Below are 81478 nucleotides of genomic sequence, written 5' to 3' on the forward strand. Positions count from 1 at the left end.
GCAGGGTAGCTAAGTGTGGAATAGATAACCGCTGAAAGCATCTAAGCGGGAAACTAACCTCAAAACAAGGCTTCGCCGAGAGCCGTGGTAGACCACCACGTTGATAGGCCAGGTGTGGAAGCGCGGTGACGCGTGCAGCTTACTGGTACTAATCGCTCGATCGGCTTGATCGTTCTTAGTTGAACTCATGGGCGCTCGGATTTGAGCTTCCCAGACAATGATGTCTTCTGCATCCGTTTCGTTGACCTGGTGGCTATGCCGAGGAGTCCCCACCCGATCCCATTCCGAACTCGGTCGTTAAGCTCCTCTGGGCCGATGGTACTTCGTCTTAAGGCGCGGGAGAGTAGGTCGCTGCCAGGTCTACCAAACGGATGCACGTCCAGACCCTTCAATCACGATCTCAGACACCGGCTTCGCCGCGGGGTGGAGCAGCCCGGTAGCTCGTCAGGCTCATAACCTGAAGGTCACAGGTTCAAATCCTGTCCCCGCACCCAACTTCCTCCGGGAAACCAGACGTGGCGGCCTCCTTCGGGAGGCCGCTGGCGTTTGGGGCGTGGGCGCTGCGGCGAGGCGGACCGGCTTCGGCGCGGCGCCGACTTGCGCCGCCGTTCCCCGCTCCATGAAAAAGGGGCCGGCGTCGCCGCCGGCCCCTCTCCATACCCGAAAGGCGCGCTGGATCTCAGCGCTGGGCCAGGGCGCTGGCCGCGGCCGGCGCATCGCCGTACACCTTGGCCAGGGTCACTTCCTTGGTGTCCTTCACGCAGCGGCCATAGGCCTGGATGCGGAAGCTCTCGGTGGCGGTCGCCCGCAGGCAGACGGCGCGGGCCGCGGCGGCGACATCGGCTTCGATCTGCTCGGGGGTCTTGGAGGCCAGCGAGACGCGGACTTCCTGAGCGCTGGCGGGAGCGGCGACAGCAGCGGCGGCCAGGGCCGCCAGGGCAACGAAACGAACCATTTTTTCATTCCCGGAAAGGGGGTTGGGGTCAACCACCTCCCGGCGCGTTCCTCCGGCCGTGATCCAAACTGAATCATGATCACTTAGCCTGGGATCAGAAATGCCGCCGATCGCGCGGGCCATCAAGCGAAGATTTTGCAACGCAGCATTCTGGCGCCGCAGTGCGATGAAGCTGGGCGCCGGCTGGTCGCGGCCTAGGCGCCGAAGATCCAGTCGCCCGTCAGGCTGGAGAGCGAGACCCCCACCAGCACCATCTGCGCCCCGCCGGTCATGGCGATCACCACGTCCGCGCCCGACTGGCTGACGGTGTAGGCCGTACCGGGGTCGAGCTGCACCCGGTCGCCCTGGGCGCGGGAGAAGTCGATCACCCGGTCGATGGCCGCCTCGCCGAAGCCATGGAACACGTCCGCTCCCGCGCCGCCGGAAATGACGTCGTCGCCCAGGTCGCCGGACAGCCAGTCGTCCCCGTCGCCGCCATAGAGGACGTCGTTGTCCTTGCCGCCCCGCACCGTGTCGTCGCCCACGCCGCCGTCGGTCGTGTCGGCGCCGAGGTTGCCGTACACCACGTCGTTGTCGAGTTCGCCGTAGAGCAGGTCGTTGTCCTTGCCGCCGACCACCCAGTCGCCGCCCTTGCCGCCGTAGGCGGTGTCGTTGCCGGCGTTGCCGTTGATGTCGTCGAACTCCGAGCCCCCGGTCAGCACGTCGTTGCCGTTGTCGCCGCGCAGATAGTCCGCGCCGGCCCAGCCGGCGATGCTGTCGTCGCCCGCCCCGCCATAGACCGCGTTGGCTGCGTCGTTGCCGGTGATGGTGTCCGAGCCCGAGCCGGCCAGCACGTTCTCGATCGTCGTGGAATAGGCGATCCCGACGTTGTTCGACCAGGTGTAGGCGTTCTGGGTGAAGGTGTTGGAGATGAAGCTGGAGGCCCAGGCGTACTGGCTCGTCCACCAGGCGGCCTGATCGGCGGCCGACCAGTAGGCGATGCTGGAATAGCCACCGGGGGTCAGGTCCACGATCGAGGCGCGGGTGTGGGCCGACAGGTCGAAGGTGTCCACGCCGCCGGCGTCGTAGATGCTCTCGAACCAGGCGCTGGATTCGGACCAGCTGTAGGTGGTGTCCCCCGCCGCGGTCGTCGGATCGGCCCCGTAGCGCGACTGCAGGGCGGCGATGTCGAACACCATGGGCGTCGACGGGAACACCTCGGTCGGCACGGACTGCACCCCCGAGCCGGTCGGGGCGATGGTCCAGCGCACGTACTGATCGCCGTTCTCGTACGACATGATCGTATAGATGATGCTGTCGTAGTCCGCGGGCAGGGTGGCGCCGTCCTCGAACGAGTGCTTCAGCCCCAGGGCGTGGCCGAGCTCATGGATCAGCACCATGAAGTCGTAGCTGCCGCTGGCGAAGGCCGAGTTGGTGCGCGCGTAGTCGATCCACACGTCGCCCTGGTAGCCGAGCCCGCTGGACAGGCCCTGATAGGGCGGGGAATAGGCGTAGCCCCAGACGTTCTCGCCGGCCTGGGTGTCGGTGTCGGTCATCGCCACCCGGATCTGGCCGGGGGCGGAATCGGCCACCTGCACGAGGTCGGTGGCGATGATCCGGTCCCAGGTCTCCACCGCCGCGGCCAGGCGCAGCACCTGCGCCGCGCTCAGGCCGGCGTATTCCGCCTCGGACGGCTCCTCGCCGGCGCCGTAGTCGGGCCAGGTGCTGGAGGCCGTCGCCGCGCTCCAGGTGATGGTCGCGCCGCTCCAGTACTGGTTGGAATAGAGCAGCGACGCGGTGATCGTGCTCATCGCCGGGGCGGCCATATCTCAGAAACCTCGTACGGGGCCGGCTCCAGGGCCGACAAGGGCGTGTCGCGACCAGTTTGCCAGGAGGCGACTCGCCGGGCTAGTCGCCGCGCGCCTCATGCGGCCAAATGGCCGTTCGCGTCCAGATTGTCCCGAAATTCGTGAACGGGGGTTGAAGGTTCTCGGCGCCCCGACCTGACGCGCCTGGAAAATCGGCCTACTGAACGCCCTATGCCGTTCCCGCCGCCCCCGCCGCCCGCCGAAGTCGAAGCCGTCATAGTCCATCCGCCCCGCCTGCCGCCGGCCCCAGGCGAGGCGGCGTTCGCCGTCCAGCGCCTGCAGGTCGAGGACCTCTCGGCCTCGCCTCGCCTGGACGAGGCGTTGAAGCGCTCGCCGGGCGTTTCGCTGTTCCGCCGCACGGGCAGCGATGCGGCCAACCCCACCATCCAGGGGCTGTCGCTGCGCGACATCGCCCCCTCTGGCGCCGGGCGGGCCCTGGTCACGCTGGACGGCGCCCCGCAGAACGACCCCTTCGGCGGCTGGGTCATCTGGTCGTCCCTCCCGCCCGAGGGGCTGGCCGGGGCCAGCATCGTGCGCGGCGCCGGCGCGGGCCCCTTCGGCGCCGGGGCGCTGACCGGCGTCGTGGCGCTCGAGGAGCGGGACGCCCGGTCAGGCCTCGCTGCGCTGGAGGTTTCGGCCGGCTCGCGCGACAGCTATCGCGCGGCCGTCGCCGGCGGCGGTCCCGGCCTGCTGCTCACGGCGGCGGGCTCGACGACCGACGGCTACGTCCCGGTTCGCGGCGCGGCGCAGGGCGCGGCCGACGTCCCCACCACCTTGAGCGACTACGCCGCCTCGGCCCGGCTGCAGCGGATGATCGGCGGGGCCTCCGCCGCCCTGCGGCTTGGCGTCTACGAGGAGCGCCGCGGCGCCGGCCTGGTCGGCGCCGGCTCCGTCGCCAGCGGCGGCTCGGCGGCGCTGACGATGGCGCGCGCCCCAGGGGCGCAGGCCGGCGGCTGGCGGCTCCAGGCCTGGGTCCGCTCCTCCGACCTGGAGAACCGCTCGGCCGCCGTCGCCGGCGACCGTTCGGGAACGACCCCGGCGAACGACCAGTATTCGACCCCTGCGCTGGGATGGGGGCTGAACGCGGCGTGGCGTTCCAAGACGGCGGGCCTGACCTGGGAGCTCGGGGCCGACGCAAGGTTCGCCGAGGGCCGCACCAACGAGCGCTACCGCAACCTCGGCGCCGGCTTCACCCGCGGGCGGGAGGCGGGCGGCCGAACCGCGGTGGGCGGTCTCTACGGCGAAGCATCGCTCGTGCGCGAACGCGTCATCCTCACCGGCGGGGCGCGGGTCGACGCCTGGTCCAACAGCGAGGCGGTCCGCCGCGAGCGCGATCTCGGCGCCGGGGCGCTGCTGCTCGACCAGAGCGCGCCGGACAACTCCGGAACGACGCCGACCGCGCGGATCGGCCTGCGCTACGCGCTGGGGCGGGCGACCTGGCTGCGGGCGGCGGCCTATTCGGGCTTTCGGCCGCCGACCCTGAACGAGCTGCACCGGCCCTTCCGCGTCGGCAACGACGTGACCGAGGCCAACGCCGACCTCAAGCCGGAAACCCTCTACGGGATCGAGGCGGGACTGCAGCGCGAGGGCGCCGCCGACTGGAGCCTCACCGTCTTCTACAACGAGCTCCAGGACCCCATCACCAATGTGACGGTCGGCGCGGGGCCGGCGACCTTCCCGACCGCGGGCTTCATCCCCGCCGGCGGCGTCCTGCGCCAGCGGCGCAACGCCGGCGCCATCGAAGCCTGGGGCGTGGAGGCCAACCTGGCTTGGACCGCGTCGCCGACCCTCGGCCTGCGGGCGGCGGCTTCGGCGACCCGTGCGGAGGTGGACGGCGGCGAGGCCGCGCCCCAGCTCACCGGCAAGCGGCCGGCGCAGACCCCTGAGCTGACCGTCACCGCCGGGCTCGACTGGACGCCGGCCCCGCGTCTGCGTCTGTCCGCCGACGCCCGCTATGAAAGCGCCCGGTTCGAGGACGACCTGAACAGCCGCAAGCTCTCGCCGGCCGTGACGCTCGACGCCCGCGCCGCCTGGCGGCTGCGCCCCGACGCCGAGGTCTACCTGGCCGTGGAGAACCTCGGCGACGCCGAGGTCGAGATCGGGGAGACCGCCGGCGGGGTGGAGAGCTACGCCGCGCCGCGGACGGTGCGGGTCGGCGTCTCCATCCGCCGCTGAGGCGCCGTCCGGGGACCTATTCGGCGGGGGTCTTGTCGCCGGGAGGCGAATCCGCCGGGGCCTGGCCCTGGGCGGCCGCCTGGATCATAGCCGCCAGTTCGGGCCGGATGTTCTGGCTGCCCTTCTCCATCATGTGCTGGGCGATCCGCGCGCCGACCGCCGCCTGCATGGCGGAGGTGAAGGCGTTCTTGTTCTGCCCGACCCAGGCCATGGAGGCCTCGCGGTTGACGTTCAGCTCCTGGAAGCGCGGGGCGACATAGCGTGCGATCAGCTCGTAGGAGCGCTTGGTCTGCTCCCAAGGCGCCCAGTTGTGCGCCATCAGCAGGAAGCAGCCGAAGCCGCCTGACTGGTCGACCAACTGCTGGATGCGCGCGGCCGCGTCGTCCGGCGTGCCGATGATCGCCATTCCCGAATCCACCATGGCCGCGACCGGGTCGGCCACGCCCTCGGGCACCAGCGGCAGGTTGGCGATTTCGCGGAAGTAGTAGATCCACTTCTCCAGGCCGAACCGGACGTCGGCCATGGCCTGCTCGCGGGTCTCGGCGATGTGCATGGGGCCGACGAGCCGCCAGGCCGAGCGGTCCATGGTCTGGCCGAACTCGGCGGCCCGCTCCTCGGCGATCGCCCAGTTCGAGGCCAGGGCGTTGAACGCCGCCGTCGAGGTCGCGCCGATCGACAGCAGCCCGGCGCCGTGCTTGCCCGCGGCCCGCGCCCCCGTGGGCGACACCTGGCTCGCGACGGCGATCTCCACGCTCGGCCGCGAATAGGGCGTCATCTGCAGGCGCGCGTTCACCAGGTCGAACCACTCGCCCGAATAGGTCACCTCCTCGCCGCGGAGCAGGGGAACCAGCACGTCCAGCGCCTCGTCCATGCGGTCGCGCTGCTTGGCCACCGGAATGCCCATCAGGAACGCGTCGGAAACCAGCGAGCCCGGCCCGACGCCGAACATCACCCGTCCGCGGGTCATGTGGTCGAGCTGGTTGATGCGGTCGGCCAGCATCAGGGGATGATGATAGGGCAGGGACGACACGCCTGTGCCCAGGCGGATGTGCTTGGTGCGCTCGGCGGCGGCGGCGATGAACACCTCGGGCGAGGCGATCAACTCATAGCCGGCCGAGTGGTGCTCGCCGATCCAGGCCTCCTCGTACCCGAGCTTGTCCATCCATTCGACGAGCTCCATGTCCCGATGAAGGGCCAGCGTCGGATTCTCGTCGATCGGATGGAAGGGCGCGATGAAGGCGCCGAAGCGCAGCTTTTGTCCGGCCATTCTCAAGTCCTCCCCGGCCCGGTGCGGGCCCCGTTCATGGCGGCGCGCGGGCCGCGCCTTGTCGCCGGCACCATAGCGTCGCAGCTCCCGCCCGCGCCAGTGGCCGCGCGCGTCGGGCGCACGCGGAATGTGCTAGGGGACGCCGGGATCGGCCCCACGGAGCTTTGTCTTGAACTATCGCCACGCCTTCCACGCCGGCAACTTCGCCGACCTCGTCAAGCACGCGGCGGTGCTGCTGACCCTGGAGCGGCTGACGGCTCGGGCGCGGCCCCTCACCGTGATCGACACCCACGCCGGGCGCGGACTCTATGACTTGGCGGGACCCGAGGCGCGCCGGTCCGGGGAGGCCGACGCCGGGATTCTCCGCCTGATGTCGGCGCAGGACGCCCCGGCCGCCTTCGAGCCCCTGCGCGCTGCGGTGCGGAAGCTGAACGGGCCGGGGGCGGTGAAGTCCTATCCGGGGTCGCCGTGGCTGATCGTCCAGGCGCTGCGGCCGCGCGACCGCTATGTCGGTTGCGAGCTCAATCCCGGCGAACACGCGGCCCTGGCCCGCGCGCTCAAGGGGCGGGACGGCGTGGAGACCCGCTGCGCGGACGGCTTCGCCGAGGCGCCGGGCCTGACGCCCCGGGACGGCGAGGTCCTGGTGCTGATCGATCCGCCGTTCGAGAAGCCGGACGACTATGCGCGCATCGTCGAGGCGGCCGCCGGGGTTAGCGCCCGCAACCGGCGCGCCGTCCAGGCGGTGTGGCTGCCGCTGAAGGACCTGGAGACCTTTGACGCCTTCCTGCGCGATCTGGAGGACGCCGAGCCCGGCCCGCTGCTGGTCGCCGAGGTCCGCATGCGGCCTCTGAGCGATCCGATGACGATGAACGGCTGCGCCATGGTGTTCGTGAACGCCCCGCCCGAGCTCGCCGAGCCGCTGGGCGCCGCCTGCCGATGGCTGGCCCAGGTCCAGGGCGAGGGCGGCGAGGGGCGCGTCTGGCGCCCCTGAACGCAAGGGATCGCGCGTCTGGCGAACTTCCGCTTTCGCAGTGCAAAATCCTCGGCTATACTTTGCTGCGTTGCACAAAATTAGCGCTGATCCAGGAGCCTCCGATGTTCGAGTGGTCTGGTAAGTCGGTCGAGCGCGAAGCTGCGCTCGCCAGGATGGAAACCGCGATGCGGGTTCCTGTCGGCAGCGTCTCTCCGCTCTGGGCCATGTTCGCCGGCGCCGCGTCGGTCGGCGTTGCCTATTGGTGGATGGCGCGGTGGACCCGCCCCGTGAACGTGGAGGCCGTCCTCGCCGAGCCTGCGCTGCTCCCGGCCGCGGACACGGCCTTGGAAGCGCCGGTCGAGCCGGTCGCAGAGGCGGCCGAGATCGCGGAAGCCGAGATCGCCGAAGCCCGCGTCGTCGAAACCGCGGTTCCGGAGCCCGCGGCCCTGGAAGCCGTCGCGGCTCCCGCCGCCGAGGCGCCGGAGGCGGTTGTCGAAGCGGCCCTGGACCCTGTCCCCCAACCTGCGCCCGAGTTCACGCCGGAGCCCCCCGAGGCGCCGGTCATGGACGCCGCCGCCGAACCGCCGCCGGTCGCCGAGGCCGAGGCCGCCCCTACGCCGCGCAAGCGCGCGCCGGCCAAACCCAAGGCCGCGGCGCCGAAGTCCGACGCCGCCGGCGAGTAGCCGCGCGGCCCGCCAGGGCGTAAGCATCTGGCCTCCAGGTGGAAGAACCCATTCGGGGCCGGGGCGTGAAGCGGGCGTTCGACATCCTGATCGCGATCGCGGGGCTGATGGCCCTGTGGCCGGTGCTGCTGGCGATCGGCCTGGCCGTGCGCCTGGACTCCCCCGGGCCGGCCCTGCACTGGTCGCGGCGGGTGGGACGCGACAACGCCATCTTCCTGATGCCCAAGTACCGCACCATGCGGACCGACACGCCGGACGTCGCCACGCACCTGCTGGAGGATCCCGGCCGCTGGATTACGCCTTTGGGCCGCTTCCTGCGCCGCACCAGCCTGGACGAGCTGCCCCAGCTCTGGAGCGTGCTGGTGGGGGACATGAGCCTGGTGGGGCCGCGGCCGGCCCTGCACAACCAGGACGACCTGGTCGCCCTGCGCACCGCGGCCGGCGTCCACCGCCTGCGCCCGGGGGTGACCGGCTGGGCCCAGATCAACGGCCGCGACGACCTGCCGATCCCGGACAAGGTCAAGCTCGACGCCGAGTACATGCAGCGCCGGTCCGCCAGCTTCGACCTGATGATCATCCTGCGCACCGTGCTGTCCGCGGCCCGCGGGACCGGGGTAAGCCACTAGCCGCGGCCGTGGGCGATCACGCACCTGTTGGCCGTGAGCTCGGCCGTTAAGATTGACGCTCCGTCGGCGGGGCGGGCAATCTCCGGGCCGTTGGATTTGGCCGCCGAAAGGGCATGCGGATGATTGGACGTAGGGGCGCTCGGGCGCTGGGGATGGCGGCGGCCGGCCTGTTGGTCGCCGCGACGGCGGGCGCGGCCTTCGCCCAGTCGGCCGCCCAGAAAGCGGTGGCGGCGCGCCAGGAGCAGTACAAGCAGCTCGGCGCGGCCTTCAAGACCATCAACGACGAGCTCAAGGCCGGCTCGCCGGACATGGCCGCCATCGGCGCGGCCGCGGGCAAGATGAACACCCTGGCCGGCAAGATCCCCGGCTGGTTCCCCAAGGGCAGCGGCGTGGAATCCGGCGCCAAGACCCGCGCCCTGCCGGCGATCTGGTCGGATGCGGCCGGCTTCGCCGCGGCCCAGCGCGGCTTCCAGGCCGAAACCGCAAAGCTGCAGAAGGTCGCGGCGGCCGGCGATCTGGCCGGCGTGCGCGCCCAGGCCAGGGCGGTCGGCGGCGGCTGCAAGAGCTGCCACGACAAGTACCGCGCGCCGGAAAAATGAGCGAGCCGCCTGCGCCGGGCGTGCGGGTGCGCCTGTGGGACCTGCCGACCCGGCTGATCCACTGGTCGCTGGTCGCGCTCGTCGCCTTTTCCTGGTGGTCCGCCGAAGAAGGCGAGATGGAGCTGCACCGCTACTCCGGCTATGCGGTGCTGGCGCTGCTGGTGTTCCGCCTCTACTGGGGCTTCGCCGGCTCGTCGACGGCGCGCTTCGCCGGCTTCGTGAAGGGGCCGGCGGCGGTGGCGGCGCACCTGCGCAGCTTCGCGCAGCGCGGGCCCTCGGACATCGCCGGCCACAATCCCCTGGGCGCGCTCAGCGTCCTGGCGCTGCTGGCCGCCCTGATCGCCCAGGTCGGGTTCGGCCTCTTCGCCGTGGATGTCGACGGGCTGGAATCCGGGCCCCTGTCGCATCTGGTGGATTTCGACACCGGGCGGGTCTTCGCCGAGCTGCACGAGACGAGCTTCAACGTCCTGCTCGTCCTGATCGGCCTGCACCTGGCGGCGATCGCCTTCTACCTGGTCTACAAGCGCGACAACCTGGTGCGGCCCATGGTGACCGGCTGGCGGACGTTCAGCGGGCCCGCCCCGGCGGTGCGGTTCGCCCCCGCCTGGCGGATCCTGGTCGGCGTGGTGCTGGCGGCCGCGGCGGCCTGGGCGGTGGCCCGGGGCTTCAGGTTCTGAGGCCCCGGCCGCGCCTTTCGCCGGTCAGCCGGCGGCGTCCTTCAGGCACTTGAGCCAGGCGTCCTCGCGGGCCTTCTCGGCGTCGCGCAGGGCGGCTTCGGCGTCGCGCACGGCGGCGTCGTGCTTGCGCCACTCCAGCACCGCGCCCTCGCGGGCGGCGCGGGCGGCCTCCATCGTGGGGAAGCGCGCCAGCACGGCGCGGTTGCTGTAGGTCACGGGCGGACCCACGGTCTCGCGGTCGGGATAGAAGCCCGTCACCGAGTCGGCCGTCTCCGTCTCCACGTGGAACACGTCAGCCCATCCGGCATGATGGCGCATCAGCGCCCAAGGCCGTTCGATCCCTTCGCTCACCGTCATCTCCTTGCAGGCTCGTCGACTCCGACGCGGGCCGGTTAAGCCAAACTAGCGCGCCCTCCACAAGGCTCCAACGCCGTCTGGACGAAATCGCGTCGCCGGTCAGCCTCTCGCCCGCCGTCGCCGCCAGATCACCAGGCCCGCGACGCCGAGCAGCAGCGCCAGGACCAGGGCCGCCAGCCGCAGGATCGCCGGACCCTGCTTGGCCAGGGCGTTGCCGGCGAGCTGCCGGTCGGTGGTGTAGCCCTCGGGCAGGGGGGCGACGCCGACCCGCGCCTCATAGGCCGCATAGGCCTTCTGCATCGCCGCGAACCGGTCGGGCTCGGCCTTGGACAGGTCCGCCGTCTCGCCCGGGTCCCGCGCCAGGTGGAACAACCGCCAGCGCCCGTCGCCCACCGGCGGCATGTCCCGGGTGAGCTTGTAGTCGCCCATGTAGAGTGCGGCGTTGCCCGAGACCTCCATCCCCACGGGCTCGTCCGGGCCGTGGGTGCGGTCCGCCGAGCCGGTCAGCACCGGGCGCAGGCTGCGTCCGTCCATCGCCGCGGCGGCCGGCTGCGGGGCGGCCCCGGCGAGCTCCAGGAGCGTGGGGGTGACGTCGGTCACGAACGCCGGCGAGGCGACCTTCAGGCCCGCCTTCACGCCCGGCCCGGACATGATCAGCGGCACGCGCACCCCGCCTTCCGAGGCGTAGAACTTGTAGAGCCGGCCCGGTGCGGAGATCGCCGACGCCCAGTCGCGGCCGATGAAGTTCAGGCTGCCCGCCTCGCCGAGGTTCGCCAGACGCCAGGTGTAGCCGTGCAGCGCCATCCAGATGTTCATGCCCTTGGCGTGAACCGGATCGCTCGGCTCGGGGCCGTTGTCCGAGGTGACCACGAAGACGGTGTTCGCGAGTTCGCCGCGGGCTCTCAGGTGCTCGACGAGGCGACCGACGTTGGCGTCCATCGCCTCCAGCATGCCGGAATAGACCTCCATGCTGCGGGCGTAGATGGCCTTTTCCTTGGGCGTCAGGGCGTCCCACTCGCGGGCGAAATCGGGCATGCCCTCGGCGCCGGCCTCGGGCGGCAACAGGCCGATCCGCCGCGCCCGCTCGATCCGCCGGGCCCGCACCTGCGCCCAGCCCGCGTCGAACTGGCCCTTGTAGCGGTCGGAGTATTCCTTCGGCGCCTGCACCGGGATGTGGACGGCCTGGAACGCCAGATAGGCGAAGAACGGCTGCGAGCCCGGGGGCCGCTCGTCGATGTAGGCCTGCAGCCGATCGACCAGCAGGTCGGACGAATAGTAGGCCTTGGGCATGGCCGCCGGCTTGCCGTCCTCGAACCAGGGCGCCTCCTCGTAGTAGGGCATGTAGGGCTTGGCGGCCCAGTTGTCGGCGCCGGAGGCGTCCAGCGCCAGGGAGCGGTCGAAGCCATGGGAGTCGGGCAGTTGGCCAGGACCATGCCCCAGGTGCCACTTGCCCGACATCAGGGTGCGGTAGCCCTCGGCCTTCAGGCGCCGGGCGATGGTCCAGACCCCCGGCTCAATGTGCAGGCCGTAGCCGGGCTTGCCCCGCTGGGACGGGGGCAGGATCTCCTCGATGGTCGCCACGCCGGCGCGGTGGTTGTCCACGCCGGTCAGCAGCATGGCCCGCGACGGCGAGCACAAGGGCGAGGTGTGGTAGGCGGTGAACATCGCCCCCTCGCGCGCCAGCCGGTCGATGTTGGGGGTGCGAGCCTCGCCGCCGAAGGCGCCGAAATCCATCAGGGCCGCGTCATCCACCAGGATGATCACGATGTTGGGGCGCGCCGCGGACGCCGGCGCCTGCGCCTGGGCGGCGGGGGCCAGGCCCAGGAGGGCGGCGAGGGTGAAGCCGGCGAGACGCCGCCAGAGCGGTGTGGACATGGCGCGGTCCTTTCCTCCCAGGCGCCTGCGTCGGCGCGCCAAGCGTTCCTTCTCGATTATGGCGTTGTAAGTGTCAATAGTTTGCGGCGGACCGGCGCGGCCCCCCGCGGTTGCCAAGACCGGCCGCCGGCGCATAAAGCTCGACCATTATCTTGAACGGTGATTTTCAGGTTTGGAGCTTTCATGGCGGATATCGTCATCGGCCAGCGCTTCTGCGGCCCCCCGAATTCCGGCAACGGCGGCTATGTGGCGGGGATCCTCGCCCGCGATCTCGAAGGCCCGGTCACGTCGGTCATCCGCGCCCGCGTGCCGCTCGATGCGCCCCTGCGGCTGGAGACCCGGGACGGCGAGACCGTCATGCTCGACGGGGACGGCGCGCTGATCGGCAAGGGGTCGGCCGCGGACGCAGCGCTGTTGCCCGAGGTTCCGCCCGCGCCGAGCTTCGAGGCCGCCCGCGCCGCCGGCGGGCGCCATCCTGGCCACACCGAGCGCTTCCATCCGATCTGCTTCTCCTGCGGGCCTCAGCGCGAGGACGGCGACGGGCTGCGCGTGTTCGTCGGCCGGCTCGAGGGCGCCGCGCCGGGGGTTTCGGCCTGCGCCTGGACCCCGCACGAGGCGTTCGCCGACGCCGGCGGGCTGACGCCGGTGGAAGTGGTCTGGGCCGCCCTGGACTGCCCCGGCTACTTCGCCTGGGTGATCAAGGAGGGCCGCCACGGCGCGCTCCTCGGCACCATGACGGGCGAGATCCTGCGCCGCCCGGCGGCGGGCGAGCCCTGCATCGTCATGGCCTGGCCCCTGGCCCGCGACGGACGCAAGGAGTTCGCGGGCGTGGCCCTGTTCTCCGCGGCGGGAGAACTGCTGGCGCGGGCGCATCAGGTATGGATCATCATGGGACCGCCGCCTCAGGCGGCGGCGCAAGCGGCGGCCAAGGCGGACGCCTGAGCCGAGGGACCAGGAAAGGGCAGGGCGGATGACCCCAGCGTCGGTTTCGGACTATCGGGAACTGGCGCGCCGTCGCCTGCCCCGCATGTTCTTCGAGTACATCGACGGGGGCGCCTACGCCGAGGTGACCCTGGCCCGCAACATCGCCGACATGGAAGCCCTGGCCCTGCGCCAGCGGGTCATGCGCGACATGAGCCGGCTCGACATGAGCGTCGAGGTGGCGGGGCAGAAGCTCGCCATGCCGGTGGGGCTCGCGCCCGTGGGCATGGCCGGCATGTACGCCCGCCGCGGAGAGGTCCAGGCCGCCGCCGCCGCCGCCGCCGCCGGCGTTCCCTTCTGCCTGTCCACCGTCGGGGTCTGCACCGCCGAGGAGGTGGCCGCCGGCGCCGGCGCGCCGCCCTGGTTCCAGCTCTACATGCTCAAGGACCGCGGCTACATGCGCGAGCTGCTGGCGCGGGCGCGCGCGGCGGGCTGCCCGGTGCTGGTCTTCACCGTCGACCTGCCGACGCCCGGCGCGCGCTACCGCGACGCCCGCTCCGGCTTCGCCGGCCGCGGCCTCGCCGGTGCGGTCAACACCGCCTGGCAGGGGATCACCCATCCGGCCTGGACCTGGGACGTCTTCCTGAACGGGCGGCCGCACACCCTGGGCTCGGTGGCCGGAGCGGTGGAGCAGGGGCGCAACGTCACCGCCTTCCTCGGCTGGATCGCGCGCAACTTCGACCGCTCCGTCACCTGGGCGGACATCGACTGGGTGCGCCAGACCTGGGACGGGCCGATCATCATCAAGGGCGTGCTCGACGCCGAGGACGCTCGCGCCGCGGTCAAGGCCGGCGCCCAGGGGATCGTCGTCTCCAACCACGGCGGCCGGCAGCTCGACGGCGTGCGGTCCAGCGTCGCAGCCCTGCCGCGGATCGTCGACGCCGTGGGCGCGGACCTCGACGTGCTGATGGACGGCGGCGTGCGTTCTGGCCTCGACGTGCTCAAGGCCCTGGCCCTCGGCGCCAAGGCCTGTCTTCTGGGCCGGGCCTGGGCTTTCGCCTTGGGCGCGGGGGGGCGGCCGATGGTCTCCAGGATGCTGGGCGCCATCCAGAGCGAACTCGCCACGGCGATGATCCTGACCGGCTGCAACAACGCCCGTGACGCGAACAGCACGCTCCTGGACGCCGCGGATTAGAAGATCATTTCAATGTGATGGGCGCCTACCCATCGACAAGGGATGATCTTGCCGGGTAAATGCGCCTTCCTGAAGCGCAGAGGACGGTCGGCTCCGCCGGCCGTCTAAACGCGCGCCTGTAACAGTGGGAAGGTCCGAATGGGGGCGCCTGAACGGCAAGGTCTGTACGACCCGCGCAATGAACACGACGCATGCGGCGTTGGCTTCGTGGCCAATATCAAAGGCCGCAAATCGCATGACGTGGTCACCGCCGGCCTGCAGATTCTGCTGAACATCGACCACCGCGGCGCCGTCGGCGCCGATCCGCTGGTGGGCGACGGCGCCGGGATTCTGATTCAGATTCCGGACGAGCTGCTGCGCGACTGGGCCAAGGGCGAGGGCAAGGTGCTGCCGCCGGCCGGCGAGTACGCCGTGGCCATGTGCTTCCTGCCGCGCGACGAGGAAGCCCGCAATCTGGCCGTCGAGAAGTTCGAGCACTTCCTGAAGGTCGAGAAGCAGCCGCTGATCGGCTGGCGCGACGTGCCCGTGAACACCCAGGGCCTGGGCGCTGCGGTGCTGGCCGAGATGCCGGTGATCCGCCAGGCGATCGTCGGCCGCGGCCCGAACGTGAAGAACCAGGACGCCCACGAGCGCAAGCTGCTGGCCGTCCGCAAGCAGACGCAGAACCCGCTCAAGCAGCTCGCCGAGAAGCGCGGCATGCCGGCGCTGACCGAGTTCTACATGCCCTCGTTCTCCACCCGCACGGTGGTCTACAAGGGCCTGCTGCTGGCTGGCCAGGTGGGGACCTTCTACGAGGACCTGGCGAACCCGCTGACGGTCTCGGCCCTGGCGCTGGTGCACCAGCGCTTCTCCACCAACACCTTCCCGTCCTGGAAGCTGGCGCACCCCTACCGGTTCATCGCCCACAACGGCGAGATCAACACGGTCCGCGGCAACGTGAACTGGATGAACGCGCGCCGCCGCACCCTGGAGTCCGAGCTCCTGGGGCCGGACCTCGACAAGATGTGGCCGCTGATCCCGCACGGCCAGTCCGACACCGCCTGCCTGGACAACGCCCTGGAGCTGCTGGTGGCCGGCGGCTACCCCCTGGCCCATGCGGTGATGATGCTGATCCCCGAGGCCTGGGCCGGCAATCCGCAGATGGATCCCAAGCGCAAGGCCTTCTACGAGTACCACGCCGCCCTGATGGAGCCGTGGGACGGCCCCGCCGCCGTGGCCTTCACCGACGGTCGCCAGATCGGCGCGACCCTGGACCGCAACGGCCTGCGGCCGGCGCGCTTCGTCATCACCGACGACGACACGGTGATCATGGCCTCGGAAGTCGGGGTCCTGCCGGTGCCGGACGAGCGCATCGTGCGCAAGTGGCGCCTGCAGCCCGGCAAGATGCTGCTCATCGACATGGAAGAGGGCCGCATCATCGAGGACGAGGAGATCAAGGCCCGCCTCGCCGAGGAAGAGCCCTACGAGGAATGGCTGGCCGAGACCCAGTTCAAGCTGGAGGAGCTCGCCGACGCCGAGGAGCTCGAGGCCGATCTCGCCAATGACGCCGTGACCCTGCTCGATCGCCAGCAGGCCTTCGGCTACACCCAGGAGGACATCCAGTTCTTCCTGGAGCCCATGGCCCAGACCGGCGAGGACCCGGTCGGCTCGATGGGCGCGGACACGCCGATCGCCGTCCTCTCGCGGCGCGCCAAGCTGCTCTACGAGTACTTCAAGCAGAACTTCGCCCAGGTCACCAACCCGCCGATCGACCCGATCCGCGAAGAGCTGGTGATGAGCCTGGTGTCCATGATCGGGCCGCGGCCGAACCTGCTTGGCCGCCAGGCCGGCACGCACAAGCGGCTCGAGGTCTCCCAGCCGATCCTCACCAACGAGGACCTGGCCAAGATCCGGTCCATCAGCGAACTGCTGGACGGATCGTTCCGCACCGAGACGCTGGACGCCACCTGGCCGGCCGACGAGGGCGCGGCGGGGCTCGAGCGGGCGCTCGAGCGCCTGTGCCGCGAGGCCACCGACAACGTGCTGGCCGACAAGAACATCCTGATCCTGTCGGACCGCGCGGTCAGCGCCGACCGCATCCCGATCCCGGCGGCCCTGGCCACCGCGGCCGTGCACCACCACCTGATCCGCCAGGGCCTGCGCATGCAGACCGGCCTCGTCATCGAGACGGGCGAGGCGCGCGAGGTGCACCACTTCTGCGTTCTGGCCGGCTACGGCGCCGAGGCGGTCAACCCGTACCTGGCGTTCGAGACGCTGGAGCAGATCCGCAGCCGCAGCGGCATCGCGCTGTCGGCCTACGAGGTCCGCAAGAACTACATCAAGGCCGTCGGCAAGGGCATGCTGAAGGTGATGTCCAAGATGGGCATCTCCACCTACCAGTCCTACTGCGGCGCGCAGATCTTCGACGCCGTCGGCCTCTCGTCGGACCTGGTGGAGCGCTACTTCACCGGGACGGCCACCACCATCGAGGGCGTCGGCCTCTACGAGATCGCCGAGGAGGCGGTGCGCCGCCACCGCGACGCGTTCGGCGACAACCCGATCTACAAGACCATGCTGGACGTGGGCGGGACCTACGCCTTCCGCCTGCGTGGCGAAGCCCACGCCTGGACGCCGGAATCGGTCTCGCGGCTGCAGCACGCCGTGCGCGGCAACCTCCCGGACGAGTACCGCCAGTTCGCCGCCAGCATCAATGAGCAGTCCGAGCGCCTGCTGACGATCCGCGGGCTGATGAAGTTCAAGCCCGGCCAGTCGATCCCGATCGAGGAGGTCGAGCCGGCCGCCGAGATCGTCAAGCGCTTCTCCACCGGCGCCATGAGCTTCGGCTCCATCAGCCGCGAGGCGCACACCACTCTGGCGCTGGCCATGAACCGCATCGGCGGCCGCTCGAACACCGGGGAGGGCGGCGAGGAGCCGGACCGCTTCAAGCCGCTGCCGAACGGCGATTCCATGCGCTCGCGCATCAAGCAGGTCGCCTCCGGCCGCTTCGGGGTGACCGCCGAGTATCTGGTCAACGCCGACGACATCCAGATCAAGATGGCCCAGGGCGCCAAGCCCGGCGAGGGCGGCCAGCTCCCCGGCCACAAGGTCGACAAGAACATCGCCCGGGTGCGCCACTCCACGCCGGGTGTGGGTCTGATCAGCCCGCCGCCGCACCACGACATCTATTCGATCGAGGATCTGGCCCAGCTGATCCACGACCTGAAGAACGTCAATCCGGGCGCGCGGATCTCGGTCAAGCTGGTCTCCGAGGTGGGCGTGGGCACCGTGGCCGCGGGCGTGGCCAAGGCCCGCGCGGACCACGTGACCATCTCCGGCTTCGAGGGCGGCACCGGCGCCTCGCCGCTGACGTCCCTGACCCACGCCGGCTCGCCCTGGGAGATCGGCCTGGCCGAAACCCAGCAGACCCTGCTGCTCAACGGCCTTCGCACCCGCATCGCCGTGCAGGTCGACGGCGGCCTGCGCACGGGCCGCGACGTGGCAATCGGCGCGCTCCTGGGCGCGGACGAGTTCGGCTTCGCCACGGCGCCGCTGATCGCGGCCGGCTGCATCATGATGCGCAAGTGCCACCTGAACACCTGTCCGGTGGGGGTGGCCACCCAGGACCCCGTGCTGCGCGCGCGCTTCACCGGCCAGCCCGAGCACGTGATCAACTACTTCTTCTTCGTGGCCGAGGAGCTGCGCCAGATCATGGCCGAGCTCGGCTTCCGGACGGTCAACGAGATGATTGGCCGGGTCGACCGCCTCGACATGCGCGAGGCCCTGGACCACTGGAAGGCCTGCGGCGTCGACCTGTCGCGCATCCTCTATGCGGCCCCGATGGAGGGCAAGAAGGGCCTCTGGAACATGGAGACCCAGGACCACGGCCTGGACAAGGCCCTGGACCACCAGCTCATCGCCCAGGCCGCCCCGGCCCTGGAGCGCCGCGAGCCGGTTCGCATCGAGGCCCAGATCCGCAACATCAACCGCACCGCCGGCGCCATGCTGTCGGGCGAGGTGGCGCGGCGCTACGGCCATGCGGGCCTGCCGGAGGACACCATCTCCATCCGCTTCACCGGCACGGCGGGCCAGAGCTTCGGCGCCTTCGCCGCCCGCGGGGTGTCGCTGGAGCTGACCGGCGACGCCAACGACTACGTCGGCAAGGGCCTGTCGGGCGGCCGCGTGGTGGTGCGCCAGCCGCAGGGCTCCCGCCGCAAGCCGACCGAGAACATCATCGTCGGCAACACGGTGCTCTACGGCGCCATCGCGGGCGAGGCCTATTTCGAGGGCGTCGCCGGCGAGCGCTTCGCCGTGCGCAACTCCGGCGCGGTGGCGGTGGTCGAGGGCGTGGGCGACCACGGCTGCGAATACATGACCGGCGGCGTGGTGGTGGTGCTGGGCGAGACCGGCCGCAACTTCGCCGCGGGCATGAGCGGCGGGGTGGCCTACGTCTACGACCCGGCCGGCCGCTTCAAGGACCTGGTGAACCCGGCGATGGTCGACCTGGAGCCGATCGCCCCGCCGTCCTCTAATGATGGCGACGAGGGCCGGCCCAGCCAGCGCTCGATCTCGGCCGACAACAGCGGCATGGGCGACATGCTGGCCTTCGACGCCGAGCGGCTGAAGATCCTGGTCGAGCGCCACCTGCTCTACACCGGCAGCGCGCGGGCGCGGGAGATCCTGGACAACTGGGGCGAGGCGCTCGGCCGCTTCGTCAAGGTGATGCCCCGGGACTACCGCCGCGCGCTGAAGGACCTGGCGGCCGAGCGGGCCGCCGCGTCCGCCGTCGCCGCCGAATAAGTACCCTCAAGCTTAGGAGAAACCGAGATGGGCAAGCCCACCGGCTTCCTCGAGGTCGAGCGCCGTGACCGCGGATACGAGCCGCCGAAGGAACGTCTGAAGACCTGGAACGAGTTCGTCCTGCCGCTGCCGGGCGACGTCCTGAACCAGCAGGCCTCGCGCTGCATGAACTGCGGCATCCCGTACTGCCACCAGGGCTGTCCGGTGAACAACCAGATCCCGGACTTCAACGACCTGGTCTATCGCGACCAGTGGCGCGAGGCCCTGGACAACCTGCAGTCCACCAACAACTTCCCGGAGTTCACCGGCCGCGTCTGCCCCGCCCCGTGCGAGGCCTCGTGCACCCTGAACATCCAGGACACCCCGGTGACCATCAAGACGATCGAGTGCGCGATCGTCGACAAGGGCTGGGACGAGGGCTGGATCGCCCCGCAGATGTCGCCCCGCGGCACCGGCAAGCGGGTGGCGGTGGTGGGCTCCGGGCCCGCGGGCCTGGCCTGCGCCCAGCAGTTCGCCCGCGCCGGCCACGCCCCCACGGTGTTCGAGAAGTCCGACCGGATCGGCGGCCTGCTGCGCTACGGCATCCCCGACTTCAAGATGGAGAAGCACCTCATCGACCGGCGTATCCGCCAGATGGAGGCCGAGGGGGTGATCTTCCGCACCGGCTTCGAGGTGGGCGTCACCGTCTCGGTCGAGCGCCTGCTCGACGACTACGACGTGCTGGTGATGGCCGGCGGCGCCGAAGCCCCGCGCGACCTGCCGGTCCCCGGCCGCGAGCTCGACGGCGTGCACTTCGCCATGGACTTCCTGCGCCAGCAGAACAAGCGCGTTGCGGGCGACCCCGAGGCGATCGCCGCCCCGGACGGCACGATCTCGGCCGCGGGCAAGCACGTCGTGGTCATCGGCGGCGGCGACACGGGCTCGGACTGCATCGGCACCTCCAACCGCCAGGGCGCCCTGTCGGTCACCCAGCTGGAGATCATGCCCCAGCCCCCGGCCCGGGAGAACAAGCCGCTGGTGTGGCCCGACTGGCCGCTGAAGCTGCGCACCTCCTCCAGCCACGAGGAGGGCTGCGAGCGCGACTTCGCCGTGGCCACCAAGCGTTTCATCGGCGAGAACGGCAAGCTCCAGGCGCTGGAGTGCGTGCGCCTGGAATGGGAGGGCGGCCAGATGTGCGAGGTCGCCGGCAGCGAGTTCCAGATCAGGGCCGACCTCGTGTTCCTGGCCATGGGCTTTGTCGGCCCGGTGAAGGCGGGTCTGGTCGACCAGGCCTCCTGCGAGCTCGACCCGCGCGGAAACGTCAAGGCCGACACCAACGACTACCGCACCACTACGCCCAAGGTGTTCGCCTGCGGCGACATGCGCCGGGGCCAGTCGCTGGTGGTCTGGGCGATCCGCGAGGGCCGCCAGTGCGCCCAGGCGGTGGACGCCTACCTGATGGGCGCGAGCAAGCTGCCGCGCTAGGCGGGGGCGGGGGGCTCAAGAGAGTCCGCCTCCCCGGACCGGCGGCGTCGGCGCTCCCACGCAGCCGGGATCGGCGATCACCGCGACCGGCGCGAACCCGCCACCGGGCGTGCGGAAGTTGGTGGTCTGGCCGCTGTAGAGCCGGGCGGCGGCCAGCAGCGTCTTTCCGGCGTAGGTATAGAGGCGGACATCCATCTTGCGCGCCTGCGGCGCGCCTTCGACCCGGACGCGCCGCTCGCTGGGTTCGGCGAGGGCCTGCGCCACATAGCCGCCTTGGGCGAGCATGGCGTCCCAGGCGCCCCGGGTGAGCTTGTCGCCGCGATAGACCGCCTTGCCGGCATGGCCCGCGGCCGGCTTGAAGAACAACCTCTTGCGCTCCGCCCAGATCCTGTCGGCCGCCTCCGGGGTCAGCGCCCGGGTCTGCAGCAGGGAGGCGGCCAGGACGTCGCGAGTCTCGGCGGGAACGCCGAGCCGCGCGAGCCGATCGGTATCGGAAAGGAGAACGAGATTGCGTTTGTCGGCCAGCAGGGCGTGGTTGCGCGGGTTGGGGGTCACCACCACGAGGCCGCGCTCATAGGCCGATTTCAGCGCCGCAGCCGGCGCGGTCGCCAGGGCGAAGTCGACAAGGCGGTTGTAGACCATGTCGACGCCGACCCCGCCCGCGACGAGGCGGCCATCCGCGATCGCCAGGGCGCCGGGATCCACGATGATCGTCTCGACGCCGCGGCGCTCGAAGAAGGCCTGGGCCAGCAGGAACTCCGGATACAGGTACTGGGCCTCGGGCGCCTCGTCGACGATGGCGATCACCGAGGGCTTGCCGCTCCGCCCCGCCAGCCGCCATTCGGAGTCGAACATCGCCCACGCCGCATCCTCGAAGGCCGCCAGCGGATCCGGCGGAGCGACCGCCGCCACCTGCGGGCAGCAGGCCACCTGGGCCTGGGCCAGCAGGGCGTTCAGGAAGGCGCCGCCGGCGTTCGTATTGACCTCGATCAGCTTCGGCCCGTCGGGCGTCAGATGGAAGTCGTAGCCCATGAAGGCGCCGCGCGGTCCGTGGTCCACGCGGGCGACCTCCGGGGCGCCGGCGAGGACCTCGGCCTGAAAGGCGGCCGACGCGGCCACGGTCTCGACGGCCATGGCGACGGCCTCCATGGCCGCGACGTCGGCCCGGGCGATGAAGGCCGGGGCGGTCGAGAAGAGATGCGGGCGCTTTTCGGCGAGCTCGCGGCAGGACACCACGCCGCCGGACACGGCTTCGACCGCGCGCCAAACCTTCGCCGGATCGACGTCGATGCAGAAGCAGTCGCGATTGAGCCGGGCCGCCAGGCTGACGGGGGCGTCGGGCTCAGTCATGGGAGGCGCCGGGGTTGGACCGCGGCCAGGGGAACTCGGACATCTGGGCCTCGATACGCCGGCGGGTGGACGGCTTCAAATCGTCGGATAATTCCTATATTGATGAAATATGGAAACCAAGGCCGCCGTCGCAAGCCTCTCCGCCCTCGCCCATGAGGGCCGGCTGTCCGCCTTCCGCCTGCTGGTGCAGGCCGGGGAGCAGGGGCTGCCGGCCGGAGAGATCGCGCGCCGGCTCGACATCCTGCCCAATACGCTCTCGGCGAGCCTAAACCTTCTCAGTCACGCCGACCTCGTCACGGCGCGCCGGGAAGGGCGGTCGATCATCTACACCGCGAACTACGCGGCCATGCGGGCGCTGCTGACCTTCCTGATGGAGGACTGCTGCGCCGGCGCGCCGGAAATCTGCGCGCCGCTCGCCGCCATCGCCGGCCAGGGCTGCCCGGCGCAGAGCCCGACGGCCTGAGGCGCCCTGCGTGACCGGCTTCGCCTTCTTCGATCTCCACTCCAATCGCGACGAGTTCGCCAGGCCGCGGCCGCGGTCCGGGACTCCGCCGAAACCATGAGCAGGACATGAGCACCGAACCTCCCGCGCCGGCCGAAGGCCCCAAGGCCATGTCGCGCTTCGAGCGCTTCCTCACCGTCTGGGTGCTGCTCTGCATCGTCGCGGGGATCGGACTGGGCCACCTCTTCCCGAAGGTCTTCCAGGCGATCGGCTCGGCCGAGATCGCCAAGGTGAACCTGCCCGTGGCGGTGCTCATCTGGCTGATGATCATCCCCATGCTCATGAAGGTCGACTTCGGCGCGATGCGCCAGGTCGGCCGGCACTGGCGGGGCATCGGCGCGACCCTGTTCGTCAACTGGGCGGTGAAGCCGTTCTCGATGGCCGCCCTCGGCGCCTTCTTCATCGGCTATGTCTTCCGGCCCTACCTGCCGGCCGGGGAGATCAACAGCTACATCGCCGGCCTGATCCTGCTCGCCGCCGCGCCCTGCACGGCCATGGTGTTCGTCTGGAGCAACCTGACCCGGGGCGAGCCGAACTTCACGCTCAGCCAGGTGGCGGTGAACGACGCGATCATGGTCGTGGCCTTCGCCCCGATCGTGGGCCTGCTCCTCGGCCTCTCCGCCATAACCGTGCCGTGGGAGACGCTGCTGCTCTCCGTCGGCCTCTATATCATCGTGCCGGTGGCCCTGGCCCAGATCGTCCGCTCGGCGCTCATCAAGCGCGGCGGCGAGGCGGCGCTGCAGCGGGTGCTCGCCCGCATCGGCCCCGTTTCGCTTACCGCGCTGCTGGCCACCCTGGTCCTCCTCTTCGGCTTCCAGGGCGAGCAGATCCTTTCGCAGCCGGCGATCATCGCCATGCTGGCGGTCCCGATCCTGATCCAGGTCTACTTCAACTCCGGCCTCGCCTACCTGCTGAACCGCGCGAGCGGGGAGGCGCACTGCGTCGCCGGGCCGTCGGCCCTGATCGGCGCCAGCAACTTCTTCGAACTGGCGGTGGCTGCGGCGATCAGCCTCTTCGGCTTCGCCTCCGGAGCCGCGCTGGCCACCGTGGTCGGCGTCCTTATCGAGGTGCCGGTGATGCTCTCGGTGGTGGCCATCGTGAACCGGTCCAAGGGCTGGTACGAGCGCGGGCGCGCGGTCCAGCGCGTGGCCGCGCGGTGCGCAGACCCCGTCACGCGGTGAAGGTCGTCTCCGGTCTCCGGTCCCCCGCCGCCGCGCGCGCCGCGTCCGGGGGCGAGTACGGCGCCGGGGAAGATCGGGGCGGGCGCCGCGGCGTCAGCCGGAGCCGTGAACGTCGGGACAGCCGGGCTCGGCCTCTGCGCCGTCGTTGGCGGCCAGGCCGAGATCGGCCCGCAGCCGGGCGATGGCGGCCTCGATCGGGCCCTCGGCCAGGCGCTCGGAGCGCTCGTCCTCGGCGATCAGCTCGTCCAGCGTGTTCAGGAGGGCCTGGGCCTCGTCCTCGTTCCCGTCTGTCTCGGCCCAGATCTCTGGCCAGAGCGCATCGCGCACCTGGGGCCCGCGTCGCTCGCAGCGGCGGCGCACCTCGTTGCGGCGCACCCGGGCGACCTCGCCCTGCTCGCGGGCCAGCCGCGATTCCAGCGCCAGCGTCAGGCGCACGGTGCGCGCGATGCGGTGGAAGGCGAGGCTCAGGCCCTCGGTGTGAGGGGACAGATGGTCTTGGAGGGCCGGGATATGGCGGGACCGGGCGGGACAAGGTGGGATGAAACCCAAGGCGCACAAGGGTTTGCAGCGGCGGGGCGGCCTGTAGGAGGCTGGCCGGCGTTGTCCCACGGAAATCGCCCGCGACAGCGATTTCGGCGCGATTAGACAGTAGAACCTGGAGGCGCGGGTAGACCTCACATTCGCGTTCGAAGGGCGTTTGAAGGGCGGCCGCTCAGCGTTCGAGCGAAGCCTTGCGCCGCAAGGGTCTCCGCGAACCGTAAAGTCGGCTTTACAGTTACGGTCGGACTTTACGGTTCGCGGAGACCCTTGCGGCGCAAGGCGTCGCGCACGCCATGGCCGCTCGACGCGGCAATTCTAAACCGCAAAGTGATCGGGGCGCGCGGGAGGCGTCTCAGCGGCCGGTTGTTAAGCCTACTGGGCGGCGAGACGCACTGCTTTGGTCGGTCTCAATGGTCGCTCCCTCATCGGGGCGACCCGGCACGACAGATGCGAGCTAGGGCTGCATTCCCGAGACGGCCATCGCCGCCTCCAGCTCAGGGGCGGAAAAAGCGATTACGAACTCACCGGCGCCGCGGCCTCTCACCTGGACCCGTATCCCTTCCCTGAGCCCCGCCTTCACCTGCTCCGGTGTGAAGGTGAGCTGGTAGCTTTCCGAGTAGCGACATCCCGAGTATCGGCTACAACCTAGCACCTTGCGTTCGGACGACGCGAAATCCACCGAGTTTCCACCGGGTAAGTAGGCGCGATCATAGAATCGCCAATCGCCGCTATAGTAAATGAACCCTTGCGCGAGAAAGACTGCATCTCCGGAGCCGCGCTTTCGAACGGCGAATACATACCCGCCATCTTCCTGCTGATGAAACGGGGCCGTGTAGTCCACAAAGGGACTAAATTCATCGCCGTCGATCTGAATTACGACGCCATTTGGAGCGGTGGCCTCCTCGGCTCTTGCAGAGAGCGCCGCAGCCGCGACGCTAAGGGCGATAAGGACGCCACCAATCTTTCTCTTGTTCATTTCGCGCCTCGGCTCAATCCAACGTCAGACGCGCTGGACCACAGACAGAACGCGACCAATTACCTGAAGTTTAGCGAGCTCATCACCCTTCACAACCTCCGGGGGGTATGCGTCGTTGTCGGAGATCAGCATCAAACCATCGGTCAGCCGGCGGAACCGCTTCACTCGCGCCTCTCCGGCGAGCACGAACGCAAAAACGGCGTCGAAGGGTTCCTGCTCCGCCTCGTCGATGATCACCCAGGCGCGGTCGGCAATGGTCGGCTCCATGGAATCGCCGCGCGCCGTCAGCACTGAGAGGCTCGCTGCCGTCAGTCTGCCGAGTTGCTCGCGAAGAAAGGCCTGGGTGAAGGGCACGTCCTCCACCTTAAGGCGCCCGTCGTTCCAGGCCCCGGCCCCTGCGGCCAGCTGCGCGTCGAACCGAGGAATCCTAACCAGATCTTGGCCCTCGCCCCCGTCGCCTCGGCCGTAAACTAACCAGTCCAGGGTCACGCCGAGGCCGTCGGCCATGCGCGCGACAATGTCGAGGCGCGGGCCGGCGGTCCCGCCCGCGCCGAGATACTTCGAGATCGTCGCCTGAGGCAGGCCGATCCGCTGCGAAAAAGCCGTGAGCTTCTCAGGAAACATCGCCTCGCGCGCACGCTTTGCGAAGCCTTCGTAATCAAATTCGGCGGCGACTGTGTCCATGCGTTCACGTTCAGCGGAACTCGCCTTGATCGACCCGCACGTTCGTGTATGAGTTGTTCACGAACGTGATCAACGCAAAGCGATCGTGATGACCAGCGCTAGGAAGCGAGCCCGGGGCAGAAACTGGCACCCCGAGCAGATCAAGGCCGAGGTGCGCATGCGCGGCACTACCTTGAGCAAACTGGCGACGGACAACGGCCAGCATGACAGCGTGTGTCGCGCGGCGCTGATCCGCCCCTGCCTGGTCGGCGAGAGGATCATTTCCGACTTTCTGAACGTCTCCCTTCATGAGCTTTGGCCAGAGCGGTATGCGCCGACCGGTCAGCGCCTCTCGATCCGTCACGTTCGTGATGAGAATACGTCCGAACGTGCTGTGCCCCAACGTCAATTCGCAGGGGCTCGTTAGACATGGGCGCCCAGGGTAACAACGGAGCCGGCAGCTCGCCCGCAGGTGGCGACGGCGACGCGATGATGCGTCGTCTGCGGGAAATGGTCGCGGTCTACGAAGCCGATCTGTCCCGCGCTCTGCGAATCGATCTCGACGAGCTTCCCCCCGACGCCTGTCCCGAAATGGAGGTTTTGGCGTGGGGCGCGGCGGCCGTGCGGACGGTCGTGAAGGCGCTCAGCCACATCTCAGAAGACACCATCGAGCTGCGGCTGCGCTCGCGCAGTTTTCGGGACCTGCTCGCCCAAGAATTCGAGGCCTTCAGGCATACCGTGATCGCCGAGCGGGAGGCGCGCGAGCAATGAGCGCGACCACCTTCGATCTTTCCGTGCAGCAGATCGTCGTGCGCGACCGCCTGCGCAAACTGGACCAAGCCACGGTCGACGGTCTCGCCGTCGCTATCGAGGAAAGCGGCTTCTTCGGATCGATCACGGTCCGGCCGCTGCGGGGCAATCCCCGCGAGCCCCGCTACCAACTCGTCGCCGGCCTTCACCGCCTGGAGGCCGTCAAGAAGCTCGGCTGGAGCACCATCCCGGCGACGGTGAAGCCGATGAGCGACCCCGAGGCGCTCAAGGTCGAGATCGACGAGAACCTGGTCCGGCGCGGCCTGACGCCACTCGAGCGCGCGGAGTTCTATCTCGCCCGGGCGGAGGTCTACGGGCAGCTCTACCCCGAGCGGATCGAGGCGAAGTCCGAGGCGATCGCTCCCAAGCGTGGCCGCCCGAAGAATTCGGACAAGATGTCCGAATTGTTGAAGGGCGTGCCAATCACGATGGGCTTCGCCGCCGACACGGCCGCGGAGCTGGACGTGACCGAGCGCACGGTTCGGCGTCACATGGAGATCGCCAAGGGCGTTCCAGTGGCGCTCCGCGAACGCCTTCACGGGTCCTGGATCGCCAAGAACGCCAACGCCCTGCGCCAGCTCGCCGGCGTCGAGGACGCCGCCCTGCAGGCCAAAGCCGCGGAGATCCTTCTCGAGGGCCGCACGAAGTCGGTGGCAGACGCCCTGGCCTATGCCGGCGGCAATACGCCCATCAAGGCCGAGCCGGCCTCAGTGAGCGCGCTTCAAGCGGCGTTCGACAAACTCTGGAAGGCCGCCTCGGCGACCGAGCGCGCCGACCTGATCGCCGGCCTGGCGGCCCGCAAGCTGCCCGGCGACTGGGCGCTCATCCCCTCCGACGCGCCGGAATTCGCCGCCTACCAGGCGCGCGTGAACCCCGCCGCCATCGACGCCGACGATCTCCTGCAGGGGTTCGACGATGAGTGAGGTGAACCTCAACTTTGTTCACCCTCGAATTCTTCAGAGAATTCTGGAAAGGGAGCTGGTCGAGGCAAGGGCCAGAACGTCCGCTCGTCTTCGTAGGCTTCGGCGAGCGCTTCGGCGGCCGATTGCGTGGTTGATCGGTACGACCCGCCCGGCGTCAGCTCGTCCGCGCGCTCTAATAGAATTGCAGCACGCGCGCCCCACACAGCTGCGCAGTAGCAGAGAAGATCTTGCTGTCGTTGCTCTGGATATTTCGCCAGGAGCTTTCGACGCCGCGCAGGCTGAGCTGACAGAAATTCAATCGCTATTGGCCGATAGCGGGCTGCAAAGCTTACAGCTGCGCGCTTCGCAACGTTCGGATCGGCCTCGCCGAACCACTTTCGAAGCCTCGCGGTCCCTTCTTCGCCGAGCATTTCAGCGATTTCTGCGACGTGGCCCCAAGCCTCAGTCGCATAGCGGTGCATTGACATCTGCGTCTCCCGCGAACCCCGCGCGCTCCTCTACCTGGAGTCGCCGCGATGGCTAAGGCCAGGGGCGACCAACAGACCGGCGACCTCTTCGACGTCGCCCACATGTTCCCGGTGGAGGCGCCGCGCGACATGCCGCGTGCGCTGGACATGAAGCGCCAGATCGCGCGCGACATGGGTCGGGCTCTGCGCGAGTGCGGCAAGACGGCCGAGGTCGTCGCCGCCGAGATGACCGAGCTGCTGGGCGGCGAGGACGAGGACCTGGTCACCCGGGCTCAGCTCTACGCCTACACGGCCGAGAGCCGCACCAGCCACACGATCAGCATCGTCCGCTGGGTCGCCTTTGTGCGGGCCACCGGCTGCACCTGGCTGTGGGGCAGCCTGCTTCGCGACGAGGGCATGATCGTGCTCGAGGGCGAGGAGGCGCTGCTCGCCCAGGCCGCCCAGGCCGACAAGATGGCGCAGCACTACGCCGAGCAGGCCAAGGTCCTGCGCAAGCGCGCGCCCCTCCAGGTCAAGGTTCCAAGGACGCGCCGATGACGTCAGCGGGGGGGAGCCTCATTACGAAGGAGTGGTGGTCGGCCCAGGAGCTGGCTGACCAGCGCCTGCCCGGCCTGCCGACGTCCAAGATGGGCGTCCTGAACCGCGCCAAGGCCGAAGGCTGGGACGCCGCCCACTGTGACACCCGCGGCCCGCTCTGCCGCCGGCGTCAGGGGCGCGGTGCGGGCGTCGAGTATCACTTCGCCGTTCTGCCGGAGAAGGCGCGCACGGCGCTGCTGCTACGCCAACCCAAGCCGGCCGCGCCTAAGCCTGCGGCCGAGACGCCGCGCGATCGCGAGAGCGCCTGGGCGCGTTGGGACCGCCTGCCAGCCAGCCTGAAGGACGTCGGCAAGCGCCGGATGGCCGTGATCGGCCAAGTCGAGACCCTGATCCGGACCGGCATGGCCTCCTCCAAGGCCGTCGAGATGGTGGTCGAGCGGGCCGCGGTCGAGGCCCGCCTGCAGGGCCGCGAGCCGCCGTTCGGCGTCAGCACCCTCTACGGCTGGATCGGCCGCGTCCGCGGCGTCCGCCGCGACGACTGGGTCGTTCACCTGACGCCCGACTATGTCGGCCGCACGGCCACCGCCGAGGTCGATCCCGAGGTCTATCGCGTCTTCAAGAACGACTACCTGCGTCCCCGTCGATCGTTCGCGGCGGCATACCGCGTGGCTCAGGATGTCGCCGAGGCGCGCGGCGTCACGCTCCCGGCCTGCAAGACCCTGCAGCGTCGACTCGAGCGCGAGGTGAGCCGGGCGGCCATCCTTCTCCACAAGGAAGGCACGGAGGCCTTCGCCCGCGTCTATCCCTGGATCGAGCGCGACGAGACCGCCTTCCACGCCATGGAGGCGGTCAACGTCGACGGCCACAAGTGGGACGTCATGGTCGACTTCGGGGACGGGGCGAAGCCCGAGCGTCCGATGATGATCATGATCCAGGACGTCTACTCCCGCCGCGTCCTGGGCTGGCGGATCGCTCGGTCGGAGAACGCCGACGCGGTGCGCATGTGCTTCGCGGACGTGTTCCGCAACCACGGCATCCCGCGTCACTGCTTCTTCGACAACGGCAAGGCCTTCGCCTCGAAGTGGCTGACCGGCCAGACCCGCCACCGTTTCCGCTTCGCCGTCCGCGAAGAGGACCAGGTGGGCCTGCTGGTGCAGTTCGGCGTCGAGGTGCACTTCACCACGCCCTACTCGGGCCAGTCCAAGCCGATCGAGCGCGCCTTCGGCGACCTGGAGGGTGAGATCGGCACGTCGGCCGCCTTCGAGGGCGCCTACGTCGGCAACGACCCGCTGAACAAGCCTGCCTCCTATCGCGAGGGCTACGGCATCCCGCTGGCGGAGTTCGAGGCGGTCGTCGCCAATGGCATCCGCCGGCACAACGCCCGCCCCGGGCGGCGCACGAAGACGGCCGGCGGCAAGCTCTCCTTCGACCAGGTGTTCGCCGAGAGCCTGAAGACGGCCCTGGTGCCGCGGCCGACCGCCGAGCAGCTGCGCCAGGCGCTGCTCTGCGTCGAGGGCGTGACGGTCCGCCGGAACGGCCACGGCCTCCAGCTGGCCGGCAACCGCTACTGGTCCGAGTTCCTGATCCAGCACGAAGGCCAGAAGGTCGCCGCGCGGTTCGACGCCGATGACCTGCACGCCGGGCTCCACGTCTACGACCTGCAGACCGGCGCCTATCTCGGCCATGCCGAGTGCCTGGAGCCGATCGGCTTCGCCAACGCCGAGGAAGGGCGCGAGTTCAAGCGTCTCTACAAGCGCCAGCAGAAGGCCGCCAAGGAGCTGGCCCGCGCCGAGCGCGACATGTCCGCCGCCCAGCTCGCGCGCATCACGCCACAGCTGGCCGACCCCGATTTCGAAGACGGCTCCAACGTCGTTTCGCCGGTCTTCGGAAACCTCGCCCTGCGTCCGCAACCCCAGCCCGAGGGCATGACCGAGGCCGAAGTCATCGACCTCCACGCCCGCGCGCTCCGGGGGATCACGGCCGCGGAGTGACCAAGGAAAAGGCCCGCCGGCGGCAACCGGCGAGCCCTGGAAGTGCAGTTAGACAAGGAGTTTTATAGATGAACATCGACCACGGGAAAAGAACCTGGTCCGAAGCCGAGCTGGACGAACTGCGCACCTTCGTGCGCGAACAGATGTCCGCGGCGTCGATCAGCCAGGCCCAGGTCTCCCGCGCCAGCGGCGTGGCGGCCGCGACCCTCAGCCAGTTCCTTTCGGGCAACTACGCCGGCGACAACATGAAGATCGCTGGCCAGCTCTCCCGCTGGCTGGACGCCCGGCACCGCGAGACTGAGGTTCTGGAAGCCGCGCCGCCGGAACCGACCTTCGTCATGACGCCGACGGCGACCAAGGTCATCAACGCGCTGCAGCACGCCCAGGTGCTGGGCGACATGGCCCTGATCGTGGGCCAGCCCGGCGTCGGCAAGAGCGCCGCCGCCAGGCAGTACGTCGCCAAGACGCCCCGCGTCGTGACCGCCACCGCCTCGCCCGCCGTGCGCACGGTGAGCGCGATCCTGGCGACCCTGATCACCAACATCTCGGGGCGGGCGCCGACTTACCGGGTGCGGGTGGAGTGCACGAACTTCATCCGCAGCCAGCTGGGCGACGGCTGGCTGCTGGTCATCGACGAAGCCCAGTGGTGCGACTTCGAGGCCTTGGAGGAAATCCGCGCCATCCACGACGCGACCCGCTGCGGCCTCGCCCTCATGGGCAACGCTCAAGTGCTGTCCCGCATCGAGGGCGCCGCCCGCGACCCCGCCTACGCCCAGCTGTTCGGTCGCGCCGGCTGGCGGGTGAGGCTGAACAAATCCGACGCCAACGACGTGCCGCCGGTGCTGGAGACCATGGGCGTCACAGCCCCGGAGGTGGTCGCCTACTGCCAGCATATTGCCGATCGCGACAGCCTTCGCGTCGTCATCAAGGTCGTCCGGAGCGCGCTGATGCTCAGCCGCGCCGCCCGGCAGGATCTCAACCCCAACCATCTCGCCGCCGCCTACCGCCAGCTCGGCGACACGGCCCGCGCCTGAGGAGGACCCGCATGTCCGCCTATCTCGACCCCACCCGCAACGCTCGCTCCTGCGCCCGGCAGATCCGCTCGAAGGCCAGAGCCGGCGTCCTGACCCCGCGCGAACTCGATCGCCTGCTCTCCAAGATCGAAGACGACCTCGAGACGATCGAGGCGGTGCTCACGCCCACGCCGCCGCCGATCCTGGAGGGCCGCTTCGAAGTCCTGGACGGGGGGCGGTCATGAGCGACGCGAAGCACAGCCCTGCGCCCTTCCGGCTGGATACGACGGTTTGCGGCCACGTGATCGTCGACGCCCTGGGCGACAGCATCGCCGGCCTCGCGCTGCGGACCGGAGACCATCCGGCCGAGGAGCAGCTGGCGAACGCCCTGCTGTTCGCCGCCGCCCCGGCGCTGCTGGCCGCCGCCAGGCTCGGCCGCGCGGCCATCGCCCAGGACCGCTTGTTGACCATCGAGTCCGCGACCGTGCCGCGGCCGGGCACGCTGGAGCCCGACCTCTCCACCCTGGACGAGGACGCCGCCGCGATCGTCGCCGAGCTGGACCTGCAGCTCGCCCAGATCGACGCGGCGATCGCCGCCGCGGGGGCTCTGTCGTGATCGCCGGCCTGCGCCGCTGGGCCGCCTTCCTGCGCCTCGTCCACGGACGAGGCCCCCTCATCGTCACCCGCATTCGCTCGGCCGACGCCGGGCTGTTCCCTGGAGAAGACCTGTGACCCACGAGACCGAAAGCACCGAACCCAAGGCCCTGCCAGCGGGCTGCCAGAGCATCAATGGCAAGCCCTACATGGCCAACGCGAAGGGCGCGCTCGTGCCCCTGGAGAGCGTGAACCCGCGCGACCTGCTGATGGACGAGACCGTCCGCAAGATCCTGGGCTACGCCTCGCCTCTGGCCGACCAGATCGCCCGCTTCAAGAAGCACACGCTGGAAGACGTCGCCGGCTTCCTCGACATCCTCGCGCAGGAGTACGGCCTCACGCGCGGCGGGCCGAAGGGCAACATCACGCTGATCACCTTCGACGGTCTGCAGAAGGTCCAGGTGCAGGTCGCTGACCGCGTCACCTTTGGCCCCGAGCTGCAGCAGGCGAAGGCGCTGGTGGACGAGTGCCTGAACGACTGGTCCGCCGACAGCAATGCGGCGCTGCGGACCATCGTGCAGAGCGCGTTCAGCGTGGACAAGGAGGGCAAGGTCAGCCCGACCGAACTCTTCAGCCTGCTGCGCCACGACATCGAGGACGAGCGCTGGCAGCGGGCCATGAGGGCGATCCGCGACAGCGTCCGCGTCGAGGGCTCCAAGGAGTACGTCCGCTTCTACCGCCGGGCGAAGCCCACGGACCGCTGGGAGCCGGTCTCCATTGACGTGGCGGCCGCGTGATGCCGGCCGCCGCCAAGCCCCTGCGCGTGGCGTTCAAGCGGGCCGCGCGCCGGCCCGTCGTCCTCGCGCCCTTCAACTGGCGGCTCTGCCTAGCGGTCGGCGTCAACGCCGGCCTCTGGGCCTTCATCGTCGCCGTCGTCATCCCGCTGCTGGCCGGAGGTCCGGACTGATGCCGCTCACCAAGGAACAGGCGCTCGACCTCATCAGCGCCACGGCGCTCTTCGCCCGCTTCACGTCGATCCTCTCGGACTTCGAGGTCGAGACGATCGCCGAGGTCGGCGAGCGCTACCGTCTCTACGGCCGCCAGGCCGTGCTCACCGACGCCGAGCACCAGGTTGTCCGCGACGCCCTCGAGGCGATGCGCAAGGCCTCGCCGTGGCGGCCGACCATCGTGAGGACCGCGGCATGAGCGGTGACAGTCAGTACCGCTGGCCGGCCGACGAAGAGGCGGCCGCGCGCCAGCTCTACGTCGAACAGGGGCTCGGTCCTGCGGAGGTGGCGGCCGCCCTGGGCGGCAAGCACAGCCGCCGCCAGGTCGCCCGCCTGGCGCACCTTCGCGGCTGGGCGCAGGCCCGCGACCCGGCGGTCACCAAGGCCGCGCGCTCGCGCGGCCTGACGCGCACCTTCCTGGAAGGCTCCCGCAGGAGCAGCGGCTTCCAGTGGACGGCGGCCAGGATCGCCCTGCTCGAGCAGCGCTACGTCGTCGAGGACAAGCCCGTGGGTGAAATCGCCCAGGAGCTGGGCGGGGCCTGCACGCCGCGCTCGGTCACCCGGAAGGTGGTCGCCCTGGGCCTTGCTGCAAAGCGGCCGACGATCCGCCGTTCGACGTCGTCCACGGCCATGGCAGTCGAAGCGAAGGCCGTCGCGCACCCTGTGCCGGCGCGGCCGTTCCTCGGCGAGGGTCGCGCGCTGCCCGACGACGTTCGCGCCCTGATCGATCAGGCTATCGCCGCCGGCAAGGTGGCGCGCCTTCAGCCCGGGCTCGCCGCCGGCCTCTCGCCCCTGGAAGCGACGTTCGGAGCGGTCTCGCCCCAGCAGGGCCGGTCATGGCGCGAACAGGCCACGACCGCGCACCAGATCGCCCGGGCGCGGGCCAAAGCCCAGGGCGCGCGCCGGTGACCGCCGCCTGGATCTCCGACGTCGGCGTCACGGACCACGCGCTGGTCCGTTGGCTCGAGCGCGTCCACGGCGTGGACCTGGAGCGCTACCGCGAGGAGATCCGGGCGGCCCTCGTCGCCGGCGGCTTCGACCTGCCGCAGCCGGCTGGCGACGCCGGCCTCTACATCGACGCGCCCGGCGTCGGCGTCTTCCTGGTGGTCCGCGCCGGCGTGGTGGCCACCGTCCTGCACCCCAGCACTGGAGAGACGGAATGACCGGCGTCGCCGCGATCGTCCGCCACCGCTTCGACCCGCGGAGCCCCACGGTGACGCTCCGGGTCCAGCCGGAAGGCGCGAGCATCTATGAGGATTATCGGCTGACCCATGCAGAGGCCCGACGCCTCGCCTGGGCGCTGCTGGCCGACCTCTGCCCCGACGACTTGGACGACGACCTGGAGCGCGCAGCCGAGCTGCTCGCCGCGACCGGCTCGCCTTCGGCCGCCGGCCTCGTCTGCAGCTGCGCCAAGGCGCCCCGGGCGCCGACCGGCTTCGCCGCGACGATCCTGCGAGCGCTGGGCACGCGGAACATCACCGCGCGCGAGGCCGGCGAGCTGATCGACCGCTCCACCTCGATCGCCTCGAACTTCATCCTGACCCTGGTGAACCGCGGCCTGGCCGTGAAGGTCTCCGGCGGTCTGTTCGGCGAGCCAAGCGTCTACGCCATCACGCCGGCCGGCCGGTCGGCCCTCGATCGGGGAACAATATGAGCCGCAAACCCGCGAAGCGCGCCGTGCGCCGCAAATCCGACAAGGGGACCGTCGCCTGGGCGCCGGAGCACGAGAAGGTCTTCGCCCTCGCTGGTGATGACTGGACCCGCCCGGCGACAATCGCGGTCACGCGGTCGCAAGACGGGACGCGCTGGACGCTCGACGGGGTGTTCAAGATGGCGAACGGCCACCCGGTCAGGCTCCGCTCGCGCCTGCGCCGGTTGAAGGACGGCTCGCTGCGCATCACGGAAGAGACCATGTCGCTGCGCTTCTTCGCGAGGAGCGAGGCGCCCACCCAAGGTGGTGGCCCAGAGGCGTTGCAGACATGCGGGGAACCTCCAGCGAACGGAGTCGGAACGTGACCGCCTGGTCCGATGTCGCCCGCGCCACAATCGAGCGTGTCGCCGCGACGCTGCCCGACAAGATGACCCTCAAGGCGCGGAAGGCGGCGATCGACGCCGCCTATCCGTTCGGGCCGCGGTCGCACTGGCCGTATCGCGCCTGGTGCAAGGCTCGTCGGGCGTACCTCGCCAACTTCGACCGCAACGGCGTCAAGCTGGCCCACGCTCGGCCGAGTGTCCGGCTTGGCGCCCGCGCCCTTGCCCGAGCCGCAGCGGCCCTATGTCGTCGGCGATCGAAACCCTCGCGCGCTCCCCCCTTCGTCGCGGCGTTCGACGCCATGGCCGATGTCGGCCGCCAGCTGTTCGTCGTCTCATTCCATGAGGGCGCAGCCCGGGGCGTCTGGATGGGCGCGACCGCCTTCGGGCCGGGCAAGCGCGACAAGCCGGCCACCCAGGCCAGCATGACGAGCGCGGGGTTTCGGGTCGGCGCCCTGGTCTATCGTCGGAAATGAGAAAGGCCCGCGCGGGGCGACCGCCGGGCCTCGATGGCGTTGCTCTGGATCCCGTCGCCGAGCGCGACAACGCCCCTCACATATACGCTCCTGGAGGCTGAAGTTCAATGTGGACGAGAAGGGCCTCAGGAGCCTCAGGAGCCGCCGGGGCGCTCCGATGGTCGCCGGAAGGGCCTCTCGGCCGTCCTGCCCCCTTTGAAGGCGTTCGAAGCGCGTTCGAAAGTGCGCTGGTCAGTCCGTCATCAGGAGTTCGGCGATCACGCTCGGAATGCCGTGCACGATGATCGATCCGCTCCATCCCGAGATCGGCAGCATGAAGATGCAGGTGCTCGTATCGTCGTAACGCGAGACCAAGGCGACGTGGTCGGCGTTCAACCACACGACCTCGTCGTCGATCCTGGTCAGCTTCACCATCTTCGGCATCCCGAAGTCCCCCTTGCCTGACAACTGTCAGGGGCTACGGCCCCGGCAGCTCAATCCACAGTGACGCCTCAACACGCGGTCGTCCAGGGGCGGCCGCAGCGCTGTCTCAAGAGTCGTCACCACCATGCTGGAAAGCGTCCAGGCCTTCAAAGCGGGCAAGCACCGCGCCATCGACGGCCGCGTCTATGAGTTCTCGGAAGCCGACGTCGCGGCGATCGCGGCGAGCTACGACCCCGCCCTGCAGGCGGCCCCGGTCGTGCTCGGCCATCCGAAGACCAACGACCCCGCCTGGGCCTGGGTGAAGGGCCTGAAGGTCGAAGGCGGCGTCCTCGTCGCCGACCTCGAGCGCGTCGCCCCGGCCTTCGCCGAAGCGGTCGACGACGGCCGCTACCGCTATCGGTCGGCCGCCTTCTATGCGCCGGGCGATCCGAGCAACCCCAAGCCCGGGGCGTGGTACCTGCGCCACGTCGGCTATCTCGGCGCAACGCCGCCGGCGGTGAAGGGGCTGGAGACGGCCTTCTCCGGCGAGGCCGAGTCCTTTGTCGCGTTCGGCGTGGCCGACGGCTTCTGGGTGAAGGACCTCCTTCGGGGCGTCCGCGACTTCTTCATCGAGAAGTTCAGCCTGGAAGACGCCGACCGCGTGCTGCCCTCCTGGGCGATCGACAACATCGAGCGCGAGCAGTCCGAACCGGCGGCCGCGTTCGCCGAGGGTGACGCCGACCCGGCGCCCGCCGGCGCGGACACCGACGCCGCCGACGTCGGCGCGGACACCACGCCCGCCGCCGCTGCGGCCGATGCCGTCTCCGGCGGCGCCGCCGACGACCAGCTGGCCGAGCGCGAGGCGGCTCTGCAGGCGCGGGAGGCGAGCGTCGCCCAGCGCGAGGCCGCCTTCGCCGAGAGCGCCCGCCAGGACGCGCGAACCGAGGATGCGGCCTACCTCGACGGCCTCGTCGCGGCCGGCCGCCTGCCGCCCGTCCATCGCGACCGCGTGGCCGCCATCTTCGCCCGCCTGGGTGGCGACCAGACTGTCGCTTTCTCAGAGCCGGACGCCGATCCGCGCGCCGAGCTGCGCGAGCTGCTGGACGGCCTGGGCGTGTCGATTGCCTTCGCCGAGGTCTCGGGCTCCGACGGCTTCGACGCCACCAGCGCCGCCGCCGCGCCCCAGATCGCCGAACAGATCCAGGCGATCCGCTCCGAGGCCGCCGGCCGCGGCGAGACCCTTTCCTACTCCCAAGCCGCCGCCCGCATCGGCCGCTGACCTACGCTTCCTGAAGGACCCCAACCGCTCATGCGCACCTATCCCGCTCTCCCGCTCACCGCTGGCGCCCCGATCGCGCCCCGCCGGTTCGTGAAGTTCAGCGGCGACCGCACGGTCGTCCAGGCCACGGCCGCTACCGACGCGATCATCGGCGTCTCCGACAGCCTGGGCGCAGCCGCCACCGGCGATCGCGTCGAGATCTACGTGATGGGGCCGGGCCTTGAGGTCGAGGCCGGCGGCAACATCACGCGCGGTGCCGAGATCACCTCCGACGCCAACGGCAAGGCGGTGGCCGCCGCGCCGGCCGCGGGCGCGAGCTGCCGCACGGCGGGCGTCGCCATGGCCTCCTACGTCGCCGGCGATGTGGCCGAGTACCTGGCCGCGCCGGGGTCGAAGACCACGCCCGCGTAACCCTGACCCGACAACCACACTAGGACCCTGACGCCCATGGCCGACGCGCCTTTCCCGATCCACCCGACCTACACGGGGATCGCCCTCGCTTACAAAAACGAGGACATGATCGCCGACCAGGTGCTCCCCCTCGCCACGCCCGTGGCGAAGAAGGAGTTCACCTACTACGAGTACCCGGTCGAAGAGGCGCTCACCGTGCCCGACACGGCGATCGGCCGCCGCTCGGAAGCCAACACCATCGAGGTGACGGCGACCGAAGCGACCTCCAAGACCGTCCCCTACGCGCTGTCCGACCTCGTCCCGAACGAGGACGTGGACAACGCCCCGGAGGGCTACGACCCCCTCGGCCACGCCACCGAGACCGTGACCGACCTGATGGAGCTGGCCCGCGAGGTCCGCGTCTCCAACCTGGTCTTCGCCGCCGCCACCTATCCGGCCGGGAACAAGGTCCAGCTCGCCGGCACCGACCAGTGGTCGGACTTCGACGACTCGGATCCGTTCCAGGACCTCTGGGACGCCCTCGACGTGCCGCTGATGCGGCCGAACACGGCGGTCTTCGGCCAGCCGGTGTGGAACAAGCTCGCCACCCATCCGAAGATCATCTCGGCCCTCTATGGCTCGGCCTCGACCATCGGCAAGGCCCGCAAGGAAGACCTCGCCGACCGCCTGGAGATCTCCCGGGTGATCGTCGGCAAGGCCCGGGTGAACACCGCCAAGAAGGGCCAGGCGGCCGTCCTGTCGCGCACCTGGGGCAAGCACGCCGCGCTGCTCCACATCAACCCGCTCGCCAACAACGAGCGCGGCCTGACGTTCGGCATGACCGTTCCGCAGGGCCAGCGCCGGGCGACCCGCGTCATCCCCGAGCCGAAGATCGGCATCGGCGGCTCGCAGCGCGTCCAGGTTGAGGAGCGCATGAAGGAGCTGATCGTCGCGGCCAACTGCGGCTACTTCTTCGAAAACGCGGTGGCGTGAGCCATGCGCGTCAAGGTCGTCGGCATCGCGCTTCGCCATAGCGGCAAGCGCTTCGAAATCGGCGAGGTCCTCGATCTCGCTGAACATCCTGACCTGACCGAGGTCGTTGGGGCGCGGCTGCGCGCCCGCACGGCCGAGGCGGTTCATGGCGAAGGCGCGATGCCGGCCGACCTGGCGCAGGCGCTGGCGACGCTGAACGACGCCGCCCTGGCGCTGTCAGGGGCGATCGCCGCCGCCCTCGACGTCGTGGAGCAGGGGCCGGCCGGCTATCCGCAGATGTTCCTCGACGGCCTCGACCAGGCCGGCGCAGCTGAGCCGGCTGCCGCCGTGGCCGTTCGCCTCGAGGCCGTGCGGATCCGCGCGGCGCAGGAGCATCAGGACGCCATCGAACAGGTCGCTCCTGCCATGCAGGCGGCCTCGGACGCCGCCGCCGCCGACGGCCCGGCGGCGGCGTCCACCCAAGATCCTAGCGGGGTAGAGCAGCCGGTAGCTCGCCTGGCTCATAACCAGGAGGTCGCGGGTTCGAATCCCGCCCCCACTCCCACCGATGCACCCCCGACCAGCGACGACACGGGGGCGCAGGCCTCGAAGCCTGCGCCCCGGAAGTCCCGCGCGAAGGGGGCCAAGGCCTGACCCATGGCCTACGCGACCGTCGATCAGTTCGTCGCCTTTGTGGGCGAGGCCGAGGCCAAGGCGCTCGCGCCCGTGGTCGCGCCGGCGACGGGCTATGACGACGTGCGCATCCAGGACGCCCTGGAAGCCCAGTCGGCCAAGCTCGACACCTATTTCGCCACCCGCTACGCGACGCCGCTCGATCCTGTCCCCCTTACGGTAAGGGAGGGCGTGCTCGAGCTGGCCCGCGAGGCGCTGGACCGCAACGGCCGCGACCACGTCAAGACGGCCGCCGATCGCGTCCGCGCCTGGGCCAAGGACGTCGCCAAGGGCGTGGCCGTGCTGGCCGGCGGCGAAGTCGGCGAGGATGTGCCTGCAGCCCAGGCCGACGCCGGCGTCCAGTACGGCGGACCTGGCCGGGTGTTCGACGACGGGGGCCTGGCTGGCTTCCTGAAGGGCGGACGATGAGCGGGGTCGCCCTCACCATCACCTTCGAGGACGTCTCCGCCGGTCCGATCCTGGCGCAGGTCCGCTCCGCGCTCACGGACATGCGGCCGCTGATGCAGGACATCGGCGCGGAGCTGGAGAACTCCACCCTCGACCGCTTCGAGACGAACATCGCGCCCGACGGGACCGCCTGGCGGCCCTCGTTGCACTCCGAACTGACGGGCAAGCCGACGCTTGTGCGTGAAGGCTACCTTCGCGACAGCGTCAACTACGTGCTCGACGGCTCCGACGCGGTCGAGGTCGGCGCGGGCGGCATCGCGGCCGACTACGCCGCCATCCACCAGACCGGCGGCACGATCACCGCGAAGGGTCCGGGTGGGCTCGCCTTCACGCTCGCGTCCGGCGAGTTCGTCAACGTCCAGAGCGTCACCATCCCCGCTCGTCCCTACCTCGGTATCTCCGCCCAGGACGATGAGGCGATCCTGGAGATCGCGCTCCACTACCTCGCCGACGCCGCCGCCCGCGCCTACCAGGGAGGGCTGTGATGGACGACTTCTTCGACGTCGTCGCCCAGCGGATCACCTCGCGCTGCGACCTGGTCGGCCACGCCGAGACCGGGATGAACGCTCAGGCCGCGTTTGACATGCTGGCCATGTCTCCGGCGCAGGTCACCGCCCTCGTCGCCCCGCTGGCCGACCAGGCCACGCCGGTTCGCGAAGCCGCGATGTGGGTGAGCCAGGCCGAGGTGTGGCGCTTCGGCGTCACCATGGGGATGGCCTATCCCGCCGGCTTCGCCCTGTTCATGCCGGCCCGCCGGCAGATCAAGGCCGCCCTGCGCGGCTGGGGGCCTGACTGGGCTGCGATGCCGGTGGAGTACGCCGGCGGCCGTCTCCTGCAGTACGCGCTGAACCGCGACGGCGGCCGTTGGCTCTGGCTCCTCGAGTTCCGCCTCGCCCTCCAGGAAACCTACGAGCACCAGCAATGAGAAAGGCCCGTCACGTGCGCCGCACAGACGACGACCGGGAAACCGGCACCGAACCCCGCGCCGTCGCCGAAGGGCGCGGCCGCTTCAACCTGTCCGTCCAGAGCGCGCGCGCGATCGCCGAGGCGAGCGTGAAGTCCGGCTTCCCGGTCCCCGCCCACGCCCAGGCCGTGATCGACGCCGAAGACGGCGCAGCCCCGCAACCCGCCCCGGCCTCGCCGGCGGCCGAAACCTCGGAGGCCTGAACATGGCCGGACGCCAACTGCTCCTCGCCAAGAAGGAGACCGTCTACGGCACCGACGCGACCGCCGCGGCGATCGACACCATGCTCGCCGAGGACGTCAGCTTCCGCCTGACCGGCCAGCGGGTGAAGCCGAACCCCGCCAAGCCGGGCGTCGGCCCCGTCGCCAGCCATGTCTACGGCGAGCACGTCGAGATGAGCTTCAAGGTGCCGCTCGCCGCCTCGGGCAAGCGAAGCTACAGGCACAAGCCTATCGCGATCGCGCCGCAGCCGCGGAACAGGGCGAAGCCGCGCTCGAAGCCTACCGCATCAAGGAGGCTGGTCTTGAGGTCCTTGCCCGACAGGGTGTGGCGAGCCTCAACGAACTGACCGGCGCCGTCCGCGACCGCACGGCTGCCGCGATCGCCGCCGCGGAGGCAGCGGAGATTCAGGCCATCGCGTCCGAGAAGGTTGAGCGCGTGGCCGCCGCATCGAGGGAGATCGAAAGTGCGATCGAGCTCGAGAGACGCCGGGCGGAAGCCATCGACAGTGGGACGGCGGCGCTCCAGAAATTCGAGCAGGCTGAGTCTCAAAGGCAGGAGATCGAGCGCATTGGGCTGACGCTCGCACCCGCGCAGATCGAAGCCCTTCAGCGCCGCCTGGAGCTCGCCGCTGAACTCCAGGCCATCAACGACAACGCCGACTTCTACCGCCAGCAGGCTGAGGAGCTGCGCCTGCTGGTGATGACCAACGAGGAGCGCGACCTAGAGCTACGCCTCATCCGGATCCGCAACGAACTGCTGCGCGAGGGCAAGGAGATCGTCGAGGCGCAGGTCGAGGCCAGGGCGCGCGTCGAACAGGGCGCCTACAAGAATGCCGAAGCGATCCAGGGCCTGAAGGAAGACCTACGCCGGGCCTTCGTCGAGACTGGCGAACTCGCCTTTGACGACGTCGCCGACTACGCGGCCCGGCGGCTGCGGGAGGCCGTTTACGAGGCCCTGCTGGCCAAGCCGATCGACGTGATGATCAACGCGGTCGTCGGCGGGGTTTCCGGCATGACCGGGACTGGCGGCCTGGGCGGGCTGCTCGGCTCGGTCCTGGGGAGTTTCCTCGGCGAGGGCCTGGGCGGCGCGTTCACCGGGCATGCCCTTGGCCAGGCGATGGGCCTTGGCACCGGCAAGCCTGGAGCCGACGCGGGTCTATCGCTGCTCGGCGGCATCGGCGGCACGGCGCTCGCCTATTCGGGCCTCAGCGCCGGCATCGCCGGCGGCGTCACCGCTGGCGCCCTCAGCATGGGCGCGAGTGCGACCCTCGCGGGCAGCATGGGCGCCCTGTTGTCCAGCGCGGCCGTGCTCGGCCCGCTGGGCGCCATCGCCGGCCTGGCCCTCGGCACACTGTTCAAAGACGACCAGCGCCCCTACGCCCGGTCGGACATCGGCATCGTGAACGGCCAGTTCTCGGTGACCGGCGGCCAGAGCCTGGACGGCGGGCCGCTGGACCAGATGAACCAGGCGGCCGCCCAGATCGTGGCGAGCCTCAACGCGGCGACCGACCTCTTCAAGCTGGACCTGTCCAAGGTCTCCAACCTGCCGACGTCGATCGGCTACGTGGAGGGCAAGAACACTGGCGCCCTCAGCCAGGGCTACTTCGGCGGCGACGGCGGCGGCTTCTCCACCGGCGCGCAGTTCGAGGGCTACACCGACGCCAGCAAGCTCGCCGCGGACATCGTCAAGGCGACGATCATCCGCGCCATCGAGGCCGGCGCGTCGGACCTCAGCGAGGCCGAGAAGCGCGTCGTCACCCAGGCCGCCAGCTTGGAGGACGCGGCGACCAAGATCGCCCTCGGCCGCTCCATCGTGGAGACGATCGACGACGCCATCCTGCAGCTCACCGACCCGGCCGCCTTCGAACGCAAGAAGGCCTTGGACGCGATCGAGCAGAGCTATCAGGCGCTGAAGGCCCAGGCCGAGGAGCTGATCGCGGCGGGCCTGGTCTCCTCCGACGTCCTGGCGAAGATTGACCAGGTCAAGCAACTGCAGGTCGCCGACGCCCTCGCCAACCTCGGCGGCGCGGTGGCCGACGCCACGGCCATGGTCGAGCGCGCCTGGCAGGCCGAGCAGGCCGCCCGCACGGCGATGATCGACGAGCTGCTGCGCGCGGCTGACCAGCTGGCCAGCTATGGCCGCTCCCTCTACCTCGGCCCGGCCGCCGGCCTGTCGCCTGAGGAGCAGTACAACGCCGCCAAGGGCGAGTTCGAGCGGGTGCGGGGCCTCGCCATGTCGGGCGACGCCGCCGCCCTGGCCCAGCTGCCGACCACCAGCCAGCAGTTCCTCGAAGCGAGCCGGGCCTACTACGCCTCCTCGGCCGAGTACTTCCGCGACCTGGAGGCCGTGCGGTCCGCCGTCTCGGCGGCCGAGATGCTGGCCCGGGCCGAGGCCGAGATCCTGCAGGCCCAGCTCGACGTCCAGAAGGAGATGCTGAAGGCGCTGATCGGCATCGAGGAGGCGACCAAGTCGCTGCCGGACGCGATCGCCGCCCTGATCGCCGCCAAGGCCGCCGCCGGCGGCGCGGGCGGAAGCGCGTCAGCCTTGCCCGAAGGCTTCAACTGGGAGGTCTACGCCGCCAACAACCCCGACCTTTTGGCCGCGCGCCGGGCCGGGACCGCACTTACGGAGTTCGCCACTGACCGCGAGGCGATCGAGCAGCACTACCTCCTGAAGGGCAAGGACGAGATCGCGGCGGGCACGCGCTTCTATGCGAAGGGCGGCGTCTTCACCAACCAGGTCGTCACCCGTCCCACCACCTTCGACATCGGCATGATGGCCGAGGCCGGGCCTGAGGCGATCATGCCGCTGTTCCAGGGACCGCGCGGCCTGGGCGTCGTGGTGTCCAGCAGCTCGGGCCGCACCGACGCCCTGCTCGAGCAGGTGATCGTCGAGCTGCAGGCACTGGTCCGTCAGGGCGGCGCAGCGAGCGTGGCCCAGCTGCAGGCCCTCGGCCAGGTGGCCGAAGAGCTGGCTGCGAACAGCCGCGAACTGGCGAGGGCGGCATGATCCTGGTCGAAGCCGACGCCGCTAAGGACAGCGTGGGGACGATCGAGACGCTCCGGCTCTCGGACGCGCCCTTCGTGACCGCGCCCACCGACGCCCCGCCGAACGTGACTTTCCTTCCCGCTCTGAAGGACCCGGGTCGGCTGGGCGTCGCCGCCTACAGCGACGGGCGCACCAGCGGCGGCACCCGATTGGAGACCGGCGAGATCGTCGTCGCCAACGCCGACGGCCGGTTCGACCGCTGGCTGGCCTACAGCTTCGACGGCCGGCAGATCACCATCCGCCAAGGCGATCCCGGCGGCGCCTATCCGGCCGACTTCCCGATCATTGTGCGGGCGACGGCGCGCGCCGTGCAGGGCGACCTGAAGCGCCTGGTCATCCAGCTACGCGACAAGCAGCACGTCTTCGAAACCCGGCACCTGCCGAACACCTACGCCGGTTCGAACGCCCTTCCGGAAGGCTTCGAAGGCACGGCGAACGACCTGAAGGGCCAGCGAAAGCCGCGCCTCTACGGCTCGGCGCTGAACATCCCGGCGCCCTGCGTGAACACCTCCAAGCTGACCTTCCAGGTGAGCGACGGGCCGGTGTTCGACATCAGCGCCGTCTACGACATGGGCGTGGCGCTCACCAAGGGCGCGGACTACGCGACCAAGGCGCTGCTCAACGCGGCCGCCGGCCTCTCGGCGGGCACCTTCTACACCTGCAAGGCCGAGGGCCTCTTCCGCCTGGGCGGCGCGCCGGCCGGGCTGATCACCGCCGATGCGCAGGAGGGCGCCAGCGCGGCCGAGCGTACCGTCGCCCAGGTCCTGGCCCGCCTCGCCATCGCAGCCGGCGTGCCCGCGGGTGAGATCTCCTCGGCCGACCTGGCGAACATGGATGCGGCCGTGCCGGCGGTCGTCGGCGTCTGGGTCGAAGGCGAGACCACCACCCAGGCCGCCATGGACCAGGTCGCCGCGAGCGCCGGCGCCTACTATGCCTTCGACGGCGACGGCGTGCTGCGCATCGGCCGCCTGGTCGCGCCGGCCAGCGCGCCGATCCTCACCCTGGGCCCTTCGCGGATCCGCGCGCTCGAGCGCCGCCAGGCCCGCGACAATGGCCTGCCGGTCTTCAAGGTCTCGGTGCGCCACACCCGCCTCTGGGCTGTCCAGGGCACCGACGTCGCCGGCGCGGTGAGCGCCGCGCGCCGTGCGCTGCTGGCCGAGGAATACCGCACCGCCGTCGCCGAGGACGCCGCCATCAAGGATCAGTTCCTGCTGGCCGACGAGATTTCGATCGATACGCTCCTGACGAGCGAGGCCGACGCCCAGGCCGAGGCCGATCGCCTCCTGGCCCTGCACAAGGTCCGCCGGGACGTCTTCGACGTGTCGATCGACCCCGCCCTGGTCGCCCGCGCCCAGCTGCAGCTGATGGACGTCGTGGAGTTGCGCCTTCCCCGGTTCGGGCTCAGCGCGGGGAAGCTGTTCCGCGTGATCGGCAAGCGCCTCGAGCTGGCCCGCAAGCGCGTCGTCCTCACGGTGTGGGGCTGACCATGGCGAACATCCTGATCGGCTACGACAACCTGATCGACGAGGCGCTGGTCTCCGACGGCTCCTGGATCGCCGCCCTGCCGCTCGGCAACATCCAGGACCGCGAGCTGGGCCTGGTCGCCCGCTCGAACGGCCTGGCGCTTGGCGCCACGAAGTTCGTGGTCGACCTGCAGGTCTTCAACGTGGTGCGGGTGATCGACATCGTCCGCCACACCCTGTCGCGGGACGCGCGCTTCCGGATCCGCTCGAGCACCGTCTCCGACTTCTCGGCCGTCGGCGTCGACAGCGGCTGGCAGGACGTCTGGCCGAGGGTCTATCCGTTCGGCTCGCTGCCCTGGGGCGCCCCCAACTGGTGGGACGGCCGCTACACGGACAAGGAGATCGGCCGGCAGAAGACCGAGCTGATCTACATCCTGCCCGAGGAGAGCACCGACCAGTTCTGGCTGTTCGAGTTCGACGACCAGGCCAACGCGGCTGGCTTCATCGACATCGGCCGGGTCTTCATCGGTCCCGCCTGGCAGCCGGCCATGAACGCCAGCTTCGGCTGGAGCCTCGGCGTCGAGGACACTTCCGAGATTGAGGTCACTCTGTCCGGCGCGGAGTCGGCCGACGAGCGGACCCGTCGGCGCGTCCTCAACTTCTCGACCGACTGGATGGAGGAGGACGAGGCGCTCGCCCGGGCCTTCGAGATCCAGCGCGGCTCGGGGATCACCCGGGAGGTCGTGGTGGTCCAGAACCCCGACGACACCGTGCACCTGGCCCGCCGCGCCTTCCTCGCGCGCCTCGGCAAACTCGACCCCATCGTCAATCCGTACGTCCAGCTCAACAGGACCAGCTGGCAAGCCAGGGAGCTGCTCTAGATGGTCGACACCGTCACCTTCCCGCCGTCGATCGGCGGCACCGGCGAGACCTTCACGTCGGGCAGCGACCCGGCGACCGGCATGGCGAGCTACGGCTACGTCACGCGGTTCTTCAAGATCCTGGCGAACGTCATCTCTGTGGCGAACTTCGTGGCTACCAAGGCGAGCGAGGCGGCGGCCGCGGCCCTCACGGCGCTGAACGCCCCAGGAACCACGGCCACGTCGGTCACGTCCAACAACATCACCGGCGCCGTCGGCACCGACAAGACGTTCCAGATCCAGTCGGGCAAGACGATCGTCCCGGGCATGGTGCTCACGGCGGCCCGCACGTCCGCGGCGGCCACCCAGTCGATGACCGGCGTGGTCCAGAGCTACTCGGGCACGACGCTCGTGCTGCGCATCACCTCGATCGTCGGCTCGGGAACGAGCATCACCGACTGGACATTCCACCTGGCCGCCACGGGCGCCGGCGCGACGCCCTCCAGCCGGACCCTCACCGGCGCGGGCCTGGTCAAGACGATCGGCGACCTGACTGCCGACCGGACGGTCGAGGTCGAGGCCGCGACGGTGGCCGACGTGAGGGCGGGGACCTCCAGCGCCAAGGCGTGCACGCCGGCGGCGCTCGCCGGCTCGCAGGCCTTTCAGACCCTGACCGACGGCGCGACGATCAGCTGGAATGTCGCCCTGGGCTTCAACGCCAAGGTCACGATCGCCGGCGACCGCACGATGGGCGCGCCGACCAATCTGGTCGACGGCCAGACCGTCGCGGTCTGGATCAAGCAGGACGCCACCGGCGGCCGGACCATCACCTGGAACTCGATCTTCGATTTCGACGAGATCGGCTACCGCGGCCTCAGCGGCGGCGCCGGCAAGGTCACCAAGTTCTGGGGCCAGTACAGCGCCGACACCGGCAAGATCCACATGAGCGGACGGAAGGCGGCCTGATGCACCCTTATCCGTCGCCCCTGGTCGGATCGGACCGCCCCAACGTGCCGGCGGTCTACATCGGCGCGGTCGCCTCGAGCGCCGGCCCGCTCTATGCGCCGCAGGATCTCGTCATCCCGATCGGCGTGGAGCCCGGCGATCTGGCGGTGTGGCTCGGCGATCCGCCCGGCGGCGTCTACATGGCCGGCTGGAACTATGTCGGCAACGTCACTGGCTCGGCCCAGGCCTACTACAAGCCGGTCACGACCGACGATCTCGTCGCCGGAAAGTTCGTCGAGAATGGCGGAAACGCCTCGCTGATCGTCTTCGTACGAGGCCCTGCCTTGGCGGCCTCGGCCTCCTGGACGAACAACCCCAGCGGCGGTTCGGTGACCCTGCCAGGCTGGACCAAACAGGACGGCGACGCCCTCTACCTCTCGATCTCCGGCCGGGGCGGCTATCCGACGTCGGGCTTCACGGCCGCCGCCAGCTGCGGCTCGGGGCAGTACGACCCCACCGTCCGCTACGCAGCCGTCTCCGGCTACACGAGCGAGTCCGACGTCCCCTTCACCACCGGCTCCGGCGGCGTCTCCTACGGCGTCGTCGCCCTGCGCAACTTCTGAGGCGGTCCATGGCGTTCGCAATCATCATCAACGGCGTCGCGACCGAGCTGGTCCCGGGCGAGAGCTTCTGGGGCGCGCCCTTCGTCGGCGAGCCGCGCACGCATTGGACGGCCGGCGAGGACGGCGTGCTGGTCGAGCACGAGATCGCTGGCGAAGTGCAGCGCAACCGCTACCCGGCCGAGGCGCTGATCTCCTGGACGGATCAAGCCCGCGCCTCGATCGGCGTCTTCCCGATCGCTGAGCCCGGTCCCGTGCCGGCCGGCAAGCGCGTGGTCTCGACCTCGATCGCGATCGAGAACGGCCAGCCGGTTCGCCAACGCGTCCTCGAGGACATCCCGATCGCCGAGCTGGCCGAGGCGAAGATGGCGGCCGTCCGCGACAAGCGCTGGCAGGTGGAGACCGCCGGCGTCGAGGTGGCGGGCACGCCGGTCCGCACCGACGAGCGCAGCCAGGGCAAGATCTCGGGCGCCCTGCAGCTGTTCGACCTGAACCCCGCCCTCGAGGCTGTGGACTGGGAGGCGCAGCCGGGCCTCTTCGTCGAGATCAGCAAGCCCGCCCTGCAGGCGGTCGCCCTGGCGGTCGGCGGCCACATCCAGGCCTGTTTCACCCGCTCCAAGGACCTCACCCTGGAGATCGTCGCGGCCCGGGACGCGAACGACCGGGCCGCCCTGCTAGCGGTCGACATCGAAGCCGGGTGGCCGCAATGAGCCTCGGTCGCATCGCCGGCAAGCTGCAGGTCCCGCTGGACCAGCCCTGGGCCAAGGACGTCCGCTTCTGGACGGCTGGCGCGCCGCGCGCGCCGCTGCCGATCGCGGACGGCCGCGCCTGGCTCCGGAAGCAGGGCGGGGCCGCCAGCGCGCCGGCGACGGCCATCGCCCTCACCGTCGCCAACGGGCGGATCCAGATCACCGACAACATCGTCGGCCTGCGCCTGCCGCTCGACGTCCTCGAGGAGCTGGCGCCTGGGGACTACGACTTGGAGGTCCAGGCCGAGGACCAGGCCGGCCGCTGGCGCCAGGTGCGCGGCGTGGTCGTGGGCGTGAAGGGCCTGGGCCAATGAGCCTCGACGTCATCATCCACGAAGGCATCGACGTCGCCGCCGGCGGCGAGACGGTCGAAGTCGAAGAGACCCTTGAAGGGCCGATCGGCCCGCCTGGACCGCCTGGCCCCGCCGGCGGCGCCTCGGCCACCAAGACGGCCGCCGAAGCCGTCTCCGGACACCGCGCGGTCAAGGCGGTGGGCGACCAGGTCGCCTACGCCAGCGCGGACGTCGCCGGCGACGCCGAGCTGGTGCTGGGCGTGACCGTCGGCGCGGCGATCGCCGGCGCACCGGCCACGGTCCAGACGGTGGGCGAGATGGTCGAGGGCAGCTGGGCCTGGACCGTCGGTCCCGTCTTCCTCGGCCTGAACGGCCTTCTCACACAGACGCCGCCCGCCGCGGCCTTTGTTCGGCAGATCGGGGTCGCGGTCGCGTCCGATCGGCTGCTGATCGACCTGCGACCGCCCATCTTCACCCCCTGACCTGGAGGGCTTCGTGCCTGCACCGAAATACCTGCGCCATGGAGGCAATGGCGCCGTCGTCGAGACCCAGACCGCCGTCACCGGCGGCGCGCCCGACGCCGACAAGATCCCCGCCCTCGATGGGAACGGGCGCCTCACCATGTCCATGATGCCCACCGGCATCGGCGCGGACACCGCCGTCATCGAAGCCTCGGAGGCCCTGGCCGCCGGCGACTTCATCAACATCCACAACGCGACAGGCGCGAAGGTCCGCAAGGCCGATGCGACGACCGCCGGCAAGGAAGCCCACGGCTTCGTGCTGGCGGCGGTCACCAGCGGCGCCAACGCCACGGTCTATTTCGAGGGGACCAACGACCAGGTCACCGGCCAGACGCCCGGCCCGGTCTTCCTGGCCACTACGGCCGGCCTGGCGGCGGCCGCCGCACCGACCGGAGCCGGCAACGTCGTCCAGGCGGTCGGCGTCGCCGTGAGCGCCACCGCGATCAACTTCGAGCGCGGCACGCCCATCACCCTCGCCTGATCCTGAGGCTCCTTCGTCATGGCCAACAAGAAGCCGCTCGCGCTCTACGCCGGCCAGGTGAAGGAGCTTCAGTCGGGCGACCGGATCCCCGCCGGCGACGTCGACCAGCTCGCCGTCGTCGCCTTCGTCATCGACGGCGGGGGCGCGGCGATCACGACCGGGATCAAGGGCGACCTGTCGATCCCCTTCGTCGACTTGTATTCGCGGAGCGTGCGCCGCCCGCGCTCGAGCGCAGCATCCCAAGCGTCAACCTCAGCACGAAAATCCTGGAACCGCCTCACGACGGCGTCGGCCTCACGGATCGAACGCGCTCTGACTTCGATCAGATCGCAGGTGGAGCGATATCGTGCCGCTTCAGATTGGGACATCTGCTGTTCGAGGCTCGCCAACTGCTTTGCAGCCTCCACCCCGGCGGGCAGCTCCACCTCGCCAATCGCTCGAAGCCTGGCCAGCAGGCGATCCGCGGATTCGGACATCTCAACGGACACGAGCCCAGCACCGGCCCCGACCGCAAGGCAGATCAAGATCGGCGTGAGCTGCCGGAAAGCAAAGTCGACATCTGGGAGGTTCGAGACCATGCCGATGAGGCTGAGCAGGGCCGCGCCGTTGGCCAACGCGGGAGCCCAGGCGATCCTTCGGCGTTCGGGGAGCGCCGCCAGCTCGTAGTGGGTCTCTGGATTGTTCACAGGCACCACCTCCGTCGCATCGACGGGGGCCGGGGCGCGCCAACGCCCCGAGCCGCGGGGTATGAGCCCGCACGTCCGGGGGGTGCACGCCCCCTTCCGCCCCGCCACCGGTCCGACCGGCGGGGCCAATCGAGAACACAACCTCAATGGAGTCGAGTCCCGAGTTCACCGCCGTCGCCCCCGCGCGGCCGGCGGCCCCCTACATCGGCGGAAAGCGCTTCCTGGCGCGCCGCCTGGTCGAGCGGATCGAGAGGGGCCCGCATCGCACCTATGCCGAGCCTTTCGTCGGCATGGGCGGCGTCTTCCTGCGCCGCCGCCTGAAGCCCCAGGCCGAGGTCATCAACGACTGGAGCCGCGACGTCGCCACCTTCTACCGCATCCTCCAGCGGCACCACGTGGCCTTCCTGGACATGATGCGGTTCCAGATCACCACCCGGGCGGAGTTCGAGCGGCTGACCGCCGTCGATCCGGACACCCTCACCGACCTGGAGCGGGCCGCGCGGTTCCTCTACCTGCAGCGCACGGCCTTCGGCGGGAAGGTGCGGGGGCGCAACTTCGGCGTCTCGCACCACCGGCCCGGGCGGATTGATGTGACGAAGCTCGGGGTCGACCTGGCTGAGTTGCACGAGCGCCTTGGCGGCGTGATCATCGAGCGCTTACCATGGGCCGACTTCCTGGCGCGCTACGACACGCCCGAGACCCTCTTCTACCTGGACCCGCCGTACTTCGGCTCTGAGGGCGACTACGGCCTGGGCATGTTCGCGCCGGAGGATTTTCGGCTCATGGCGGCGAAATTGAAGGGGCTTCGAGGGCGGTTCATCCTGTCGTTGAACGACCACCCCGAGGTGCGCGAGATCTTCGCGGACTTCCGGATTGAGGGCGTGGAGACGCTCTATGGGCTAGCCGGCAAGGGCGCGCAGAAGGCTGGCGAAGTGGTGATCAGCGGGCCTTGAAGCCCGCCTCGGCCGAGCGTACGAGTTCTGCCGGGTTGGCGCTCATGATGGAGACGCCTCATGTCCGACGACGAACCGACCCTCCCCAGGAACTTCCCCGGCGGCTACGTGCCCGTCATCGGCAACGTGATCGACGACGGCAGCGTCGAGCTGACCGCCGAGCTGCCTCGCACGAACGGGGGCACGGCCGAGAACTCCATGCGGCGCTTCTCCGATGTGTTCCCCTACACGGGGCCGGAGGTGAACGTCGTTGTCCGCAGGAAACGCCGGCGGCGGCGCTAGGTAGGAGGCCGGCCGGAGCGACCTGGCCGGCTTCGCCTTTTGCGGGCAGCGTCGTCATTGCGCCGCTTGGGCGGGAAGCGTTAGCGTCCTTCCATGTGCAACGCCTACGGACTCAATCAGCCGATCGGCCGCCTGGTCGAGGACTTCCAGGGCCTGATGCCGTTCGTCTTCGACGAGGGGCGGATCCCGAACCTTGAGCCGCGGGAAATGTTCCGGCCGACGAACCGGGCGCCGGTGCTTCGCCCAGTCGATCCGGCCGACCCCAGCGCCGGTGTCGCGATGACCGAGCTGCGATGGTGGCTGGTGCCCTTTTTTCACAAGGGCGCGGTAAAAGACTGGAAGGCGATGTGCACGAACGCGCGCGCCGAGACGATCGCGACCACTGCAGCCTTTCGAGAGCCCTTCAAACGCCGCCGCTGCATCGTGCCGGCCAGCCACTTCTTCGAGTGGAAGAAGGTCGATCCAGCGAACCCTAAGGGCGAGAAGATCAAGATGAGGATCTCGGCGGTCGGTCGGGACGTCTTCTATTTCGCCGGCCTGTGGGACCGCTCGAACCCATCCGACCATGACGGCCCCCTGGAGAGCTTCACCCTCGCCACCTGCGCGCCGGGGCCGGACATGGCCGAGATCCACAACCGCCAGCCGGTGATCCTCGACGCGGAACGGGCGGCGGCCTGGCTAAAGCTCGACGGGCCGGGTCAGGAGCTACTGAAGGCTGGACCTGCGGGCGAGTTGATGGCGGTGCCAGACGCCGCGCTCGGGCAGTAGGCTGCGGCCATGGCCTCGTTTCAGATCAGCATGCTAGAGGACGAGGAACGCCTTATTGCAGCCGGCCCATGGCCTCGACTGCTCGCCCTCCGCAAGTGGCTGTACATGGGCGCAGCTCTCGCGATTCCCATCCGGTTCGACACCTACGACGAGGCCGCGTCGAAAGCTCTCTTCAGGGTCTTCACTCTCCCTGAGACGGTTCTAACCGACGCGGTGTTCTGGTTTCTGACCTACGTCCTACTCCAGTATCTCTCGCTAATTCGGATCGCTTGGCCATGGCACCATCAAGAGGTTCAAACGCGTCTGATCGAGAGGCAGACTGAGGCCTGGAGCCGGGCGGAAGCCCACGCTCGGTCTTTTGAAAAGCGCATCGAACGTGAGGAGCTCAAGGCCGACGCCTGCGTCAAAGAACTCAACGCTGCGCGGAATGACCAGGAGCGCATGGCGATCGAAGCGCGTCGCGGCAAGGCACTGTATGCCGCCTCTCAACTGCGCCCTCGGTTCGAGGCGCTTCAAAAGGAGACCGCTAGGCATGTCGAGCGCGCAATCTCCAGGCTCCCGGCAACAACGCGCGCTGGAGTGGGTGATGGACAGCCTGAAAGTCGGATTTCCTCTCGGCCTAGCTCTTTGGTCCTGGGGTGAGCTCCTGTGGGCGATCGGTCGATCGTGGCATCGCTAGGCTAGCGTCCAAATTATAGAACCGCTCCAGAACCATGTGTCCCGCGCTCCAGATTCATGTGTCGCGCTACACTCGGCCTCCTCAAGGCTGCGCACCTCGCCGACCTTGCCCTTCAGCTCCCGGGCGAACGCCATCCCCAGCTCGGCCAGCTCCCCCAGGAGCCGACCCTGCCTGTCCTGCATCGCCTCAAGATCGACCATGAACAAAAAGGGAACACAGATCGAGGCCGGAGTCAAGGATTTTGGGGTGGCTCCTGTGGTGCCGCTGTGGTCTCGTTGCGCACATTCACGAGATCCGCAATGCGCAGGCGCAGGCGCCTGGATCCAGGTCGCCCGAATTTGGCGCACGGGGGACATGACCTCAGCTAGGCGAACACAGCCTTGCAGAGAAGAACGTCCACCTTCTGCACGTGAGCGGGACAGGCCAGGATCAGGTTCATCCGGGCGAGGTCGCGGAAGATATCCCCGCCGCCGCCCGCCACGTGCGCCTCGCGGCCGGCGATATCCGGAAAGACCTCGAAAATGGCGAAGGTCGTCGGCGAATGCCGCACGGCGTACCACGGGCCTGTAGAGGGCTCATTCTCTACGCAGGCCCGAATATCGCGAAGCATCTGCACGACATCGTCTTCACGGCCGGGGCGGGCCTCGATCAGGATGTAGAAGGCCTTTCGGCCTTCCTCGCCATCCTCGCCGGTCATCACGACGCCGCGGTGCTCGTCTGTGTCTTGCGTGGTCAAGGTCGATCTCCTTCGCCGCGCCGGGTCAGATCTGCGCGGCCAAGCGCTTTGTGTCGCCGCACGAGGCGCTCAGGTTGCGCGCAATAGCGAGAAACTTGCCTAAACCTCCGGATGTGCTTCTGGTTGTGCAGCCGGTTCGGTATGCATGAAGCGTGAGCCAAGCCCTGCGAGACGCCATCGACCGCTACGCCAAGGCGCATGCGGACGCCGCCGGCATCGCCGACACGCCGGTCGCGGGGATGCACCTAGTGCGAGCGACTTCGGCGGGCGAGTTGCGGCACGCCGTCGACCATCCCTTGATCTGCCTCGTCGTGCAGGGGGCGAAGCACGTCACGACGGGCCGCCAGTCGCTTGCGTTCGGCGCCGGCGACTCGATGCTTCTCACCGCCGACGCGCTCACGGTGAGCCAGATCGCCCGCGCCAGTCCCGAGGCGCCGTATCTGTCGTTCGCGCTCCACCTCGACACAGCTGTGATCGCCGACCTCAGCGCCCAGATGGAGGCAGTGGCCGCCAATGAAGGCGCCACACTGTGGCTCCAGCCCACGGACGCGGAAGCCGCCGACACGGCCTTGCGCCTCGTCAACCTCTTGAGCCGCCCCGCCGCGGTGCAGGTGCTGCAGGCTCAACTGGTGCGGGAGATGCACTACTGGTTGCTGGCCGGCCGCCACGGCCCGGCGATCCGTCATCTGGGCCATCGCGACAGCCGCTCGCAGCGGATCGCCCGTGCGGTCGAGATCCTGCGCCGGGACTACGCGTCCCCGTTGCCGGTTGCGCGGCTCGCCGCCGCCGCAGGGATGAGCCTCTCGACCTTCCACCAGCATTTCCGCGCCGTGACCTCGCTCTCCCCCTTGCAGTTCCAGAAGAGGCTGCGGCTCATTGAGGCCCGGCGCCTGATGCTGGCCAAAGACCTGAAGCCCAGCGTCGCCGCCCACGCGGTCGGCTACGAGAGCGTGCCGCAGTTCACGCGTGAATATCGGCGCCAGTTCGGAGAGCCTCCAGCGCGTGAGACGCACCGAGCCAAGCGCGCGAGTATGGAAGGCTGAGCAACTGGGCCGCCTGGCGCCGAATGTCCCGTTCCTGAGCCGATCCCGACTTCCGCAACTGGCGCGTTCGAGATTTGTCCGTCCGGCCGTCCGGCGACGGCCTTTTCGCCTTGTGGCCTGGAGCGCGGGGCCGACCGGCCGGGCGCAGATGAATGCGAACGCGAGAACGTCCGCCGCGGCGGCCACCGCATGGAGAGCGAAGGCGTCGGCGAAGAGCGCTCAGCGCCGGGCTGGCCAGTCGTAGGCGGCCGCGAGGGCGTCGGTGATCTCATTGACAAGGATCATGCCCGGGTCGGCATTGGTCATGACGACGAAGCCCTGCCGCGATCCGTCCAGCAGACCCGCGGCGTAACTCTGGAATCCTGCGTTGCCGCCGCGGTGCTCGAACGAGGCGTAATCCCCGCGCGGCACGAGGTTCCACCCCAGCCCGTAGCCGTTCAGGACAGGGGTCATCATCGCGCGCGCAGAGTCCTGACCGAGCAATGCGGGACGGCGTCCGGCATGGGCGTTCTGCAGCCCGATCATGAACCGGGCATAGTCGCTGGGCGTCGTCCAGAGGCCGGCCGAGGCCAGTTCAGGATAGGCATGCCACCTGCCGGCCAGCGGCGCGCCGTTCAGGCTGTGACCCGTCGCGGCCTTTGACGCCAGCCGTGTCGGAAGCGGCTGCTCCAGGGTCGACAGCTTCATGCCCGCTGGGCCCAGGACGAAGCGCTCGGCCAAACGGGCGAACGGCGTGCCGGTCACATCGGCCATCAGCAGTTCCGCGACCTGGTAGCCGCCGCCTGAGTAGCTCCACTTGGTCCCAGGCTTCGTCAGCGAGATGACCGGCGGCGTGATCGCAGGCGGGGCGCCGGAAAGCACCTGCACCGGGCTCGGCAAGGCCGTGCCCCGAGCGTAGCCGGGGAAGCCGGAGACGGAGAGCCCGGCGGTGTGGCTGAGAAGCCGCCGCAGCGTCACCTTTTCGTCCCGCGTCAGCTCACTGTCCGACATCTTCCACGAGACCAGGAGCGGACCGACGTCCTGATCGAGCTGGAGCGCGCCGCCCTCCACGAGACGCAGGGCGACCGTCGCCGCCACGGCCTTCGTCAGGGACGCGGCCTGAAACCGCGTCTCGGGCGTAACCGGGGAGGGCTGAGCGGCATCGGTGACGCCGTAGGCCCGGGTCCAGCGGAGCCGACCATCCCCGAAGTAGGCCAAGCTGACGCCGGGCACCTTGAGCTCAGCCATCCTGTCCGTGAGGCGCCGCGCGCCCGCAGTCGCGCGAGCGGGCTTGAGGCCGGCCTCCATGGCGGCGATGCGGCGCAAGTCGTCGGAAGTCGGCCCGGCGGCGCCCGCGGCCGGCCAAGCCAGAGCGCCCATGCCGATGCCGAGCGTCGCGAGCCGACGCGTCCATCCGGCGCGATCTTGCGTCCCCCTCTGCGGGTCGCCCGGAACAGCGCCCGTCATAGCGCCGGCCGGCCGCGTCGATGGTTCATGCGTCTCGCCCCTGCTCGCCAGGTCCGTGGTTGGCCGCTCAAAGCTACGCCGATCCGAATGAACCCACCCCAGGCCGCAAGTCAGATCCATGCGTGGTTTGGTCCGGTTCGCGCCTAGATGCAATCTTCGGGGGCATCGCTAGTCGAACTCCCGTCGGACTTTGGCTCGGCCTGTCGGGCGGGCCGAGAGCGCAGGAGTTGTCCGCTTCGAGCCGTCTCCCAGTGTCCGGATCTGGCGCGAACGCGACGCCCTCCGAGGGGAATGAAACCCGCCGAGCGACGCCGTCCTGCCGCCGCTTCCGCCTCCCCAAGCGCCGCAGCTCGCGCGCGGCGGCTCTGCGTGCGAGGATGCGATGATGCACGCTCGCCTCGCCCATGGCGCCGAACGCGCCGCCGCCGTGGCCGCCCTGGTGGACGCCTGGGGGGAGCCGGTGATCGTGGACGGGCGCTCCTATCGCTTCGAGGCCTGCGAGATCTTCGTGGCGGGCGAGATGTTCGGGGCGGGCGAGATGGCCGGGGTGGCGGCGGTGAGCCTGGAGGCGCGGCCGATCGCCGAGCTGGTGGCGATCAACGCCTTCGAGCGGGCCGCCGGGGTGGGAACCGCCCTGCTGGCGGCGATCGTCCCCGCCCTCGAGGGCTTCCGCGCCCTGCGGCTGACGACCACCAACGACAATCTGGACGCCCTGCGGTTCTACCAGCGGCGCGGCTTTCGCCTGACCGCCCTGCGGCCCGGCGCGGTGGATCGGGCGCGGGGGCTGAAGCCGTCGATCCCCCGCGTGGGCGAGTACGCGATCCCGCTCCACGACGAGCTGGAGCTGACCCTGACGCTCTGAGCCGCCGCCCCCGCGGATCGCTCCCGCCCGCCTGCGCGTTCCCTTCGCGACGTCCACCTTCGCGGGAGCTTGCCATGCGCACCAATGCGGCGATCGCCGCGCTGATCTATCCCATGGTCCAGGCCGTGGTGTTCGGCCTGGGGCTGATCGGGCTATTGGCGCTTGGGGCGCCCCAGGGGCTGTTCCCCGGGGTGATCGCGGCGACCTTCGTGGTCTCGATTCCGATCGCCGTCCTGATGGCGCCGCGGCTGCGCTCTCGGGCCTGGCGGCGGCGGCGGGGGCGTCATGGCCTGAGGCTCGTGCGGACCTAGCAGCGCGCCGGGCGGCCGGACCTGTTCAGGCGAAGCGGCGGATCCAGGCGGCGAAGGCCTCCAGGAAGCTCTTCAGATAGCGGCGGGTGGCCTCGTCGGTGAGGCGGCCTGCCTCGTCGAACTTCTCGTGGGCGCGGAAGACCAGCAGCTCGGGCTGGGGCATGGCGAAGGAGTTGGTGAACTCGAAGGCCTGGCGAAGCTGGCTCTGGCCGCGGGCCGTGCCGGTGGCGCCGGGGGAGGCGCCGATGATCGCCACCGGTTTGCCGCCCAGGGGCGCCTCGCGCGGGGGGCGCGAGGCCCAGTCGATCGCGTTCTTGGTCACGCCCGGCACGCCGTGATTGTACTCCGGCGTGGCGATCAGCACCCCGTCGGCGGCGGCGATGGCGGCCTTGAAGGCGGCCACGGCCGGCGGGTCGCCCGCGGCCTCCACGTCGCCGTTGTAGAGCGGCACCTCGATCAGGTCGAAGAGGGTGAGGGAAAGGTCCTCGGGCGCGAGCTCCTGGGCCGCGCGCAGGAGGGCGCGGTTGTAGGAGCCCGCCCGCAGGCTGCCGGCGAAGGCGAGGACGCCGAGCGGGGCGGCGGTCTGCGGGCTTTGCGGCATGAGCGGGTCCTGCAAGGCGGGGAGGGCGGCGAGAGCATAGCCGGGGCGGCGGCTCGAATCGTCCTAGATTCGGCCCATGAAGCGGCTCGTGTTCGACCTGGACGGGACCATCGCGCTGGACGACCCGGCGCGCAGCTATCCCGAGCGCGAGCCGAACCTGCCGCTGATCGAGAAGATCCGCCAGTACAAGGCCGAGGGGTTCCAGATCATCATCGCCTCGGCGCGGAACATGCGCACCTACGGCGGCCAGCTCGGCCTGATCAACGCCAACACCCTGCCGGTGATCATCGAGTGGCTGGCCCGGCACGAGGTGCCCTACGACGAGATCCACGTGGGCAAGCCCTGGTGCGGGACCGAGGGCTTCTATGTGGACGACCGGGCGGTGCGGCCGAGCGAGTTCGTGACCATGAGCCTGGCGCAGATCGCCGAGCTGATCGGCAAGGAGCGCTAGGATGGCGGCCGGCGGCGAGCCCGTGCGGCTGATCATGTCCGGGGCGGTGGTGGGCCAGGAGCTGGCCGCCGAGTTCGGGCCGCTGCCGCCGGCGATGCTGCCCGTAGGAGTGCAGAAGCTCTACGAGCTGCAGCTCGAGGCCCTGGGCGGCACGCGCCAGCACCTGGTGCTGCCGGAGGGCTACGGCCTGACCGACTACGACCGCGAGCGGCTGGCGCGGGCGGGGGTGGAGGTGGCGCCGATCCCCGAGGGCCTGCGGCTGGGCGAGGCGGTGGTCTACGCCCTGAACTCGATCGGCGCGGGCGAGGGGCCGGTGCACATCCTGCACGGCGACACCCTGATCGCCGAGCCGCCGCTGCACGCCGACGACGTGATCGTCGGGGCGCGGCGCTCGAACGAATACGCCTGGGCCGAGATCGAGACCGACGCCTCGGGACGGATCACCGTCCTGGTCGACACCCGGGCCGGCGAGGAGGGGCGCGAGCACCAGCCGGTGGCGGCGGGCTATTTCTCATTTTCCTCGGGGGTGGAGCTGCTGCGCTCGCTGACGCGGATGCGCGGGGACTTCATCGCCGGGGTGAACCACTACGCCGCCGGCCGGCCGATGCGGGCGCTCGGCGGCGGGCGCTGGCTGGACTTCGGCCACCTGCAGACCTTCTTCCAGTCGCGCCTGGCGGTGACCACGGCGCGGGCGTTCAACACCGTGCGGATCGACGGGCTGACAGCGCGCAAGTCGAGCCGCGACGAGGCCAAGATCTGGGCTGAGGCGCACTGGCTGCAGGAGGCGCCGCCGGCGGTGCAGGTCTATTGCGCGCGGCTCCTGGGGTTCGGCGCGGAGGCCGGGCGCAGCTTCTACGAGACCGAGTACGAGTATCTGCCGGTGCTCTCGGAGCTGTTCGTGCACGGGGCGCTGGCGCGCCAGCCGTGGCTGCGGATCCTGGCCTCGTGCGAGGCGTTCCTGCGCACCTGCGCGCAGCTGAGCGGGGGCGGCTCGGGGGATGCGGCGCTGAAGGCGCTGGCGGCCGACAAGACCGCGGCGCGGCTGGAGGCCTTCGCCCGCGAGACCGGCTTCGACATCGACGCGGCGCTGAGCCTGGAGGGGCGGCCCGCCCCCTCGCTGCGCGCGATCGCCGAGCGGCTGGTGCCGGCCTACGACCTCCAGAGCGGGGCGGCCGACAGCGTGTGCCACGGCGACTTCTGCTTTTCGAACATCCTCTACGACAGCCGCGTGCGGCGGATCCGGGCGATCGACCCGCGGGGGCTGGTGGGCGAGCGGCCGACCCTCTACGGCGACGTGCGCTACGACCTGGCCAAGCTCGCCCACTCGATCGTCGGGCGCTACGACCAGATCATCGCCGGCCGCTGCCGGGCCGAGCGGCGCGGCGCAGACTTCTCCATCGCCTTCGAGCCGATCGCCTGCCAGCCGTGGCTGGAGGCGGCGCTGGGCGAGATGAACGTGCGCGGGGTGCGCGGGCGCTCGGTCCCGGTGCAGGCGGTGACGGTGAGCCTGTTCCTGTCGATGATCCCTCTGCACGCGGATAAACCTGAGCGGCAAATGGCGTTCATCGCCAACGCCTTGAGGCTCTTTCTTGAGCTCGACTCTCAATGATCGTCATTCCCATGGCCGGGCGCTCGCAGCGCTTCTTCGACGCGGGCTATGCGCAGCCGAAATACCGGCTGGAACTGGAGGGGCGCAGCGTGTTCGCCCATGCGGTGGAGAGCTTCGCCGCCCAGTTCGAGAGCCATGCGTTCCTGTTCGTCGTCGGGCCTGACGCGGCGGCCGAGGCCTTCGTGCGGGGCGAGTGCGCGCGGCTGGGGATCGCCGAGGCCCAGGTCGTGCGGCTGGCGGCGCCGACGGCGGGCCAGGCCGAGACGGTGGCGGCGGGGCTGGCGGGGGCGGCGATCGCGGGCGACCCGCCGCTGACCATCTTCAACATCGACACCTTCCGGCCGGGGTTTTCGTTTCCGCCGGCGATGGCGGGGCTGGACGGCTGGCTGGAGGTGTTCCGCGGGGACGGGGACAACTGGTCCTATGTGCGGCCCACGCCCGGACCTGAGCCGCTGGCGCTGGAGACCGCCGAGAAGCGGCCGATCTCGGACCTGTGCTGCACCGGGCTCTACCACTTTTCCCGGGCCTCGGACTTCGCCTGGGCGCTGGAGCGGGAGCGGGCCGCGCCGCAGGCGAAGGAGCTCTACGTGGCGCCCATCTACAACCACCTGATCGGGCGGGGAGCGAAGATCGGCTACAGCCTGATCGCGCGCGAGGCGGTGGTGTTCTGCGGCACGCCGGACGAGTACGAGGCGCTCAAGGGATCGCGCTGAGCGTTTGCACCAGGGTCTGCGCGCGGGCGCGCCAGGTGTGTCCCGCCAGGGCCTTGGCCGCCCCGGCGCGGGCCTGGGCGGCGAGGGCGGCGGGGTCGGCGAGCAGGGCCTCGATCTGCGCGGGGACCGCGTCCATCGCGCGCCACTCGAAGGTCGAGAGCTCGGCGGGGGCGAAGGCCTCGGCGTACCAGGGGTTGGCGTCGCTGATCACCGCCGCGCCGCCGCACATGGCGGTGAACACCCGCTCGTGCCCGCCGTCGACGAAGCCGTTGTTGGTGTTCAAGACCAGCCGCGCCCGGCGCAGGAGCGACAGGGTCTGCTCGAAGCTGCCCTCGCCGCCCCAGGCGAGGGAGGGGAAGCGCTCGGCCAGGGCGCCCCAGCCCTTGCCGTAGACCGTCATCGGCGCGCCGGCCGCGCCCAGCACCTCGACCAGGGCGTTGCGGTGCCAGGCCTCCGCGTAGAGCTGGGGCTGGCTGAGCACGGGGGCGAACTTGCCGAGCAGGTCCTCGGTGAGGGGGGCGTTGATGACGTGCCGCAGGGCCGCGTCCAGGGCCTTGAGGATCGGCAGGGTCGCATCCGCGCGCATGCGCTGGGCGACATCCTCCATGATCGTGCGGACCGCGCCCTCCGGCTGGGCCCGCCAGGGCGCGCCGGGCTCGCCGCGATAGGTGCCGGTGAAGAGCAGGCCGATGTCGCGGGCGGCGAAGGCGGCGTCGGAGGTGTCGGCGGGCTCGGCCAGCTCGTTGGCGCCGGGGGGCATGAAGGCGACGGCGGCGAGGCTGCGCCCGCCGGGCCAGGCCCTCACGAACTCGACGTGGCTGCGGTCCAGGAAGAAGGCGGCGTGGCGGCCGACCCTGGCCGAAAGGCGGGCGATGTGGTGGACCGGGTGGTCCACGTGGACCGAGGCGAAGGCGGCGCCCAGGAGGTCGTAGATCGAGACGCCGTTGGACTGGATGTCGACGCCGACGCCGCCGAAGCCGAGGTAGGCGTCGGGCCGGGAGTCGAAGGTGGCCTTCAGCCGGTCGTTGGCGTCCGGGGCCAGGAGGTCGACGATGCTCGCCTCGTGGCCGAGCTCGGCCAGGGCCTGGGCGAGCTGGTCGGCGTGCAGGCGCAGGGAGCCGTACTGCGACTGGCCCTTGTAGAGAACGATGCGCATGGCGGCCTCCTTCAACGCGCGCCCGGTCGCGTCCGCCCTCCGTTCTGGGCCGATTCGTCCCCCTGGCCGGCGCGGCGCGCGGGCCGGCCCGCCGGCCGGGGCGGGGGTGGGGGATGGATCAGGGCCTCGCGCTCGGCGGCGGTGAGCAGGCGCCAGCGGCCCTGGGGCAGGTCGCCCAGCTTCACCGAGCCGATGCGGATGCGCAGAAGGTCGACGACCTTCAGGTCCACCAGCTCGCACATGCGCCGGATCTGGCGGTTGCGGCCCTCCTTGAGGACGAAGCGCAGGCGCTGCTCGCCGGCGAGGCCGACGCGGGCGGGGCGCAGCTGGCGGCCGTCCAGCGACAGGCCGTGGCGCAGGAGGCCGAGCTTGCGCTCGGTGATCTCGCCGGCCACGCGGACGAGGTATTCCTTCTCGAGCTGGCTGTCGGGGCCGATCACCGCCTTGGCCAGCACCCCGTCCTCCGACAGGATCAGAAGGCCGCGGCTGTCCATGTCGAGCCGCCCGAGGGGGGCGAGGCGGGTGTCCGCATCGGGGATCACCGGGCTCTCGCCGACCAGGGCCTCGGCCGTCAGCAGGCGCACGGCGGGGACCTGGCCCGGCTCGGGCTGGGCCGAGACGATGCTGACCGGCTTGTGCAGCACCACGCTGAGCGCCCCCTGCAGCCGGGCCTCGGCGCGGTCGGCCAGGGTCAGGGTCTGGCCCCGCTCGATCTTGCGGCCCGGATCGGCCACCGTCTGGCCGTCGATGCTGACCAGGCCCTCGGCGATCAGGGCCTCGGCCTCGCGGCGCGAGCAGACGCCGCTCTGCGCCAGCCAGCGGTTCACCCGCTGGGGTTCGGGCTCGTCGTAGCGTCGGGTCCAGGCCATGGGCCGGGTGTAGCAGGTCGGCCCCGCGCGCCAAGGGGCGCGTTGGCCGCCGGCCTGTGCCATAGAGCCCAAGGATCAGGGAGGAGCGCTTGCAGGCCTACGACGTGGTGGTGATCGGCGCCGGGGCGGCGGGCATGATGTGCGCCATCGAGGCCGCCAGGCGCGGCCGGCGCGTGCTGGTGGCCGACCACGCCCGCAAGGCCGGCGAGAAGATCCGCATCTCCGGCGGCGGGCGCTGCAACTTCACCAACCTGAACACCGAGCCCAAGGCCTTCCTGTCGCAGAACCCGCGGTTCTGCATCTCGGCCCTCAGCCGCTACACCCCCAAGGACTTCATCGCCCTGGTGGAGGCGCACGGGATCGCCTGGCACGAAAAGACGCTGGGCCAGCTCTTCTGCGACGGCAGCGCCCAGCAGATCGTCGACATGCTGCTCGGCCTGATGCGCCGGCACGGGGCGGAGCTGCGCCTGGGCGTCGCCGCAGAGGCGATCGAGCAGACGGGCGAGGGCTTCTCCCTGCGCGTGGGGGGCGAGGCGGTGAGCTGCCGCGCCCTGGTGGTGGCGACCGGCGGCAAGTCGATCCCCAAGATGGGGGCCAGCGGCTTCGGCTATCAGCTCGCCGCCCAGTTCGGCCTCGAGGTGACCGAGACGCGGCCGGCGCTCGTGCCACTGACCTTCGAGGCCGGGCTCCTGGAGCGGCTGAAGCCCCTGGCGGGGGTGGCGGTGGACGCGAAGGTGAGCTGCGGGCGCCAGGCCTTTTCGGAGGCCATGCTGTTCACCCACCGCGGGGTGAGCGGGCCGGCGATCCTGCAGATCTCGTCCTACTGGCGCGAGGGCGAGGCGATCGCGATCGACATGGCCCCCGGCGTGGACGTGTTCGAGGCGCTGAAGGCGGCCAAGCGGGCGAACGGGCGCCAGTCGGCGGCCGGGGCCCTGGCCGAGCGCCTGCCCCGGCGCCTGGCCCAGGCGATCTGCGAGACCGCCGGCGCCGGCGGGCGGCTGGCCGACACTCCCGACCGGACGCTGAAGGCGGTGGGCGAGGCGGTGAACGCCTGGCGGGTGAAGCCGGTGGGCTCGGAAGGCTACCGCACCGCCGAGGTGACCCTGGGCGGGGTGGACACCAGGGAACTGGACTCCCGCACCATGCAGTCAAGGCGCGCGCCCGGGCTCTACTTCGTCGGCGAGGTCGTGGACGTCACCGGCTGGCTCGGCGGCTACAACTTCCAATGGGCCTGGGCCAGCGGCTGGTGCGCGGGGCAGGCGGTGTAGGGGGGGCGTTGCGGCGGGAGCGGGCTCTGAGGGGACGTTCAGAATGTCTACTTGCTGGGCCCCGCTGCAGGGGAAGTTGCGGCCACGAAGTCGCTTACTTAACCTTAACTTTTGGCTTCGTCGGTCGCGCGACTCAGCTTATTCGTGCTATAGGTCCGACTTGTTTCCTTTCGTCGTGGCCTCTGTCGCCTCGTTTCGCCTTCGCCCGTGGCGTGCGCACACCGCGTCGCCGATGGCGGGGACCACGGTTCTCACCCGGCATCGCAAGGTGCGCCAGGGTGGGGATCGCACTGGAATGGAGGAAGCAAAGTGTCGCTCGGAAAGCGTATCCAGGGCCGGGCCATTAGCTCAAGTGACGGAGGGCCGCCCGGCGGGGACGCATTTCGCGCCGAGATCGCTGCGCGTTCATAGTTTGTTCTCGATGTGGGGGCGGCCGGGCGGGTTGCGCTCGCGGGGTTTGTCGCCATCTTCTTGGTGGTGGGCGCGACCGTCGAGGGTTCGTTCCGCGTGAGCGCGGGTGTGACCCTGGATCGTCGCCTCGTTTCGCCTTCGCCCGTGGCGTGCGCACACCGCGTCGCCGATGGCGGGGACCACGGTTCTCACCCGGCATCGCAAGGTGCGCCAGGGTGGGGATCGCACTGCCAAACTGCCCCGAGGAGCTGAACCTTGGTACTCGGGGGGGACTGGTCGCAGGCGTCTTCCCGCCTCGCTATCGACCGAGGCGATGCGGGAGGCTTGGCGGAATAGCCGCGACGCGTCGGGAAACCCAGGTGCGCCAGGGGTCGATGGGGTCAGAGCTCCGCACTTCGCCAGCGATCTAGCCGACAACATTGAGCGTATCCGACAGGAAATCCGCGCGGACTCCTACAGCTTCAACCGGCTGCGTCTGGCGCGGGTCCTCAAAGACTCGGGCGGGTACCGCATCCTCGCGATCCCAACCGTACGAGACCGTCTGGTGCAGCGGGCCATCCTGCGCCACCTTGAGGCTGACTCACGCTTCCAGCCCTCGTCCGAGATTAGCTATGGCTTCGCCAAGCAGCGGACACTCGCTGACGCGCAACGGGCGGCCCTTAGGCTCCGCCAGTCCAGGCCATGGGTCCTGAAGTGTGACATCGTCAGGTTCTTCGACCGAATTCCTCGCAGCCAATTGAAACAGCTCATACGTCGAAAGGTCGGCTGGAGGGTAGTCGCTGGCCTCCTTTGTCGCGCCGTCGACTCCGAGCTGCAGCTGCGCACCTCGGAGGACGTGGAGTTGGTAACGCAGAACGGTGTTCTAGCCGGCGTCGGGCTCCGGCAGGGAATGCCGGTATCTCCCATCCTCTCAAACTTGCTGCTCAAGCGGTTCGATGAACGCCTTGAGAAGTTTGGGATCGTGGCCGTCCGGTACGCAGATGATATCGCGGTGTTCGCGGATGGCCGCGGGGCCTGCGAGGCGGCACTGAAGGCTATTCACGAGGGGCTTGCCGAGCTTGACTTGGAAGTTCCCGATCTGCTTGACGGAAGCAAGACCAGCATCCTCGGACCCTCGGAGGTCGCGGAGTTTCTGGGTGTCGAGATCCGCCGAAAGGGACATACGTACAAGCTCTGCGCGCCTGCGAGAAAGATCGAGAAGATCGAAGCTGCAATGGCCGCCATGGTCCAAATCCCGAAGTGTGTCGAGGAGAAGCGCAACATCGGACAAGTCGTGAGAGCGCTGGAGTCATTCACCATCGGCCATGTCGCATCGATGGCCGTTCTGGAAGATGGCGGTGCATTCATGGCTCGGCTAGAGGCCGCGAAACGGCATCAGCTCCGGGCTCTGCTGGTCAACCTACTAGGAGAGAAGGTTGTCGCTTCCCTCGGCCCGGACCGCTTGGCGATCCTCGGGGTAGAAGCGTTCAAGTAGCGAGGTCCATGCGAACAATACCGCACCTCAAATGCGTCGGACGAACGACCTACGCTCTGGACCGCATCCTGACTGGGATCGAAACTCCGCTCCTGGCGCATCCTAGCTCGTCCCAATAGCCGGTGGTGGAGCCTCCGCAACCTCCGATAGGGTCCCGCATCTGGCAATGCGGGCTAATCCATGAAGTACGTCTTTGGCTTTTTCGGAACGATTCTTACCGGCGCGCTTGCCGGATTGCTGGTCATCGTTTTCCAGGGACCCATTGTCCGCCACTTCAGCACCGACCGACTACGTGCTGAAGTTGTCTCGGCCCAATGGCTGCCCGTTCCTACTAGGGAGGGCGGTACCTCAGAGCAGATGAATCGTGACCTCGGCCCATACGAAGCCCAGAAGCTGGCCGAGGGAGAACCCCTCTATTTGGTGACTATGACCATCACGAATCCCGGTACCCGCCGGGTTGAGAACATTCGCTTTCAATTTCAGACTATAGCAGCGAGCGTAGTTTCTATCCGGCAGGACGGGAAATTTCGCCGGTTGTCCGAGGTGAAGGCGTTCGAGCTCGCACCTATTGCTCCCGGAGGCAGCGCCAAGGTCCAGATTTGGACATTGACGGACTTCGCCGATCTCTTCGATCACCCGACCCTAAAGCTCTTGAGCTATTCATCAGAGGGCGCGGTCGCCTACGACGTGAAGCGTTTCCGGCGGGGTTCTTATGAAGACCCGGTCGGCGATTTCATTGCGGCGATCACGCCCTGGGTTGGTGGGGTTTTCGTTTGTGGCGCGCTTGTCATGTTCCTGTTGGCTATTCTCGCCTGGGGTCACGCCAGCGCCTTGATCGTAGATCCGCTGTTCTATCGCTTGGAGCGGAAGCGCTACCTAGCAGACCCAAAGGGATTCTTGCCTACGGTGCCCAATGACGCGCTCCTGAAGGCGATGAGAAAGAAAATCAAGGACGACATTGCTGAGGCCGCCCGGCGCAAGCGCTAGTCACGGGGGGGCCGTGGTCCGGGTCGGCTATGCTTCAAGTCCGCTCTCGGGCGGCAAACCAATGTCCGCTGATGGCGCATACCAGACACCGCGCCGACCAATCGCCAAAGCGGCCGCGCGGAGGGGCGCCCCGCCGCCCCCGCGCCGGCTCCGGCCCCTACGCCTCCTCGAACTGGCGCAGGCGTTGGCGCAGGATGGCTTCGGCTTCGGCCATGATGCGGTCGATCAGTTCCTGGACGGTGGGCACGTCGTGGATCAGGCCGGCGACCATGCCGCAGGACCAGCCGCCCGCGTCCATGTCGCCGTCGCGCATGATGCGCGGGTAGACGCCGGCCACCTCCTCGGCGATGTCGGCGAACTGGAGCTTGTCGCCCAGCTCCTTCTCCTTGGCGATCAGACGCTCGACCCCGGCGTTGACCAGCACCCGCTCGGTGTTGCGCAGGGGGCGCATGATCAGGCGGGTGTCGAGCTCGCTGGCGTTCACCAGGGCCTGCTTCACATTGGGGTGCACCGGAGCCTCCTGGGTGGCCATGAAGCGGGTGCCCATGTTCATGCCGTCGGCGCCCAGGGCCAGGGCCGCCACCAGGGAGCGGCCGTCGGCCATGCCGCCGGAAGCCAGGAACGGCACCTTCAGCTCCTCGGCCGCGCGGGGCAGCAGGATGAAGTTGGGCACGTCGTCCTCACCGGGGTGGCCGCCGCACTCGAAGCCGTCGACGCTGACCGCGTCGCAGCCGATGGCCTCGGCCTTGAGGGCGTGGCGCACGGCGGTGCACTTGTGGATGATCTTGATGTCCGCGTCCTTGAGCTTGGGCAGCCACTTCTGCGGGTTGTTGCCGGCGGTCTCCACGACCTTGACGCCGCTGTCGACGATCACGTCGATGAGGCCGGCGTAGTCGGGGGGCGTGACCGCCGGCAGGAAGGTGAGGTTCACGCCGAACGGCTTGTCGGTCATGGTCTTGCAGCGGGCGATCTCGGCCGCCAGCTTCTCGGGCGTGCCCTGGGTGAGGCCGGTGATGATCCCAAGGCCGCCGGCGTTGGACACCGCCGCCGCCATCTCGGCGAAGCCGACGTAGTGCATGCCGCCCTGGACGATCGGGTGGCGGATTCCGAGGAGTTCGGTGATGCGGGTCTTCATGGGGGCCTCGAGGCGCTCTTGCTGAAATCGGACAGGGCGCGACGTTGCGCGATCCGCGCGCGTTCGTCATCCCTCCGCAGCGTCAGGCCTCCGCAGCGTCAGGCCTCCGCAGCGTCAGGCCTCCGCCGAGGGGCTGCGTGCGGCGGCGCTTACCCGCCAGGTAATCGCGCCGGTGCGCGGGGCGGGGTTTGCTGGGCGCGACAACAGCCGCTGCGCCGGAGACCCGAAGATGACCCAAACGCCGACCCACGTCGTCCACGCGTTCCTGAAGGCCATGGAAGCCCTCGACTACGACGAGGGGCTGAAGTGGATCGCCGAGGGGTGCGAATACACCAACCTGCCGATGACGACGGTGCGGGGGCCGGCGGGGGTGCGCGCGGTGCTGGAGCCGTTCTTCGCCCCGACCATGGCCAACGAGTTCAAGATCGTGCGCGAGGCGGCGAGCGGGGAGACGGTGATCGTCGAGCGGCTGGACCGCCACCAGCTCGGCCCCGACCGCTGGGCGGAGCTGCCGGTCGTGGGGGTGTTCGAGGTGCGCGACGGCCTGATCCAGGTGTGGCGCGACTATTTCGACATGGCCACCCTGGTGCGCCAGTGGCCCGAGCTGCAGGCCGCCGCCTAGAGCCTGGGCGGGGACGGCGCAATCGCCCGCGCGGCCTCCTTTCCCGTGGCGCCCGCCGCCGGGGGCGCTAGACAAAGGCGGACGGGGGGCGCGCTCGCCCCGCATGGGCGGAGGCGGAAGATGAACAGGCGGCGGGCCTTGGCGCTGGGACTGGCGGCGGCGGCGGCGCCGGCGAGCACGGGGGCCGCCGGGGCGGCGGGGCCGGCCCTGCGCAAGCCGCCCCGGCTGCGGCCCGGCGACACGGTGGGGCTGGTGGCGCCGGCCACCTATTCGGACGACCCCTACGCCCTGGAGCTGGTGCAGGAGACCATAGCGGCCATGGGGCTGAAGCCCCGGCTGGGCGCCCACGTGCTGGACCGCTACGGCTATCTGGCCGGGGACGACAAGGCCCGGGCCGCGGACCTGAACGCCATGTACGCGGACCCCGAGGTCAAGGCGGTGTTCGCCGTGCGCGGGGGCTGGGGCGCGGCGCGGATCCTGCCGTGGCTGGACTGGGCGACGATCCGGGCGAACCCGAAGCTGCTGGTCGGCTACAGCGACATTACCGCCCTGCACATGGCCTTCGCCGCGCGGGCCGGATTTTCCACCATCCACGGGCCGATCGGGGCCAGCTCCTGGACGCAGATGTCCTGGGACAGCTTCCGGGCCCTGGCCTTCGAGGGGGCGACGCCGACTTGGCGCAACCCGCCCGGGGACGAGGACCGGCTGGTGCAGCGGGAAGGCCGCACCCGGGCCTTCCACAATGGCCTCGCCCAGGGCCGCCTGCTGGGCGGCAACCTGACGGTGCTGACCGCCCTGATGGGCACGCCCTACCTGCCGGACTTCTCGGGGGCGATCCTGTTCCTGGAGGACGTGGACGAGGCCGAGTACCGGATCGACCGGATGCTGACCCAGCTCGCCCTGGGCGGGGTGCTGGGCAAGCTCGCCGGGGTGGTGTTCGGCCAGTGCACCGACTGCGTGGCCAAGGCCGGCTCCTCGGCCAACGGCTTCACCCTGTCGCAGGTGCTGGCCCAGCACCTGGCGCCGCTGGGCGTGCCGGCCTTCCAGGGGCTGGCGTTCGGCCACGTGGACGACCAGTTCAGCCTGCCCGAAGGGGTTATGGCCGAGATCGACGCCGGGGCCGGGACCGTGCGCATCCTGGAGCCGGCGGTGGCCTAGCCGCGGGAGGGCTGGCGGCGGACGCTGACCCGCCAGCGCGGTTCTGGGGCCGCGGAGTCGGCGGGCGCCGGCGTCCTAAGCTCGCCCAGGGCCTGGCGGACCACCTGCCAGCCGCCTTGCAGGGCCAGGCCCGCCATGACTGCCGCCACCGCCAGGTCCGGCCAGCGGGTGCCGGTGCCCAGCACGCCGGCGGCGGCCAGCAGCACCGCCAAGTTGCCGATCGCGTCGTTGCGCGAGCAGATCCAGACCGAACGCATGTTGGCGTCGCCCCGGCGAAAGCTGAACAGCAGCGCGGCGACCGCAAGGTTGGCGACCAGCGCCGCGAGCCCTACCGCGCCCATCACCTCGGCCTGGGGCGCCTGACCGCGCCACACGCCCCATAGCGTCACCCCCCAAACCCAGACCCCGAAGGACAGCATGGTGGCGCCCTTCACCAGGGCCGCCCGCGCCCGCCAAGCCAGAGCCAGGCCCGCCACAGACAGGCTGATCGCGTAGTTCGCCGCATCCCCGAGGAAGTCGAGGGCGTCGGCCTGCAGCGAAGCCGACCCCGCCGCTAGGCCGGCGACGGCCTCGACGACGAACATTCCCGCGTTGACCGCCAGGGCGATCCACAGGGCCCGACGCCAACCGCCCTCGGGCTTGGGTGCGCCGGCCGCGCAAAGATCGTCACCGCAGCATCCGGACATCTGAACCTCGCAATCCTCGATCCGGCTCCCCAAGTGGACCCTGTAGGAGCTACAGGGTCAAGGCATGCGGAACGGATGGTCGATCGGGGAGCTGGCGCGGGGCGCCGGGGTGGCGGTGGAGACGGTGCGCTACTACGAGCGGATCGGCCTGTTGCCCGCGCCGCCGCGCACGCAGGGCAACTACCGCGCCTATGAGCCGGCGCACGCGGCGCGGCTGGCCTTCATCCGGCGCTCGCGGGACCTGGGCTTTTCGGTGGACCAGATCCGCGCCCTGCTCGGCCTGGCGGACGGGACGGATCGCGACTGCGCCGAGGCCGACGCCATCGCCCGCGAGCGGCTGGCCGACGTGGAGCGCAAGATCGCCGACCTGACGGCGATGAAGGACGAACTGCACGACCTGATCGACCACTGCGGTCGCTCGACGGTGCGCGACTGCCGCATCCTGCGCAGCCTGGCCGGACGCGACGGGGCCTGAGGCGTCAGCTCTCCACCCGCCGCACGCTGAGGATCTTCACCGGGGCCTTGAGCATCTCGCCCTTCATCACCCCCTGGCCGGCGGTTGGGGACTGGGGTTCGGCCAGGATCTTTCTGACCACATCCATGCCCTCGACCACCCGGCCGAAGGCGGCGAAGCCGGCGTTGTCGCCCTTGGCCTTGGGATCGGCGTCGAACTCGGGGGCGTCGCCGACCATGATGAAGAACTCGGCGGTGGCCGTGCCCGGCGCCCAGCGGCCCATGGAGATGGTCCCGTCCGTGTGCGACAGGCCGGTCCTGGTGGTGGGCTCATGGGCGATGGGCTTCATCAGGCGCCTGGGATCGCCGTTCAGCCCGCCCTGGATCATGCCGTACTCGGGCGCGCCCGGGGCGCGGGAGACCCTGTAAAAGGTGGACCCGTCGAAGCGCCGGGAGTCCACGTAGCGCAGGAAGTTGGCGACAGTGACCGGGGCCTGGTCGCCGTAGAGCTCCAGGATGATGGGGCCGAGGGCGGTCTCCATGCGCACCCGCGCGGTCGCGGGCGCCTCCGCCAGGGCGGGACGGGCGGCCAGGGCGGCCGCGGCGGCCAGGAACGTGCGTCGCTTCATTTCAGAACCCTTCCGGCGACCGCCGAGAGCTTGCGCACCAGGTCCGGGTCGCGATGGGCCGGATCGGTGACGATGGCGCCGTCGAGGCAGGTGTCGACGACCGAGGGGCTACGCTCGCCGCTCATCGCGGCGGCCAGATGGCGGACCAGGGCCTTGGCGGTCGCCGCGTTGGCCGACAGGTGGGCGAGGATGTCGCCGACCTCGACGTGGGCCACGTCCTCGCGCCAGCAATCGTAGTCGGTGACCATCGCCACCGAGGCGTAGGGCAGCTCGGCCTCCCGCGCGAGCTTGGCCTCGGGCATGTTGGTCATGCCGATCACGTCGCAGCCCCACAGGCGGTAGAGCTCGCTCTCGGCCTTGGTCGAGAACTGCGGCCCCTCCATGGCCAGGTAGGTCCCGCCCTCGACCACGCGGGCGCCGGCGGCCCGGGCGGCCTCCGCGGCGAGGGCGGCGAGGCGCTCGCACACCGGCCGGGCCATGGACACGTGGGCCACGCAGCCCTGGCCGAAGAAGCTCTTCTCGCGGTCGAAGGTGCGGTCGACGAACTGGTCGACGATCACGAAGGCGCCCGGCGACAGGTGCTCGCGCAGGGAGCCGACGGCCGACAGGGAGACCACGTCGGTGCAGCCGCAGCGCTTGAGGGCGTCGATGTTGGCCCGCGCGTTGATGCGGCTGGGCGGGGTGCGGTGGCCGCGGCCGTGGCGCGGCAGGAACACAAGCTGGACGCCGCCGAGCGTGCCGGCGACCAGGGCGTCGGACGGCTCGCCCCAGGGCGTCTCCACCTCGATCGTGCGCCGATCCTGAAGGCCCTCGATGTCGTAGAGGCCCGAACCGCCGATCACTCCAAGCACCCACTCGCCCACGGCGCGCTCCCTTGCTGCGAGGGTCAAGCAGACCATGGGCCGCGGCGGCGGAAAAGCGGGCCGCGGCGGTCTTGCCTGCCCAGCAGGACCTGACATGGTCTGGCGACTCGCAATCCCCCCAGACCCGAGGCGCCCATGAAGACCCGTGCAGCCGTCGCTTTCGAAGCCAAGAAGCCCCTGGAGATCGTCGAGGTGGACCTGGAAGGGCCCAAGGCCTTCGAGGTGCTGGTGGAGATCAAGGCCACCGGCGTGTGCCACACCGACGCCTACACCCTGGACGGCCTGGACTCCGAAGGGATCTTCCCCTCGATCCTGGGGCACGAGGGCGCGGGCGTGGTGGTGGAGGTCGGCCCCGGGGTGACGAGCGTGAAGCCCGGCGACCACGTGATCCCGCTCTACACGCCCGAATGCCGCCAATGCAAAAGCTGCCTGTCGCGCAAGACCAACCTGTGCACGGCGATCCGCGGCACCCAGGGCAAGGGCCTGATGCCGGACGGCACCAGCCGCTTCTCCTACAAGGGCCAGACCATCCACCACTACATGGGCTGCTCGACCTTCTCGAACTACACGGTGCTGCCGGAGATCGCGGTGGCCAAGATCCGCGAGGACGCGCCGTTCGACACCTCCTGCTACATCGGCTGCGGGGTGACCACGGGGGTGGGCGCGGTGGTCAACACCGCCAAGGTCGAGCCCGGCGCCAACGTCATCGTGTTCGGCCTGGGGGGGATCGGCCTGAACGTGGTGCAGGGGGCCAAGCTGGTCGGCGCCAACATGATCGTCGGGGTCGACATCAATCCGGACCGCGAAGAATGGGGCCGCAGGTTCGGCATGACCCACTTCGTGAACCCGAAGGACGTGCCGGGCGACATCGTCGCCCACCTAGTGGAACTGACCGGCGGCGGCGCGGACTACACCTTCGACTGCACGGGCAACACCACGGTGATGCGCCAGGCGCTGGAGGCCTGCCACCGCGGCTGGGGCGAGAGCATCATCATCGGCGTGGCCGAGGCGGGCAAGGAGATCGCCACGCGGCCCTTCCAGCTGGTCACCGGCCGGGTCTGGAAGGGCACGGCCTTCGGCGGGGCGCGGGGGCGCACCGACGTGCCGAAGATCGTGGACTGGTACATGGACGGCAAGATCGCCATCGACCCGATGATCACCCACAAGCTGCCGCTGGAGCGCATCAACGAGGCCTTCGACCTGATGCACGCCGGCGATAGCATCCGCTCGGTGGTGGTCTACTGATGGGGCTCGAGGTCCTGCAGCGGCGGCGGGTCCACGGCGGCGAGCTGAGCTATTGCCGCCACGACAGCGCGGCCACCGGCACGCCGATGCGGTTCTCGTTCTTCACGCCCCCGGGAACGGGGCCGGTCCCGCTGCTCGTCTGGCTGTCGGGGCTGACCTGCACCGAGGACAACTTCACCACCAAGGCCGGCGCCTATGGCGCGGCGGCCCGCCACGGGGTGGCGATCTGCGCGCCGGACACCAGCCCGCGGGGCGAAGGCGTGGCCGACGATCCGGCCTACGACCTCGGCCAGGGGGCCGGCTTCTACGTGGACGCCACCGAGGCGCCGTGGGCGAGCTGCTTCAAGATGGAAACCTATGTCGTCCGCGACCTCCTGGACGCGGTGAAGGCCGCGTTCAAGGTGGATGCGGCCCGGCGCGGGGTGTTCGGCCATTCCATGGGCGGGCACGGGGCGCTGACCCTCGCCCTGCGTCACCCGGAGCTGTTCGGATCGGTGTCGGCCTTCGCGCCGATCTGTTCGCCCAGCCGCTGCCCGTGGGGCGAGAAGGCGTTCACGGCCTATCTGGGGCCGGACCGCGCCGCATGGGCCGAGCATGACGCGGCGCGGCTGATCGAGGCGGGCGCGGCCCGCGGCCGGTTCGACGACATCCTGATCGACCAGGGGACCGCCGACGAGTTCCTCGCCGAGCAACTGAAGCCCGAGCTGCTGCAGGCCGCCTGCGAGGCGGCCGGCCAACGCCTGACCCTGCGCATGCAGGAGGGCTACGACCACTCCTACTTCTTCATGACCAGCTTCATCGACGACCACATCGCCTGGCATGCGGAGCGGTTGGCCGAAATGTGATCCGGGCGCGCCCGTTGCGCGTTGGCGCTGTGGCCGCCGGCCCTTAAGAACGGCCGGCGAAGCTTCGTGGCAGTAAAGGACCGGCCCCTTCATGTCTAAACCGCGCTCCATGCGCTCGATCTCCGCCCTGCGCTACTTTCTGCAAAGCGAGGCGGCAGGGGGCGGCGTGCTGATGGCGGCGGCGGCGGCCGGCTTGATCATCGCCAATTCGCCCCTGGCGGACGACTATTTCCACTCGCTGCACATCTACATCGGCCCGCTCAGCCTGCTCCACTGGATCAACGACGGCCTGATGGCGGTGTTCTTCCTGCTGGTGGGCCTGGAGATCAAACGCGAGGTGCTCGACGGCCAGCTCTCGACCTGGTCCCGGCGGGTGCTTCCGGGGATGGCGGCGCTGGGCGGAATGGTCGTGCCGGCGCTGATCTACCTGGCCGTCAACCAGGGCGACCCGGAGACCTCCCGCGGGTGGGCGACGCCGGCGGCCACGGACATCGCCTTCGCCCTGGGCGTCCTGGCGCTCTTGGGCAAGCGCGTGCCGATCTCGCTGAAGATCTTCCTGACCGCCCTGGCGATCCTGGACGACCTCGGGGCCGTGGTGATCATCGCGCTGTTCTACACCGCCGACCTGTCGACGGTCTGGCTGGGCGCGGCGGCGGCGGTCATCGCCGTGCTGGTGGGGCTGAACCGGTTCGGCGTGCGCCACCTGTGGGCCTATCTGCTGCTGGGCCTTGGGCTGTGGTTCTGCGTGCTGCAGTCCGGCGTGCACGCCACCCTGGCCGGGGTGGTGCTGGCCCTGACCATCCCGCTGAAGAAGTCGCCGGCGCGGCCGGACGCCGAGGACTCCCCGCTGCACCGGCTGGAGCACGCCCTGGCCGGGACGGTGGCCTTCCTGATCGTGCCGGTGTTCGGCTTCGCCAACGCGGGGGTGAGCCTGTCGGGACTGGGGCTGGAGGCGCTGACCGCCCCGGTCACCCTTGGGGTGGCGGCGGGCCTGTTCGTGGGCAAGCAGATCGGGGTGTTCCTGGCGAGCTGGACGGCGATCCGCCTGAACTGGGCCGACTGTCCGGAGGACGCCTCGCTCCTGCAGCTCTATGGCGTATCCCTGCTGTGCGGGATCGGCTTCACCATGAGCCTGTTCATCGGCCTGCTGGCGTTCCCGACCCACGAGATCCTGCAGGCGGAGGTCAAGCTGGGCGTGCTGGTCGGGTCGGGCCTGTCGGGCCTGTGCGGGGCGCTGGTCCTGGCCCTGGCGAGGGGCGATCCGACCGCCCCGCGCAACGCCGAATGAGCGGGGGCGGCGAGGGCGAGGAGGGGCGCCGCCGGCGCCTGCCGCGCCTGCGGGCCCGCCTGCACGAACTCTACTACGGCCACAGCCGCCGGTCCGTGCACTTCAGGCTCGGCGTGATCGCCGTGGACCTGGTGCTGATCGCCTTCTTCGTGGCCGCCCCGTTCCTGCGGCAGACGCCGGCCTTCCTGGCGGTGGACTACTTCGTGGCGTTCGTGCTGGCGGTGGACCTTGTCGCCCGCGCCCTGGCCTGGCCCGACCTGAAGAGCTGGTTCCGCCGGCCGATCGTCCTGGTGGACCTGTTCGTGCTGGCCACGCTGCTGGCCCCACAGTGGCTGTTCAACCTGGCCTTCCTGCGGGCGCTGCGGATCTGGACCCTGTTCCACAGCGACATCTTCTGGCGGACGGTGGGCCGGCGCTACGACGACACCCGCTGGGAGGACGCGGCGCGGGCGGTCTCCACCCTGGTCACCTTCGTCTTCGTCGCCACGGGCTTCGTCTACACCAGCTTCGCCGGGCGCCATCCGGGCATCGAGGGCTATGTCGACGCGCTCTACTTCACGGTGGCCACCCTGACCACCACCGGCTTCGGCGACGTCACCCTGCCGGGGACCTGGGGCAAGGTGATCTCGATCGTCATCATGATCAGCGGCATCACCCTGTTCGTGCGCCTGGCCCAGACCCTGATCCGGCCCTACAAGGTGCGCTTCGCCTGCCCGGTCTGCGGCCTCCTGCGCCACGACCCCGACGCGGTCCACTGCAAGGCCTGCGGCGCGGTGCTGAACATCCCCAACGAGGACGGCTGAGCCGTCCGCCGCCGAATCGCCATGGCGCCGGCTGCGGCCCTGGCCTAGTGTCGGCGAAGGCGGCCGTGCGGCTGCACCGGCTCGCGACCGTCTGACGTTGATGCGCTGTGAGGGCGCACACGCGGCTCGGCGACGTGGCGCCATCCCAGCTCCTTGGAAGCGATGGGAGGTCGTCCTATGCCAGTCAATGCTGCGGGCGCGGTCCGCACCCTGGCGCTCGTCGGACCGACGGGCGTCGGCAAAACAGCCCTGCTTGAGGCCATGCTGCTCGCCACCGGCGCCGTCGATCAGCGCGCCGGCGGCGCGGCAGCGGAAAAGATCGGCGACGCCAGCCCCGAAGCCCGGGCCCGCGGCCATTCGGTGGAGTTGAACATCGCGGGCTTCGACTTCCTGGGCGACCGCTACGCCGTGGTCGACTGCCCCGGGGCGGCGGAGTTCACCGCCGAGGCCGACGCGGTCCTGCCGGCGGTCGACCTGGCCATCGTGGTGGCCGACCCGGACCCGGCCAAGGCGATCCTGCTGCAGCCGATGCTGCAGGCCCTGGAGCAGATGGGCACGCCGCACGCGGTGTTCGTGAACAAGATCGACCAGGCCAGAGGCCCCCTGCAGGAGCTGCTGGCCGCCCTGGCGCCGATGAGCACGGCCCATCTGGTGGCGCGCCAGATCCCCATTTCCGAGGGCGAGCGGGTCACCGGCTTCGTCGACCTGGCGCTGGAGCGCGCCTTCGTCTACCGCCAGGGCCAGCCCTCGCAGCAGACGCCGCTGACCGACGACCTCGCGGCGCTGGAGGCCGACGCGCGCTTCCACATGCTCGAGCAGCTCGCCGACTTCGACGACGAGCTGATGGAACAGCTGCTGTCGGACATCACCCCCAGCCGCGACCTGGTGTTCGCCGACCTTGTGCGGGAGATGAACGAGGGCCTGATCGCGCCGGTGTTCTTCGGCTCGGCGCTCAACGGCTTCGGCGTGCGCCGGCTGCTGAAGGCCCTGCGCCACGAGACGGCCCCGCCGGAGCGGGCGGCGCGGCGTCTGGGCCTGGACGGACCCGCCGGCTATGTCCTGAAGACCGCCTACGCCGGCCAGGCGGGCAAGCTCGCCTTCACCCGCATCTTCGGCGCGCCGATGGGCGACGGCACCGAGCTGACCCTGCCGCAGGGCGAGCGGCGCCGGGCGGGCGGGCTGTTCGCCGTGCAGGGCGCGGGCTTGAAGAAGCTCGCCGAGGCGCGGCTGGGGGACGTGGTCGCCGTCGGCAAGATCGACGAGGCCGCGCCCGGAGCGGTGCTTTCGATGGACGGGGTGGCGCGAGAGGCGGGCGTGCGGCTGCCGGAGCGGGCGCCGCTCTACGCCCTGGCGGTCACCGCCCAGAGCCGCAAGGACGACGTGCGTCTGTCCGGGGCGCTGGCCAAGCTGATCGACGAGGACCGCGGCCTGTCGCTGATCCACGACGCCGAGGGCCGGCAGGTGCTGCTGGCCGGGCAGGGGGAAGGCCACGTGCGCCTGGCGCTCGACCGGCTGAAGCGCCGCTTCGGGGTCGAGATCGCCACCGAAAAGCCGCGCACCCCCTATCGCGAGACCATCCAGAAGCCGGCCGTGCAGCACAGCCGGCACAAGAAGCAGACCGGCGGCCACGGCCAGTTCGGCGACGTGACGGTGGAGATCCGCCCCCTGCCGCGGGGCGAGGGCTTCAGCTTCGCCCAGAAGATCACCGGCGGGGCCGTGCCCAAGCAGTGGATCCCGGCCGTGGAGCAGGGCGTGCGCGACGGTCTGGCCAAGGGGCCGCTGGGCTTTCCCGTGACCGACGTCGAGGTGGTGCTGGTGGACGGCGCCCACCACAGCGTCGACAGCTCGGAGATGGCGTTCCGGGCGGCCGGAAGGCTGGCGATCGAGGAGGGGCTGAAGGCCTGCGGCTCGGTGCTGCTGGAGCCGGTCGACCGGCTGGCGATCTTCGCGCCGTCGTCGGCCCTGTCGAACGTCAATTCGGCGATCGCGGCCCGGCGAGGCCAGATCCTGGGGTTCGCCCCTCGGGACGGCTGGCCCGGCTGGGAGCGGATCGAGGTCTATCTGCCGCGCAGCGAGCGGCACGACCTGATCGCCGAGCTGCGCTCGATCACCCAGGGGCTGGGCGCCTTCGAGGCCGATTTCGACCACATGTCCGAACTGACCGGACGGCTGGCGACGGAGGCCGCCCAGGCGCCCGCCTGAGGGATCAGGCCCGGCGGCGCATCGGGACTTCCTCGGCGGCCGCGAGGGTCTCGAGGAAGCGGATCAGCTGTTCGCGCGTCGCCGGGTCGAGTTCGCTGAAGTAGGTCAGGAGGTTCTGGGCGTCCGGACGGGCGGCGCGGTTCAGCATCTCCAGACCCGCCTCGGAGTGGACGTCCAGGTTGTCGAGGGGCCCGACCAGGTCGGTGACCCGGCAGCGCAGGGCGTCGGCGATCTTGACCAGACGCGAGAACGAGATCCGGTTGCTGCCGTTCTCGTACTTCTGGATCTGCTGGAAGGTGACGCCGCACAGTTCGGCGAGTTCGCTCTGCGACATGTCCAGGGACCGGCGGCGAAGCCGGATGGTCGTGCCCAGGGCAAGGTCCATCGGTTCGGCCTTCTTCGGCGTCGCATCCGTGCGCATAATGCTTCCTTCAGACTTCCAAATCGCCTGTCGAGACTAAGAGCAATTCTCAATTACCCTTGCCGCGTCCAAGACGTTACTAGGTCTACGTGCAGTAAGCGGGGGCGGATGCACAACGCGGCAAAATTCGTTGCGGAGAATTTCATTACCCGATCTGGGTATGCCCCTTATCTAGACTAGGAAGTTTGCACGCCATGCGAGCGGCGGCCCCGCCTGCGGGGCCCTGCGAGGCAATGTGACCAGAACGGGCGACGGCAGGGGTCGTGCGCGGCGGCCGAGGCGGCTAAGACAGGCGCATCCTGGTCGAGCGCGGAGGCTATGCGAATGATCATCGCCGGTTGGATCCTGGCGCTCTTCGGCCTGGCCCAGGTGGTCTATGCGGGCACCCTGGACGTCTCCCAGCTCGTGGAGGGCAATCGCCTGCTCGGCATCGCGCCCAGCGTCGTCGCCGACGCCGACCTCGTGGCCCAGCGGGCGATGATCCACCAATCGGGGTGCGCGACCTTCCTGGCGGGGGCGATCTTCCTGGCCGCCGCCTATCTGAAGCCGGCCCCGCCCGGGGCGCAGTCCAAGGCCTGGGTGTCGATGGGCGCCATCGCGGCGGGGTCGCTGGCCTTCGCCGCCGCCGCCGGGTTCGGCTTCTTCCTGTGGGGCCTGCACGACCGCAACGCCGACCAGCGGCTAGTCCAGGAAATCCGCGAGAGGAACGCCCGCGCCGAATCCACCAAACAGCTCGAGGCCGAGGTGGACCGGCGCCTGCGCAACGAGGCCGAAGCGGCCGAAGCCGCCGGCGGGGCGCCGCCCTAGGACGGTCCCGCCGACGGAGGCAAGCGGCGGCTCAGGCGGCGCCGAGCGCGGCCTCGGTCTTCTCGATCTCCTCGCGGATCCAGTCGTGGCCGTTGTGCGACAAGACCCCGTCGATGGCGGCGATGTGGACGCGCAGCCGGTCGCGGATCTCGGGATCGACGTCGCTGCGCTCCGACATCCACTTGGCGACCAGATGCAGGCCGAACGCGCTGTGCAACGCCAGTCGCTCGAGCTGGTCCTGCGGCAGTTTCATGGGACCTCCTTACGGGTTAAGGCCCCTCCCGACCCTGGCGAGTTGGCGCTCTGGACCGCGCCCGGTCAAGCCGGCTCGCGCGGCGACCGGATCTCGGCGAAGGCCGCCAGCGCCCGCTCGCGGGCCTGGGCGTGGTCGACGATGGGGCGCGGGTAGCTGCGGCCGAGGACCACGCCGGCCCGCGACAGCACCGCGGCGGGCGCGGCCCAGGGCTTGTGGATCCAGGCCGCCGGCAGGCGCGCCAGCTCCGGGACCCAGCGGCGCACATAGTCGCCGGCCGGATCGAACTTCTCGCCCTGCAGCACGGGGTTGAAGATGCGGAAGTAGGGCGCCGCGTCGGCCCCGCTGCCGGCGGTCCACTGCCAGGAGGCGGCGTTGTTGGCGAGGTCGGCGTCGACGAGCGTGTCCCAGAACCAGGCCTCGCCCGCCCGCCAGTCGGTGAGCAGGTGCTTGGCGAGGAACGAGGCGGCGATCATGCGCACGCGGTTGTGCATCCAGCCGGTGGTCCAGAGCTCGCGCATGCCGGCGTCGACGATCGGATAGCCGGTGCGGCCCCGCCTCCAGGCCTCCAGGCCGGCGGGGTCGTCGGCCCAGGGGAAGGCGTCGAAGGCCTCGCGGAAGTTGGCCTGGGGCAGGGTGGGGAAGTGGAACAGCAGGTGATGGCAGAACTCGCGCCAGCCGAGCTCCGACATGAACTTGTCGGCCCCCGAGGAGGCGCTGGTCGCCGACAGGAGCGCGGCCCACACCTGGCGCGGGCCGATCTCGCCGAAGTGCAGGTGGGGCGACAGGCGCGAGGTGCCGGTCCGGTCGGGCCGGTCGCGGTCGTGGGGGTAGGCGGCGAGCCCCTCCTGAAGGAACGTGCGCAGGCGGGCGTGGGCGCCGTCCTCGCCCGGGGTCCAGGCCGCGCGCAGGCCGCCGGCCCAGTCCGGCGCGGTGGGGATCAGCCCCCAATCCTCGAGCCGC

The 81478-nt window shown here is 70.1% G+C and carries 92 protein-coding genes, 2 tRNA genes and 2 rRNA genes; 71 read left to right on the forward strand and 25 right to left on the reverse strand.

All coding sequences use genetic code 11. The features are described from left to right. The 3 genes from ACK4YQ_RS16695 to ACK4YQ_RS16705 form a co-directional block, all read left to right on the forward strand. A 23S ribosomal RNA gene (locus ACK4YQ_RS16695) occupies positions 1-173 on the forward strand; the annotation flags it as partial. Between the two features lie 72 nt (positions 174-245). Next, positions 246-360 (forward strand): 5S ribosomal RNA (rrf, locus tag ACK4YQ_RS16700). A gap of 57 nt (positions 361-417) precedes the next feature. Next, a tRNA-Met gene (locus ACK4YQ_RS16705) sits at positions 418-494 on the forward strand. A gap of 185 nt (positions 495-679) precedes the next feature. Here the strand turns inward: ACK4YQ_RS16705 and ACK4YQ_RS16710 are convergent. Further along, a complete protein-coding gene (locus ACK4YQ_RS16710) occupies positions 680-955 on the reverse strand; it encodes a hypothetical protein (protein ID WP_409612844.1) in 276 nt (91 codons plus the stop codon). 194 nt (positions 956-1149) lie between these two features. Then, complete coding sequence (locus ACK4YQ_RS16715; protein ID WP_409612846.1) at positions 1150-2745, reverse strand: matrixin family metalloprotease; 1596 nt, start codon at positions 2743-2745, stop codon at positions 1150-1152. Between the two features lie 228 nt (positions 2746-2973). Between ACK4YQ_RS16715 and ACK4YQ_RS16720 the strand changes: the two genes are divergently transcribed. Beyond that, positions 2974-4977 (forward strand): TonB-dependent receptor, encoded by a 2004-nt coding sequence (locus tag ACK4YQ_RS16720; protein ID WP_409612848.1) that lies wholly within the window; start codon positions 2974-2976, stop codon positions 4975-4977. Positions 4978-4993: 16 nt separating this feature from the next. Here the strand turns inward: ACK4YQ_RS16720 and ACK4YQ_RS16725 are convergent, their stop codons facing one another. Then, complete coding sequence (locus ACK4YQ_RS16725) at positions 4994-6244, reverse strand: LLM class flavin-dependent oxidoreductase (RefSeq protein ID WP_409612850.1); 1251 nt, start codon at positions 6242-6244, stop codon at positions 4994-4996. A gap of 169 nt (positions 6245-6413) precedes the next feature. Here ACK4YQ_RS16725 and rlmJ point away from each other — a divergent pair, with 169 nt between their 5' ends. From rlmJ to ACK4YQ_RS16750, 5 genes are all read left to right on the forward strand, one after another. Further along, on the forward strand, positions 6414-7235 hold the full coding sequence (gene rlmJ / locus ACK4YQ_RS16730; RefSeq protein ID WP_409612852.1) for a 23S rRNA (adenine(2030)-N(6))-methyltransferase RlmJ: 822 nt from the start codon (positions 6414-6416) through the stop codon (positions 7233-7235). A 104-nt stretch (positions 7236-7339) separates the two neighbouring features. After that, positions 7340-7900: a hypothetical protein gene (locus tag ACK4YQ_RS16735; protein WP_409612854.1), complete on the forward strand. Its 561-nt coding sequence runs from the start codon at positions 7340-7342 to the stop codon at positions 7898-7900. 65 nt (positions 7901-7965) lie between these two features. After that, the gene (locus tag ACK4YQ_RS16740) at positions 7966-8526 is read left to right on the forward strand and encodes a sugar transferase (protein WP_409612856.1); all 561 of its coding nucleotides are present in this window, start codon (positions 7966-7968) and stop codon (positions 8524-8526) included. A gap of 152 nt (positions 8527-8678) precedes the next feature. Beyond that, entirely contained in the window at positions 8679-9125 is a 447-nt protein-coding gene (locus tag ACK4YQ_RS16745) for a c-type cytochrome (RefSeq protein ID WP_409612858.1), read from the forward strand. Continuing rightward, entirely contained in the window at positions 9122-9802 is a 681-nt protein-coding gene (locus ACK4YQ_RS16750) for a cytochrome b/b6 domain-containing protein (RefSeq protein WP_409612860.1), read from the forward strand. Before ACK4YQ_RS16745 ends, ACK4YQ_RS16750 begins: the two co-directional genes overlap by 4 nt. Before the next feature lie 24 nt (positions 9803-9826). Here the strand turns inward: ACK4YQ_RS16750 and ACK4YQ_RS16755 are convergent, their stop codons facing one another. Continuing rightward, complete coding sequence (locus ACK4YQ_RS16755; protein WP_409612861.1) at positions 9827-10153, reverse strand: hypothetical protein; 327 nt, start codon at positions 10151-10153, stop codon at positions 9827-9829. A gap of 105 nt (positions 10154-10258) precedes the next feature. After that, positions 10259-12034 (reverse strand): arylsulfatase, encoded by a 1776-nt coding sequence (locus ACK4YQ_RS16760; RefSeq protein ID WP_409612863.1) that lies wholly within the window; start codon positions 12032-12034, stop codon positions 10259-10261. A 183-nt stretch (positions 12035-12217) separates the two neighbouring features. Between ACK4YQ_RS16760 and ACK4YQ_RS16765 the strand changes: the two genes are divergently transcribed. From ACK4YQ_RS16765 to ACK4YQ_RS16780, 4 genes are all read left to right on the forward strand, one after another. Further along, positions 12218-12976: a hypothetical protein gene (locus ACK4YQ_RS16765; RefSeq protein ID WP_409612865.1), complete on the forward strand. Its 759-nt coding sequence runs from the start codon at positions 12218-12220 to the stop codon at positions 12974-12976. A gap of 28 nt (positions 12977-13004) precedes the next feature. After that, positions 13005-14150, forward strand: coding sequence for an L-lactate dehydrogenase (locus ACK4YQ_RS16770; protein WP_409612866.1), 1146 nt, complete (start codon positions 13005-13007; stop codon positions 14148-14150). Between the two features lie 138 nt (positions 14151-14288). Beyond that, positions 14289-18926, forward strand: coding sequence for a glutamate synthase large subunit (gene gltB / locus ACK4YQ_RS16775; RefSeq protein WP_409612867.1), 4638 nt, complete (start codon positions 14289-14291; stop codon positions 18924-18926). A gap of 27 nt (positions 18927-18953) precedes the next feature. Beyond that, positions 18954-20390, forward strand: a complete 1437-nt coding sequence (locus ACK4YQ_RS16780) for a glutamate synthase subunit beta (RefSeq protein WP_409612868.1) — start codon at positions 18954-18956, stop codon at positions 20388-20390. A 15-nt stretch (positions 20391-20405) separates the two neighbouring features. Here ACK4YQ_RS16780 and ACK4YQ_RS16785 read toward each other — a convergent pair whose 3' ends face one another. Beyond that, positions 20406-21740, reverse strand: a complete 1335-nt coding sequence (locus tag ACK4YQ_RS16785; RefSeq protein ID WP_409612869.1) for a hypothetical protein — start codon at positions 21738-21740, stop codon at positions 20406-20408. A gap of 109 nt (positions 21741-21849) precedes the next feature. On the opposite strand from ACK4YQ_RS16785, the gene ACK4YQ_RS16790 reads away from it, so the two are divergent. Both ACK4YQ_RS16790 and arsB read left to right on the forward strand, forming a co-directional pair. Continuing rightward, a complete protein-coding gene (locus tag ACK4YQ_RS16790; RefSeq protein ID WP_409612871.1) occupies positions 21850-22203 on the forward strand; it encodes an ArsR/SmtB family transcription factor in 354 nt (117 codons plus the stop codon). A gap of 107 nt (positions 22204-22310) precedes the next feature. Next, positions 22311-23423 carry an ACR3 family arsenite efflux transporter gene (gene arsB / locus ACK4YQ_RS16795; protein WP_409612873.1) on the forward strand — a complete coding sequence of 371 codons (1113 nt, stop codon included), beginning with the start codon at positions 22311-22313 and terminating at the stop codon, positions 23421-23423. A 93-nt stretch (positions 23424-23516) separates the two neighbouring features. On the opposite strand, the gene ACK4YQ_RS16800 is transcribed toward arsB, so the two are convergent. From ACK4YQ_RS16800 to ACK4YQ_RS16810, 3 genes are all read right to left on the reverse strand, one after another. Then, positions 23517-23858: a hypothetical protein gene (locus ACK4YQ_RS16800; protein ID WP_409612875.1), complete on the reverse strand. Its 342-nt coding sequence runs from the start codon at positions 23856-23858 to the stop codon at positions 23517-23519. A gap of 559 nt (positions 23859-24417) precedes the next feature. Further along, on the reverse strand, positions 24418-24939 hold the full coding sequence (locus ACK4YQ_RS16805; RefSeq protein ID WP_409612877.1) for a hypothetical protein: 522 nt from the start codon (positions 24937-24939) through the stop codon (positions 24418-24420). Between the two features lie 24 nt (positions 24940-24963). Then, complete coding sequence (locus ACK4YQ_RS16810) at positions 24964-25623, reverse strand: S24 family peptidase (RefSeq protein WP_409612879.1); 660 nt, start codon at positions 25621-25623, stop codon at positions 24964-24966. Positions 25624-25780: 157 nt separating this feature from the next. Here ACK4YQ_RS16810 and ACK4YQ_RS16815 point away from each other — a divergent pair, with 157 nt between their 5' ends. From ACK4YQ_RS16815 to ACK4YQ_RS16825, 3 genes are read left to right on the forward strand one after another with little or no spacing between them, the layout of a single operon-like run. Further along, on the forward strand, positions 25781-26029 hold the full coding sequence (locus ACK4YQ_RS16815; protein ID WP_409613001.1) for a helix-turn-helix domain-containing protein: 249 nt from the start codon (positions 25781-25783) through the stop codon (positions 26027-26029). A gap of 2 nt (positions 26030-26031) precedes the next feature. Further along, a complete protein-coding gene (locus ACK4YQ_RS16820) occupies positions 26032-26373 on the forward strand; it encodes a hypothetical protein (protein ID WP_409612881.1) in 342 nt (113 codons plus the stop codon). Then, a complete protein-coding gene (locus ACK4YQ_RS16825; RefSeq protein WP_409612882.1) occupies positions 26370-27335 on the forward strand; it encodes a ParB/RepB/Spo0J family partition protein in 966 nt (321 codons plus the stop codon). The genes ACK4YQ_RS16820 and ACK4YQ_RS16825 overlap by 4 nt, the downstream gene beginning before the upstream one ends. 8 nt (positions 27336-27343) lie before the next feature. Here ACK4YQ_RS16825 and ACK4YQ_RS16830 read toward each other — a convergent pair whose 3' ends face one another. Then, the gene (locus tag ACK4YQ_RS16830) at positions 27344-27802 is read right to left on the reverse strand and encodes a hypothetical protein (RefSeq protein ID WP_409612884.1); all 459 of its coding nucleotides are present in this window, start codon (positions 27800-27802) and stop codon (positions 27344-27346) included. Positions 27803-27850: 48 nt separating this feature from the next. On the opposite strand from ACK4YQ_RS16830, the gene ACK4YQ_RS16835 reads away from it, so the two are divergent. The 13 genes from ACK4YQ_RS16835 to ACK4YQ_RS16895 all read left to right on the forward strand — a co-directional run bounded on the left by ACK4YQ_RS16835 (position 27851) and on the right by ACK4YQ_RS16895 (position 35451). Next, complete coding sequence (locus ACK4YQ_RS16835; RefSeq protein ID WP_409612886.1) at positions 27851-28339, forward strand: hypothetical protein; 489 nt, start codon at positions 27851-27853, stop codon at positions 28337-28339. Continuing rightward, positions 28336-30330 carry a transposase domain-containing protein gene (locus tag ACK4YQ_RS16840; protein WP_409612887.1) on the forward strand — a complete coding sequence of 665 codons (1995 nt, stop codon included), beginning with the start codon at positions 28336-28338 and terminating at the stop codon, positions 30328-30330. Before ACK4YQ_RS16835 ends, ACK4YQ_RS16840 begins: the two co-directional genes overlap by 4 nt. A gap of 68 nt (positions 30331-30398) precedes the next feature. Continuing rightward, positions 30399-31364, forward strand: coding sequence for an AAA family ATPase (locus ACK4YQ_RS16845; RefSeq protein ID WP_409612889.1), 966 nt, complete (start codon positions 30399-30401; stop codon positions 31362-31364). A gap of 11 nt (positions 31365-31375) precedes the next feature. Then, complete coding sequence (locus ACK4YQ_RS16850; protein WP_409612891.1) at positions 31376-31588, forward strand: hypothetical protein; 213 nt, start codon at positions 31376-31378, stop codon at positions 31586-31588. After that, complete coding sequence (locus ACK4YQ_RS16855; RefSeq protein ID WP_409612893.1) at positions 31585-31959, forward strand: hypothetical protein; 375 nt, start codon at positions 31585-31587, stop codon at positions 31957-31959. The genes ACK4YQ_RS16850 and ACK4YQ_RS16855 overlap by 4 nt, the downstream gene beginning before the upstream one ends. A gap of 112 nt (positions 31960-32071) precedes the next feature. Continuing rightward, complete coding sequence (locus ACK4YQ_RS16860; protein ID WP_409612894.1) at positions 32072-32734, forward strand: DUF3164 family protein; 663 nt, start codon at positions 32072-32074, stop codon at positions 32732-32734. Next, positions 32734-32904: a hypothetical protein gene (locus ACK4YQ_RS16865; RefSeq protein ID WP_409612896.1), complete on the forward strand. Its 171-nt coding sequence runs from the start codon at positions 32734-32736 to the stop codon at positions 32902-32904. The genes ACK4YQ_RS16860 and ACK4YQ_RS16865 overlap by 1 nt, the downstream gene beginning before the upstream one ends. Further along, the gene (locus ACK4YQ_RS16870; RefSeq protein ID WP_409612898.1) at positions 32904-33143 is read left to right on the forward strand and encodes a hypothetical protein; all 240 of its coding nucleotides are present in this window, start codon (positions 32904-32906) and stop codon (positions 33141-33143) included. The genes ACK4YQ_RS16865 and ACK4YQ_RS16870 overlap by 1 nt, the downstream gene beginning before the upstream one ends. Then, entirely contained in the window at positions 33140-33853 is a 714-nt protein-coding gene (locus tag ACK4YQ_RS16875; RefSeq protein ID WP_409612900.1) for a hypothetical protein, read from the forward strand. The genes ACK4YQ_RS16870 and ACK4YQ_RS16875 overlap by 4 nt, the downstream gene beginning before the upstream one ends. Further along, positions 33850-34107, forward strand: a complete 258-nt coding sequence (locus tag ACK4YQ_RS16880) for a hypothetical protein (RefSeq protein WP_409612901.1) — start codon at positions 33850-33852, stop codon at positions 34105-34107. The genes ACK4YQ_RS16875 and ACK4YQ_RS16880 overlap by 4 nt, the downstream gene beginning before the upstream one ends. Continuing rightward, the gene (locus ACK4YQ_RS16885; RefSeq protein ID WP_409612903.1) at positions 34104-34598 is read left to right on the forward strand and encodes a hypothetical protein; all 495 of its coding nucleotides are present in this window, start codon (positions 34104-34106) and stop codon (positions 34596-34598) included. The genes ACK4YQ_RS16880 and ACK4YQ_RS16885 overlap by 4 nt, the downstream gene beginning before the upstream one ends. Continuing rightward, positions 34595-34960 carry a hypothetical protein gene (locus ACK4YQ_RS16890; protein ID WP_409612905.1) on the forward strand — a complete coding sequence of 122 codons (366 nt, stop codon included), beginning with the start codon at positions 34595-34597 and terminating at the stop codon, positions 34958-34960. Before ACK4YQ_RS16885 ends, ACK4YQ_RS16890 begins: the two co-directional genes overlap by 4 nt. After that, positions 34957-35451 carry a hypothetical protein gene (locus ACK4YQ_RS16895; protein WP_409612907.1) on the forward strand — a complete coding sequence of 165 codons (495 nt, stop codon included), beginning with the start codon at positions 34957-34959 and terminating at the stop codon, positions 35449-35451. The genes ACK4YQ_RS16890 and ACK4YQ_RS16895 overlap by 4 nt, the downstream gene beginning before the upstream one ends. A gap of 231 nt (positions 35452-35682) precedes the next feature. Here the strand turns inward: ACK4YQ_RS16895 and ACK4YQ_RS16900 are convergent, their stop codons facing one another. Beyond that, entirely contained in the window at positions 35683-35874 is a 192-nt protein-coding gene (locus ACK4YQ_RS16900; RefSeq protein WP_409612908.1) for a hypothetical protein, read from the reverse strand. Between the two features lie 124 nt (positions 35875-35998). Between ACK4YQ_RS16900 and ACK4YQ_RS16905 the strand changes: the two genes are divergently transcribed. The 3 genes from ACK4YQ_RS16905 to ACK4YQ_RS16915 are packed head-to-tail and all read left to right on the forward strand — an operon-like array spanning position 35999 to position 38515. Continuing rightward, positions 35999-37132 (forward strand): hypothetical protein, encoded by a 1134-nt coding sequence (locus tag ACK4YQ_RS16905; protein ID WP_409612910.1) that lies wholly within the window; start codon positions 35999-36001, stop codon positions 37130-37132. A gap of 30 nt (positions 37133-37162) precedes the next feature. Continuing rightward, positions 37163-37543, forward strand: coding sequence for a capsid cement protein (locus ACK4YQ_RS16910; RefSeq protein WP_409612912.1), 381 nt, complete (start codon positions 37163-37165; stop codon positions 37541-37543). A gap of 36 nt (positions 37544-37579) precedes the next feature. Continuing rightward, a complete protein-coding gene (locus tag ACK4YQ_RS16915) occupies positions 37580-38515 on the forward strand; it encodes a hypothetical protein (protein ID WP_409612914.1) in 936 nt (311 codons plus the stop codon). A 216-nt stretch (positions 38516-38731) separates the two neighbouring features. Here the strand turns inward: ACK4YQ_RS16915 and ACK4YQ_RS16920 are convergent, their stop codons facing one another. Continuing rightward, positions 38732-39019: a hypothetical protein gene (locus ACK4YQ_RS16920; RefSeq protein WP_409612916.1), complete on the reverse strand. Its 288-nt coding sequence runs from the start codon at positions 39017-39019 to the stop codon at positions 38732-38734. Here ACK4YQ_RS16920 and ACK4YQ_RS16925 point away from each other — a divergent pair. The 15 genes from ACK4YQ_RS16925 to ACK4YQ_RS16995 all read left to right on the forward strand — a co-directional run bounded on the left by ACK4YQ_RS16925 (position 38984) and on the right by ACK4YQ_RS16995 (position 49800). Further along, positions 38984-39059, forward strand: a tRNA-Met gene (locus ACK4YQ_RS16925). The genes ACK4YQ_RS16920 and ACK4YQ_RS16925 overlap by 36 nt on opposite strands. 92 nt (positions 39060-39151) lie before the next feature. After that, positions 39152-39595: a phage protein Gp36 family protein gene (locus tag ACK4YQ_RS16930; protein WP_409612917.1), complete on the forward strand. Its 444-nt coding sequence runs from the start codon at positions 39152-39154 to the stop codon at positions 39593-39595. Beyond that, positions 39592-40119 carry a phage virion morphogenesis protein gene (locus ACK4YQ_RS16935; protein WP_409612919.1) on the forward strand — a complete coding sequence of 176 codons (528 nt, stop codon included), beginning with the start codon at positions 39592-39594 and terminating at the stop codon, positions 40117-40119. Before ACK4YQ_RS16930 ends, ACK4YQ_RS16935 begins: the two co-directional genes overlap by 4 nt. Then, positions 40119-40559, forward strand: coding sequence for a hypothetical protein (locus tag ACK4YQ_RS16940; RefSeq protein ID WP_409612920.1), 441 nt, complete (start codon positions 40119-40121; stop codon positions 40557-40559). The genes ACK4YQ_RS16935 and ACK4YQ_RS16940 overlap by 1 nt, the downstream gene beginning before the upstream one ends. Continuing rightward, a complete protein-coding gene (locus ACK4YQ_RS16945) occupies positions 40556-40801 on the forward strand; it encodes a hypothetical protein (protein ID WP_409612922.1) in 246 nt (81 codons plus the stop codon). The genes ACK4YQ_RS16940 and ACK4YQ_RS16945 overlap by 4 nt, the downstream gene beginning before the upstream one ends. Before the next feature lie 2 nt (positions 40802-40803). Further along, entirely contained in the window at positions 40804-41166 is a 363-nt protein-coding gene (locus tag ACK4YQ_RS16950; RefSeq protein ID WP_409612923.1) for a hypothetical protein, read from the forward strand. A gap of 89 nt (positions 41167-41255) precedes the next feature. Further along, a complete protein-coding gene (locus ACK4YQ_RS16955; protein WP_409612925.1) occupies positions 41256-43829 on the forward strand; it encodes a hypothetical protein in 2574 nt (857 codons plus the stop codon). Further along, positions 43826-45352, forward strand: a complete 1527-nt coding sequence (locus tag ACK4YQ_RS16960) for a hypothetical protein (RefSeq protein ID WP_409612927.1) — start codon at positions 43826-43828, stop codon at positions 45350-45352. Before ACK4YQ_RS16955 ends, ACK4YQ_RS16960 begins: the two co-directional genes overlap by 4 nt. A gap of 2 nt (positions 45353-45354) precedes the next feature. After that, the gene (locus ACK4YQ_RS16965) at positions 45355-46212 is read left to right on the forward strand and encodes a hypothetical protein (RefSeq protein WP_409612929.1); all 858 of its coding nucleotides are present in this window, start codon (positions 45355-45357) and stop codon (positions 46210-46212) included. After that, positions 46213-47157, forward strand: coding sequence for a hypothetical protein (locus tag ACK4YQ_RS16970; RefSeq protein ID WP_409612930.1), 945 nt, complete (start codon positions 46213-46215; stop codon positions 47155-47157). Next, positions 47157-47759 (forward strand): hypothetical protein, encoded by a 603-nt coding sequence (locus ACK4YQ_RS16975; protein ID WP_409612932.1) that lies wholly within the window; start codon positions 47157-47159, stop codon positions 47757-47759. Before ACK4YQ_RS16970 ends, ACK4YQ_RS16975 begins: the two co-directional genes overlap by 1 nt. Before the next feature lie 8 nt (positions 47760-47767). After that, entirely contained in the window at positions 47768-48466 is a 699-nt protein-coding gene (locus tag ACK4YQ_RS16980) for a DUF4376 domain-containing protein (protein ID WP_409612933.1), read from the forward strand. Then, positions 48463-48819 carry a hypothetical protein gene (locus ACK4YQ_RS16985; protein ID WP_409612935.1) on the forward strand — a complete coding sequence of 119 codons (357 nt, stop codon included), beginning with the start codon at positions 48463-48465 and terminating at the stop codon, positions 48817-48819. Before ACK4YQ_RS16980 ends, ACK4YQ_RS16985 begins: the two co-directional genes overlap by 4 nt. After that, the gene (locus ACK4YQ_RS16990; protein WP_409612937.1) at positions 48816-49280 is read left to right on the forward strand and encodes a hypothetical protein; all 465 of its coding nucleotides are present in this window, start codon (positions 48816-48818) and stop codon (positions 49278-49280) included. Before ACK4YQ_RS16985 ends, ACK4YQ_RS16990 begins: the two co-directional genes overlap by 4 nt. A gap of 13 nt (positions 49281-49293) precedes the next feature. Continuing rightward, positions 49294-49800 carry a hypothetical protein gene (locus ACK4YQ_RS16995; RefSeq protein ID WP_409612939.1) on the forward strand — a complete coding sequence of 169 codons (507 nt, stop codon included), beginning with the start codon at positions 49294-49296 and terminating at the stop codon, positions 49798-49800. A 68-nt stretch (positions 49801-49868) separates the two neighbouring features. On the opposite strand, the gene ACK4YQ_RS17000 is transcribed toward ACK4YQ_RS16995, so the two are convergent. Continuing rightward, positions 49869-50486 carry a hypothetical protein gene (locus tag ACK4YQ_RS17000; protein WP_409612941.1) on the reverse strand — a complete coding sequence of 206 codons (618 nt, stop codon included), beginning with the start codon at positions 50484-50486 and terminating at the stop codon, positions 49869-49871. Positions 50487-50632: 146 nt separating this feature from the next. On the opposite strand from ACK4YQ_RS17000, the gene ACK4YQ_RS17005 reads away from it, so the two are divergent. The 4 genes from ACK4YQ_RS17005 to ACK4YQ_RS17020 all read left to right on the forward strand — a co-directional run bounded on the left by ACK4YQ_RS17005 (position 50633) and on the right by ACK4YQ_RS17020 (position 53131). Further along, on the forward strand, positions 50633-51439 hold the full coding sequence (locus ACK4YQ_RS17005; protein ID WP_409612943.1) for a DNA adenine methylase: 807 nt from the start codon (positions 50633-50635) through the stop codon (positions 51437-51439). Positions 51440-51499: 60 nt separating this feature from the next. Beyond that, entirely contained in the window at positions 51500-51721 is a 222-nt protein-coding gene (locus ACK4YQ_RS17010) for a hypothetical protein (protein WP_409612945.1), read from the forward strand. Positions 51722-51814: 93 nt separating this feature from the next. Then, complete coding sequence (locus ACK4YQ_RS17015) at positions 51815-52489, forward strand: SOS response-associated peptidase (RefSeq protein WP_409612946.1); 675 nt, start codon at positions 51815-51817, stop codon at positions 52487-52489. Between the two features lie 9 nt (positions 52490-52498). After that, a complete protein-coding gene (locus ACK4YQ_RS17020) occupies positions 52499-53131 on the forward strand; it encodes a hypothetical protein (RefSeq protein ID WP_409612948.1) in 633 nt (210 codons plus the stop codon). Positions 53132-53532: 401 nt separating this feature from the next. Here the strand turns inward: ACK4YQ_RS17020 and ACK4YQ_RS17025 are convergent, their stop codons facing one another. Further along, entirely contained in the window at positions 53533-53904 is a 372-nt protein-coding gene (locus tag ACK4YQ_RS17025) for a putative quinol monooxygenase (RefSeq protein ID WP_409612950.1), read from the reverse strand. A gap of 152 nt (positions 53905-54056) precedes the next feature. Here ACK4YQ_RS17025 and ACK4YQ_RS17030 point away from each other — a divergent pair, with 152 nt between their 5' ends. Beyond that, positions 54057-54947: an AraC family transcriptional regulator N-terminal domain-containing protein gene (locus ACK4YQ_RS17030; protein ID WP_409612952.1), complete on the forward strand. Its 891-nt coding sequence runs from the start codon at positions 54057-54059 to the stop codon at positions 54945-54947. Positions 54948-55166: 219 nt separating this feature from the next. Here ACK4YQ_RS17030 and ACK4YQ_RS17035 read toward each other — a convergent pair whose 3' ends face one another. After that, the gene (locus tag ACK4YQ_RS17035) at positions 55167-56393 is read right to left on the reverse strand and encodes a serine hydrolase domain-containing protein (RefSeq protein WP_409612954.1); all 1227 of its coding nucleotides are present in this window, start codon (positions 56391-56393) and stop codon (positions 55167-55169) included. Between the two features lie 385 nt (positions 56394-56778). Between ACK4YQ_RS17035 and ACK4YQ_RS17040 the strand changes: the two genes are divergently transcribed. Both ACK4YQ_RS17040 and ACK4YQ_RS17045 read left to right on the forward strand, forming a co-directional pair. After that, complete coding sequence (locus tag ACK4YQ_RS17040; RefSeq protein ID WP_409612956.1) at positions 56779-57255, forward strand: GNAT family N-acetyltransferase; 477 nt, start codon at positions 56779-56781, stop codon at positions 57253-57255. A gap of 74 nt (positions 57256-57329) precedes the next feature. Next, on the forward strand, positions 57330-57566 hold the full coding sequence (locus ACK4YQ_RS17045; RefSeq protein ID WP_409612957.1) for a hypothetical protein: 237 nt from the start codon (positions 57330-57332) through the stop codon (positions 57564-57566). A gap of 25 nt (positions 57567-57591) precedes the next feature. Here ACK4YQ_RS17045 and ACK4YQ_RS17050 read toward each other — a convergent pair whose 3' ends face one another. After that, the gene (locus ACK4YQ_RS17050) at positions 57592-58167 is read right to left on the reverse strand and encodes an NADPH-dependent FMN reductase (RefSeq protein ID WP_409612959.1); all 576 of its coding nucleotides are present in this window, start codon (positions 58165-58167) and stop codon (positions 57592-57594) included. Between the two features lie 76 nt (positions 58168-58243). On the opposite strand from ACK4YQ_RS17050, the gene ACK4YQ_RS17055 reads away from it, so the two are divergent. Genes ACK4YQ_RS17055 through ACK4YQ_RS17065 form a run of 3 tightly spaced genes read left to right on the forward strand, consistent with a single transcriptional unit; the run spans position 58244 to position 60940 of the window. Then, the gene (locus ACK4YQ_RS17055; protein ID WP_409612961.1) at positions 58244-58618 is read left to right on the forward strand and encodes a capsular biosynthesis protein; all 375 of its coding nucleotides are present in this window, start codon (positions 58244-58246) and stop codon (positions 58616-58618) included. A 1-nt stretch (position 58619) separates the two neighbouring features. After that, a complete protein-coding gene (locus ACK4YQ_RS17060; protein ID WP_409612963.1) occupies positions 58620-60227 on the forward strand; it encodes a hypothetical protein in 1608 nt (535 codons plus the stop codon). Beyond that, entirely contained in the window at positions 60224-60940 is a 717-nt protein-coding gene (locus tag ACK4YQ_RS17065; protein WP_409612964.1) for an NTP transferase domain-containing protein, read from the forward strand. The genes ACK4YQ_RS17060 and ACK4YQ_RS17065 overlap by 4 nt, the downstream gene beginning before the upstream one ends. Here ACK4YQ_RS17065 and ACK4YQ_RS17070 read toward each other — a convergent pair. Together ACK4YQ_RS17070 and ACK4YQ_RS17075 are read right to left on the reverse strand one after the other, a co-directional pair. Next, positions 60924-62096: a glycosyltransferase gene (locus ACK4YQ_RS17070; RefSeq protein WP_409612966.1), complete on the reverse strand. Its 1173-nt coding sequence runs from the start codon at positions 62094-62096 to the stop codon at positions 60924-60926. The two genes, ACK4YQ_RS17065 and ACK4YQ_RS17070, sit on opposite strands and share 17 nt — an antisense overlap. An 11-nt stretch (positions 62097-62107) precedes the next feature. Next, a complete protein-coding gene (locus ACK4YQ_RS17075; protein WP_409612968.1) occupies positions 62108-62965 on the reverse strand; it encodes a pseudouridine synthase in 858 nt (285 codons plus the stop codon). A gap of 89 nt (positions 62966-63054) precedes the next feature. Here ACK4YQ_RS17075 and ACK4YQ_RS17080 point away from each other — a divergent pair, with 89 nt between their 5' ends. The 3 genes from ACK4YQ_RS17080 to ACK4YQ_RS17090 all read left to right on the forward strand — a co-directional run bounded on the left by ACK4YQ_RS17080 (position 63055) and on the right by ACK4YQ_RS17090 (position 67105). Then, on the forward strand, positions 63055-64233 hold the full coding sequence (locus ACK4YQ_RS17080; protein ID WP_409612969.1) for an NAD(P)/FAD-dependent oxidoreductase: 1179 nt from the start codon (positions 63055-63057) through the stop codon (positions 64231-64233). Positions 64234-64957: 724 nt separating this feature from the next. Then, positions 64958-66118, forward strand: a complete 1161-nt coding sequence (locus ACK4YQ_RS17085) for a reverse transcriptase domain-containing protein (protein WP_409612971.1) — start codon at positions 64958-64960, stop codon at positions 66116-66118. A gap of 180 nt (positions 66119-66298) precedes the next feature. Then, entirely contained in the window at positions 66299-67105 is an 807-nt protein-coding gene (locus tag ACK4YQ_RS17090) for a hypothetical protein (protein WP_409612973.1), read from the forward strand. Between the two features lie 157 nt (positions 67106-67262). Here the strand turns inward: ACK4YQ_RS17090 and ACK4YQ_RS17095 are convergent, their stop codons facing one another. Continuing rightward, a complete protein-coding gene (locus ACK4YQ_RS17095) occupies positions 67263-68240 on the reverse strand; it encodes an NAD(P)H-dependent flavin oxidoreductase (RefSeq protein WP_409612975.1) in 978 nt (325 codons plus the stop codon). Between the two features lie 229 nt (positions 68241-68469). Between ACK4YQ_RS17095 and ACK4YQ_RS17100 the strand changes: the two genes are divergently transcribed. Further along, positions 68470-68862, forward strand: a complete 393-nt coding sequence (locus tag ACK4YQ_RS17100; protein ID WP_409612977.1) for a limonene-1,2-epoxide hydrolase family protein — start codon at positions 68470-68472, stop codon at positions 68860-68862. Positions 68863-68982: 120 nt separating this feature from the next. Beyond that, a complete protein-coding gene (locus ACK4YQ_RS17105; RefSeq protein WP_409612978.1) occupies positions 68983-70020 on the forward strand; it encodes an LD-carboxypeptidase in 1038 nt (345 codons plus the stop codon). Here ACK4YQ_RS17105 and ACK4YQ_RS17110 read toward each other — a convergent pair. Continuing rightward, the gene (locus ACK4YQ_RS17110) at positions 70017-70706 is read right to left on the reverse strand and encodes a cation transporter (protein ID WP_409612980.1); all 690 of its coding nucleotides are present in this window, start codon (positions 70704-70706) and stop codon (positions 70017-70019) included. The two genes, ACK4YQ_RS17105 and ACK4YQ_RS17110, sit on opposite strands and share 4 nt — an antisense overlap. Positions 70707-70770: 64 nt before the next feature. On the opposite strand from ACK4YQ_RS17110, the gene ACK4YQ_RS17115 reads away from it, so the two are divergent. After that, complete coding sequence (locus ACK4YQ_RS17115; protein ID WP_409612981.1) at positions 70771-71181, forward strand: MerR family transcriptional regulator; 411 nt, start codon at positions 70771-70773, stop codon at positions 71179-71181. 4 nt (positions 71182-71185) lie between these two features. Here ACK4YQ_RS17115 and ACK4YQ_RS17120 read toward each other — a convergent pair whose 3' ends face one another. Together ACK4YQ_RS17120 and ACK4YQ_RS17125 are read right to left on the reverse strand one after the other, a co-directional pair. After that, positions 71186-71788, reverse strand: a complete 603-nt coding sequence (locus tag ACK4YQ_RS17120; protein ID WP_409612983.1) for a peptidylprolyl isomerase — start codon at positions 71786-71788, stop codon at positions 71186-71188. Then, positions 71785-72651 carry an S-methyl-5'-thioadenosine phosphorylase gene (locus ACK4YQ_RS17125; protein ID WP_409612984.1) on the reverse strand — a complete coding sequence of 289 codons (867 nt, stop codon included), beginning with the start codon at positions 72649-72651 and terminating at the stop codon, positions 71785-71787. The genes ACK4YQ_RS17120 and ACK4YQ_RS17125 overlap by 4 nt, the downstream gene beginning before the upstream one ends. 135 nt (positions 72652-72786) lie before the next feature. Between ACK4YQ_RS17125 and ACK4YQ_RS17130 the strand changes: the two genes are divergently transcribed. The 5 genes from ACK4YQ_RS17130 to ACK4YQ_RS17150 all read left to right on the forward strand — a co-directional run bounded on the left by ACK4YQ_RS17130 (position 72787) and on the right by ACK4YQ_RS17150 (position 79034). Further along, positions 72787-73896, forward strand: a complete 1110-nt coding sequence (locus tag ACK4YQ_RS17130) for an S-(hydroxymethyl)glutathione dehydrogenase/class III alcohol dehydrogenase (protein ID WP_409612985.1) — start codon at positions 72787-72789, stop codon at positions 73894-73896. Beyond that, a complete protein-coding gene (gene fghA / locus ACK4YQ_RS17135; protein ID WP_409612987.1) occupies positions 73896-74741 on the forward strand; it encodes an S-formylglutathione hydrolase in 846 nt (281 codons plus the stop codon). Before ACK4YQ_RS17130 ends, fghA begins: the two co-directional genes overlap by 1 nt. 91 nt (positions 74742-74832) lie before the next feature. Beyond that, a complete protein-coding gene (nhaA, locus tag ACK4YQ_RS17140) occupies positions 74833-76029 on the forward strand; it encodes a Na+/H+ antiporter NhaA (protein WP_409612989.1) in 1197 nt (398 codons plus the stop codon). Beyond that, positions 76026-76832, forward strand: a complete 807-nt coding sequence (locus tag ACK4YQ_RS17145) for a potassium channel family protein (RefSeq protein ID WP_409612991.1) — start codon at positions 76026-76028, stop codon at positions 76830-76832. The genes nhaA and ACK4YQ_RS17145 overlap by 4 nt, the downstream gene beginning before the upstream one ends. Before the next feature lie 177 nt (positions 76833-77009). Next, a complete protein-coding gene (locus ACK4YQ_RS17150) occupies positions 77010-79034 on the forward strand; it encodes an elongation factor G (RefSeq protein WP_409612993.1) in 2025 nt (674 codons plus the stop codon). 4 nt (positions 79035-79038) lie between these two features. Here ACK4YQ_RS17150 and ACK4YQ_RS17155 read toward each other — a convergent pair whose 3' ends face one another. After that, on the reverse strand, positions 79039-79455 hold the full coding sequence (locus tag ACK4YQ_RS17155) for a helix-turn-helix domain-containing protein (protein WP_409612994.1): 417 nt from the start codon (positions 79453-79455) through the stop codon (positions 79039-79041). A 324-nt stretch (positions 79456-79779) separates the two neighbouring features. Here ACK4YQ_RS17155 and ACK4YQ_RS17160 point away from each other — a divergent pair, with 324 nt between their 5' ends. Further along, positions 79780-80262, forward strand: coding sequence for a hypothetical protein (locus tag ACK4YQ_RS17160; RefSeq protein ID WP_409612995.1), 483 nt, complete (start codon positions 79780-79782; stop codon positions 80260-80262). Positions 80263-80293: 31 nt separating this feature from the next. Here ACK4YQ_RS17160 and ACK4YQ_RS17165 read toward each other — a convergent pair whose 3' ends face one another. Beyond that, the gene (locus ACK4YQ_RS17165) at positions 80294-80515 is read right to left on the reverse strand and encodes a hypothetical protein (RefSeq protein ID WP_409612997.1); all 222 of its coding nucleotides are present in this window, start codon (positions 80513-80515) and stop codon (positions 80294-80296) included. Between the two features lie 65 nt (positions 80516-80580). Beyond that, a partial coding sequence (locus ACK4YQ_RS17170) for a cryptochrome/photolyase family protein (RefSeq protein ID WP_409612999.1) occupies positions 80581-81478 on the reverse strand: 898 nt, incomplete at its 5' end.

This window comes from Phenylobacterium sp. (genome assembly GCF_046291545.1).
In the GTDB taxonomy this organism is placed as follows: domain Bacteria; phylum Pseudomonadota; class Alphaproteobacteria; order Caulobacterales; family Caulobacteraceae; genus Phenylobacterium.

Coding starts and splice junctions, on each gene's coding strand:
- ACK4YQ_RS16770 (WP_409612866.1), top strand. CDS start 13,005: ATGACCCCAGCGTCGGTTTCGGACTATCGGGAACTGGCGCGCCGTCGC.
- ACK4YQ_RS17165 (WP_409612997.1), bottom strand. CDS start 80,515: ATGAAACTGCCGCAGGACCAGCTCGAGCGACTGGCGTTGCACAGCGCG.
- ACK4YQ_RS17160 (WP_409612995.1), top strand. CDS start 79,780: ATGATCATCGCCGGTTGGATCCTGGCGCTCTTCGGCCTGGCCCAGGTG.
- ACK4YQ_RS16890 (WP_409612905.1), top strand. CDS start 34,595: ATGAGCCGCAAACCCGCGAAGCGCGCCGTGCGCCGCAAATCCGACAAG.
- ACK4YQ_RS17145 (WP_409612991.1), top strand. CDS start 76,026: ATGAGCGGGGGCGGCGAGGGCGAGGAGGGGCGCCGCCGGCGCCTGCCG.
- ACK4YQ_RS17110 (WP_409612980.1), bottom strand. CDS start 70,706: ATGTCCGGATGCTGCGGTGACGATCTTTGCGCGGCCGGCGCACCCAAG.
- ACK4YQ_RS17155 (WP_409612994.1), bottom strand. CDS start 79,455: ATGCGCACGGATGCGACGCCGAAGAAGGCCGAACCGATGGACCTTGCC.
- ACK4YQ_RS16950 (WP_409612923.1), top strand. CDS start 40,804: ATGGCCGGACGCCAACTGCTCCTCGCCAAGAAGGAGACCGTCTACGGC.
- ACK4YQ_RS16810 (WP_409612879.1), bottom strand. CDS start 25,623: ATGGACACAGTCGCCGCCGAATTTGATTACGAAGGCTTCGCAAAGCGT.
- ACK4YQ_RS16900 (WP_409612908.1), bottom strand. CDS start 35,874: ATGCCGAAGATGGTGAAGCTGACCAGGATCGACGACGAGGTCGTGTGG.
- ACK4YQ_RS16720 (WP_409612848.1), top strand. CDS start 2,974: ATGCCGTTCCCGCCGCCCCCGCCGCCCGCCGAAGTCGAAGCCGTCATA.
- ACK4YQ_RS16930 (WP_409612917.1), top strand. CDS start 39,152: ATGGCCTACGCGACCGTCGATCAGTTCGTCGCCTTTGTGGGCGAGGCC.
- ACK4YQ_RS17100 (WP_409612977.1), top strand. CDS start 68,470: ATGACCCAAACGCCGACCCACGTCGTCCACGCGTTCCTGAAGGCCATG.
- ACK4YQ_RS17085 (WP_409612971.1), top strand. CDS start 64,958: ATGCGGGAGGCTTGGCGGAATAGCCGCGACGCGTCGGGAAACCCAGGT.
- ACK4YQ_RS17105 (WP_409612978.1), top strand. CDS start 68,983: ATGAACAGGCGGCGGGCCTTGGCGCTGGGACTGGCGGCGGCGGCGGCG.
- ACK4YQ_RS16735 (WP_409612854.1), top strand. CDS start 7,340: ATGTTCGAGTGGTCTGGTAAGTCGGTCGAGCGCGAAGCTGCGCTCGCC.
- ACK4YQ_RS16805 (WP_409612877.1), bottom strand. CDS start 24,939: ATGAACAAGAGAAAGATTGGTGGCGTCCTTATCGCCCTTAGCGTCGCG.
- ACK4YQ_RS16825 (WP_409612882.1), top strand. CDS start 26,370: ATGAGCGCGACCACCTTCGATCTTTCCGTGCAGCAGATCGTCGTGCGC.
- ACK4YQ_RS16985 (WP_409612935.1), top strand. CDS start 48,463: ATGAGCCTCGGTCGCATCGCCGGCAAGCTGCAGGTCCCGCTGGACCAG.
- ACK4YQ_RS16765 (WP_409612865.1), top strand. CDS start 12,218: ATGGCGGATATCGTCATCGGCCAGCGCTTCTGCGGCCCCCCGAATTCC.
- ACK4YQ_RS16710 (WP_409612844.1), bottom strand. CDS start 955: ATGGTTCGTTTCGTTGCCCTGGCGGCCCTGGCCGCCGCTGCTGTCGCC.
- ACK4YQ_RS16865 (WP_409612896.1), top strand. CDS start 32,734: ATGCCGGCCGCCGCCAAGCCCCTGCGCGTGGCGTTCAAGCGGGCCGCG.
- ACK4YQ_RS16945 (WP_409612922.1), top strand. CDS start 40,556: ATGAGAAAGGCCCGTCACGTGCGCCGCACAGACGACGACCGGGAAACC.
- ACK4YQ_RS16915 (WP_409612914.1), top strand. CDS start 37,580: ATGGCCGACGCGCCTTTCCCGATCCACCCGACCTACACGGGGATCGCC.
- ACK4YQ_RS17005 (WP_409612943.1), top strand. CDS start 50,633: ATGGAGTCGAGTCCCGAGTTCACCGCCGTCGCCCCCGCGCGGCCGGCG.
- ACK4YQ_RS16845 (WP_409612889.1), top strand. CDS start 30,399: ATGAACATCGACCACGGGAAAAGAACCTGGTCCGAAGCCGAGCTGGAC.
- gltB (WP_409612867.1), top strand. CDS start 14,289: ATGGGGGCGCCTGAACGGCAAGGTCTGTACGACCCGCGCAATGAACAC.
- ACK4YQ_RS16780 (WP_409612868.1), top strand. CDS start 18,954: ATGGGCAAGCCCACCGGCTTCCTCGAGGTCGAGCGCCGTGACCGCGGA.
- ACK4YQ_RS16785 (WP_409612869.1), bottom strand. CDS start 21,740: ATGACTGAGCCCGACGCCCCCGTCAGCCTGGCGGCCCGGCTCAATCGC.
- ACK4YQ_RS17115 (WP_409612981.1), top strand. CDS start 70,771: ATGCGGAACGGATGGTCGATCGGGGAGCTGGCGCGGGGCGCCGGGGTG.
- ACK4YQ_RS17020 (WP_409612948.1), top strand. CDS start 52,499: ATGGCCTCGTTTCAGATCAGCATGCTAGAGGACGAGGAACGCCTTATT.
- ACK4YQ_RS17035 (WP_409612954.1), bottom strand. CDS start 56,393: ATGACGGGCGCTGTTCCGGGCGACCCGCAGAGGGGGACGCAAGATCGC.
- ACK4YQ_RS17065 (WP_409612964.1), top strand. CDS start 60,224: ATGATCGTCATTCCCATGGCCGGGCGCTCGCAGCGCTTCTTCGACGCG.
- ACK4YQ_RS16850 (WP_409612891.1), top strand. CDS start 31,376: ATGTCCGCCTATCTCGACCCCACCCGCAACGCTCGCTCCTGCGCCCGG.
- ACK4YQ_RS17075 (WP_409612968.1), bottom strand. CDS start 62,965: ATGGCCTGGACCCGACGCTACGACGAGCCCGAACCCCAGCGGGTGAAC.
- ACK4YQ_RS16965 (WP_409612929.1), top strand. CDS start 45,355: ATGGCGAACATCCTGATCGGCTACGACAACCTGATCGACGAGGCGCTG.
- ACK4YQ_RS16820 (WP_409612881.1), top strand. CDS start 26,032: ATGGGCGCCCAGGGTAACAACGGAGCCGGCAGCTCGCCCGCAGGTGGC.
- ACK4YQ_RS17040 (WP_409612956.1), top strand. CDS start 56,779: ATGCACGCTCGCCTCGCCCATGGCGCCGAACGCGCCGCCGCCGTGGCC.
- ACK4YQ_RS17050 (WP_409612959.1), bottom strand. CDS start 58,167: ATGCCGCAAAGCCCGCAGACCGCCGCCCCGCTCGGCGTCCTCGCCTTC.
- ACK4YQ_RS16830 (WP_409612884.1), bottom strand. CDS start 27,802: ATGTCAATGCACCGCTATGCGACTGAGGCTTGGGGCCACGTCGCAGAA.
- ACK4YQ_RS16885 (WP_409612903.1), top strand. CDS start 34,104: ATGACCGGCGTCGCCGCGATCGTCCGCCACCGCTTCGACCCGCGGAGC.
- ACK4YQ_RS16935 (WP_409612919.1), top strand. CDS start 39,592: ATGAGCGGGGTCGCCCTCACCATCACCTTCGAGGACGTCTCCGCCGGT.
- ACK4YQ_RS17045 (WP_409612957.1), top strand. CDS start 57,330: ATGCGCACCAATGCGGCGATCGCCGCGCTGATCTATCCCATGGTCCAG.
- ACK4YQ_RS17090 (WP_409612973.1), top strand. CDS start 66,299: ATGAAGTACGTCTTTGGCTTTTTCGGAACGATTCTTACCGGCGCGCTT.
- ACK4YQ_RS17095 (WP_409612975.1), bottom strand. CDS start 68,240: ATGAAGACCCGCATCACCGAACTCCTCGGAATCCGCCACCCGATCGTC.
- ACK4YQ_RS16970 (WP_409612930.1), top strand. CDS start 46,213: ATGGTCGACACCGTCACCTTCCCGCCGTCGATCGGCGGCACCGGCGAG.
- ACK4YQ_RS16715 (WP_409612846.1), bottom strand. CDS start 2,745: ATGAGCACGATCACCGCGTCGCTGCTCTATTCCAACCAGTACTGGAGC.
- ACK4YQ_RS16980 (WP_409612933.1), top strand. CDS start 47,768: ATGGCGTTCGCAATCATCATCAACGGCGTCGCGACCGAGCTGGTCCCG.
- ACK4YQ_RS17015 (WP_409612946.1), top strand. CDS start 51,815: ATGTGCAACGCCTACGGACTCAATCAGCCGATCGGCCGCCTGGTCGAG.
- arsB (WP_409612873.1), top strand. CDS start 22,311: ATGAGCACCGAACCTCCCGCGCCGGCCGAAGGCCCCAAGGCCATGTCG.
- ACK4YQ_RS17120 (WP_409612983.1), bottom strand. CDS start 71,788: ATGAAGCGACGCACGTTCCTGGCCGCCGCGGCCGCCCTGGCCGCCCGT.
- ACK4YQ_RS16855 (WP_409612893.1), top strand. CDS start 31,585: ATGAGCGACGCGAAGCACAGCCCTGCGCCCTTCCGGCTGGATACGACG.
- ACK4YQ_RS17070 (WP_409612966.1), bottom strand. CDS start 62,096: ATGCGCATCGTTCTCTACAAGGGCCAGTCGCAGTACGGCTCCCTGCGC.
- nhaA (WP_409612989.1), top strand. CDS start 74,833: ATGTCTAAACCGCGCTCCATGCGCTCGATCTCCGCCCTGCGCTACTTT.
- ACK4YQ_RS16920 (WP_409612916.1), bottom strand. CDS start 39,019: ATGAGCCAGGCGAGCTACCGGCTGCTCTACCCCGCTAGGATCTTGGGT.
- ACK4YQ_RS17130 (WP_409612985.1), top strand. CDS start 72,787: ATGAAGACCCGTGCAGCCGTCGCTTTCGAAGCCAAGAAGCCCCTGGAG.
- ACK4YQ_RS16875 (WP_409612900.1), top strand. CDS start 33,140: ATGAGCGGTGACAGTCAGTACCGCTGGCCGGCCGACGAAGAGGCGGCC.
- ACK4YQ_RS16750 (WP_409612860.1), top strand. CDS start 9,122: ATGAGCGAGCCGCCTGCGCCGGGCGTGCGGGTGCGCCTGTGGGACCTG.
- ACK4YQ_RS16905 (WP_409612910.1), top strand. CDS start 35,999: ATGCTGGAAAGCGTCCAGGCCTTCAAAGCGGGCAAGCACCGCGCCATC.
- ACK4YQ_RS17060 (WP_409612963.1), top strand. CDS start 58,620: ATGGCGGCCGGCGGCGAGCCCGTGCGGCTGATCATGTCCGGGGCGGTG.
- ACK4YQ_RS16870 (WP_409612898.1), top strand. CDS start 32,904: ATGCCGCTCACCAAGGAACAGGCGCTCGACCTCATCAGCGCCACGGCG.
- ACK4YQ_RS17150 (WP_409612993.1), top strand. CDS start 77,010: ATGCCAGTCAATGCTGCGGGCGCGGTCCGCACCCTGGCGCTCGTCGGA.
- ACK4YQ_RS16940 (WP_409612920.1), top strand. CDS start 40,119: ATGGACGACTTCTTCGACGTCGTCGCCCAGCGGATCACCTCGCGCTGC.
- ACK4YQ_RS16910 (WP_409612912.1), top strand. CDS start 37,163: ATGCGCACCTATCCCGCTCTCCCGCTCACCGCTGGCGCCCCGATCGCG.
- ACK4YQ_RS16815 (WP_409613001.1), top strand. CDS start 25,781: ATGCGCGGCACTACCTTGAGCAAACTGGCGACGGACAACGGCCAGCAT.
- ACK4YQ_RS16760 (WP_409612863.1), bottom strand. CDS start 12,034: ATGTCCACACCGCTCTGGCGGCGTCTCGCCGGCTTCACCCTCGCCGCC.
- ACK4YQ_RS16840 (WP_409612887.1), top strand. CDS start 28,336: ATGACGTCAGCGGGGGGGAGCCTCATTACGAAGGAGTGGTGGTCGGCC.
- ACK4YQ_RS17010 (WP_409612945.1), top strand. CDS start 51,500: ATGTCCGACGACGAACCGACCCTCCCCAGGAACTTCCCCGGCGGCTAC.
- ACK4YQ_RS16960 (WP_409612927.1), top strand. CDS start 43,826: ATGATCCTGGTCGAAGCCGACGCCGCTAAGGACAGCGTGGGGACGATC.
- ACK4YQ_RS16790 (WP_409612871.1), top strand. CDS start 21,850: ATGGAAACCAAGGCCGCCGTCGCAAGCCTCTCCGCCCTCGCCCATGAG.
- ACK4YQ_RS16725 (WP_409612850.1), bottom strand. CDS start 6,244: ATGGCCGGACAAAAGCTGCGCTTCGGCGCCTTCATCGCGCCCTTCCAT.
- ACK4YQ_RS16835 (WP_409612886.1), top strand. CDS start 27,851: ATGGCTAAGGCCAGGGGCGACCAACAGACCGGCGACCTCTTCGACGTC.
- ACK4YQ_RS16975 (WP_409612932.1), top strand. CDS start 47,157: ATGCACCCTTATCCGTCGCCCCTGGTCGGATCGGACCGCCCCAACGTG.
- ACK4YQ_RS17055 (WP_409612961.1), top strand. CDS start 58,244: ATGAAGCGGCTCGTGTTCGACCTGGACGGGACCATCGCGCTGGACGAC.
- ACK4YQ_RS16990 (WP_409612937.1), top strand. CDS start 48,816: ATGAGCCTCGACGTCATCATCCACGAAGGCATCGACGTCGCCGCCGGC.
- ACK4YQ_RS16745 (WP_409612858.1), top strand. CDS start 8,679: ATGGCGGCGGCCGGCCTGTTGGTCGCCGCGACGGCGGGCGCGGCCTTC.
- fghA (WP_409612987.1), top strand. CDS start 73,896: ATGGGGCTCGAGGTCCTGCAGCGGCGGCGGGTCCACGGCGGCGAGCTG.